The sequence below is a fragment of the Bacillota bacterium genome (assembly GCA_033549065.1).
In the GTDB taxonomy this organism is placed as follows: Bacteria; Bacillota; Dethiobacteria; order DTU022; family DTU022; genus JAWSUE01.
Genome location: JAWSUE010000002.1, coordinates 1 through 115,343 on the forward strand (window position 1 = coordinate 1; position 115,343 = coordinate 115,343).

Annotated in this window: 102 protein-coding genes, 1 other RNA gene, 1 riboswitch and 1 other annotated feature (1 of these 105 running past the window's edge); of the genes, 98 read left to right on the forward strand and 5 right to left on the reverse strand. The window is 47.1% G+C overall.

The genetic code is table 11. The annotated features are described in order from the left end of the window. Positions 1-1,563, reverse strand: a 1,563-nt coding sequence (locus tag SCJ97_01220) for a PAS domain S-box protein (protein ID MDW7738664.1), incomplete at its 3' end; no start/stop codon positions are given. Between the two features lie 468 nt (positions 1,564-2,031). On the opposite strand from SCJ97_01220, the gene SCJ97_01225 reads away from it, so the two are divergent. The 5 genes from SCJ97_01225 to SCJ97_01245 all read left to right on the forward strand — a co-directional run bounded on the left by SCJ97_01225 (position 2,032) and on the right by SCJ97_01245 (position 9,615). Then, on the forward strand, positions 2,032-3,327 hold the full coding sequence (locus SCJ97_01225) for a pitrilysin family protein (protein ID MDW7738665.1): 1,296 nt from the start codon (positions 2,032-2,034) through the stop codon (positions 3,325-3,327). Then, positions 3,320-4,621 carry a pitrilysin family protein gene (locus SCJ97_01230; protein ID MDW7738666.1) on the forward strand — a complete coding sequence of 434 codons (1,302 nt, stop codon included), beginning with the start codon at positions 3,320-3,322 and terminating at the stop codon, positions 4,619-4,621. Before SCJ97_01225 ends, SCJ97_01230 begins: the two co-directional genes overlap by 8 nt. 234 nt (positions 4,622-4,855) lie before the next feature. Further along, positions 4,856-7,474: an aminotransferase class III-fold pyridoxal phosphate-dependent enzyme gene (locus tag SCJ97_01235; protein MDW7738667.1), complete on the forward strand. Its 2,619-nt coding sequence runs from the start codon at positions 4,856-4,858 to the stop codon at positions 7,472-7,474. Between the two features lie 69 nt (positions 7,475-7,543). Further along, entirely contained in the window at positions 7,544-9,016 is a 1,473-nt protein-coding gene (gene proS / locus SCJ97_01240) for a proline--tRNA ligase (GenBank protein ID MDW7738668.1), read from the forward strand. Positions 9,017-9,033: 17 nt separating this feature from the next. Continuing rightward, positions 9,034-9,615 (forward strand): 5-formyltetrahydrofolate cyclo-ligase, encoded by a 582-nt coding sequence (locus tag SCJ97_01245; protein MDW7738669.1) that lies wholly within the window; start codon positions 9,034-9,036, stop codon positions 9,613-9,615. An 8-nt stretch (positions 9,616-9,623) separates the two neighbouring features. On the opposite strand, the gene SCJ97_01250 is transcribed toward SCJ97_01245, so the two are convergent. After that, complete coding sequence (locus SCJ97_01250) at positions 9,624-10,244, reverse strand: TetR/AcrR family transcriptional regulator (GenBank protein ID MDW7738670.1); 621 nt, start codon at positions 10,242-10,244, stop codon at positions 9,624-9,626. A 235-nt stretch (positions 10,245-10,479) separates the two neighbouring features. Between SCJ97_01250 and SCJ97_01255 the strand changes: the two genes are divergently transcribed. The 7 genes from SCJ97_01255 (at position 10,480) to fdhD (ending at position 18,601) form a co-directional block, all read left to right on the forward strand. Next, the gene (locus SCJ97_01255; GenBank protein ID MDW7738671.1) at positions 10,480-11,172 is read left to right on the forward strand and encodes a metallophosphoesterase; all 693 of its coding nucleotides are present in this window, start codon (positions 10,480-10,482) and stop codon (positions 11,170-11,172) included. Between the two features lie 116 nt (positions 11,173-11,288). Further along, positions 11,289-11,777: an NADH-quinone oxidoreductase subunit NuoE gene (gene nuoE, locus SCJ97_01260; GenBank protein MDW7738672.1), complete on the forward strand. Its 489-nt coding sequence runs from the start codon at positions 11,289-11,291 to the stop codon at positions 11,775-11,777. Positions 11,778-11,791: 14 nt separating this feature from the next. Next, on the forward strand, positions 11,792-11,971 hold the full coding sequence (locus SCJ97_01265) for a CCxxC motif-containing NuoF prefix domain-containing protein (GenBank protein MDW7738673.1): 180 nt from the start codon (positions 11,792-11,794) through the stop codon (positions 11,969-11,971). A 27-nt stretch (positions 11,972-11,998) separates the two neighbouring features. Continuing rightward, positions 11,999-13,843, forward strand: coding sequence for an NADH-quinone oxidoreductase subunit NuoF (gene nuoF, locus SCJ97_01270; GenBank protein MDW7738674.1), 1,845 nt, complete (start codon positions 11,999-12,001; stop codon positions 13,841-13,843). Beyond that, positions 13,830-16,268 carry a molybdopterin-dependent oxidoreductase gene (locus tag SCJ97_01275; GenBank protein ID MDW7738675.1) on the forward strand — a complete coding sequence of 813 codons (2,439 nt, stop codon included), beginning with the start codon at positions 13,830-13,832 and terminating at the stop codon, positions 16,266-16,268. Before nuoF ends, SCJ97_01275 begins: the two co-directional genes overlap by 14 nt. Positions 16,269-16,305: 37 nt before the next feature. After that, positions 16,306-17,655, forward strand: a complete 1,350-nt coding sequence (locus tag SCJ97_01280) for a GH1 family beta-glucosidase (GenBank protein MDW7738676.1) — start codon at positions 16,306-16,308, stop codon at positions 17,653-17,655. A gap of 154 nt (positions 17,656-17,809) precedes the next feature. After that, positions 17,810-18,601 (forward strand): formate dehydrogenase accessory sulfurtransferase FdhD, encoded by a 792-nt coding sequence (fdhD, locus tag SCJ97_01285; GenBank protein ID MDW7738677.1) that lies wholly within the window; start codon positions 17,810-17,812, stop codon positions 18,599-18,601. 6 nt (positions 18,602-18,607) lie between these two features. Here fdhD and SCJ97_01290 read toward each other — a convergent pair whose 3' ends face one another. Beyond that, the gene (locus tag SCJ97_01290; protein ID MDW7738678.1) at positions 18,608-19,489 is read right to left on the reverse strand and encodes a hypothetical protein; all 882 of its coding nucleotides are present in this window, start codon (positions 19,487-19,489) and stop codon (positions 18,608-18,610) included. Positions 19,490-19,605: 116 nt separating this feature from the next. Between SCJ97_01290 and aroA the strand changes: the two genes are divergently transcribed. The 49 genes from aroA (at position 19,606) to SCJ97_01535 (ending at position 73,817) form a co-directional block, all read left to right on the forward strand. Further along, on the forward strand, positions 19,606-20,886 hold the full coding sequence (gene aroA / locus SCJ97_01295; protein ID MDW7738679.1) for a 3-phosphoshikimate 1-carboxyvinyltransferase: 1,281 nt from the start codon (positions 19,606-19,608) through the stop codon (positions 20,884-20,886). Between the two features lie 98 nt (positions 20,887-20,984). Continuing rightward, complete coding sequence (gene hisD / locus SCJ97_01300; GenBank protein ID MDW7738680.1) at positions 20,985-22,274, forward strand: histidinol dehydrogenase; 1,290 nt, start codon at positions 20,985-20,987, stop codon at positions 22,272-22,274. Next, on the forward strand, positions 22,258-22,848 hold the full coding sequence (hisB, locus tag SCJ97_01305) for an imidazoleglycerol-phosphate dehydratase HisB (protein ID MDW7738681.1): 591 nt from the start codon (positions 22,258-22,260) through the stop codon (positions 22,846-22,848). Before hisD ends, hisB begins: the two co-directional genes overlap by 17 nt. A 10-nt stretch (positions 22,849-22,858) precedes the next feature. After that, positions 22,859-23,578 carry a 1-(5-phosphoribosyl)-5-[(5-phosphoribosylamino)methylideneamino]imidazole-4-carboxamide isomerase gene (hisA, locus tag SCJ97_01310; GenBank protein MDW7738682.1) on the forward strand — a complete coding sequence of 240 codons (720 nt, stop codon included), beginning with the start codon at positions 22,859-22,861 and terminating at the stop codon, positions 23,576-23,578. Positions 23,579-23,602: 24 nt separating this feature from the next. Continuing rightward, positions 23,603-23,995, forward strand: coding sequence for a phosphoribosyl-AMP cyclohydrolase (gene hisI, locus SCJ97_01315; protein ID MDW7738683.1), 393 nt, complete (start codon positions 23,603-23,605; stop codon positions 23,993-23,995). Beyond that, the gene (locus SCJ97_01320; protein MDW7738684.1) at positions 23,988-24,785 is read left to right on the forward strand and encodes a histidinol-phosphatase HisJ family protein; all 798 of its coding nucleotides are present in this window, start codon (positions 23,988-23,990) and stop codon (positions 24,783-24,785) included. Before hisI ends, SCJ97_01320 begins: the two co-directional genes overlap by 8 nt. Before the next feature lie 31 nt (positions 24,786-24,816). Further along, the gene (locus tag SCJ97_01325; GenBank protein MDW7738685.1) at positions 24,817-25,302 is read left to right on the forward strand and encodes an MGMT family protein; all 486 of its coding nucleotides are present in this window, start codon (positions 24,817-24,819) and stop codon (positions 25,300-25,302) included. Between the two features lie 32 nt (positions 25,303-25,334). Then, complete coding sequence (aroC, locus tag SCJ97_01330; protein ID MDW7738686.1) at positions 25,335-26,507, forward strand: chorismate synthase; 1,173 nt, start codon at positions 25,335-25,337, stop codon at positions 26,505-26,507. 44 nt (positions 26,508-26,551) lie between these two features. Continuing rightward, positions 26,552-27,649: a 3-dehydroquinate synthase gene (gene aroB / locus SCJ97_01335; protein MDW7738687.1), complete on the forward strand. Its 1,098-nt coding sequence runs from the start codon at positions 26,552-26,554 to the stop codon at positions 27,647-27,649. Positions 27,650-27,673: 24 nt separating this feature from the next. Next, complete coding sequence (locus SCJ97_01340) at positions 27,674-28,339, forward strand: HD domain-containing protein (GenBank protein MDW7738688.1); 666 nt, start codon at positions 27,674-27,676, stop codon at positions 28,337-28,339. Positions 28,340-28,367: 28 nt separating this feature from the next. Next, a complete protein-coding gene (secD, locus tag SCJ97_01345; protein ID MDW7738689.1) occupies positions 28,368-29,606 on the forward strand; it encodes a protein translocase subunit SecD in 1,239 nt (412 codons plus the stop codon). Then, positions 29,606-30,529: a protein translocase subunit SecF gene (secF, locus tag SCJ97_01350; GenBank protein ID MDW7738690.1), complete on the forward strand. Its 924-nt coding sequence runs from the start codon at positions 29,606-29,608 to the stop codon at positions 30,527-30,529. The genes secD and secF overlap by 1 nt, the downstream gene beginning before the upstream one ends. A 53-nt stretch (positions 30,530-30,582) precedes the next feature. Further along, a complete protein-coding gene (locus tag SCJ97_01355; GenBank protein MDW7738691.1) occupies positions 30,583-31,002 on the forward strand; it encodes a LapA family protein in 420 nt (139 codons plus the stop codon). Beyond that, positions 30,999-33,428, forward strand: a complete 2,430-nt coding sequence (gene recJ / locus SCJ97_01360; protein ID MDW7738692.1) for a single-stranded-DNA-specific exonuclease RecJ — start codon at positions 30,999-31,001, stop codon at positions 33,426-33,428. Before SCJ97_01355 ends, recJ begins: the two co-directional genes overlap by 4 nt. 124 nt (positions 33,429-33,552) lie before the next feature. Beyond that, positions 33,553-35,739, forward strand: coding sequence for a bifunctional (p)ppGpp synthetase/guanosine-3',5'-bis(diphosphate) 3'-pyrophosphohydrolase (locus tag SCJ97_01365; protein ID MDW7738693.1), 2,187 nt, complete (start codon positions 33,553-33,555; stop codon positions 35,737-35,739). A gap of 17 nt (positions 35,740-35,756) precedes the next feature. Further along, positions 35,757-36,206 (forward strand): D-aminoacyl-tRNA deacylase, encoded by a 450-nt coding sequence (gene dtd / locus SCJ97_01370; GenBank protein MDW7738694.1) that lies wholly within the window; start codon positions 35,757-35,759, stop codon positions 36,204-36,206. An 81-nt stretch (positions 36,207-36,287) separates the two neighbouring features. Further along, complete coding sequence (gene aspS, locus SCJ97_01375) at positions 36,288-39,371, forward strand: aspartate--tRNA ligase (protein MDW7738695.1); 3,084 nt, start codon at positions 36,288-36,290, stop codon at positions 39,369-39,371. Between the two features lie 63 nt (positions 39,372-39,434). Further along, positions 39,435-39,614, forward strand: a non-coding RNA gene (gene ssrS, locus SCJ97_01380) — 6S RNA. A gap of 69 nt (positions 39,615-39,683) precedes the next feature. Further along, positions 39,684-41,006: a magnesium transporter gene (gene mgtE, locus SCJ97_01385; protein MDW7738696.1), complete on the forward strand. Its 1,323-nt coding sequence runs from the start codon at positions 39,684-39,686 to the stop codon at positions 41,004-41,006. A gap of 118 nt (positions 41,007-41,124) precedes the next feature. Further along, positions 41,125-42,450 carry a magnesium transporter gene (gene mgtE, locus SCJ97_01390; protein ID MDW7738697.1) on the forward strand — a complete coding sequence of 442 codons (1,326 nt, stop codon included), beginning with the start codon at positions 41,125-41,127 and terminating at the stop codon, positions 42,448-42,450. 64 nt (positions 42,451-42,514) lie between these two features. Further along, complete coding sequence (locus tag SCJ97_01395) at positions 42,515-43,273, forward strand: transposase (protein ID MDW7738698.1); 759 nt, start codon at positions 42,515-42,517, stop codon at positions 43,271-43,273. A 200-nt stretch (positions 43,274-43,473) separates the two neighbouring features. Further along, entirely contained in the window at positions 43,474-43,905 is a 432-nt protein-coding gene (mraZ, locus tag SCJ97_01400) for a division/cell wall cluster transcriptional repressor MraZ (GenBank protein ID MDW7738699.1), read from the forward strand. Between the two features lie 15 nt (positions 43,906-43,920). Beyond that, positions 43,921-44,883, forward strand: coding sequence for a 16S rRNA (cytosine(1402)-N(4))-methyltransferase RsmH (gene rsmH, locus SCJ97_01405; protein ID MDW7738700.1), 963 nt, complete (start codon positions 43,921-43,923; stop codon positions 44,881-44,883). A gap of 1 nt (position 44,884) precedes the next feature. Beyond that, positions 44,885-45,274 (forward strand): cell division protein FtsL, encoded by a 390-nt coding sequence (locus tag SCJ97_01410; protein ID MDW7738701.1) that lies wholly within the window; start codon positions 44,885-44,887, stop codon positions 45,272-45,274. Positions 45,275-45,279: 5 nt separating this feature from the next. After that, the gene (locus SCJ97_01415) at positions 45,280-47,037 is read left to right on the forward strand and encodes a penicillin-binding transpeptidase domain-containing protein (GenBank protein MDW7738702.1); all 1,758 of its coding nucleotides are present in this window, start codon (positions 45,280-45,282) and stop codon (positions 47,035-47,037) included. Between the two features lie 22 nt (positions 47,038-47,059). Continuing rightward, on the forward strand, positions 47,060-48,454 hold the full coding sequence (gene murF, locus SCJ97_01420; protein MDW7738703.1) for a UDP-N-acetylmuramoyl-tripeptide--D-alanyl-D-alanine ligase: 1,395 nt from the start codon (positions 47,060-47,062) through the stop codon (positions 48,452-48,454). Beyond that, positions 48,451-49,419: a phospho-N-acetylmuramoyl-pentapeptide-transferase gene (gene mraY, locus SCJ97_01425; GenBank protein MDW7738704.1), complete on the forward strand. Its 969-nt coding sequence runs from the start codon at positions 48,451-48,453 to the stop codon at positions 49,417-49,419. Before murF ends, mraY begins: the two co-directional genes overlap by 4 nt. A 17-nt stretch (positions 49,420-49,436) precedes the next feature. Beyond that, positions 49,437-50,849 carry a UDP-N-acetylmuramoyl-L-alanine--D-glutamate ligase gene (murD, locus tag SCJ97_01430; protein MDW7738705.1) on the forward strand — a complete coding sequence of 471 codons (1,413 nt, stop codon included), beginning with the start codon at positions 49,437-49,439 and terminating at the stop codon, positions 50,847-50,849. Then, on the forward strand, positions 50,842-51,978 hold the full coding sequence (gene ftsW, locus SCJ97_01435) for a putative lipid II flippase FtsW (GenBank protein ID MDW7738706.1): 1,137 nt from the start codon (positions 50,842-50,844) through the stop codon (positions 51,976-51,978). The genes murD and ftsW overlap by 8 nt, the downstream gene beginning before the upstream one ends. Then, on the forward strand, positions 51,975-53,063 hold the full coding sequence (gene murG / locus SCJ97_01440; GenBank protein MDW7738707.1) for an undecaprenyldiphospho-muramoylpentapeptide beta-N-acetylglucosaminyltransferase: 1,089 nt from the start codon (positions 51,975-51,977) through the stop codon (positions 53,061-53,063). Before ftsW ends, murG begins: the two co-directional genes overlap by 4 nt. Beyond that, a complete protein-coding gene (gene murB, locus SCJ97_01445) occupies positions 53,060-53,959 on the forward strand; it encodes a UDP-N-acetylmuramate dehydrogenase (GenBank protein ID MDW7738708.1) in 900 nt (299 codons plus the stop codon). Before murG ends, murB begins: the two co-directional genes overlap by 4 nt. A 3-nt stretch (positions 53,960-53,962) precedes the next feature. Then, positions 53,963-54,754 carry an FtsQ-type POTRA domain-containing protein gene (locus tag SCJ97_01450; protein MDW7738709.1) on the forward strand — a complete coding sequence of 264 codons (792 nt, stop codon included), beginning with the start codon at positions 53,963-53,965 and terminating at the stop codon, positions 54,752-54,754. A gap of 86 nt (positions 54,755-54,840) precedes the next feature. Further along, positions 54,841-56,073, forward strand: a complete 1,233-nt coding sequence (gene ftsA, locus SCJ97_01455; GenBank protein MDW7738710.1) for a cell division protein FtsA — start codon at positions 54,841-54,843, stop codon at positions 56,071-56,073. Positions 56,074-56,103: 30 nt separating this feature from the next. Further along, positions 56,104-57,177, forward strand: a complete 1,074-nt coding sequence (ftsZ, locus tag SCJ97_01460) for a cell division protein FtsZ (GenBank protein MDW7738711.1) — start codon at positions 56,104-56,106, stop codon at positions 57,175-57,177. A gap of 160 nt (positions 57,178-57,337) precedes the next feature. Further along, positions 57,338-58,144 (forward strand): hypothetical protein, encoded by an 807-nt coding sequence (locus tag SCJ97_01465; GenBank protein MDW7738712.1) that lies wholly within the window; start codon positions 57,338-57,340, stop codon positions 58,142-58,144. Between the two features lie 99 nt (positions 58,145-58,243). Next, positions 58,244-58,726: a transcriptional regulator NrdR gene (nrdR, locus tag SCJ97_01470; GenBank protein ID MDW7738713.1), complete on the forward strand. Its 483-nt coding sequence runs from the start codon at positions 58,244-58,246 to the stop codon at positions 58,724-58,726. Continuing rightward, on the forward strand, positions 58,727-60,820 hold the full coding sequence (nrdD, locus tag SCJ97_01475) for an anaerobic ribonucleoside-triphosphate reductase (protein MDW7738714.1): 2,094 nt from the start codon (positions 58,727-58,729) through the stop codon (positions 60,818-60,820). Next, entirely contained in the window at positions 60,817-61,338 is a 522-nt protein-coding gene (locus SCJ97_01480) for a 4Fe-4S single cluster domain-containing protein (GenBank protein MDW7738715.1), read from the forward strand. The genes nrdD and SCJ97_01480 overlap by 4 nt, the downstream gene beginning before the upstream one ends. A gap of 422 nt (positions 61,339-61,760) precedes the next feature. Beyond that, a complete protein-coding gene (gene pgeF / locus SCJ97_01485) occupies positions 61,761-62,579 on the forward strand; it encodes a peptidoglycan editing factor PgeF (protein ID MDW7738716.1) in 819 nt (272 codons plus the stop codon). Between the two features lie 19 nt (positions 62,580-62,598). Continuing rightward, positions 62,599-63,684: an HlyD family efflux transporter periplasmic adaptor subunit gene (locus SCJ97_01490; protein ID MDW7738717.1), complete on the forward strand. Its 1,086-nt coding sequence runs from the start codon at positions 62,599-62,601 to the stop codon at positions 63,682-63,684. A gap of 38 nt (positions 63,685-63,722) precedes the next feature. Next, positions 63,723-64,400 (forward strand): YggS family pyridoxal phosphate-dependent enzyme, encoded by a 678-nt coding sequence (locus SCJ97_01495; GenBank protein MDW7738718.1) that lies wholly within the window; start codon positions 63,723-63,725, stop codon positions 64,398-64,400. 30 nt (positions 64,401-64,430) lie between these two features. Further along, entirely contained in the window at positions 64,431-64,727 is a 297-nt protein-coding gene (locus SCJ97_01500; GenBank protein ID MDW7738719.1) for a YggT family protein, read from the forward strand. A gap of 14 nt (positions 64,728-64,741) precedes the next feature. Then, positions 64,742-65,509, forward strand: a complete 768-nt coding sequence (locus SCJ97_01505; GenBank protein MDW7738720.1) for a YlmH/Sll1252 family protein — start codon at positions 64,742-64,744, stop codon at positions 65,507-65,509. 90 nt (positions 65,510-65,599) lie between these two features. Continuing rightward, positions 65,600-66,235 (forward strand): DivIVA domain-containing protein, encoded by a 636-nt coding sequence (locus SCJ97_01510; protein MDW7738721.1) that lies wholly within the window; start codon positions 65,600-65,602, stop codon positions 66,233-66,235. Between the two features lie 64 nt (positions 66,236-66,299). Continuing rightward, positions 66,300-66,532: a binding site (T-box leader), on the forward strand. 71 nt (positions 66,533-66,603) lie between these two features. Then, a complete protein-coding gene (ileS, locus tag SCJ97_01515; protein MDW7738722.1) occupies positions 66,604-69,366 on the forward strand; it encodes an isoleucine--tRNA ligase in 2,763 nt (920 codons plus the stop codon). A gap of 564 nt (positions 69,367-69,930) precedes the next feature. Next, complete coding sequence (locus SCJ97_01520; protein ID MDW7738723.1) at positions 69,931-71,553, forward strand: long-chain fatty acid--CoA ligase; 1,623 nt, start codon at positions 69,931-69,933, stop codon at positions 71,551-71,553. Positions 71,554-71,636: 83 nt separating this feature from the next. Continuing rightward, positions 71,637-72,107, forward strand: coding sequence for a signal peptidase II (gene lspA / locus SCJ97_01525; protein ID MDW7738724.1), 471 nt, complete (start codon positions 71,637-71,639; stop codon positions 72,105-72,107). Then, positions 72,097-72,870 (forward strand): prolipoprotein diacylglyceryl transferase, encoded by a 774-nt coding sequence (gene lgt, locus SCJ97_01530; GenBank protein MDW7738725.1) that lies wholly within the window; start codon positions 72,097-72,099, stop codon positions 72,868-72,870. The genes lspA and lgt overlap by 11 nt, the downstream gene beginning before the upstream one ends. Further along, entirely contained in the window at positions 72,867-73,817 is a 951-nt protein-coding gene (locus tag SCJ97_01535; protein MDW7738726.1) for an RluA family pseudouridine synthase, read from the forward strand. Before lgt ends, SCJ97_01535 begins: the two co-directional genes overlap by 4 nt. A 23-nt stretch (positions 73,818-73,840) precedes the next feature. On the opposite strand, the gene SCJ97_01540 is transcribed toward SCJ97_01535, so the two are convergent. After that, positions 73,841-75,565 (reverse strand): NFACT RNA binding domain-containing protein, encoded by a 1,725-nt coding sequence (locus tag SCJ97_01540; GenBank protein ID MDW7738727.1) that lies wholly within the window; start codon positions 75,563-75,565, stop codon positions 73,841-73,843. A 145-nt stretch (positions 75,566-75,710) separates the two neighbouring features. Between SCJ97_01540 and SCJ97_01545 the strand changes: the two genes are divergently transcribed. The 5 genes from SCJ97_01545 to coaBC are packed head-to-tail and all read left to right on the forward strand — an operon-like array spanning position 75,711 to position 78,902. After that, entirely contained in the window at positions 75,711-76,586 is an 876-nt protein-coding gene (locus SCJ97_01545; protein MDW7738728.1) for a YicC/YloC family endoribonuclease, read from the forward strand. Positions 76,587-76,607: 21 nt separating this feature from the next. Then, entirely contained in the window at positions 76,608-76,880 is a 273-nt protein-coding gene (locus SCJ97_01550; GenBank protein ID MDW7738729.1) for a DUF370 domain-containing protein, read from the forward strand. A gap of 21 nt (positions 76,881-76,901) precedes the next feature. Beyond that, on the forward strand, positions 76,902-77,504 hold the full coding sequence (gmk, locus tag SCJ97_01555; GenBank protein ID MDW7738730.1) for a guanylate kinase: 603 nt from the start codon (positions 76,902-76,904) through the stop codon (positions 77,502-77,504). A 1-nt stretch (position 77,505) separates the two neighbouring features. Next, the gene (gene rpoZ, locus SCJ97_01560; GenBank protein MDW7738731.1) at positions 77,506-77,712 is read left to right on the forward strand and encodes a DNA-directed RNA polymerase subunit omega; all 207 of its coding nucleotides are present in this window, start codon (positions 77,506-77,508) and stop codon (positions 77,710-77,712) included. An 11-nt stretch (positions 77,713-77,723) separates the two neighbouring features. Further along, positions 77,724-78,902, forward strand: a complete 1,179-nt coding sequence (gene coaBC, locus SCJ97_01565; protein MDW7738732.1) for a bifunctional phosphopantothenoylcysteine decarboxylase/phosphopantothenate--cysteine ligase CoaBC — start codon at positions 77,724-77,726, stop codon at positions 78,900-78,902. On the opposite strand, the gene SCJ97_01570 is transcribed toward coaBC, so the two are convergent. Further along, positions 78,897-79,514 (reverse strand): stage II sporulation protein M, encoded by a 618-nt coding sequence (locus SCJ97_01570; protein MDW7738733.1) that lies wholly within the window; start codon positions 79,512-79,514, stop codon positions 78,897-78,899. The genes coaBC and SCJ97_01570 overlap by 6 nt on opposite strands. A gap of 62 nt (positions 79,515-79,576) precedes the next feature. On the opposite strand from SCJ97_01570, the gene priA reads away from it, so the two are divergent. The 32 genes from priA to SCJ97_01730 form a co-directional block, all read left to right on the forward strand. Continuing rightward, positions 79,577-81,778, forward strand: coding sequence for a primosomal protein N' (gene priA, locus SCJ97_01575; protein ID MDW7738734.1), 2,202 nt, complete (start codon positions 79,577-79,579; stop codon positions 81,776-81,778). Positions 81,779-81,798: 20 nt separating this feature from the next. After that, positions 81,799-82,281, forward strand: coding sequence for a peptide deformylase (gene def / locus SCJ97_01580; GenBank protein MDW7738735.1), 483 nt, complete (start codon positions 81,799-81,801; stop codon positions 82,279-82,281). Beyond that, positions 82,278-83,249 (forward strand): methionyl-tRNA formyltransferase, encoded by a 972-nt coding sequence (gene fmt, locus SCJ97_01585; protein ID MDW7738736.1) that lies wholly within the window; start codon positions 82,278-82,280, stop codon positions 83,247-83,249. The genes def and fmt overlap by 4 nt, the downstream gene beginning before the upstream one ends. Continuing rightward, positions 83,239-84,600 (forward strand): 16S rRNA (cytosine(967)-C(5))-methyltransferase RsmB, encoded by a 1,362-nt coding sequence (rsmB, locus tag SCJ97_01590; GenBank protein MDW7738737.1) that lies wholly within the window; start codon positions 83,239-83,241, stop codon positions 84,598-84,600. The genes fmt and rsmB overlap by 11 nt, the downstream gene beginning before the upstream one ends. A 74-nt stretch (positions 84,601-84,674) precedes the next feature. Then, complete coding sequence (locus SCJ97_01595) at positions 84,675-85,424, forward strand: Stp1/IreP family PP2C-type Ser/Thr phosphatase (GenBank protein MDW7738738.1); 750 nt, start codon at positions 84,675-84,677, stop codon at positions 85,422-85,424. After that, positions 85,424-87,064, forward strand: coding sequence for a Stk1 family PASTA domain-containing Ser/Thr kinase (gene pknB / locus SCJ97_01600; protein ID MDW7738739.1), 1,641 nt, complete (start codon positions 85,424-85,426; stop codon positions 87,062-87,064). Before SCJ97_01595 ends, pknB begins: the two co-directional genes overlap by 1 nt. 16 nt (positions 87,065-87,080) lie before the next feature. After that, a complete protein-coding gene (gene rsgA / locus SCJ97_01605; GenBank protein ID MDW7738740.1) occupies positions 87,081-87,968 on the forward strand; it encodes a ribosome small subunit-dependent GTPase A in 888 nt (295 codons plus the stop codon). 1 nt (position 87,969) lies between these two features. Next, complete coding sequence (gene rpe, locus SCJ97_01610; protein MDW7738741.1) at positions 87,970-88,623, forward strand: ribulose-phosphate 3-epimerase; 654 nt, start codon at positions 87,970-87,972, stop codon at positions 88,621-88,623. Between the two features lie 465 nt (positions 88,624-89,088). Further along, positions 89,089-89,238: riboswitch (FMN riboswitch) on the forward strand. Between the two features lie 114 nt (positions 89,239-89,352). Beyond that, positions 89,353-90,459: a bifunctional diaminohydroxyphosphoribosylaminopyrimidine deaminase/5-amino-6-(5-phosphoribosylamino)uracil reductase RibD gene (gene ribD / locus SCJ97_01615; protein ID MDW7738742.1), complete on the forward strand. Its 1,107-nt coding sequence runs from the start codon at positions 89,353-89,355 to the stop codon at positions 90,457-90,459. 24 nt (positions 90,460-90,483) lie between these two features. After that, a complete protein-coding gene (locus tag SCJ97_01620; protein MDW7738743.1) occupies positions 90,484-91,140 on the forward strand; it encodes a riboflavin synthase in 657 nt (218 codons plus the stop codon). A 25-nt stretch (positions 91,141-91,165) separates the two neighbouring features. Further along, on the forward strand, positions 91,166-92,368 hold the full coding sequence (locus tag SCJ97_01625; protein MDW7738744.1) for a bifunctional 3,4-dihydroxy-2-butanone-4-phosphate synthase/GTP cyclohydrolase II: 1,203 nt from the start codon (positions 91,166-91,168) through the stop codon (positions 92,366-92,368). A gap of 15 nt (positions 92,369-92,383) precedes the next feature. Next, entirely contained in the window at positions 92,384-92,845 is a 462-nt protein-coding gene (gene ribE, locus SCJ97_01630; protein ID MDW7738745.1) for a 6,7-dimethyl-8-ribityllumazine synthase, read from the forward strand. 18 nt (positions 92,846-92,863) lie between these two features. Continuing rightward, complete coding sequence (polA, locus tag SCJ97_01635) at positions 92,864-95,548, forward strand: DNA polymerase I (GenBank protein MDW7738746.1); 2,685 nt, start codon at positions 92,864-92,866, stop codon at positions 95,546-95,548. Between the two features lie 40 nt (positions 95,549-95,588). Beyond that, on the forward strand, positions 95,589-96,428 hold the full coding sequence (gene mutM / locus SCJ97_01640; GenBank protein ID MDW7738747.1) for a DNA-formamidopyrimidine glycosylase: 840 nt from the start codon (positions 95,589-95,591) through the stop codon (positions 96,426-96,428). 103 nt (positions 96,429-96,531) lie between these two features. After that, positions 96,532-97,137 carry a dephospho-CoA kinase gene (gene coaE, locus SCJ97_01645; GenBank protein ID MDW7738748.1) on the forward strand — a complete coding sequence of 202 codons (606 nt, stop codon included), beginning with the start codon at positions 96,532-96,534 and terminating at the stop codon, positions 97,135-97,137. A 495-nt stretch (positions 97,138-97,632) separates the two neighbouring features. After that, complete coding sequence (locus SCJ97_01650; GenBank protein MDW7738749.1) at positions 97,633-98,697, forward strand: tripartite tricarboxylate transporter substrate-binding protein; 1,065 nt, start codon at positions 97,633-97,635, stop codon at positions 98,695-98,697. Positions 98,698-98,816: 119 nt separating this feature from the next. Continuing rightward, positions 98,817-100,955: a tripartite tricarboxylate transporter permease gene (locus tag SCJ97_01655; GenBank protein MDW7738750.1), complete on the forward strand. Its 2,139-nt coding sequence runs from the start codon at positions 98,817-98,819 to the stop codon at positions 100,953-100,955. A 253-nt stretch (positions 100,956-101,208) separates the two neighbouring features. Then, a complete protein-coding gene (locus tag SCJ97_01660) occupies positions 101,209-103,347 on the forward strand; it encodes a tripartite tricarboxylate transporter permease (GenBank protein MDW7738751.1) in 2,139 nt (712 codons plus the stop codon). Between the two features lie 85 nt (positions 103,348-103,432). Continuing rightward, positions 103,433-104,263 (forward strand): cupin domain-containing protein, encoded by an 831-nt coding sequence (locus tag SCJ97_01665; GenBank protein ID MDW7738752.1) that lies wholly within the window; start codon positions 103,433-103,435, stop codon positions 104,261-104,263. A gap of 119 nt (positions 104,264-104,382) precedes the next feature. Further along, positions 104,383-105,240 (forward strand): transketolase, encoded by an 858-nt coding sequence (locus tag SCJ97_01670; protein MDW7738753.1) that lies wholly within the window; start codon positions 104,383-104,385, stop codon positions 105,238-105,240. Between the two features lie 21 nt (positions 105,241-105,261). After that, the gene (locus tag SCJ97_01675) at positions 105,262-106,227 is read left to right on the forward strand and encodes a transketolase family protein (protein ID MDW7738754.1); all 966 of its coding nucleotides are present in this window, start codon (positions 105,262-105,264) and stop codon (positions 106,225-106,227) included. Between the two features lie 12 nt (positions 106,228-106,239). Next, on the forward strand, positions 106,240-107,310 hold the full coding sequence (locus SCJ97_01680) for an alcohol dehydrogenase catalytic domain-containing protein (protein ID MDW7738755.1): 1,071 nt from the start codon (positions 106,240-106,242) through the stop codon (positions 107,308-107,310). 32 nt (positions 107,311-107,342) lie between these two features. Further along, positions 107,343-108,167 (forward strand): sugar phosphate isomerase/epimerase family protein, encoded by an 825-nt coding sequence (locus SCJ97_01685; GenBank protein MDW7738756.1) that lies wholly within the window; start codon positions 107,343-107,345, stop codon positions 108,165-108,167. Between the two features lie 28 nt (positions 108,168-108,195). After that, complete coding sequence (iolN, locus tag SCJ97_01690) at positions 108,196-109,296, forward strand: 3-dehydro-scyllo-inosose hydrolase (protein ID MDW7738757.1); 1,101 nt, start codon at positions 108,196-108,198, stop codon at positions 109,294-109,296. Continuing rightward, complete coding sequence (locus SCJ97_01695; GenBank protein ID MDW7738758.1) at positions 109,289-109,420, forward strand: hypothetical protein; 132 nt, start codon at positions 109,289-109,291, stop codon at positions 109,418-109,420. Before iolN ends, SCJ97_01695 begins: the two co-directional genes overlap by 8 nt. Positions 109,421-109,549: 129 nt before the next feature. Next, positions 109,550-109,744, forward strand: coding sequence for a 4Fe-4S binding protein (locus tag SCJ97_01700; protein ID MDW7738759.1), 195 nt, complete (start codon positions 109,550-109,552; stop codon positions 109,742-109,744). A gap of 161 nt (positions 109,745-109,905) precedes the next feature. Continuing rightward, a complete protein-coding gene (locus tag SCJ97_01705; GenBank protein MDW7738760.1) occupies positions 109,906-110,580 on the forward strand; it encodes a nitroreductase family protein in 675 nt (224 codons plus the stop codon). Between the two features lie 21 nt (positions 110,581-110,601). Further along, entirely contained in the window at positions 110,602-111,054 is a 453-nt protein-coding gene (locus SCJ97_01710; GenBank protein ID MDW7738761.1) for a hypothetical protein, read from the forward strand. Position 111,055: 1 nt separating this feature from the next. After that, positions 111,056-111,961 carry a CoA-transferase gene (locus SCJ97_01715; protein ID MDW7738762.1) on the forward strand — a complete coding sequence of 302 codons (906 nt, stop codon included), beginning with the start codon at positions 111,056-111,058 and terminating at the stop codon, positions 111,959-111,961. 16 nt (positions 111,962-111,977) lie between these two features. Then, the gene (locus SCJ97_01720; GenBank protein ID MDW7738763.1) at positions 111,978-112,745 is read left to right on the forward strand and encodes a CoA-transferase; all 768 of its coding nucleotides are present in this window, start codon (positions 111,978-111,980) and stop codon (positions 112,743-112,745) included. Positions 112,746-112,821: 76 nt separating this feature from the next. Then, positions 112,822-113,847, forward strand: coding sequence for an Ldh family oxidoreductase (locus tag SCJ97_01725; protein MDW7738764.1), 1,026 nt, complete (start codon positions 112,822-112,824; stop codon positions 113,845-113,847). Positions 113,848-113,878: 31 nt separating this feature from the next. After that, positions 113,879-115,343 carry the 5' portion of an aldehyde ferredoxin oxidoreductase C-terminal domain-containing protein gene (locus tag SCJ97_01730; GenBank protein ID MDW7738765.1) on the forward strand. 233 nt of this gene lie beyond the right edge of the window, so only the first 1,465 of its 1,698 coding nucleotides appear in the window; its start codon is at positions 113,879-113,881; its stop codon lies off the right edge, out of view.

Sequence of the window (115,343 nt, forward strand, 5' to 3'; positions counted from 1 at the left end):
AGGTTCACTGACCGCTAAACCGATCGACATGCTAAAAGGTGGACCAGTGGTTTTTTGCCGGTTGTGTTCTTCAATTTTGTGATGTATTCTTTCAACCATCCTCTGGCCTACCTCCAGTGTGGTGTTGGGTAAAACAACAGCGAATTCATCTCCACCGACCCGGGCCAGGATGTCTGAGGTGCGCAGGGCGCTTTTTAAGAGTTCCGCCCCGGTTTTCAGGAAGTTGTCGCCCTCACTGTGGCCCAGGGTGTCGTTAATCAGCTTCAGTCCATCGATGTCGGCCGAGATAACCGCAATCGGATGCTCGCGCGAACTATCCAACCTTTTCAGCTCGTTTTCATAATAACGCCGGTTGTAGAGGCCGGTCAGCTGGTCGTGAAAACCGATATATTGCAGTATAGCCTCGTGACTCTTTCGTTCCGTAACATCACGGACTATGGAGACTACTTCGATATCACCGATTGGTGCCAGGCGGGCTTCGAGGAACAGCTTAGATCCTTTCGCTTCGTAACTGTATTCGAAAACCTGCATCTCGCCGCTATCAAGAGCTTTATTAATGCCTGCCATAAGCTTTTGGGCGATGGGTGTGGGCAGGGTTTCGAACATAGTTTTACCGATCAGCCTGTTTTGCTGGTAAAGACTGTGTGATTTGGCATGCAGCATTGTTTCATCCTTGACAACTGCTTCGAGGTAAACCCCTTTCCGGTTGAAGCGGAAAAGCAGGTCCGGAATCGCTTTGATCAGGGCTTGGCTGCGCATTTCACTTTCGCGCAAATCCTTTTCAACTTTCTTCTGTTCACTAATATCGCGGGTTATGCCCAGCAAACCGGTTATATTTCCAGCATCGTCTCTCAAAAAAGATATATGCATGGCCACCCAGATAATACTCCCGTCTGCCCTGTAATGCTCTACTTCAATTAGACGGGACCGCTTCTTGTCGCTTGCCGGATTCGTTTCTTTTTCAATTTCTTCCTGCATTAATAAGATTACCTTTTCCAGACTATCCGGTGTAAGTTTTTGGTCCAAGTTTTTACTCATATGCTCACTGGCCGATTCCCCTAGCATTATTTCAACCGATGGGCTTACGTATATTGTTTCCAGGTTCTTATCTGCAATCCAAATAACATCTGTGATATTTTCAAGTATTTGCCGGTAATTTTCCTCATTCTGCCTATGGATTTCTTCTGCTTGCTTGCACTCGGTGATGTCATGGAAGACGGTGGCAAAATAGCCGGTTTTAACGCTGTAGACACTCACGTCGTACCAGCGGTTGAGCGGTTCGGAGTAGTTCTCGAAGCTGGCAGGTTTACTGCTCAGAGCTAACTTGCCGTAGATGTCGATCAAGTCAAAGCCTGATTTTCTTATTTCCGGCAATACTTCAGTCATCTTTTTACCGATCACTTTTTCTCTTTTTAGCCCGGTCATCTCTTCGAAGGCAGCATTGATCTTAAGAAAGATGTAGTCTATCGGGGCGCCTTCATTGTCTGTGACGACCTGGTGGTAGGCGAAGGCGTCAGGCAGGTTCTCAAGCAAAAGGCGATACTTCTCCTTATCCTGTTTCATAAAAATCGTCTCCCGACCATTTAAAAATCTAAAGATGCAAAATTTGGCCTCACAAGGCGTTTAGGCAGACTATTTTGCAGCTTGCAGCGGTTTAATTTGTTTTGTTTAACCATTACGATTTTCAAAAACTAATTTACTGTTGTATTACTGATCCCCCATAGATGGCCGCTGCTGATTCAATTGCAATGGCTTGTTCCCGTCAGACAGCATAATGGCAGCAAATAACATATAGTTTTATGAGATTTATTCTTTAGGTATGTCACAAAATTACCTTAACATTTTACAGAATATTTTGCAAGAACGCTTCAGATGAAACGGTAAGACAATGAGATTAGAGATGTAAATGTATCTATATTTGGAGTAAACATGGCAGGATAAGATTAAACTTTGTTGAATAACTACTTTCAGGCGTCCGGAGCCGGCCGGTCGGCTCCGCAGGACGTATTTTTATTAAAGGGAGGTTTTTGTTTGCAGACAACATATTCATCTCACTTCTTGCCGAACGGAATCAGGCTTATCTTTATGCCGACAAGGAAATTCAAGACTATCACGACTGGCCTCTTTTTGCACCAGGATCTAACTGCAGAAAATGCGGCCTATAATGCTTTGCTACCTGCTGTGCTTGAAAAAGGCTGCCGTTTATACCCTGATTTTTTAACCCTGCAGCGTGAACTCGAGAATTTATACGGTGCCGATCTCGATACTGATGTTATTAAAAGCGGAGAAAAGCATATATTATCTTTTATGCTTGAATCTGCCCATGACCATTACCTGGGAGAAAATTTTGACCTGTTAAAAAAGGGGATGTCCCTTCTCGGTTCAGTTGTGGGCGATCCTTTAATCGTTGAGGAGGCTTTTCAGGCAGATATTGTCAAGCAGGAAAAGAACCAGCTGATTAAAGATATTAAAGCCCTGCTTAATGATAAAACCGCCTATGCAGTTGAACGCTGTCTCTCGCTTATGTGTGCTGAAGAGCGATTTGGCATATATAAACTGGGGCGGATTGAGGATTACAAAAACATCGACGGGGCAAATCTTTACCGTTATTACGGTGATTTATTATTTCGCAATCCCCTGGATCTCTATATTGTTGGTGATTTAGAGGAAGAGAGGGTTATCGATGTAGCGAGAGAAATCTTCAGCTTTCAGCGCAGTGAGGATATTGCAGAGATTCAGGATACTGAATTTAAATATTCTCCAAAAGAATTAAAAGTGCATGAGGAATCGATGAATGTTAACCAGACAAAACTGGTCATCGGTTTCCGCACCGGTACCGGGTTCAGGGATGAACTTTACTGTCCTCTTCTGGTCTACAGTGGGATGCTCGGAGGATTCCCCCATTCCAAACTGTTCATGAAAGTGCGGGAAGAAGCAGGTCTTGCCTATTATATTCATACCCGTCTTGAACAGCATAAAGGATTGATGGTTATATCAGCCGGGATAAACTATGCTGATAAAGATAAGGCACAGGAAATCATAGATAAGCAGCTGGAAGACATGGTTAAAGGCAATATTACTGATGCTGAACTGAACAATACCAAGCGGGGCCTTGTCAACCAGCTTTTGTCACGCCTGGACAGCCCGAACCAGCTAATCAGTATCCATTTTGACGGAGTTGTCGGGGGTCGGATCTATATGATTGAAGAACTGATCCGGGGAATTGAGGCAGTTGTTCCGGAAGATATCATGGCGGTGGCAGAGAGAGTCAAACCCGAGTTGGTTTACCTGTTGAAGCCCCGGGAAGGAGAAGTAAATAATGGATAGTTACAGGCTGATAGAAAACCGGGCGCTGAAGGAGACCCTGCATCATTACCGGGTTTACCCGGGGATGGATGTCTATGTTTTGCCCAGGCCCGGATATAATAAAAAGTATGCCATATTCTCAACCCGTTTTGGCTCTATTGATTACCGGTTCAGGGTGGAGCCGGAAGAAGAAATCACCAGGGTGCCGGATGGTGTAGCCCATTTTTTGGAGCACAAACTTTTTGAAGATGAAGAGGGCAACGTTTTCGATCGCTTTGCTGCCCTTGGTGCTTCGGCCAACGCCTTTACATCATTTACCCAGACCACATATCTTTTTTCCTGTACCGCCAACTTTGAAGAAAACCTTCAACTCCTGCTCGACTTTGTGCAGGAACCGTACTTTACCTATCAAACGGTACTAAAAGAACAGGCGATAATTGGCCAGGAGATCAAGATGTACAGAGATCACCCGCAATGGCGAGTCTATTTCAACCTCCTGGATGCCCTCTACAGCAAGCACCCCGTCCGTAAGGACATTGCCGGTACAGAAAAAAGCATTGCCAGGATAACCCCTGAGCTTCTTCACCGCTGCTATAACACTTTTTATCATCCCAGTAATATGGCAGTTTTCGTCGTAGGAGATCTTGACCCCGAAGGAGTTGCCAAACAGGTTGAAGATAATCTTGCAGCTAGGAATTACGGGCAGATGGGTGCGATCGTCCGTTATTTTCCACGGGAGCCAAGACAGGTTAATAAAGAGAGGGTTGAACTTGAACTGGTTGTTTCCGAGCCAATTCTCTATCTCGGTTATAAAGATATTGTTGCCGAAAAACTGCATGGAAGTGATCTGCTGCGGCGGGACATATTGATGGAACTTGTGCTTGACATATTATTCGGAACCAGTGAATCGCTGTACAATGAACTTTACCGGGAAGATTTGATCGATGAAAGTTTTGGAGCCGAATATACGGCCGAGAGCACCTATGGCTATACCATGATCGGGGGAGAAACGAAAGACCCCGATCTTCTAATCCAGCGAATTCAAAATGCCATAGAAAAAGTCAGAAAAAACGGCATTACCGAAGAGCAGTTCGAACGACACCGCCGCAAAACACTCGGCGGCTATATCCGGCGCTTCAATTCCCTGGAATTCATCGCCAACAATTTTCTGGCTTACCTCTTCCGGGGCACCGATCTATTTGAACTGCCCTTAATCCTGAATGAAGTGAGAATGGAAGAGGCGATGGCCCTGATCGAAGAAAACCTCGATCCATCCCGCTGCGCCACCTCAATAATTTGGGGACACATTAGTTAATTATATTTTCCAAAAATTTAAACCCTAATTTACCCTAATTGCCAAATAGCCCTGGCCTTTTATTGAGACTGGGGCTTATTATTTTTGGGCAGAAAAGAGAGACTAATTGTCAGAAAATAAAATTAACTAATGTGTCCCGAAAATTATTTTGAAGTTGATTTTTTTGGTGCGAGAGGTTAAAATAGGTCTATTGGTGTGCACATTATTGTGCACAATGCAACAGGAGGACTGACGATGAATAAGTTTACACAATATGTTAACCCTTATTTGGGTGAGATGCTTGAAAACATCAAGCTCGATCAAAAATATGTCCGTGGTGAAGGTTGTTATCTCTATGATGATCTAGGTAACCGCTATCTCGACTGTATTGCTGCTTACGGGGCGCTGCCCTTCGGGCATAATCCCGAATTGATCTGGGAAGAGATCAATCGCTACCAGCAATCACAGGAGCCAAACTTTATCCAGCCTTCAGCTCTGGATGCTGCCGGAGAGCTGGCCCGCAGGCTGGTTGAAGAGGCACCTGATGGGTTGGAATATGTTACTTTTACCAACAGTGGGACTGAAGCGGTGGAAGCGGCCATAAAAATGTGCCGTTCCGCAAAGGGGCGCCCCGGGATCCTGGCTACAGAAAATAGTTTTCACGGTAAAACTTTCGGCGCTCTTTCAGCAACCGGTAATAAGGCTTACCAGTCCGTTTTCTATGCTCCTGCCGAGCATTTTCACCATATTCCCTATGGTGATATTGAAGCTCTGGAAAGTGAACTGTCTAAAAGAAAAGGTTATTACGCGGGCTTTTTGGTTGAACCGATCCAGGGCGAAGGCGGTATCATCGAACCTCCTGCCGGATATCTTCGAAAAGTTAAAGAAATATGTCAGGATAATGGAGTCCTGGTTGTTTTTGATGAGATACAGACCGGTTTGGGTCGGACAGGAACTCTATTTGCCTGTGAACAGGAGGATATTGCTCCGGATGTAATGGTATTGGCCAAAGCATTGGGCGGTGGGCTTATCCCGATCGGCGCTTGTTTAAGCAGCGATAACGCCTATAACGAAGACTTTGCCCTGAAACATTCATCAACTTTTGCCGGCAATTCTTTTGGCTGCCGGGTCGGTATAAAGGTGCTGGATATTCTCGATGCAAATAAAAAGCGCCTGCTTAAACAGGTCCGTGCGAATGGTCAGATATTTAAAGCAGGACTGGAAGATTTGAAAAATCAATATCCGCACTTGATCAAATCAATCCGTGGGCGCGGCCTGATGCTCGGGATCGAGTTCAACATGGATCGGGAGCAATTTCCGGGCAGTCTGCTAGGTGTAATGGCTGAACAGGAGCTGCTTACACCGGCTATCTCGTCATATCTGCTTAATGTAGAGAAGGTAAGGGTAGCACCAACCCTGAACGGTAATGCTGTAATCCGCATCGAGCCGCCGCTAACCATTACGGAAGAACAATGTAAAGAAGCCTTGTCCGGTATAGCATCCATGCTCAATATATTGAGTGAAAGGAATACGGCAAAATTTCTTGCTTACCTGGTTCGCCCGGAAGGCAAGGGTGATTTTGTTGAATTTACCCCATATCCGGCTCCTGATGTTGTTCCGAGCGGTAAACCTGATGAAGGGCGTTTTGCCTTCTTAATCCATGCCCTTGATCTGAAAAGCTACCCTCAGTTTGACAACAGCCTGAACTCATTCACCCAGCCTGAACTGGCCGATCTGACAGGACGGTTCAATGACCTGGTTGAACCATTCGTGGCCGGAAAAACCAGGATTCATTCAGCATCAGGTAAGACTGCTTACGGAGAATTCATTGCCCTTTCAAGAACTACCGATGAATTTATTGATATGCCAAAAACCCAGGCAATGGCTGAACTGAAAGCTGCCGTAAAAATGGCCCGGGAAAGGGGAGCACAGATAGTAGGCCTCGGTGCTTTTACCGCCGTGGCCTCAATGGGTGGCCTTTACCTGAAGAATGAGGGTGTTCCGATCACTACCGGTAACAGTTATACAGTTGTTTCAGCAGTTGATGCGGTAAATACTGCCACGGAAAAACTGCAGATAGATCGATCCCAGACAACTGCAGCCATCGTCGGTGCAGCGGGGTCAATAGGCCGCGGGATATCCTTGCTTCTTTCAGAAACAGTACCGCGCCTGATTCTAATCGGTAACCCGAACAATCAGACCTCCAGTGAGAGGCTCCACCTGGTTGCTGCAGAGATATACCGTTACCAGTCCGCTCTCCTTGAACAGGGACGGCCTCTGAAGCCCGGCAGTATGGGTCAACTGCTGGCCGGATGTTCCGAATTGCCCAAACCAGATGCCCCGATGGATGCCTTCGAAGATTTTGTTGACGGCGAGGGAAACCGCCTGGGCTTGATCGAGTTCTCAACCGATATTGATGCGGTCCTGGCCCGGGCTGATATAGTTATCAGCGCCACAAGCGCGACTGAAAAAGTGATTCATGCCGGAAACCTGAAAACCGGAGCGATAGTCTGCGACATTTCCCGCCCGGCCAATGTCAGTGAAGAAGTCGACGCAGCCAGACCCGATGTCCTGGTTATCGACGGCGGGGTTGTCGAAGTGCCCGGTTTGCCATCATTCGGCTGGGATTTCGGTTTCGAACAGGGCTTGGCTTATGCCTGCATGGCTGAAACGATGATGCTTGCCCTGGAACAGCATTACAAACACTATAGCCTCGGTTCATCAGGCGTAAATCTGGAGACAATCCTTCAAACCAGGTACTGGGCAACTGAACACGGTTTCAAACTGGCCAATTTCCGCAGTTTCAATCGTCCCTTGAGCGAAGATAGCTGGCAGACGCTGCTTAAAACACGTAAACAACTGGTCGCCCGATAAAAATTATGTTAGAATAATCAGGTGCTGACCAATTATACTCGCTGATCAAGCTCTGAAGGGGTGGTTGTTGTGGAGAAAAAAGAAGGGCGCGAAAATAATGCCCGGGATAAGGATTTTGTAAAGGAAATAACTCCAAAAGCTGTCGATTATTCCCAATGGTACATTGATGTAATCACAAAAACAAAAATGATGGACTATTCTCCGGTAAAGGGTTTCATGGCAATCCGTCCAGCTGGATATGCCATCTGGGAAAAGATCCAGGAACAGATGGACCGCCGATTCAAAGAAACCGGCCATCAGAATGCCTATTTCCCCCTGCTTATCCCCCAGAGCCTGCTGCAAAAGGAAGCCGAGCACGTCGAAGGGTTTGCGCCCGAAGTCGCCTGGGTTACAAAGGGAGGCGGCGAGGTGCTCACAGAGCCACTGCTTATTCGCCCCACTTCAGAGTCGATAATATGTGATTTCTACTCCCGCTGGGTTCAGTCATGGCGGGATCTGCCCATTCTGATCAACCAGTGGTGTAATGTTGTCCGCTGGGAGAAAGCTACCCGGCCATTCCTCCGCACTTCTGAATTTCTCTGGCAGGAAGGTCATACCTGCCATCGCACTGAAGAGGAAGCCGAGGCCGAAACCCTGCAGATGCTCAACGTCTATAAAGACTGTATAGAAGAGGAGATGGCCATCCCCGTTGTTGACGGCCGTAAAACGGAAAGAGAGAAATTCGCCGGTGCCCTGCGCACCTATTCCGTAGAAGCTCTGATGAGTGACGGGCGTGCGCTACAGGCCGGCACCTCGCACAACCTGGGACAGCATTTTGCAAAAGTATTCGATATAACCTACCTTGACCAGGACGAACAGCTCAAATACGTATGGCAGACTTCCTGGGGTGTTTCAACCAGGTTGATCGGAGCCCTGATCATGGTTCACGGTGATGACCGCGGACTTGTTCTGCCTCCACGATTGGCGCCGGTCCAGGTCGTAATTGTTCCCATCCTGACCAAGAAAGACCGTGAACGGGTTCTCGAGGCTGTTGTCAGACTTGAGGGTGAACTTAAGAAAAGTATCCGGGTTAAACTCGATGACCGGGAAGAGTATTCACCCGGCTGGAAGTATAATGAATGGGAAATGAAGGGGGTTCCTCTCCGCATCGAAGTGGGTCCGAAAGATCTTGATAAAGGACACGTTGTTCTGGTCAGACGCGACACCGGTAAAAAAGAATTTGTTAATCGGGAAGATCTGGCTGAATACCTACCCCGTTTACTGGAAGAGATTCAAAATGATATGCGCCAGAGAGCTCTTGATTTCCGTGAAGCAAATACTCGTAGCGGTGACGATTATGAAGAGTTTAAGCGGATCATGGAAGAGGAACGCGGTTTCTTTGTAGCATCCTGGTGCGGGGATGCGGAATGTGAGGAAAAGGTAAAAATTGATACAAAAGCTACTATCCGTTGTCTTCCCTTCGGGATGAAACCGGAATATGATAAATGCATAGTCTGTGGAGAAAAAGCAGTCGAAGTAGCCTACTTTGCACGCGCCTATTAAATGAAGGAAGGACAATCATGCAGCAGAAACGGGAATTACGGAAGCAGATAATCAAGATGCGCGATCAGTTGCCACCGGAAGCAATCAATGAAAAAAGCCACAGGATAGCTGAAAAACTATATAGTTTGCCTATCTACCGTAATGCTCCGATTGTTATGTTTTTCCTCACTTTCGGTAGTGAAGTTAATACTCAGGAAATGGTTGAAGAAACTATCCGGAGAGAGAAAGTAGCACTGGCACCCAAGGCAATTCCTGCAGAAAAAGATATGATCCCCCTCAGGATTAATGACTGGGATCGTGATCTCAAGATCGGGGCATACAATATACCGGAGCCGAAGTTCAATAACTACCGTATTGTCGTGCCGGAAGCAATAACCCTGCTGATCGTTCCCGGAGTTGCATTTGATCTAAAAGGAAACCGCCTAGGCTACGGAGGCGGTTATTATGATCGTTTTTTCTACAAGCTGGACAGCCATGTACCCCTGGTGGCGCTGGCGTTTGAGCTGCAGATAGTCCCGGAGGTTCCTGTCGACGAATGGGATCGTCCGGTAGATACGATTATTACTGAGGATAGAATTATCGAGATAAATCCAACTTAAATAAATTCTTAAGCTTCCGGTATGAAATAACCGAAGAAGAGCATTTCTACGATAGTCTCGGTAATATGTTCAAGGTTACTTTCCTTCTCCTCAACAACTTCCCAGATAAAGCGGTCTACCAGTAAAATGAATGCCTTTGCCACAGTTTGCATATCAAACTTTTTAGCCAAACCCTTCTCTTGTGCGTAGGCAAAGGAACTGGCTGCGCTTTTAATAAACTGATCTTTTATGTTATTCCAGTGAGCTGCAATGGAAGATGACTGTCCCAGAGCTTCCTGATAAACTCTCATGATCGGTCGATGCTGCTGTGAAAGCCTGAAAGAAGTTAAAATAAGTTCGAAATAAGCGCTTTTGGCTTCTCTAAGGGTGGCAGGAGAGAATGAAACTTCAAGCAGGTTATAAAATTCGTCAAGAACATTATCGACAACCTTGTTCAGGATATCGTCTTTGCCTTTAAAATGGCTGTAAACGGTCCCGTACCCAACCTTGGCCCGATCACTTATTTTTGCAATGGTGGTTTTTGCATAACCTTCATTGAGAAATACTTCAAGAGCGGTATCCAGAATCAGCTTGCGGGTAATACGGCTGCGCAGGTAACGACGTGGTCTTCTGGTGATTTGTTTTTCCACAGACAGGTGAGCCTCCTTGAACTTGTGATGATTATTAACTTAAGTGATGACGACATTATATCATTTTATTAAAATATTTGCAAAGCTTAATTGTAAAAAAAAATCGTTTTAATCAGCAGAAAAAATCTCCTTTTGCTCGGCACTCGCTAATTTAGTAATATATATATCATAATAAAGGAATTATAAGATTAGAAGGTAATTATTCGGATAGATAATAAGTTAAAAGGGGTGTCAAATGGCAATCTATGCTATTGGTGATTTACATCTATCCCATAGCCAGGAAAAACCGATGCATATATTCGGACCTGACTGGACCGACCACGCCGCCAGAATTGAGTCAAACTGGAATGCTATGGTTGGTCCGGATGATTTCGTAATCGTCATTGGTGACATCTCCTGGGCAATGCATCTGAAGGATGCCCTTCCAGACCTTGAATGGCTTTCCGGATTGACTGGAACCAAACTCTTGATCAGGGGAAACCATGATTACTGGTGGTCATCTATCGGTAAGGTACGCAGCGAACTTCCTCCGGGTCTGCTGGCCCTGCAGAACGATCATTATACCTGGGATGACTGGGCAATATGTGGCACACGGGGATGGGTCTGTCCCGGTGAAGATGGCTTTGACAACGAGCATGACCAGAAAATTTATTTGAGGGAAGCTCAACGGTTACAACTATCTTTGGAAAGCGCAAGAAAAAGCAGTTCATCACCGATCATTGCTGCCCTGCATTTTCCACCTTACAACCGTCAGGCTGAGCCAAGTGCCTTTACCAATCTTCTGGAGCAGTATGCAGTTGAAATTTGTGTTTTCGGACATATCCATGATCCCGGCCGGGATTTTATCCACCAGGGCGTCCTGAACGGTGTTGATTATCGTTTCGCAGCAGCAGATGGAATAAATTTTACACCGCTCAAACTGACCTGATCTTTTTTTATCTCAGGCAGGATTGAGATGTTTAATTGGTTAATTATATATAGTTGAGATTTGTAATGAGTAGGCATCTGCTGATAGCAATGTCCGGTGACAGGAGGTAAAAATATTTGAACAAATCAAACGAAGAAATGGATATCCAGGCGGTTGATTTAGAAGCTATTGACAAGATTGTAGAGCCTTACCTTGGCAAGAAAGAGATGGTTATCCCGGTCCTGCAAAAAGTCCAGGAACACTATGGTTATCTTCCCCGGCCTGCAATGGAAAAGGTTTCCAGATTAATGAGGATCCCCTTAAGCCGCCTCTATGGTGTGGCCACATTTTATGCCCAGTTCAAGATGAAACCCCGGGGCAGATACATTATCAGGGTTTGCAAGGGGACGGCTTGTCATATTCAGGGCAGCCCGAAAATTGCCGAACGGATTGAAAAAACCCTTGATGTTAATAGTGGTGAAACAACCGATGACCTGCGTTTTACCTTGGAAGAAGTTGCCTGTATCGGTGCCTGTGCCCTGGCACCGGTTATCATGATTAACGATGACCCCCATGGGCGATTAACCCCGGACAAGGTAAAAGAAATTCTTAACAGCTATGAATAAGAGGAGGAATCGTTGTGGAAAGATTTATCGATCACTGTTGTGAGAAATGTACCCATTCAAAGACAACCCCATGCAAGGATTTCATAAAGTGCTGTGTTGAGGGTCCCATCTGCCATGAAGATCCGGTTTGTGCGGAACAGCGCAAGGCCATAATGGATAAAGTCGCCTTGAATGAACAGTTTGTTGTCTGCTGACTGAAAGCTCCATTGTCAGTGCCCTAAATGTATTTACCGAGGGAGGTAACAATATTGTATGAAAAACACCTGATGATCTGTGGTGCCACGGGGTGTATATCTTCAGGCTCACAGTCAGTTGAGCAGGCTTTAATTGAAGAACTTGAGAAAAAGGGAATTAGAGATAAATATCGCATCGTTATGGGCGGTTGCCCCGGGTTTTGTGAAGTAGGGCCGATTATCGTTATTTACCCCGATGAAGTTTTTTACTGCCGTCTGAAACCGGGCGACATGGCGGAAATTGTTGAACAGCATCTTATCGGCGGTGAGATCGTCGAGAAATTTCTCTACAAAGGACCGGATGTTGATCTTCCCTCCCGTTTTTATGATACCATTCCGTTTTATGCAAAACAGAAATTCAATGTCCTGCGTAATAGTGGAATAATTGATCCGGAAAATATTGATGAATATATTATGCGCGGTGGTTACCGGGCCTTTACCCGGGCACTTGAAATGGATCCGGCCGCTATTTGTGAAGAAGTCAAACAGTCCGGTTTGCGCGGACGGGGTGGGGCCGGATTTTCCACCGGTCTGAAATGGGAGTTTACCAACAAAGCGCCTGGTGATAAAAAGTATGTAGTCTGTAATGCTGACGAAGGTGACCCGGGTGCATTCATGGATCGCAGCATTCTCGAAGGAGACCCTCATGCCATCCTGGAGGGGATGCTCATCTGCGGACGGGCCATAGGTGCCAACGAGGGATATATCTACTGCCGGGCTGAATATCCTCTGGCCATCAAGCGGCTTAAGATTGCCATTAAGCAGGCGGAAGAATATGGACTGCTCGGTGAAAATATTCTCGGTTATGAGTTTGATTTCAAGATTAACATCAAAGAGGGGGCAGGCGCTTTTGTCTGTGGTGAAGAGACCGCCCTGCTTGCTTCAATCGAGGGGAAAAGGGGTATGCCCCGACCCCGGCCGCCATTCCCCGCCCAGTCCGGACTCTTCGGCAAACCGACAACCATTAACAATGTTGAAACCCTGGCCAATATTCCCCTGATTGTTAAGGAGGGCGGCGCTGCTGAATTTGCATCTATAGGTACTGAAGGCAGCAAGGGAACTAAAGTTTTCGCTCTCGCCGGGAAAATCCGTAACACCGGACTCTGTGAGGTTCCCATGGGGATCACGATCAGAGAAATAATTTTTGATGTTGGCGGTGGCATTAAAGGTGGCCGGGAATTTAAAGCTGTACAGGCCGGGGGACCTTCCGGTGGCTGCATTCCGGCTGAACAGCTGGATCTCCCCATAGATTATGATTCGCTGAACAAAGCAGGCGCGATTATGGGGTCGGGTGGCCTGGTTGTCATGGATGACCGGACCTGCATGGTTGACCTGGCGCGTTACTTTTTAAGTTTCACCCAGAAAGAATCCTGCGGCAAGTGTACTCCCTGCCGTGAGGGAACAAAAAGAATGTTGGAAATACTAACCCGCATCTCCGAGGGTCTGGGCAAGCCCGAAGACCTTGAAACCCTGGACTCAATGGCCTACAGCATTAAAGACAGCGCTCTCTGCGGTCTGGGCCAAACCTGTCCGAACCCGGTCCTCAGCACGATCCGTTACTTTCGGCACGAATACGAGGAGCATATTAACGATAAATTCTGCCGAGCCGGGGTCTGTAAAGCGCTCTTCCATTACATAATTGATCCCGAAAAATGTACCGGCTGCAGAGCCTGTGTCCGTGCCTGCCCGGTTGATGCGATCCGGGGAGAGAAAAAAGAAGCGCACGAGATTCTTCAGGATCTCTGCACCCGCTGCGGAAGTTGCGTTGAAAAATGCCGCCAGGAATGTATCCTGGTTGCACCAGTTGGGAGGGAAGCTGATGTCAGCAATTAATTTAACAATCGACGGAATCAATATCGAAGTCCCCCCGGGAACAACTATCCTGCAGGCTGCCCGTCAGCTGGGTATTGATATCCCCACATTTTGTTACGACAAAGAACTCTCGGCAAACGGGGCCTGCCGGATTTGTGTTGTAGAGGTTGAAAACGCCAGAGCCCTGGTTGCATCCTGTGTTGCACCGGTCGGACCGGGAATGATTATTCACACCGAATCAGAAAGAGTGATCAATGCCCGAAAATCTATTCTCAGCCTGTTGATTGCCAATCATCCCCTGGTTTGTATCACCTGTGAAAAAACCGGTGAATGCAAGCTGCAGGATTACTGTTACCGTTACGGCATTACTGACAGCGAGTTTGTCGGCGAAGTGAAGGAACTTAGCCTGGACGATACGAATGAATTCTTTGTCAGGGATATGAATAAATGCATACTATGTGGTATCTGTGTTGGCAAATGCCAGGATGTCGTGGGAGCAGGAGCCATAGATTTCACCAGCAGGGGTTTTGTGACTAACGTGGGCCCCGCTTTTGAAGACAGAATAGAAGATTCCACCTGTGTTTTCTGCGGGCTCTGTATCGACAGCTGTCCGGTTGGCGCCCTTACTCCGAAATCCAAGCTGGGACAGGGACGTCCCTGGCAGGTTGAATTGGTTAAAACAATTTGCCCTTACTGCAGTCTCGGCTGCGGAATCAACCTGCAGGTTAAAGATAATAAACCGATTGGGGTAACTCCCGTCACAGAGAGCCCGGTTAATCGCGGACATCTTTGTATCAAAGGCAAGTTTGGCTGGGATTACCTGAACAGTGAAGACCGTTTGACTACCCCTCTGATCAAATCCAATGGTGTCTTTATAGAGGTCAGCTGGGAAGAGGCCCTCAGCTATATAGTCGATAATCTTGATGATATTAAAACCCGCTACGGTGCAGATGCCCTGATGGGTTTATGTTCACCGAAAACTGGCAACGAAGAAAGCTATCTATTTCAAAAATTCATCCGCTCCATGGGCACCAATAACGTGGACAGCTATACCAGACACTGCCATGCACCGTCGGTTGATGGACTGATGAAAGCCTTTGGTAGCGCGGCCCTGACAAATAGTATTGAAGAGATAGCCTCGGCTAAAACAATATTTGTTATTGAAGCAGACCCTCTGGAAAGCCATCCCATCCTGGGCTACCGGATTCGCGAGGCAGTAAGGAAGGGCGGTCAGTTGATCCTGGCCAATCACGGACATGCCGGTTTAACTGAACTGGCCAACCAGTATCTTCAGTTCAAACCGGGTACAGCTGTTGCCCTGGTCAATGCCATGGCCCAGGTAATAATTGAAGAGGGGTTGACTGATAAGGCCTTCATCGGGAAACGCACTGAAGGTTTTGATGCATTCACCGGGCATATTGCCCGCTATACCCCTGCATATGCGGCGAAGATAACCGGTCTTACCGAGGAAGAGATTAAAACTGCTGCCCGTGCTTATGCCGGCGCGGAAACCGCAGCAATTGTCTCCAAAGCAGGTGCTACAGAATCCGGTGGAGGAACCGACCTGGTTCTGGCCCTGGCCAACCTGGCCCTGCTTACCGGTAACCTTGGTAAGGAATCAACCGGGCTTTACTTGCCCTATGGGGAGAATAACCTGCAGGGATGTGCCGATATGGGAGGTCTGCCGGCGGTTCTTCCCGGTTACCAGACGATCAGGGAAAAATCGATCAGGGATAAATTCTCCCGTTCCTGGGGGGTTCAGATCAGTGACAAACCAGGTTTATCAGCGGCGGAAATGTTTGAAAATCCTGAACAGAGCGGGATTAAAGCCCTCTACATTATGGGTGAAAACCCTGTTTCCTGTCGACATGAAGACCAAAAAATGGTCAATTTCCTTAAAGAACTTGAATTCCTGGTAGTTCAGGATATCTTCATGACCGAAACTGCTTCCCTGGCGGATGTTATTCTGCCTGCAGCGGCCTATGGAGAGAAAACCGTAACCTATACCAATACGGAACGAAGAGTTCAGATCAGCAATGCAGCAGTAGAACCTCCCGGAGAAGCACACCCCGACTGGGCAATTATAGCTGAGCTGGCTGGCTGGCTCGGTTTTGAATGGGAATATGGGGGACCTGAAGAAATTATGGCGGAAATTGCATCACTGGTACCCCAGTATGCGGGAATTTCCTATGAGCGGTTGATTGATCATGGTCTGCAGTGGCCCTGCCCTACTCCCGGGCATTCCGGGACCAAATACCTTTACGAAGGGCGTTTTGGTCGCGGCCTGGGGCTTTTTAGCCCGGTAGATTTTAAACCATATGTTGAAGAGGCTGTCGGGAGCGAAGTTTACACAGAAGAGAATGGAGAGCATCCCTGCAGCTGCCTGAGTGAAAGCATGACCAGGCGTTCTGTAATCAGCGTTTTTAAAGACAGCTGTAACTGTTGATCTTAAATATTCTATTCTGTATTGGAGGCGGAATATCTTGACCCCTTCTTTATTCCCGGATGGATTTCTTTGGGGGACGGCGACGGCTTCCTACCAAATTGAGGGTTCACCATCTGCTGATGGTAAGGGAGAGTCGATCTGGGACAGATTTTCCCATACTCAGGGAAACATCTGGAATGGTGATACCGGTGATGTTGCCTGCGATCATTACCGGCGTTTTGAAGAAGATGTCAAATTGATGGCTGATCTTGGCCTTAACGCTTATCGTTTCTCTCTTTCCTGGCCCAGGATCTTTCCTTCCGGTTTCGGTAAACCGAACGAAAAGGGGCTAGATTTCTACCGCCGGCTGGTTGATCAGCTTCACTCAAGAAGAATTAAACCGGCCATCACCCTCTATCACTGGGACCTCCCCCAGGCTCTGCAGGATCGGGGAGGTTGGAATAACCGCGATACGGCAAGGTACTTTGCCGACTACGCCACCCATATGTTTAATCGTCTTGATCTGCCGGTTGATTTATGGATAACCTTGAACGAACCCTGGGTAGTGGCCGTGCTGGGCAATGCGTTCGGTATACATGCTCCCGGAAATAATGATTTTAACCTTGCACTGCAGGCAGCCCATAATCTTCTTATAGGTCACGGGCTGGCCGTCAAAAATTTCAGGGAAGCTGATCGGGGAAAAGAAGAGATCGGGATCACTTTGAGCCTGCAACCGGTCCATCCCGCGACGGATTCCGAAGCCGATCTTGAAGCTGCCCGTATCTCGGATGGTTTCATGAACCGCTGGTTTTTAGATCCCCTGTTTAAGGGTTCGTACCCCCGGGATCTTTTTGATATTTTCTCCAGGCTTTACACTTTGCCTGAAACTGTTGAAAAAGATGCCGCAATCATTGCCGAACCCATCGATTTTCTTGGAATCAACAATTACACAAGAGTGATCGTGCAGTCCAGCGGAGTCGAAGATTCATTTATGGGTAACCCTGTTAACCCTCCGGATTCCGAGTATACCGATATGGGCTGGGAAGTTTATCCACGCGGTCTTTATGAGTTGATGACCAGAATTCACCGTGAATACGGGCCCTTACCGCTCTACATAACCGAGAATGGAGCCGCATTTCCTGATGAAATAGGTAAAGACGGAACTATTGGCGATCAGCGCAGGATTGACTTTCTTAAAAAATACCTTCAGGAATGCTGGAATGCCATCGAAGAAGGTGTGCCTCTCAAAGGCTATTTTGTATGGACCCTGCTGGATAACTTTGAATGGGCTTACGGCTACAGTAAACATTTCGGCATTATTCACGTTGACCTGGAGACCCAGAAGCGAACTCTTAAAAACAGTGCAATGTGGTACAAAGATGTGATCAGCCGCAACGGACTGGAGTAACTGGCATAAGATATTTTATGTATTCAGATAGAAAGATTAGAAAACATTAGACTATCTTTAAGAATAATCACCTCCATGGAATAAAGGAATGCCCCGTACCTCTGGCGAATCCTGGTATACACTGGGATCAATAATCCGTAAAGGAAGGTTCGGGGTGAGCACAAAGAAGGCAGTTTATAGAGAAATAACCATAATTCGTGACGACGAAAGGGAAGTAACGGAAGATCTTATTGCTGTAGAAAAACCGGTAACTATATATCTTAATGGTCAGGAACTTGTTACCTTACTCTGTACCCCTGAAAAAATCGACCGTCTTGCCCTCGGCTTTTTATGCTCGGAGGGCTTACTTATAGCGGCAGATGAAGTCGATTCTCTCCGGGTTCTCGATGAGGAAGGACGGGTTGAGGTTGAGCTGAAAAATGATTCCGGTCTTGCCGGGACTTTGTTTGGAAAGAGAACGATCACATCAGGCTGTGGGAAGGGAACAATCTTTTACAATGTTCTCGATTCTCTTCGAAGCAGCCCGATAACCGGGAAAATGCAGGTAACCCCAAGACAGCTTCTATCACTTGTCGGGAAACTTCAAACCAGGGCTGAACTGTTCAGGACTACCGGGGGAGTTCACAGCGCTGCACTTGCTGATGGAAAAGATATTATAATTTTCTTTGAAGATATCGGCCGTCATAACGCCATCGACAAGATTATCGGAGAAGCACTTCTGACCGGGATGCCCACTGAAGATAAAATCTTTGTATCCAGCGGGCGTTTAAGCTCCGAAATACTGCTCAAAGCAGCAAAAATGAAGATTCAGCTGCTTCTTTCCAGGGCTGCACCCACTTCGCTCTGCATAGAACTTGCTGAAAACCTTAACATTACCCTTGCCGGCTTTGCCCGGGGTAAAAGGGTAAACATCTATACACACCGGTGGAGGGTGTTGGATAGCTAGCAGCATTTATTGCGAAGTAATCTTTTTCCGCAGTGATTTCTTGTCCTTGCATTCTTCTTCTTCAATAAAGATCTTTTTTGCTTTAACATTAACCTCGTTCAGGTAAAACCCTGTCTGAAATTCTATTTCTTCCTTCAGGGTTCTCTGGACATCACGAAGTAGGGTATCGATCCGCATATCAGGAACCTTCGTCAGGGCGATGGCAAGATCCACATTTAGAATAGCTTTACTGCTTCCGTTTTGCAGGTCTATGATGATCGCTTTGTGCACCCCGGGAAAGCGGGAAATAATATGTTCAACCAGTTCGTTTACAACATGTTCAGAAATAAAGAAACCGCCCAGGGTACTGTATACCGGTCGGACCACAGATCTTTCCATCGGTATACCCGCCGGCATGGCTGTGGGAAAGCTGAAGAATGAACGCAGCGGATCGATGATGTAACCCGGAAATTCTTTCTTGATGGCAAAGGTAGGCAGAGGTATAACATGCCGGTTTTCCTTGGCCCTGACAGTGAGGGCAGTCTGTATCGATTCAGAGTCGGTTACTTCTTCAATGTTGTAATAGTAAGCCGGTTTTTGAAGCCCAAGGTTTTCGGCAATTACATTAGTCATCTTTCTTGAAGTGCCAAGGATTAACAGCCTTCCGGGTTTGATTTCAGAAAGCTTCTCTTTAACCTGCTGGGCATGCTCGGGATCTTTAAATAAAGCCCGTTTGATAGCCCCGTAGCGAGTATTTTCCCTTTTTGCTGAACGTCCGGCTAAGGCGACGCTACCTTTGATTAAAAGGCCGTCATCAATAATATATTCAATACTGTACTGCTTGGCTATTACCGGAGCCTGGTGGCTTTTACCTGTTCCGCTGTGACCGATTAGAGCATATATTTCCATTTGACCACTTCCATGTCCGTTATTATTTGTTTTTCCTTGCACATTGTTGTAAAACTGTTTTATTATTATACCATACTTGCATACCGGTTCATTCCGGTTGGCTGGGAGCGAACACTTTGATAATTATTACATCCCCTCCTGAAAAATTTGCCGGGGAACTGGTCATGCCCGGTGATAAATCGATCACCCACCGGGCGCTGCTGCTTGGTGCCATTGCCCGGGGAGTAACCGAAATCAAAGGTTACCTGGAGGCTGGTGATTCTATTTCAACGGCAGCCTGCCTCAGGGCGCTCGGGGTTAAAATCAGCAAAAGACCTGATCGCCTGCTGGTTGAAGGCAGTGATATGGTTTTAAAAAGACCGGAGGAATCCCTGTATGCAGGTAACTCTGGTACAACTGCCAGGCTTCTGCTCGGTATTTTAGCCGGACAGAATTTTTCTGCCACGCTTACAGGAGATAGCTCTCTTCAGAAGCGGCCTATGAAAAGGGTAATCGAACCCCTTTCCCTGATGGGCGCTGAATTCAACAGTAATAATGATCATTTGCCGCTCACTATCCAGGGGGGAAGTCTGAAGCCGATCTCTTATCAAAGTCCCCGGTCCAGCGCTCAGGTTAAATCTTCTGTACTACTGGCCGGGTTATATGCGGATGGAGAGACGGTGGTAGAAGAACCTTATCAAAGCCGCAACCATACGGAACTGATGCTTCAGCTCTTTGGCGCTGATCTGCAAGTTGACGGCTGCCGGATTTCTGTAAGAGGTCCTTCCAGGCTTAGAGGCACCCAGGTCAGGGTTCCGGCTGACATCTCGGCTGCAGCTTTTTTCATGATAGCGGCGGCAATAGTGCCCGATTCGGAAGTGCTCTTAAAAAATATCGGTATTAATCCTTCACGCAGCGGCATTGTAGAGGTCCTTCTTGAAATGGGAGCAGATCTTGAATTGCTCAATAAACGGATTTGGGGGAATGAACCTGTTGCCGATATCCGGGTCAGGGGAAATAGAAAGTTAAAGGGAATTACTATCGGCGGTGAGATGATTCCCCGGTTAATCGATGAAATTCCGGTATTAGCTGTTGCAGCTGCACTGGCAGAGGGTAAAACAGTTGTTAAAGATGCTGCCGAGTTAAGGGTTAAAGAATCAGACAGGATAACGGCGCTTTGTATGCAGTTGAATGCTCTTGGCAGCGGGATTACGGAAAAAGAAGATGGATTTGAGATAACCGGTGGAGCTAAACTTAAGGGGGCAAAGGTAAGCAGCTGCGACGATCATCGCATCGCCATGGCGTTAGCTGTGGCCGGACTGGCTGCTGAAGGCGAAACTGTTGTGGAAGGTGCGGAGGCAATCGGGATCTCCTTCCCCGGATTTATGGCTGCCCTTCGAACTCTTGTAACTAAATAGTTGCTTAAATTGACGCTTGCCGAACGATATGTTAAAATATGGTTGTTCTTTCCAGCCATTTTACTTCATTTTAAACATGGCAGATTAGGAGAAATTTTATGCCGTTGTCAGTTACTACATATGGACATTATAAGAAAAATAACCCTGTGAAAGAGTTCAATTCATACCGGGAAGAGCGTCAGACTGTTCTCTCTGTTATAGAAGAAGTAAGGACAGGTGGAGATGAAGCCCTTTTTAAATTAACCAGGAAGTTTGATCAGGCAGAGCTTGACAACCTGGTAGTATCAAAAGAAGAAATTGCAGATGCCCTGAAGGTGATTGAACATGATTTACTGGCCGTGATCAGGGAAGCGAAAGATAACATCGAAAGATTTCATCGCCGACAGCTCCAGGAAACCTGGTGGGATGAGGATACCGGCTGGAAAATCGGCCAGCGTGTTCAAGCGCTGCAGTCTGTCGGAGCCTATGTACCAGGAGGCACTGCAGCATATCCTTCATCCGTGCTGATGACGGTTATTCCGGCGAAAGTCGCCGGTGTGAATAAGATATATATCTGTACCCCTCCGGATAAAGACGGTCGGGTGAATCCTTTAACCCTGGTAGCCGCAAACGAAGCAGGCGCGGATGCAATTTTTAAGATCGGCGGTGCGCAGGCGGTGGCAGCTCTTGCTTTTGGCACCGAAACGATCCCTGCTGTCCAGAAAATAGTCGGCCCGGGCAATATTTATGTAACCCTGGCCAAGAAAGAAGTATACGGCCAGGTGGGTATCGACATGCTGGCCGGGCCCAGCGAAATTGTTATAATCGCCGATGATGCAGCCAATCCGGTTTTTATTGCTGCCGATCTTCTATCGCAGGCCGAACATGATCCGCTGTCCCGTTCCATATTGATTACCACTTCCGAAGAACTGGCTCTTTCTGTTTCGGGAGAAGTGACAAAACAGCTGGCAGCTCTACCAAGAAAAGAGATTGCTGAAAAAGCGATCCGGGAAAAAGGGGCGGTTATACTCGTTGAGCATCTTGGCGAAGCCTGGTCCGTGGTAAATGAACTGGCTCCTGAACATCTCGAACTGCACGTCCGGAATGCCTGGGATTATTTGGATAAAGTAAAGAATGCCGGAGCAATCTTTATCGGGCCATTTTCTCCGGAATCTTTAGGTGACTATTGGGCAGGTTCAAATCATGTGCTTCCTACCGGAACTGCAGCCAGGTATGCCTCGGCGCTGGGAGTGGCCGATTTTATCAAACATACAAATGTCCTTTATTATACAGAAGAAGCGCTGATGAAATCGGCGCCAAAGATTGCCGCAATTGCCAGGGCGGAGGGCCTTGAAGCTCATGCCCGGGCAGTACTGATAAGGAGGCAGGAAAATGGATCGACGAAGTAGGGTTGAACGTAAAACGGCAGAGACTGTTATAGAGCTTGAGCTGAATATTGATGGCAGTGGAAAGGCAGAGTTGAAAACAGGATTACCCTTTTTTGAACACATGCTTAACCTCTTTTGCCGTCATGGATTCTTCGATTTACATCTCAGGGCAGAAGGAGATATTGACGTCGATCCTCACCATCTTGTCGAAGATATCGGGATCTGTCTCGGCCGGGCCTGGCATGAGGCATTGGGTGATAAAAAGGGTATCAGACGTTACGGATTCAGCTCCGTACCAATGGATGAAGCACTGGTAACTGCTGTGGTTGATCTATCTGGCAGACCATGTTTACACTATCAGTTTGATATGCCGCAGGGTAGGGTTGGTAAGATGGATCTGGAGCTCTTTCGTGAGTTCTGGCAGGCTCTGATCAATGAAGGTCGGTTCAACCTGCACATGACGCTAAATCACGGTATTAACAAGCATCATATAATTGAAGCCTCGTTTAAAGCAGCTTCGCGGGCTTTGAATGAAGCTTCATCTTTGATCGAGGGTCTCGATACGGTCCTCTCGTCAAAGGGGAAATTGGAGTGAGGTGAGCAGTGTGCTGGTCATACCTGCTATCGATATGCGCAGAGGTAGATGTGTCCGGCTCTATCAGGGCAACCCCGATCGGGAAACTGTTTACGGCGATAATCCGGTTGAGGTAGCCCGTCAATGGGAACAGCTGGGTGCAAAAATGCTCCACCTGGTTGATCTCGACGGAGCTTTTACCGGCATGTCCCAGAATGCCAGGATAATCTGTTCCATCGGTGAAACGGTCCATATTCCGCTTCAACTTGGGGGTGGGATCAGGACCAGGGAGGCCGTGGAAAAAGCGCTTTCGGCAGGTATCTCCAGGGTAATCCTGGGGACGATGATCGTTGAAACCCCGGGCCTGGCCAGAGAGTTGGTTGAAGAATATGATGAGAGTATCATTGCCGGTATAGATGCTCGGGATGGTGTAGTGGCTGTTAAAGGCTGGACGGAAGCTTCAGCCGAGCGGGTCCTGGATCTTGCAGCCAGGGTGGAACAGTGGGGTATTAAAGAGATTGTTTATACCGATATTCACAGGGATGGCACACTTTGTGGGCCGGATCTTTCCGGGCTTGAAGCCATCATTAAGAGCACTTCACTGCAGGTAATAATGTCAGGAGGGATTTCATCCTTAGATGATCTACAGGCTTTAAAACCTTACAGCAGCAGGGTAAAAGGGGTCATTATCGGTAAGGCTCTCTATTCAAACCAGATCACCCTGCATGATGCCATGGCTGTATTCGAATAAATAACAGATTACGGAGGCACAATGGTGGGAGCAAACATCAACAACGAAAATGAACTGCGACCTTTGAAGACGGGGGAGCTTAAATATGACCGGCAGGGATTAATCCCGGCAGTTATCCAGGATGAACGGAATAATGAAATATTGATGGTCGGCTACATGAATGAAGAAGCGCTGAAAAGAACCTTGAAAGAGGGTAGGGTCTGCTTCTGGAGCCGCAGCCGTCAGAAATATTGGGTGAAAGGCGAAACCTCAGGAAACTATTTTGAGTTAAAATCGATTATGGCCGATTGTGATGCAGATACCCTTTTATTGAAAGTAATTCCCCTGGGACCGGGAAAAGCCTGTCATACTGGCCGTTATTCATGCTTTTTCAATACTTTGGCCGGCTTCAAACAGCGGGAGGAACGCAATGATTGATTATCATCTGCATACCAGCCGCTGCTGCCATGCTTCTGGCACACTGGTGGAATATCTTGAGACTGCCCGGAAAATAAATCTGAAAGAGATCGGTTTTGCCGATCATTTTCCCCTTGATTTACTTGAATACACTCCGCGAGCACAGGTTACGATGAAAGGCGATGAGCTGGCAGAGTATATGTCGCAGGTAAACTCTCTGAAAAATAGCCCTGATGGTGTTATTATAAAACTGGGCATCGAGATTGATTATATCCCGGAAAAAGAAAGCAAGATTGCTGAAGTGATCGGTCAATATCAATTTGATTACATAATCGGTTCGATTCACTTCATGGACGGCTGGGATTTTACCCATCCCCGGTATGCCGATGATTACGCGGCTCGCGATATCGCCGGACTGTACCGCACCTATTTTGAGTTGGTTTGGGCTGCCTGCGGGTCAAGGTTATTTGATATTATTGGTCATCTTGATGTTATCAAGAAATTCGGCTACCGGCCGGATGAAGATCTTGAACCTTACTGGGTTAAAACTGCACAAATCCTAAAAGAAACGGACACCTGCCTTGAGTTAAATACAGCAGGAAGGGATGTACCTGTTGGAGAATTTTATCCCGACCGGAGAATGCTGGAAATCTGTTCTGCCGAAGGAGTACCGCTAACGGTCGGTTCTGATGCCCACAGTCCCGAACAGGTTGGTCGTTATTTTGATCAGGCCGAAGATCTTCTAAGGGAAGTCGGGTACAAGGAGCTGGCTGTTTTCGAGAAGAGGATCCGCAGGAGTATTCCGCTGTAAAAGGACGTTGTCATAGATAAGGGGTGTAAAGATGAATCAGTTATATATGGATCAAATTGATACGCCCAAGGGCGTTTTTTTGATCGTTTTCAGTGAATCGGGTATTTATGAACTTTTATTTCCGGGATCCGAACTTGATATTGAATACCCACAGCGCGATAATCCGTGGCCGGAGTTAAAGGATGATCTGGAGAACTATTTCAAAGGGGAGAAAGTGGATTGGAACAGGTATCCGCTGGACTGCAGCGGCTATCCCCCGTTTTTTGAATCTGTCCTTGAACATGTTCGCCAAATACCGAGCGGAGAAGTGATTACCTACAAAAAAGTGGCGGAGTTGGCTGGTTCACCAAAAGCGGCCAGGGCGGCCGGTCAAGCCCTGAAATCGAACCGTCATCCCATTATCGTTCCATGCCACCGTGTGGTTGGCAGCAGCGGAAAACTTGGGGGTTTTAGCGGTCCGGAAGGTTGGAAAAAGATGCTCCTTGATCTGGAAAAGTCTGGGTACGGCTGCCTTTGATATTCGGCAGTTAGAGTATGGAGGTGTCGGTAATGCGTTATCTCAGCGGTGGAGAGTCTCATGGGCCATGCCTGACTGGAATTGTTGAAGGTCTGCCATCGGGACTGATCATTAAACTGGAAGAAATCAATCACCAGCTTTCGCGGCGGCAGCAGGGATACGGACGGGGTGGACGGATGTCCATTGAAAAGGACCGGGTAGAAGTAATTTCCGGTCTCCGCTTTAACCGGACCATCGGCAGCCCCCTGACCTTGCAGATACAAAACCGCGACTGGGAGAACTGGAAGCACCTGATGGGGATAGAAGGGGAAATACCTCCGGATTTGACCCTGCTGACACGTCCAAGACCGGGGCATGCCGATCTGGCTGGCGGGCTAAAGTATAATCATGATGATTTACGGCTGGTTCTGGAGCGTTCGAGCGCCCGGGAAACGGCGATGCGCGTGGCAGTGGGAACTATCGGGCGCATACTAATTGAAAAATATGGTATCCGAATCTACAGCCATGTCGCCAGGATAGGGTCGGTAGCTTCTGATGTTGACCAGGCAAAAATGGTGACCCTTTATGATGATATTGAAAAATCACCGGTTCGCTGTGCCGATCCGTCTGTCGAAGGAAAAATGATCGAAGCCATAGAACTGGCCAGAAGCGAGGGTGACACGCTCGGAGGTATCATTGAGCTGCAGGTTACAAATATACCGCCCGGCCTGGGCAGTCATGTCCACTGGGACAGAAAGATAGATGGCCGGTTAGCCGGCGCGCTTTGCAGTATACAGGGAGTAAAGGGAGTTGAATTCGGAATTGGTTTTGCGGGTTCTTCCAGAAGAGGGTCAGAGGTACATGATCCGCTGATGTCTCAACCCTTCAAAGGTATTGTCAGGCCATCTAACCGGGCCGGGGGAATAGAAGGTGGAATAACTAACGGGCAGAACCTGGTGATCAGGATTGCGATGAAGCCGATTCCCACACTGACCGAACCGCTGCCCAGTGTTGACTGGTTAACAGGCGAAGAGAGCCGGGGATCAACTGAAAGATCAGATGTTTGTGCAGTTCCAGCTGCCTCAGTTGTCGCCGAAGCTGTGATTGCCTGGGAACTGGCTGTTGCTTTTCGCGAAAAGTTTGCCGGTGATTTTATTGAAGAAGTAGACAGCGCTTATACATTTTATCTTAACCAGGTAAACAAACGCTTACGTAGGGGTAGCTGACGGATATTCAGAATCGATATTTTCAATGCAGGTGGGGTGTTGAAATGAGTAAGAGGCAGATCCAGGTCAGAACCAGTAATTTTTCTTACCGGGTAGTGATCGAAGAAGGGTCACTTTCGGTGCTCGGCAAAGCAATGCGCCTGCTCTTCCCTTCCGAGCAGGCTCTTCTAGTAAGCGATAACAGGGTATTTTCCCTTTATGGAGACCGGACAATCTATTCCCTGGAAGAGGAAGGATGGAAAGTCAAAACGGCGCTGATCAGCCCCGGTGAAAGATCAAAAACGCTGAGGGGCGCTTCCCGTTTATATGACCGTGCCCTGGATAGTGGCCTGGATCGAAACTCACCGATTATTGCTCTTGGTGGCGGTGTTGTTGGAGATCTGGCTGGTTTTGTGGCTTCCACTTATTTACGGGGTGTGCCTCTTGTCATGGTTCCCACCTCCCTGCTGGCCCAGGTTGACAGCAGTGTGGGTGGCAAGGTAGCTGTCAATCATCCCCGGGGGAAAAATTTGATCGGCTCCATATACCCTCCACGGTTGGTTTTAATTGACCCTCGGCTGCTCGATTCGCTGCCCGGCCGTCAGATAAAAGCAGGGCTGGCGGAGGTTGTTAAATATGGTATTATATACGACAGTGCCTTTTTTAATTATTGTGAGGAAGAACTGGAAAACCTGCTAAGGAGAAAAAGTTCCTCTCTGGCCGAGGCAGTTGCCCGATCAGTTCAAATCAAGGCCAATGTTGTTGAAGAAGACGAATTTGAAAAGGATTATAGAAGGATACTTAATTTCGGACACACAATTGGTCATGCTTTGGAAGCGGCAACCGCTTATAAATATTACCTGCATGGTGAAGCTGTCCTGATCGGGATGGCTGCTGCAACCGGGATCGCCGCGTCTATGGAGAAGATCGATACCCACCTGGCAGAAAGAATTATTAATCTTCTGCAAAAAATCGGGCTGAAAAAGCCACCGATGGGCTTGACCACCGAGATGGTAATCGATAAACTAAGGCAGGATAAAAAAAGGCGTGATGGAAAAATTGTTTTGATATTACCCGTGGGGATCGGATCTGTTGCCGTGTCTGAAATAGACAGTGAAGATTTAATCAGAGGGGAAATCGATAAATACTTAAGGGTTGTTTGATTTTTTGGGAAAGGATCAATCTGGATGAGTATGGTTACTTTAAAAATGGTTCAGGAAAATCCTCAGGTCAAAACTTTGATTCAAAAGGCAGATGAAAGCCTGGGGACTTTGGGATATACCGAACATGGTTTTCGTCACTGCCGGTTAACCGGCAAGGCAGCTAAAAGGGTTATTATTGAGCTCGGTGGTGATATAAGGGAAGCAGAACTGGCCGGAATAGCCGGGTATTTACATGATATCGGGAATGTTATGGGCCGCCGTGAACATGATGTAGCGGGGGCTATTATGGCACTGAAGATTCTGCAGGAAATGGATATGCCCCTGGAAGAAGCTGTCGACGTGTCGGCTGCCATCGGGAATCATGATGAAGAGGAAGGCAGGGTTGTTAACCGGGTTACTGCTGCCCTGATCCTTGCCGATAAATCTGATGTTCACCGCAGCAGGGTCCGCAACCGTGATATAGCCACTTTTGATATTCACGACCGGGTAAACTATGCGGTTAAAGAATCAAGACTGAATATCGATTCGGAAAACAGGGTGATCAGCCTTGACCTGACCATTGACACAAGCATAAGCCAGGTTATGGAGTACTTTGAGATATTTTTAACCCGAATGGTGATGTGCCGCAGGGCGGCATCATTTCTTGAAGCCCGTTTTGCCCTGACCATAAACGAAGTTGAACTGCTTTAACTGTAGAATTGAATGGAGTGTGGTGTAGATGAAACCAGAGATTAAACCAGGACGCGTTGTGATCCTAATTGTGCTTTCTCTGCTGATCATTGTTTCAGGCTACTGGGCCTTTGTAAACGCAGCAGACCGGGAACATGGTATTAAACGCGGCCTCGATATCGCCGGAGGACTTTACGTTCTTCTCGAAGCTGTTGAAACCGGCGATCAGGAACTAGATGCAGACGCCATCGAAAGAGCGATAACTGTAATCAGGATGAGGGTTGACGAGCTTGGTGTTGCCGAGCCGATTATTGCGGCCCAGGGGGACAACAGGATCCGGATAGAACTTCCGGACCTGGATGATGTGGAACAGGCCAGAAATATTATCGGGCGGACAGCCATGCTCAGGTTCATCGGTCCTGACGGGGTGGAAATTGTAACCGGGGCTCACCTGATTTCAGCCCGGGCGGAAAGAGCACCCGAGTTTACTCCCTACCCGTTTGTGAGCATAGAGTTTGACCAGGAGGGAGCAAGGCTGTTTGCCGAAGCAACAGGCAAGTTTTTAAATCAGCCGATTGCGATAGTTCTTGATGACGAGCTGATATCCCAGCCTACAGTCCGGGCGGTGATAACTGACGGAAAGGCCACTATTGAGGGGACATTTGGAATAGAGGAAGCGGCAAACCTCGCTCTTCTTCTGCGTAGTGGCTCGCTGCCGGTCGAACTGCGGGAACTGGAATCGCGTCTGATCGGACCGACACTGGGACAGCGGACGGAAGAGATAGCAGTTTATGCTGCCGGTATTGGATTGATTTTGGTTCTTCTCTTTATGGTCATCTATTACCGGGGTGCCGGTTTGATTGCCGGTGTAGCCCTTATATTCTATTTATCACTGGTGCTCTGGGCCTTGAATTATCTGCCGACCACTTTAACCCTGCCCGGTATTGCCGGCCTCATCTTATCGATTGGTATGGCAGTTGATGCAAACGTGATTATTTTTGAAAGGATTAAAGACGAACTCCGATCGGGGCGGACTCCGAGAAGCGCCATGGAGAGTGGTTTTCAACGTGCTTTCAGGGCTATTCTGGATGCCAATGTAACCACCCTGATTGTAACGATCGTTCTATTCAGCCTGGCCAGCGGTCCGGTCAGGGGTTTTGCAGTAACCCTCTTTATCGGGATCATCTGCAGTATGTTTACAGCAATTGTCTTGACCCGCTTGCTCATGCGGCTTGCCTTTAAGGCGGGAATGATTAACAGCGGGGCATATGTGGGGGTGAAAGGATAATGATTGATTTTATCGGAAACCGCAGGAAAGCTTACTTGTTGTCCCTGGTTCTGGTTGTTGCCGGCCTGATTTCACTTTCGATTTTCGGGCTAAACCTGGGCATCGATTTTACCGGCGGAACAGTCCTCCATCTTAACCTTGGGGAGGATTTCTCGATCGAAGAAGTTCAGGAGGTCATTGCACCTTTCGAAGAACTTGAGGGCGCAGCTATTCAGGTTGTTCAGGGGCGCGATCTCGATGGCGATCTATCTGATGAAGGATTGGTTATTAAAGCACAGTATATAGAAGAAGCCAGAAGAGATGCCCTGATGGACACATTAAGAAACAGATGGCCACAACTTGATCCAGCTGACCTGCGCATAGAAAGTGTTGGAGCGGTTGTTGGCAGTGAATTGGCCCGTCAGGCTCTGCTTTCCCTGGCTGTTGCGGTCGCCCTGATGGTGGTATATATAACAATTCGGTTTGAATTCAAATTTGCCGTGGCGACCATTGCTTCACTTCTGCACAATGTCCTGATTGTGATCGGGATCTTTTCGATCCTGCGAATGGAGATAAATGTACCCTTTGTTGCGGCGATCCTAACCGTATTTGGTTACTCGGTAAATGATACTATCGTGATTTTCGACAGAATCCGTGAAAATACCAAGCATAAGCGAAAAAGTGAATATGCTGCAGTTGTTAATGAAAGTATCAATCAAAACCTGATGCGTTCCATAAACACTTCATTGACAACGCTCTTTGTTCTGATTGCCCTGCTCTTCGGTTTCCACTATTATATTGGCAGTTTAGATCTGATTGTTTTTGTGGTTGCCCTGATTCTAGGAGTTTTTATCGGCACCTATTCATCAATATTTATAGCCAGCCCGTTGTGGATTAACCTGCAGAGCGTACAGTTCGGCAAAAAGAGGAAAAAAGCTGCCTGATTGGGGTTTTCTCAGGAATTTGAAATACTTGATTGATCATTGGGGGGTTGAAGATGGGTTCATTTTACCTGATTTTGGGCTTGATTTTCAGTTTGCTCATCGCCATAGTTGCCCTGGCCAATAACGAAACCGTAACTGTCAGCTATATTTTCGGCCGTGCCGAGGTGTCCCTCATCCTGCTCATTTTAGGTTCTGCAGTGGTGGGTGCACTGGCAATGGGCCTTTTCAGCCTGTTTCGCAGCATCCGCAGTGCTCTTGCTTTTCGTCAGTTACGACATCAGCAGGAAGAACTGCAGAAAAATATCAAGAATCTGGAAGAAGAAAAAATATTTTTGATAGCCGAGTTAAATAAACATGTCTCGGTGGCTGAGGAGAACCTGGAAGCCGAAAATACCGAAAACGCCGAAGAAAAAATTGAACAGCAGGATGAAGAAGCTGTTGGAGATGATGAGGTCAAAGAGGAATCTTCATGAGTTTTAGTGGTAAAGATTGGATCTGGTTGGAACAGAAAAATGATCAGGCAGTAAATCTTGCTGAAGCAATAAATGTGCCGGTCACCCTGGCCAGGTTGCTTATTAACCGTGGGATAATCGATCCCGAGCAGGCCGGGGTTTTTTTATATCCTTCCATCGATCATCTTCATGATCCCTGGCTGATGAAGGGTATGGAAGATGCAGTAACCAGCTTGCTAAAAGCGGTTGAGAAGGATCAAAAAATAGTTGTTCACGGAGATTATGATGCAGACGGGATTACGGCAACTGTTATCCTGGTTGAAGCGCTGCGCAGGATCGGGGGTAAGGTTGATTACTTCCTGCCGAGCCGGTTTGAAGAAGGATACGGATTACATGTCGAATCTTTAAACCAGATTAAAGAATCAGGTGCCGGACTGGTTATAACAGTTGATTGCGGGATCAATGCTCTTCATGAGGTCGAACATGCATTATCAATCGGTCTTGATATAATCATCACCGATCATCACCAACCTCTTGTGCCTATTCGAGGCGCTTTAGCTGTTGTTAATCCCCTGCAGGATGGCTGTTCCTACCCCTTTAAAGAGCTGTCGGGATCCGGAGTTTCTTTTAAACTGGCGCAGGCCTTAATGGAGAGAGCAGGCTTGCCCTTTCCGGAAAGATTCATTGATCTTGCCGCCCTGGGAACTGCTGCAGATGTGGTGCCGCTACTGGGAGAAAACAGAATCATTGTAGCAAAAGGCGTGGAAGAAATAGGTCGTCTAAACAGGCTTGGGTTTAGAGCGTTACTCGAAGCCGTCAGCCTGGATAAAAACCGGATATCGGGTACTTCACTCGCTTTTATTCTTGCACCTGCAGTCAATGCTGCCGGTAGAATGGGTGAAGCTTACCCATCAGCAGAACTATTCCTTACAGGTGACCCTTCCCGGGCAGCCGAGCTGGCCGGACAACTGCATAGGGTAAACCTTTTGCGCCGTGATACAGAACAGAAGATCCTCGCTGAAGCTGAAGAAATATTGAGTGGAATTTCCGGGCAGGTGGCGGAAAACAAGATAATTGTCCTTTCCGGTGACAATTGGCATCATGGTGTGATCGGAATTGTTGCTTCAAGGCTGGTTGACAAATATAACCTGCCGGTAGCCCTTATCGCTGTTGAGAACGGTGAAGGGCGGGGTTCTGCGAGAAGCGTTCCCGGTTATAACATAACAGCTGCCCTGGCCGAAAATGAAGATCTGCTGGTTAAATTCGGCGGACACGAACAGGCGGCAGGCTTTACAGTTAAAGCTGATAAAATAAAATCCCTGGAAAGAAACCTGAGCCTGCATGCTCAAAAAAATCTGGATGAAAAACAGCTCAGCGCTAAGCTATACCTGGAAGCGGATTTAAATGAAGAAGATTTTGATTTAAGCCTCACGGAGTATCTTGAACTTCTTCAGCCATTTGGGCCGGCAAACAGGTCCCCCGTTTTTGGCAGCAGAGAATGGGAAATTATATCATGGCGGTTGGTTGGTTCTGGACATGCTCATCTTAAGCTTACTGTTCAAAAAAACGGACGGGTAATTAACCCTATTTTCTTTTCCGGAGCTCGGTTTGAATCTGATCTGCAGAAAGGACGTTTGGTTGATCTTGCTTTCAGGCTGAAAGATGGCTTTTTCAGGGATCAAAAAACGCTTGAGGTCGAAATTAGAGATCTCGGTTACAGTGATACTCTGAAAATGAGAAACCTGGAAATTATAGACCGAAGGCACTGCCGGAAAAGGTTCGATTGTTTGTTGGAAATACTGAAAACCGAATCAGGCCGGACTGTTGTTTATACTACAACCGGTTCAAAGGCGGAAAAAATCATTGATAATATTCCTTCAGCCAGCACCCCCTGTTTTGTTAACGGTAGCATATTGAACGGCAATACCGATCTGCCTGAAAAGATTGATACTTTGATCATATATGATTTACCAGTACATGACGGTTTAAAAGCAACGCTTCTGCAGGAGGAGCGGATCTCCGGGTACCTGAAAGTCTACCTTCTTTTCAACGAAGAGGATCTTAAACAGAATAAGATACTTACCGATCTATCATTGCCATCGGATAAGATATTGAAGAAAATAGTGGATGCAATGGTGGAAACCTCAGAAAATGCAGGTAGTATTTCGGTTAATGAACTGCAAAACATGAAGATCGGTATGAAACCGTCAGTCACTTTTTGGGAACGGGTGGAGAAGATATTTATAGAAATTGGTGTATTAAAAGATGGCTTTGTTAACCCCGACCCGGCTGGCCTATTGACCGGACTGTCTGAAAAACTCAAAGACTCTCCAACCTACCTGTCCACAGAAGAGCTTCGAAAGGAATGCCGCAGATTCCAGGATGTCCTGCTCAACGGATCTCTGAAAGAAGCAGCCTCAGTTTTGAGTTTACCTTACAAGAAATAAGTATCTAACAGTAGAATTTACAGTATCTTTTTAGTATGATAGTTAATAATTGCAGCCAAGAACAGCTGTAAACTCTGACTGGTGTCAGTTCGGGTTGTATTATTATTCCGGGGATTGATCGTTAATGGTAGTAAAGGAAAAAAAATTAGGAGATCTAAAAAAACTATTCCAGAAATATTATCCCAGGATGGAAGACTGGTCTCTGGTTGAAAAGGCTTATCACTATTCGGTGCAGGCTCACTCCGGGCAGCTGCGCGAATCAGGCGAGTCCTACATCAGCCATCCTCTGGGGGTAGTAATGATTCTGGCTGAATTGGAACTGGACCTGGTAACGATCATTGCCGGACTGCTTCACGATGTGGTCGAAGATACGGAAATAACACTGGATGATATTCTACAGGAGTTTGGCGAAGAAGTTGCCTCATTGGTGGATGGAGTAACCAAGTTAAGCAGACTGGAATTTACCTCTAAAGAAGAACAGCAAGCAGAGACCCTCCGTAAAATGTTCATCGCCATGGCCCGTGATATCCGGGTGGTCCTGATCAAACTGGCCGATAGAACGCATAATCTTAGAACACTTCGCTATCTTAATACTCACAAGCAAAAGGAAATAGCCCGGGAAACCCTTGAGATTTATGCCCCGCTGGCCCACCGCCTGGGAATATACATGATCAAGTGGGAATTAGAAGATCTTGCTTTTCGTTACCTGCAGCCGACCGAGTATTTTAACCTGGTTGACCGACTAGCCAAGAAACGAAAGGAACGCGAGAATTTTATTAACAGAATTATCGTAATCCTGCAGGATCATCTCGAAGATGCCTCGATCAAAGCAGAGATTCAGGGCCGTCCAAAACACCTCTACAGCATATACAATAAAATGAAAACACAGGGTAAGGATTTAAATGAGATCTATGACCTCACGGCTGTCCGGATTATTGTCGATTCGGTTAAGGACTGCTATCATACCCTGGGGATAGTCCATACAATCTGGAAACCGATTCCCGGTCGTTTTAAAGATTTTATCGCCATGCCGAAACCGAATATGTACCAGTCTCTTCATACAACTGTATTTGCCGCTCAGAATGAACTGGCTGAAATTCAGATCCGAACCTGGGATATGCACCGGACAGCTGAATACGGGATTGCCGCCCACTGGCGCTATAAGGAGAAAATAAAGGATTCCGGCGAGCTGGATGAAAAGCTAACCTGGCTACGCCAGCTCTTGGAATGGCAGCACGACTACCGGGATGCCCGTGACTTCATCAAAGATCTAAAAGGTGATCTCTATTCGGAAGAGGTATTTGTATTCACACCCAAAGGTGATGTAATTGACCTGCCCACCGGTTCGGTTACGCTCGATTTTGCTTATAAAATTCACACCGATATCGGTAACCGCTGTACAGGTGCCAGGGTAAACGGACGGCTTGTCCCACTTGACTACCAGTTAAAAACCGGTGACATGGTTGAAGTCGTTACTTCCAAGCATGGATCACCGAGCCGGGATTGGCTCAACCTGGTCAAAACATCACATGCAAAAAATAAAATCCGCAACTGGTTCAAAAAGGAGCGGCGCGAAGAAAATGTTGAAAAAGGCCGGGAAATGCTCGAAAGGGAGATCCGGCGGGTAAACGTTGAACAGCGCCTGTTGTTAAAGAGTGATCTTCTTGAGGATGTTGGTAAAATGTTCAATATCCTTTCGGCCGAGGACCTCTATGCGGCGATCGGTTACGGAGGAGTTTCCCTGAACCAGGTAATCAGCCGCCTGCGTGAAGAGTACAATAAGCGAAATGTTGAAAAAGGCAAAGATCTGCCGCTTCCCGAATTGAAGCCTGTAAAGCATTTGAAACAATCATCTCCAGGAGTAACCATCCAGGGTGTTGATAATCTTCTGGTCAGGGTTGCCCGCTGCTGCAACCCGGTTCCCGGTGATGATATAGTTGGTTTCATTACCCGCGGCCGCGGTGTATCTGTTCATCGCCGTGATTGTCCGAACCTTGCCCAGCATAGCCATGAAGGCGACCGTTTCCTTGAGGCATCCTGGGAAGGAGAGAGAAGTGCTTCTTATCCGGTGGAAATAGAAATTACCGCGAATGACCGGAAAAATCTTCTGGCTGATGTGATGACGGCAGTGAATGAAAGCAAGGTGGATATTACGGCCGTGACAGCCCGTGCCGATAAATCACAGACGGCGACGATACACCTGACCATGGTAGTCAGAGATCAGGTTCACCTGGATCAGATCATGAGTAAAATAAAGAAACTGAAAGATATATATACAGTCCGCCGATATGTTTACGGTTCAGGTCACTAATTTTTCGGAGGTTTACAATGCGAGCAGTTGTTCAGCGGGCCGTTGGGGCCAGTGTAACGGTTAAAGGTATGATAGTCGGCACAATCGGAGCCGGCCTTGTTGTTTTCCTCGGTGTTGGAAATGATGACTCGGCAGCGGATGCTGATTACCTGGCAAATAAAATTGCCGGGCTGCGTATTTTCGAGGATGAAAAAGGGCTGATGAACCTTTCAGTGCAGGATATCGCCGGAGGGATTTTAGCAATATCTCAGTTCACTCTCTACGGTGATTGCCGCAAAGGCAGGCGCCCCGGTTTTTCCGATGCCGCGCCGCCGCAGATGGCAGAAGAACTATATGATTATTTCTGGAAAAGGCTGGTTGACTTCGGTATACCTGTTGAAACCGGCCAATTCCAGGCGGAAATGAAGATCCTGGTCGAAAATGACGGGCCGGTTACCATATTACTCGACAGTAAAAAGTTATTCTGATAAAATTTGATAATTACCAGAGCTATGAAGTAAGATGGCCCATAAGATACTGATCGGTTCGCACCGGAGAGGAGTTAGGAAATGAAGTATAAAGCACCACGCGGCACTCGCGACATACTACCCGAAGAGGCAAAAAATTGGCAGTATCTCGAGACCAGATTCAGGGAATTTTGTGATCTATATGGTTTCGGTGAGATAAGAACACCCATATTCGAACAGACGGAACTGTTTGCCCGCAGTGTGGGTGAAGAGAGCGATATAGTATCAAAGGAAATGTATTCATTCAAAGATCGCAGCGGAAGGGAGTTAACCCTTCGTCCGGAACTTACGGCTGCTGTAGCCAGAGCTTACCTTGAGCATAATCTGAAAGAGGTTCCTCAGCCGGTAAAACTATATTATTACGGACCCATGTTCCGTTATGACCGTCCCCAGGCGGGCAGGTACCGGCAGTTTCACCAGTTTGGTCTGGAAATATTTGGAGCTGCCCATGCTGCTGCCGATACCGAGATTATTACATTCTGCTACAATTTATTTAAATCCCTGCAGATTGAACATCTGTCGATAGAACTGAACAGCGTCGGATGTCCCGTATGCCGGCCCGGTTACCGTGAAGTTCTGGTACCTTACCTGGAAAAACTGGAAGAGGGATTATGTAGTGACTGCCGCCGCAGGTATAAAGTAAATCCCATGCGTGTTCTAGACTGCAAGGAAGAAAGCTGCCAAACCCGCGTCAATGATGCCCCACGCATGATCGATCATCTTTGTGAAGAGTGTGATAGCCATTTTAAAACCCTCCGGGCCCTCCTTGATAAACTCCAGGTTCCCTACAACCTTAATACAAGCCTTGTTCGTGGACTGGATTACTACACCCGCACGGCTTTTGAAATAACAGCCGGTGGCATGGGTGCCCAGGCTTCACTTTGCGGTGGGGGACGTTATGATTACCTGGTCGAACACCTGGGTGGCCCTGCTACCCCTGGGGTTGGAGTTGCTTTCGGTGTTGAAAGAATTTTAATGGCTATGAACTGGGATAAAAACCAACCTGCAATCGGCGAACATCTCTTTATTGCAACAGCCGGAGAAAACCTTGAAGGAGAAGCACTCCTTTTGGCCGGAGAGGTTCGCAGCCGGGGGATAGCCGCCGAAACTGATCTTCTGGAAAGAAGCCTGAAAGCCCAGATGAAGCTGGCCGGGAAGCAGGGCTTTGGCAGAGTAATCATAATCGGTGAAAATGAGATAAATAAAGGCAGGGTTACTCTTCGTGACATGGATAGCGGTGAGCAGAAAGAGATTGACCGCAATGCTCTGCCTGGCAACCTATCGGGTGAAAGCGAACAATCTGCCACCACATTGAAGCGGCAGGGGAGCGCTGAAGTTTCCTTGCCTTCACCGGGTCTTAACACAACAAAAACTCATTACTGCGGTTTTCTCTCAAAAGAGCATGTCGGCCTGGCTGTTAAGTTAACCGGATGGGTTGGTCGCAGAAGAGATCATGGTGGCCTTATCTTCATTGACTTAAGAGATCGCAGTGGAGTTGTCCAGCTGGTTTTTGACCAGCAGATGGGGACAGAAATATTTAACAAAGTTGAGAGCTTACGTGGAGAATTTGTCGTGGCCGTCGATGGCGAAGTAATCATGCGAACAGAGGAAAATATCAATCCTGCCCTGCCTACCGGAGAAATTGAGGTACATGTTAGTAGGATGGATATTCTCAACGCATCTAAAACACCGCCATTTTATATCGAAAATGACCTAAATGTCGATGAAAATCTGCGCCTTCGTTATCGTTACCTTGACCTGCGCAGACCGGAGATGTTTAAAAGACTGGAGCTTCGACACAGGGCTGTCAAGCTGGTCAGGGAATATCTGGATAAATTTGATTTTCTGGAAATAGAAACTCCTATGTTAACCCGCAGTACACCTGAGGGGGCCAGGGATTTTCTCGTGCCCAGCCGCCTGCAGCCAGGAGCTTTTTATGCCCTGCCGCAGTCACCGCAGCTTTTCAAACAGCTTTTGATGGTCAGCGGGGTGGAAAGGTATTTTCAGGTTGTCCGCTGTTTTCGTGATGAGGATTTAAGGGCTGATCGCCAGCCTGAATTTACCCAGATTGACATTGAAACTTCTTTTTTCGGCAGTGAAAACCTCTTTGCTCTCATTGAGGGAATGATCTCCTTACTCTGGAAAGAAATACTTGGTGTAGAAGTACCGAGACCCTTCATGAGGATACCTTATACCGAAGCCATGAACAGGTTTGGTTCAGATAAGCCGGACCTGCGTTTTGGCATGGAGTTAACCGATATCAATGATCTGGCAGCTGAAAGCGATTTCAAAGTTTTTAAGTCAGCTCTGGAAGACGGAGGATCGGTGAAAGGACTTTGTGTTCCTGAATCAAAACAATTTAGTCGTAAAGATTTGGACGATCTGACTCTACTGGCCAGGCAGCTTGGAGCAAAAGGCCTGGCCTGGGTATTTGTTGGTGAAGAAGGCTGGCGTTCGCCGATCAGCAAATTCTTTAGTGATCAGTTGATGAGCCAAATTACTGAAGCAATGAAAGCAAAGCCGGGTGATCTGCTTCTATTTGTAGCAGATCAGTGGGAAACATGTTGTGAGGTTTTGGGACAGCTTCGCAACAGGCTTTCTCCAAAGGAGAAGCCTGGAGAGCCACATTTCCTTTGGGTCGTCGATTTTCCGCTGTTCCATTACAACGATGATGAAGAACGTTACGATTCGGCACATCATCCCTTTACTGCCCCGCAGGCTGATGATCTTGATCTTCTGGATAGAGATCCTCTGGCGGTTAAAGCCCAGGCTTACGATCTTGTTTTAAACGGAGTAGAAATTGGAGGGGGCAGCACCAGGATTCACAATAATGTTGTACAATCAAAAATATTTAAGCTTCTCGGGCTTTCAGAAAAAGAAAGTGTTGAGAAATTTGGCTTTTTACTTGAAGCGCTGTCTTATGGCGCCCCACCACACGGAGGGATTGCTCTTGGCCTGGACCGAATGATTTCGCTGCTCACCGGAGACGATTCGATACGCCAGGTTATTCCATTTCCCAAGACGGCAACAGCGAGCTGTCTGATGACTGGAGCTCCGTCACCTGTTGCCGAGGATCAGCTTGAAGAGCTCAAAATTGCCCTTCAGCCCGAGGATGAAGAGGAATAGCTGTCTTGCGAAATGGCTGTTTTTGTGGTATTATTTTTATGGAAAAACCTAGTTATTTTAAAAAGTACCCTGCTGTGTTCGTGACACCCGATAAAGTTTTGAGCTAACACTTTTACAATGGGAGCCTGGGCTCCGGCTGCAGCGCAGCAGCCTTTGCAAAGAGGACCTGTTAAGCAGTCGGGAGGGCACCCACCTTTCGGGGGAACAGTTCAAAACAACGGCCCACGGCATGGCGGGGTTTTTTGGTGTTTTTTGGCGTGTTTTCATCATGATTGTTGGCTAAATTATCCTGATAATCCGGGGGTGAACGCAATGCCACTAGATAATATCAAGCTTTTGATCAGCCGCGAGCTGAAATCTGGAACCCACCCCGGCGACCTCCACGATTTAATTGAAGAGCTTAGTCTGGAAGAAAAAGTTGAACTGATCAGAGAACTTTCTGATCAGGATGCTGTTTTAATATTTCAGGAAATGGAAGATTATGAGCAGGCTGATATCCTGCGTCTTCTTGATGATGAAGATACAAAGAACATTCTTCGTAATCTTTCTTCTGATGATGCTGCCGATCTGATCGGAGAACTCACCCCAGAGGAAGTCCACGATGTGCTTGAACTGGTCAGCGACGAAGAAACGATTGACTTTGGCGAACTGCTGAAATACCCTGAGGAAAGTGCCGGCGGGATCATGACTACCGAGTATATCTCGCTGCCTGCTGATATTCCTGTAGAGGATGCCATTGCCCGTTTAAGAGAGATCGCTCCCCAGGCTGAAACTATTTATTATGTGTATGTTGTTGATCACGAAGGACGTCTGATTGGAGTTCTTTCCCTTCGCGATCTGATTGCTTCGTCAGATGGGTCCATACTCAGGGAAATAATGCGGCGCAATGTAATCAGCGTTAATGCCGGGGTTGACCAGGAAGAAGTAGCCAGAATTGTATCCAAGTATGATCTGCTGGCTATTCCGGTTGTGGATGAACAGGATCGTTTGCTCGGGATTATTACGGTAGACGATGTTATAGATGTACTCGAACAGGAAGCTACCGAGGATATCTACCATTTGGCCGGAGCAAGGGAGATCGAAGGGGTAGATCTGACCAAGGCGCCTGTTTTGAAAGTTGTCCGCCTTCGACTGCCCTGGCTGCTGATAGCCATGGCCGGCGGTATTGTGTCAGGTAGTGTCATTGGAGCATACAGAAATACTCTGGAAGCGATCGTGATGCTGGCTGTTTTTATCCCCGTGATCATGGGAATGGGCGGTAATGTGGGAACTCAATCCTCCACAATATTTGTTCGCGGTCTGGCCACCGGTGAAATTGACCGGACAGAGGTTTGGTCATATTTCTTCCGGGAAATCAGGATCGGCCTGTCGATGGGAGTAATCTGCGGTCTTTTGATTACGATTACCGCCCTGCTCTGGCAGGGGAATCCTTATCTCGGGGTTGTGGTTGGCATATCAATGTTTGTCACATTAAGTGTGGCAACCCTGATCGGCACCTTGGTACCCCTTTTGTTGAATTTAGCTCATATCGATCCGGCCATTACAGCCGGGCCGTTTGTTACAACGATCAAAGATTTTACAGGCCTGCTTATCTACTTTGTCATTGCTTCATTATTCCTCGAATACCTGCGTTAATTTATTTTAAACTTTTAATAAAAAGTTATAGTATGCTTTATTCTTTAAACCACTAAAATCCCCGTGTTATAATAGGTGTTGTCTTTTATATACAGCTATTTGATCAGGGGAGGTGAAAATGATTCCTGTTGAGCATATCCTGCAGCAGATCAACCGCGAATTAAAGAGAGGTGCCCATCCGGGGGATCTTCTTGATCTGATTGATGAACTGGAAACCAGTGAGAAAGCAGAACTGATCCAGAAGCTCTCTGTCGAAGATGCGGCACTTATTTTCCAGGAGATGGAAGACTTTGAACAGGCTGAGATCATTCCACTCCTCGATCATGAAAGAACCAGGGAAATCATGCTGAATCTTGCCTCCGATGATGCTGCTGACCTGATCGGAGAACTTTCTCCGGAAGAAGCAAAAGATGTTCTGGAGACAATCAGTGAAGAAGAGTTAATTGATTTTGGCGATCTGCTGAAATACCCCGAAGACACAGCGGGGGGGATCATGACCACAGAATTCATTTCTCTTCCTGCTGATATTCCCGTTGAAGAGGCAATAGTCCGGTTAAGAGAAATAGCTCCTGAAGCAGAAACTATCTATTATGTATATATTGTGGATCAGGAAGGGCGTTTGATCGGGGTTATATCTCTCCGTGACCTTATTGCTTCTTCTGATGGCACGATCCTGAAAGATATTATGAAGCAGAATGTAATTAACGTTAATGCCGGCCTTGACCAGGAAGAAGTAGCCAGAATCGTTTCCAAGTACGACCTTCTGGCCATACCGGTCGTGGACGACCAGCATTACCTGCTCGGTATTATCACCGTTGATGATGTTATCGATGTTTTGGAAGAAGAAGCAACAGAAGATATCTATTTAATGGCTGGTGCCGGTGAGGTCGAGGGTATGGAACTCACCGAGGCTTCGGTTGGAAAGATTGTCCGCTTACGCCTGCCCTGGCTTTTAATCAGTATGATCGGTGGAATTATATCGGGCAGTATTATCGGCGTTTATGAAGATACTCTTCATGCCATAGTCATGCTGGCAGTTTTCATTCCGGTGATCATGGATATGGGGGGGAATGTAGGAACCCAGTCATCAACAATTTTTGTTCGTGGCGTGGCCACCGGAGATATTGAAGCAGATGAAGTCTGGGCTTATTTCTTCCGGGAAATCCGGATCGGGGTTGTTATGGGCCTGATCTGCGGTATACTTATTTCGATAGCTGCTTATATCTGGCAGGGCAATCCCTATCTCGGCCTGGTGGTAGGTATTTCAATGACAGCCACCATCAGCGTGGCTGCCCTGATCGGAACCCTCATCCCACTTCTCTGCAACATGGTTAAAATTGATCCGGCTATTACCGCCGGACCATTTGTAACTACCATCAAAGATGTTACCGGACTGCTTATTTACTTTATAATCGCCTCCGCTTTCCTCGAACACCTCCGCTAAATATGTCAGGGGGACGGGGTTGTTGACAACTTTTTTATAAAAATTTTATGCAAGGGTGGTTAAAGTGCCAAGAAAAGCTCGACAAATGAGTAAAAGTGATATCTACCATATTATCATGCGAGGAATTAACAGGCAGAAAATATTTATCGAAGATGAAGATCGCTACAGGTTTATGCAAACAATTAAATTCTATAAAGATAAATCAGATTACCAAATATTTGCTTATTGCTTAATGGATAATCATATCCATTTACTCTTAAAAGTGGGCTCAGAACCGTTAAGCCAGATAATGCGTAGGGTTTGTGGAAAATTTGTTTATTGGTATAACCTTAAATATGACCGGACAGGGTATCTCTTCCAAGATCGGTTCAAGAGTGAGCCGGTAGAAGACGATACATATTTTCTTACAGTAGTCAGGTATATACATCAAAATCCTTTAAAAGCTGGTATTGTTAAAGATATAGAACGTTATAAGTGGAGCAGTTATAATTCTTACTTTGAAAGAGATAGTATCATCGATACAGAATTTGTATTAAATATATTTAGCAGAAACCGCGATATCGCTTTAACAGAGTTTGCTAAGTTCAATAAACTTCATAATGACGATCACTGTCTGGATATAGAAAAGAATAAAAGAATTACTGAAAAGGAAGCTAAATCGATTGTTGAAAAAACCTGTTTAAAATCGCAAGTTACAGATATAAGGAAAGCTGATAAAAGGCTGCGCGATGAAATATTAGAAGAATTAAAGGAAGCGGGATTGTCTATAAGACAGATTGAGAAGCTGACAGGTATTAATAGAGGTGTGGTGTTAAAGGCATAAAGTTGTCAATAACCCCGTCCCCTTGACAATAAAAATGGAAAATTATAGGATAGTTTTGAGGAAAATATTAAAAATTTCCTCATTTTTTTATATTTTTTTAAAAAATATGGCAGGAAATTATAAAAAGGGGTTGAAATTTAGAGAAAAGTGGTGTAAAGTGGTGAAAAGTGGTTGTAATCTACCCATACGGGGGCGAACACATGTTCACAGGCGAATTTCAGCATACGCTTGATGTCAAGGGAAGGGTAATAATTCCTTCGCGTCTTCGTGATGGACTGGGTGACCGTTTTGTGGTGACCCGGGGACTCGATCACTGTCTTTTTGTCTATCCCCCGTCTGAATGGTCCCGCCTCGAACAAAAACTTAAGCAGTTGCCCTTTACCAAAAGTGATTCCCGAGCTTTTATGCGTCTTTTCTTTTCCGGTGCTATGGAAGTGGAAGCAGACAAACAGGGCCGGGTGCTGATCCCACAAAATTTACGCGACTATGCAGGTATAGAGAAGGATGTCATGATCATCGGTGTTTCCAACAGGGTTGAAATATGGAACGAAAAATCCTGGAAAGATTATTTCGGCAACGCTGATGACAACTTTGAAGAACTGGCTGAAAAGCTGGTTGATTTTGATCTTTAAAAGTGGTGTCTTGTTATGGTCGAATTACACCTGCCGGTTATGGAGAGGGAAGTTTTGGACTATCTTGCCTGCAGGGGCGACGGTATTTATGTAGATGCCACCCTTGGGGATGGAGGCCATGCGGAAGCTATATGCCGCCGTTTGTCGCCATCAGGTCGTTTAATCGGTATCGACTGGGATGAAGCAGCGCTTGAAAGGGCAAAGAAAAGACTCGCAGATTATATGGAACAGGTTATTCTGGTCCACGCCGATTATACAAAATTAGAGCAGGTTCTGAAGGAGAAAGGTTACCCTCTGGTAGATGGAATTTTGATCGATTTGGGAGCCTCAACCCTTCAATTAATGGATGCAGAGCGCGGTTTCTCCTTTCACCGGGAAGGTGAACTGGATATGAGAATGGACCGCCGACGTTCTTTGACAGCTAAAGAGATTGTTAATGAATACAGCGCCGATGAACTGGCCGAAATCTTTTTTCAGTATGGCGAGGAGCGCTGGTCCAGAAGAATTGCTGCGGCAATAGTGCGCAGTAGAAATCACGGTAAGCCGATTACCGATAGCCGGCAACTCGCAGAAATTGTTAAAGAAGCGGTTCCGGCCCGCTACCGGCGGCAGGGAGGACATCCTTCCCGTAAAGTATTTCAGGCGCTTCGCCTGGCTGTTAACCGTGAACTGGACAATATCAAAGCTTTTCTGCCACAGGCAGTCAGCTGTCTGGCTCCTTCGGGAAGGCTTTGTGTTATCGCCTATCATTCCCTGGAAGATCGTATAGTTAAAAACTTCTTCAGGGAAGAATCGAAAAACTGCACCTGTCCGCCATACAGGCCGTGTATTTGTAAGGGAGAAGCAAGTTTAAATATTTTGACAACCAAAGCTGTGAAACCGACAGAATCTGAAATAAACAGTAATCCCCGGGCACGCAGTGCCCGCCTGAGAGTAGCAGAGAAAAAGAAAATAGCAGGGGAGAAAGAGAGTGAGTAAAATGCAGCACGCAAGACAGTTGTCAACAGGAATCAGAACCGTTTCCCCGGCTAAACAGACCAGGGATCCGGTCATCAGGTCGCAAAGTGGCCGAAGAATAAAGAAAGTTAAACTAACTTTGATTTTATTAACCTGTTTTCTGCTTAGCCTGGTAGTGGTTGCACAATATTCGTCGCTGGTTATCCTCAATTACAGGCTCAGCACCGCACGAACAGAATTATCAGCGATTCAGCAGGCAACAAAATTGCTTGAATACGAAGTAGCACAGCTGAGTTCAATCGCCCGCATAGAACAGATAGCTAAAGAAGAGCTGGGAATGGTTGAACCCGAAATAGATCAGCTGAGAGTGGTAGCTGCCAGTCAGGGAGAAGGAATTAGACTGGGAGAGTGAAGTAAATGGGTGATTTTGCAGTAAGCCGGACTACTGTGAGGAGGAGACTAATCACTGTATTTGCCCTGACCGTATTGATCACATTTTTGCTGATCGGTCGGTTGGCCTGGATTCAGATAGTTCGTGCTGATGAACTTTATGAACAGGCCTGGAAACAGTGGAATCACAGTATTCCGGTGCAAACCGCCCGCGGTTCAATTTATGACCATCAGGAAAGACTGCTGGTTGGCAATACTTCAGCACAGACTGTGGCAGCTATACCTTCGCAGCTTGGCGATCCTGAAAATGTTGCCGACGCCTTATCCCCGATATTGGGTATGACTCCGGAAAACATCCTGGAACTGATATCCGTGGATCTCAGTGCGGTCTACATCAAGAGAAAAGTTGATCCGGAAGTTTCAGAAATCATCAGGGAGATGAACATACCGGGGATCGTCTTCTTTAATGAAGATAAAAGGTATTACCCCAACGACACACTGGCATCACAGCTGCTTGGGTTTGTCGGTATGGACCAGGGCTGGGCCGGCCTGGAGGTATATTATGAAGATTACCTCAGCGGGAAAAATGGCAGAATGCTTTATCCGGCCGATGCAAGAGGCAGACAGATGCCACATGAATTTGACCGTTTTGTGATGCCTCAGCAGGGTTTAGATCTTTACCTGACAATTGATGAAACGATCCAGCATATTGTCGAGAGAGAACTTGACAGGGTTATGCAGGAGACAGCACCGGTGCAGGCCATGGCTATTGCAGTTGATCCTTATACCGGAGCGGTTTTGGCCGCCGCATCCAGCCCCGATTTTGAACCTGAAGAATACGATTCATATGATTCTAAATTGTGGGCTCTTTCTCCGATTACGTCATCATTTGAGCCCGGTTCAACTTTTAAAATGGTTACCCTGGCAGCAGTCGTGGAAGAAGGTCTTTTCAATCCAGATGAACATTTCTTCTGCTCGGGTCATGTAACCATCAGTGGTCAGCAAATCAATTGCTGGACAGCGGACAGGGGAGGTCATGGTGATCTTACCTTTTACCAATCGGTGGGAGTTTCATGTAACCCCGCATTTATCGAGCTGGGCAGGCGTTTGGGGAAAGAAAAATTTTATGAATATATCAGCGCCTTTGGATATGGGAAGTTAACCGGTATCGATTATCCGGGAGAGAGCAGCGGCCTTGTTTTTGATCCTGATAATTTTGGTCCGCTCGAACTGGCAACATCATCGTTCGGGCAGGGGATTTCAGTAACACCCATTCAGCAGGTAATGGCGACTGCAGCCATGATTAATGGAGGCTATCTATACAAGCCATACCTTGTGGAATCGATTAAAAATGCCGAGGGAGATATTATTTTACACCGCGAGCCGGAGATGATCCGGCAGGTAATATCAGAAGAGACTTCAGACCTTTTGGTCGATATGATGGAGAGTGTAATCATTGACGGTACAGGCAAGGCGGCAGCAATAGAAGGGTACAGGATAGCCGGGAAAACAGGCACGGCAGAAAAACTGGGAACGAACAACATGTATATGACTGATCAGTATATTTACTCCCTGGTAGGTTTTGCACCGGTAGACGATCCCAGAATACTACTCTATGTAGCTGTAGATGGGGTAACCATCGGTCCCAGGCTTGGGGTGTATACAAGCGCACCACTCTTTAAAAAGATTATGGAAGACGTGTTAAATTATCTGCAGGTTACACCGTCGGAATTAACACCTTTATCGCCGGTTCTGGATAACAGCAGCAATGATTCAGACAGATAGCATTAGTAAGGAGTAAAAGGTTATGCGGATGACGGGAAACGAAATAATCGAAGTTGTAGGCGGAAAACTGCTTCAGGGCAACCCTGAACAGCAGATTTCAGGCTTTGCCATCGATTCAAGAGATGTCAGGGCAGGAGATTTTTTCGTTCCTTTCAGAGGTGAAAAAACGGATGGTCACAAATATATTGCAGATGCATCCGAAAAAGACGCAGTTGGTGCTTTTCATGAACTTTCTCAATCAAAGGATCCAACAATTACCGGAGATTTTCTGTTAATCGGGGTAGAAAGTTCTCTTGATGCCCTGCAGAAACTTGCAGCTGAATACAGAAAGCGCTTTAATCTACCGGTTATTGGTGTTACCGGCAGCAGTGGTAAAACGACTACCAAGGACCTGATTGCCGGAGTGCTGTCGGCGAAATATAAAGTATTGAAAACAACGGGTAACCTCAACAATGAAATCGGGTTGCCGTTGACCATATTGCAGTTGGAAGAAAGTCACCAGGTGGCGGTCCTGGAAATGGGAATGAGCGCGCCTGGCGAGATATCAACCCTGTGTGAAATAGCTCAGCCGTCAATCGGAGTGATCACCAACATCGGTGAAGCACATATCGAGCTTCTGGGTTCGGTTGATGCTATTGAACGGGCGAAAGGAGAACTGTTAGATTACCTCGGCTCAGGCGGGGTAGCTGTCTTGAACGGCGATGATCCCCGCCTCCTAAAGATTGGGAGACGCTTCCCGGGAAAAGTATTTTACTATGGCTTTAACCAGGGCGATATAAAAGGCTTAAAGTTGTCTCAACGGGGAGAAAATAACTTTTTCCGGGTGCGTTTTCCAAATAGATTGGAAGAGTGGTTTCAGACTCCTCTTCCTGGACGGGAGTCGGCCAGCAATGCCCTGGCGGCTCTCACCGTCGGTTATATCCTGGAGCTTAACCTGGCAGAAATGGCTGAAGGTTTGCAATCAAGCCAAACTACGGCAGGACGGCTTCAGGTTTTTCATAATGAAGGCATGCCCAGTGTTATAGATGATACTTATAATGCCAATCCCGATTCGGTCAGGGCAGCATTGAATGTTTTATCCGATCTTGGTGAAGAAAAAACAATTGCCGTGCTAGGCGATATGCTTGAACTGGGGCAATATGCGGAAGAAGCCCACCGTTCGATTGGCCGTTATATGGCAGAGAAATCGATCGGGTCCCTGGTAACTGTTGGTGAATTGGCCGGTTTCATTGCAGAAGAAGCAGGTAAGCTCGGTATTGATGTTTATCCCTGTTCAGATCATCAAGGAGCGCTCAGGGTCCTGAAGCGACTTAACCCGGATAGTGGATGGGTTATCCTGGTCAAGGGCTCAAGAGGGATGCAGATGGAGATTATTGTCCAGGGGCTACTGGGACAGGAAGGAGCGGGGAGTCAATGATCACAGCCAGACTAGTTGCGGCATTCATTTTATCTTTATTAGCGACCCTCATCCTTTTTCCGGTCTTTATAAAAAAGATGCAAACATTACAGTATGGGCAGCAAATCAGGGAAGATGGCCCGTCGAGGCATCTTGCAAAGAAAGGCACACCGACGATGGGCGGTGTTATTATCATGCTGACAGCCGCCATTGTTTCACTTATTTTAGCCGGTTTTTCCATAACTTTAATCGCTGCTGTTGCTGTTTTTGCCGGTTGTGGATCGATTGGCTTCATGGATGATTATCTTAAGGTGGTAAAAAACCGTTCGTTAGGTTTGAGGGCACGTTCGAAGCTTGCAGGAGAACTTATCGTTGCCCTGATTCTGATCATACTGGTTTTCGCAGCCGGCGTATATAACCCGGAACTGACAATACCCTTTACCGGGGCAACCATTAAATTGGGCATGCTTTATCCGTTATTTATTCTCGTTATAGTTTTCTCTGCAACCAATGCAGTTAACCTGACAGATGGAATTGACGGCCTGGCCGGTGGGCTTTCGGTAATTGCCTTTACGGCTTTTTCCTATATTGCCTATCGCTACGGGTCAATTGAGTTGGCACTGTTTTGTGCTACTCTTGCCGGCTCGTGCCTGGGATTTCTTTTCTATAACCATCACCCTGCCCGGATTTTTATGGGTGATGCCGGTTCGCTTGCCCTGGGTGGAGCTTTTGCCGCAGTTGCTGTCTTAACCAAAACTGAACTTTTGTTGATTGTAATCGGCGGTGTTTTTGTCCTGGAAACTCTTTCGGTAATTTTGCAGGTTATTTTCTTTCATTTAACCGGCAAACGAGTATTATTAATGGCCCCCCTGCATCACCATTTTGAATTAAAGGGTTGGTCAGAACAAAAAGTTGTCAGGGTATTTTGGAGTGCCGGAATTGCATTTGCTTTTGCCGGGGTAATCGCCTCTGGTAGGATTCTATAAGGATGAGGTAAAACGTTGTGATTGACCTGATCAAAAACAAAGAGATACTGGTAGTCGGGATGGCTCGCAGTGGTTTGGCTGCTGTGGAGCTGATTTCGCAGTATGATGCTGCCAGGATCACGGTCAGCGACAGCAAGAAGCCTGCTGATTTGAAATCAGAACTTTCACAGCTAAAACGTTATCAAAATGTGGATATAGCAGCTGGCAGTAATTCGCCGGAGCTGGTTACCGAAAACTTATCTTTTATTGTAAAAAGTCCCGGTGTACCGCCCCACATAGATATTTTTAAAAAGGCATCTGAAGTGGGCATACCGGTCATTTCAGAAATTGAGCTGGCCTATGCATTTATAAAGGCACCAATAATCGGCGTTACCGGCACTAACGGAAAGACAACAACAACAGCCCTGATCACAGCTATGCTTGAAGAGTCCCGGTTCGAACCGGTAATCTCGGCAGGGAATATCGGCAATCCGCTTTCCGGGCTTGCCGGTAAATTCAGCCCCCAGGGGATTATCGTTGCCGAGTTGAGCAGCTTTCAACTGGAAGATATTAAGTTATTCAGGCCCTTTGTCGCCGTGTTTCTCAATTTTGCCGAGGATCACCTTGATTATCACGGGTCAATTGAGAAATATTTTAAGGCAAAAGTACGCATTCTGGAAAATCAGTCTGCAGGTGATTATGCAGTTTTGAATGCCGGAGACCGGGCAGTAGCTTCCTTGCAGGAGAAATCCAGGGGCAGGGTTCTCTGGTTTGATCGTTCACCGGTGCACGTTGGTGTCGGTCTTGAGGATGGTTGGATCACTCTGTACAATCCTGGAAGTGAACCAAGGAAAATTTGTCCGCGGTATGAGGTTGCCCTGCCCGGTGATCATAATCTGGAAAATGCGCTGGCTGCTTCAACGGCAGCCTGGGCTGCGGGAGCAGATCCGGAGGCAATAGGCAGAACACTGGGCAGTTTTCGTGGTATTGAGCATCGTCTTGAGTATGTCCGGACAGTTAATGGAATAGATTTTATCAACGATTCAAAAGGAACCAATCCGGGAGCGACAATTAAAGCCCTTGAATCCTTTCCCGGTCGCAATAAAGTTCTTATTGCCGGGGGAAAAGACAAGGGCAGCGACTTTGCAGAACTGGCCAAAATAATAAAATCAGAAGTCCGAAAGCTGATTCTCCTGGGTGAAACGAAGGACAAGCTGGCAGAGGCTGTGGATAAAACTGATTTCAGTGAATACCTGTTGGTTGCCGATTTAAAAGAAGCTGTTTCAGCTGCTTTTAAGGAGGCACAGCCGGGGGATTTGATTCTCTTATCACCAGCCTGTGCCAGCTGGGATATGTTTAATAATTATGAAGAACGGGGCGAACTCTTTAAAGAGTTGGTCAGTTACCTGCCAGCAGAATTTAAGGGAAAGGAGAAAATAACAAATGGCTGAAAAAAAAGATAAAAATCAACTTGATCGAACTCTGTTATTTGTTACAATCCTTCTCCTTGGAATCGGCCTGGTCATGGTCTTCAGCGCCAGCTTCGTTGTTGCTGAAGAAAATATGGGAGACCCTTATCATTTCCTTAAACGCCAGGCGTTATGGATTTCGATAGGGCTGCTGGTTATGTTCATACTGACCAAGGTAAATTACAAAATTTATAAGCGCCTTTCACTGCTTATATTACTTATAAATTTCGTTTTACTTGCTCTTGTTTTTACCGGGTTCGGCACTGAGTTGGGAACTGAAGCCCGGCGCTGGCTGATGTTTGGACCTGTAATACTTCAGCCGGCGGAATTCAGCAAGCTTGCCTTTGTCATATTCACTGCAGCTTATATGAGCAGCCGCAGGATAAATCTAAGGCATTTCTGGACGGCAACCGCTATACCTCTAATCCTGGTAGGGCTGGCTTTTTTCATAATCCAGATGCAGCCTGACCTGGGTACTGCCCTGGTGGTTTTTGCCGGTAGTGCCCTGGTTATCGTCTTTGCCGGAATGCCTATGTCTCAGTTGGCCGGACTGACCCTGTTGTGCTTGCCGCCAGTCGCCTATTTTACTTTAAAAGAAGAGTATCGCATGCAGAGAGTTTTCTCCTTTCTTGATCCCTGGTCAGAGCCAACCGGTTCAGGTTACCAGGTTATTCAATCACTGTATGCCCTGGGTCCCGGACATCTATTTGGTACCGGGTTGGGAAGAAGCAGGCAAAAACTATTTTATCTGCCCGAACCACAAAATGACTTTATCTTTGCTGTAATCGGCGAAGAGCTGGGATTTGTCGGTGGGGTAGCTATCCTGCTCCTGTTTTTAATCCTGTTCTGGCGCGGTTTTCAGATTGCCCTGAAAGCCCCGGACCTCTTTGGCAGTCTGCTGGCAGCTGGAATTACATTTGTTATTGCTGCGCAGGTTATCATCAATGTCGCAGTCGTAACAGGGACTTTACCGGTAACCGGTATAAATCTCCCGCTGATCAGCGCCGGTGGAAGTTCTGTGTTATTTACACTGATTGGAATCGGTATACTTTTGAATATATCTCGTTATAAGCAGGAAAATCAAAAAAGCCTGAAGGAGCAAGCGCGATGAAAGTATTAATTGGTGGAGGAGGAACGGGAGGCCATATCTACCCGGCACTGGCATTGGCCAGATATGCAATGGCAGTTGATCAGGGCAATTCTGTACTCTTTATCGGTAGCGCAAATGGCCTGGAAAGTAAAATTGTTCCTTCTGCAGGTTTTGATATTCAGATCATCCCTGCTCGTGGGCTGCAGCGTAATTTCAAAGGTTTCTTTTCTGTAGTTAAAGATTTATTCGGAGGAATTAGGCAATCAGGCAAGGTAATCAAAAGCTTCCGTCCCAATGTGGTTCTTGGTACAGGTGGATATGTTGCTGCACCGGTTGTGCTTTCAGCCTTGTTAAAACGTTATCCCGTTGTGCTGCATGAACAAAATGCCCTGCCCGGGTTGACCAACCGGTGGCTGGCGCCCTTTGTTAAAAAAGTTTGTCTCTCCTTTAAGGAAACTGAGAAAAAGATGCCTCGTTTCAGTCGTACTGCCTATACCGGTAACCCAAGGGCCAGTGAGGTCCTCTCACTGACCAGGGAAGAAGGGATCCGTTTCTTTAATCTCAACCCGGACCGGAAAACTCTTTTAATTTACGGCGGCAGCCGCGGGGCTATGAAATTAAACCAGGTAGTTTCTGATTATCTTAATGACGGTATGCATCCTGAAAGTCTCAACCTGATCTATGTATCGGGAGAAATCTATTACAGGGACATTTCTGAAAAAATCGGAGTGCTGCCGCAGAATGTAAGGCTATTCCCTTACCTGGAACAGATGCCCGAAGCGCTTGCCGCAGCGGATTTGGCTATTACCCGCAGTGGAGCGACGACCCTGGCTGAAATTACAGCTTTGGGGTTACCGGCAATATTGATTCCGTCTCCGAACGTAGTTAACAATCACCAGTATTTTAACGCCCGGCTCCTATCTGATGTTGGGGCTGCCGTTTTAATAGAAGAGAAGGACTTTGACAGTAATCGTCTGCAGTTCGAAATAAATCGTCTCTTTGATCAGCCCGATTTACTTGAAGAGATGAGTAGACAAAGTAAAATCCTAGGTATACCGGACGCCGCTGAAAGGTTATATGGCTGCCTTCAGGAGGTAGCATCATGAATATTGAACAGGAACTGAGCCGCAGGATAAAAACAAAAGTTTTGGTCAACGAACCCATGGCCCTGCATACCTCCTGGCAGGTTGGAGGACCGGCAGACTATTATCTATCACCGGACAGTGTTGATGAACTGGTTGAAATCATAAAATTTACAGCAAGTAATAATGTGCCTCTCTTCATTATGGGTAATGGAACAAACCTGCTTGTTCGTGATGGGGGTATCAGGGGTGTTGTTGTAAATATCGGGGAGGCATTTTCATATATTAAACCTACTTCGGGTGGCCTGGTGGCAGGAGCGGGAACCTCGATGACGCTTCTCGCCCGCACATCGGCAAGTTATGGGTTTGGAGGACTTGAATTCGCGGTAGGTATTCCCGGGTCCCTTGGTGGAGCGGTTATCATGAATGCCGGGGCCTTTGGGGGATATATTGGAGAAAGGGTTCAGTCGGTTAATCTGATCAATCTGGCTGGTGAAATATCTACCTTGACTGACGATGAACTGCAATTTGGTTACCGGACCAGCAACCTTGTCGGAAAAGGGATAATTTATGAAATCAATCTGAATCTTAAAAAGGGTGAAAAAACTGAATCGGAAAAAATGATGCGTTATTTTCTTGCAGAAAGACATCGCCGTCATCCCAACCTGCCCAGCGCCGGTTCTGTATTTAGAAATCTCCCGGATCAACCGGCAGGACGGATTGTTGAAAGTGCGGGAGGTAAGGGGATGCGAATCGGTGGTGCGGAAGTATCCGAACAGCATGCTAATTTTATTGTAAATATTGGTGATGCAACTGCTTCGGATATCCTGGCTTTAATAGTTGCTGTCCAGAAGCTGGTTAAAGATAAATTTGCTATAGATTTGAAACCCGAAGTGAAGATTGTTGGCGAGGAGCGCTAAGGGATGAAGCGGAAAAAGGATCACCTCAAGCTGGTAAACGAAAAAAAACCCAGAGCGGGCTGGAAAAAGCTTTTTAGGTTCTTCTTCCGGTTGGCCATTCTCGCTACCATTGTTTTTTTGCTCGGGTATGCCGAAACATTTTTCCGGGTGGTGGAAATCAATGTTGAAGGAGCTGAAAAGCAAAGTGCGGCAGAGATAATTACTGCCGGAAAGATTAAAAAAGGAATGAGCATCTTTCTTTTACAGGAAAAGAAAATAGAGGATCTGATTACCGAACGCTATCCCGGTATTAAAAATATTGAATTGATCCGGCAGCTGCCCGATCTGGTAACGCTCAAAGTCGTTGAAAGGATCCCGGCCGGTTATGTGATGACAGCTGATGGTTACTGGATAATCGATCGTGACGCCGTTTGCTATGAATATGCAGAAGCACCCCAGGATGATTATCCTGTAATCTCAGGGATTGACGGTTTATCAGTAATTCCAGGAGCGCCGCTCGGTTGTCCGGAACGAAGCAGGCTGTTAAAGAGATTTTTTTCCATATATTCCAGTTCGGATTTACTACCGGTCAGGCAGCTCGATGTGACTGATAATTATAATCTTGTTGTTTATATCGATGACAGCTTGGAACTCTGGTTAGGAGATGGCAGTAATCTGGAACAAAAGCTTTATCTGGTCCGGGAAGCTATTCCGTACATTGAATTAAACGGGCAAACCCGCCTGGATGTACGCTCCGGAAACCGCCTTGTTGTTTCCAGCAGTTCCATAATTTCGGAGGAGGAGGTGGAGCCATAATAAATTAAAAAAAGGAAATAGTGGAAAAGTGTAGAATTATTTTTTCAGTACTTGCACCATACAGGGAAGGGTAAGGGGGTAACTAGGTGAGTAAAATAAACTATATTGTCGGTATAGATGTTGGCACAGCTGAGATAAGAGTTGGGCTCGGTGAACCCCGTCCCGACGGCACAGTTAACATTATCGGTTTAGGTCTGAGCCCTTCCGATGGTGTGCGTAAAGGGGTTATTATAGACCTTGAGAAGACTGTTGAATCAATTGCCAGTGCAGTTGAAGAAGCCGAGAGGATGGCCGGATTGAAAATTGAGTCGGCCTATGTAGCTCTGAAGGGTCTCAACGTTGAACTGATCAATAATCGCGGAGTGGTAGCCGTAACTGCCGAAGATCGGGAGATTCGCGAAGATGACCTCGAGCGGGTAATCCAGGCTGCCAAAGTGGTAGCTCTGCCTATGGACCGAGAGATAGTTGACATCATCCCCCGCGAATATATTGTTGATGGATTTGATGGTATCAGGGATCCGGTAGGAATGTTGGGTGTCAGGTTGGAGGTAGATGCGCTGGTAGTAACCAGTGTAATAACCTCGCTGCACAACCTTTTACGTTGCATCAATCGGGCCGGAATCAGTATCAGGGGTTTGGTCCTCCAGGCAATGGCTAATTCAGAGATATCTCTTTCCCCGGACGAAAGAGAGTTAGGAGTTTTCCTCATCGATATCGGTGGAGGAACCACTGAAATAGCCCTGTTCCAACACGGTAAGCTGCAAAAGATGGCAGTTGTCCCTATCGGTGGTGACCACATAACCACTGATCTGGCTGCCGGTTTAAGGATAAACCACTTCGCAGCAGAAGAACTGAAAAAAGAGTACGGTTCAGCTTTACAGTCGGTTGCCGATAACGAACCGAAAATTGAAATTAAAGCTGTAGGCAGCAATGAGCTCAGGCTGGTGTCGGAAAGAGAGTTCGCAGGATTTATCGAGCCGAGGGTACAGGAAATTTTTCAAATAGTAAAGGAAGAAATGATTAAAATGGGTTGGCCCTACCTGCCGCCTGCCGGAGTTGTTTTAAGGGGCGGGGTTTCTTCAATGAAAGGACTTGTTGAAGTAACCCGGCAGTTCTTTGAAAGCGACCAGATCAGGTTGGCGCAATTTAACGTATCCGGAATTCAAAATCCGGCGTATTCAACCGTGGTTGGTTTACTCAACTATGTTCAGCGTTACCAGCCAAGGTTATTTGTCCAGGAAAGGGACAAGCCGATGAAAAAGCGTGGTCCCGGGTTCTGGCAGAGAATTAAAGATTGGATGTCCGACATTATTGATTAAAAGAGCATACCAATTCAGGAGGTGCTTTTAATGATTGAGTTTGATGTTGAAATGGAACAGTATGCGTCGATAAAAGTTGTAGGTATAGGTGGAGGCGGCAGTAATGCTGTTAACCGAATGATTGCCGCCGGCCTGCAGGGAGTTGAATTTTGTGCTGTAAATACAGACGCCCAGGCCCTTTTCCTGGCGAATGCTACAACCAAGCTGCAGATTGGAGAGCAGCTAACCAAGGGTCTCGGTGCTGGAGCCAACCCGGGAATCGGCCAGAAGGCCGCAGAAGAAAGTCGTAACGATATAGAAGCAATGCTCAAGGGCGCGGATATGGTATTTATTACTGCCGGAATGGGCGGGGGCACTGGAACAGGTGCAGCACCGGTTATTGCGGAGATTGCCCAGAAAGTCGGCTCACTGACAGTAGGTGTTGTTACAAAACCATTCTCATTTGAAGGCAGGAAGCGCAAACAGCAGGCTGATGAAGGAATTGCTGCCCTTAAAGAAAAAGTAGATACCCTGATTACAATACCCAATGATCGCCTACTGCAGATTGTAGAGAAGAAGACTCCCATTCTGGAAGCTTTCAGGGTAGCTGACGATGTTCTCCGCCAGGGAGTTCAGGGTATATCAGACCTGATTGCAATTCCAGGTTTGATCAACCTTGACTTTGCTGATGTGCGGACTATCATGTCAGAAACAGGGCCTGCCCTGATGGGTGTGGGGCAGGGCAGCGGTGAAAACCGGACTCTTGAGGCAGCCAAAGCGGCTACCAGCAGCCCGCTGCTTGAGACATCCATCCAGGGTGCCAAGGGCGTTTTGATCAATGTTACCGGCGGAAATGATCTAAGCCTCTATGAAGTTAATGAAGCTGCAGATATCGTAGCCGGTTATGCAGACCCGGAAGCCAACATAATCTTCGGTGCGGTTATCGATGAAAACTGCAAAGATCAGGTTAGGGTTACAGTAATCGCCACAGGGTTTGCCGCAGCACAGCAGGGTTTCAAACCGAGGCTCGCTGCGGTGGGAGGCAGCGCACTTGCCCGGGGGGAGAACATTGACGCTCCTACCTGGTCCCGGTGGCAGGAACAAAGTAAAATAGTAAACGAGTAAACTGAATTTAAAATATTAAGCAAGATTATTTTAGACCCGGTAACCTTATAAAAGGTGCCGGGCTTTTTTTATTTATTTTTGGAAAAGTTTTTGGTTTGAAGGAATCAAGGTTTAACTGTTGAAGGTAAATATTAATAATATTGAAAAGGGGGAAACGGTTTTGAAAAGGACAATACTGCTTCTTACAGCCGTTTTAACCCTGGTAATGATCTTACTTGCCGTTGGTTGTGGTGATACCGGGGTATCTGAAGATGTAAATGGCCAGCAAGAGGAGCAGACTGAAGCTGAAGTTATACCTGATGAGACAGCACCTGACAAGGATGAAACGGCAGGAGAACCAGGGACAGTTGAAGATGAGTTGATTGCTCTGGATGAGTGGAAGGCACCGCTTACCCTTCAGGAACTGGTGGCAACTTTTAGCGAAATTCGTCATACCGTACTGCAGAACGGGGTTGCGGTGGCTGAGGTTCACTATCTCCTGGAAGGCAGTGAAACGGTAGATGGGGTTCAAACCGATAAAATCTCAACTACCATAACTGATGAAACCTTTACCGTATGGATTGATGGGGGAGGAGAAATTCGAAAGACCGAGATTGGAGGCGAAGAGATATCGCTTCAAATGGCTTCCATGCTTGCTGAACCGATCCTGATGAACATCCTGATGCCATTTCAACTGATGGGTGAATGGCAGGTGCGTGATATTCTGGCCGTCTCACAGACTGAACCGGGGGTCACGATTCACAGGGTCAGCTCCGGACAGGAAAAGATCGGTGATCTCAATGCAACAGTCCATACCTTCGATGTCGAAGTTGAGCCGCCTGCTGTTCCTGCCGGACAGGGAGGACGGATGCAGTGGCGTGTTGCCGATTTTGGATCATTCCAAACGATCATTGGCTGGGAAGTTCTGGAAGGTGCCGGTGAAGATATGAACATTGAATTCAGGATAGACAAAGTGGTCCTCAGGTAAAATATAAAATTCATTAAATCCCTTAAAAAGCTCTTTACACACAATATATTGTGTTTTATAATATAAAAAATGCAATATATTGAGGGGAGAGCTTTTTTTATGAAATGCCCCTACTGCGGTGAACCAGATACCCGGGTCCTCGATTCCCGGGCTACACAGGAATCCTCTGCAATCAGACGAAGGCGTCAATGTGTAAGCTGCAATAACCGATTTACAACCATGGAAAAAATGGAAGCAGAACAGATTGTTGTCATTAAACGCGACGGGCGCCGGGAAATCTTTGATCCTGCCAAAATTCTGAAAGGTCTTCTACTGGCAGGACAGAAGAGAAATATTCCCCTGTCATGCTGGGAAGATGTTGTTGAAAACCTTGAGCAGGAGCTGCGCAGTAGTTATATCAAAGAAGTTACAACTGATCAGATTGGCGATTTGGTCCTTGCCAAGCTGCGAATAATCGATGAGGTGGCCTACGTCCGTTTTGCATCGGTTTACAGACAATTTCCGGATGTTGAAACTTTTAAAGCCGAGTTGGAAAATATGCTGAATGAAAAGAAAAAAGAAAAAACCGGGGAGGCGTATTGAGTGGCCGAAAATATTGCAGCAAAAAAAGAGGTTGGTGAGGACCGGGTGAATAATTTCAGAGAAATCCGTAAACGTGATGGACGGGTTGTCCCCTTTGATGCAGAAAAAATTACAGATGCTATTTTCAAGGCGGCCAAAGCTGTCGGCGGAAGTGATCGCGGAATTGCTGAAAGCCTGACGAAGCAAATTATTAAGATCTTACAGGAAAAGACACCTTCGGGGGTAATCCCCACAGTTGAGGAAGTGCAGGATACTGTTGAAATCGCCCTGATTGAAAACGGCCATGCCCGGACTGCCAAAGCGTATATTTTATATCGTGACCGCCGGACACGAATCCGTGAAGGAAAATCGGAACTGATGGATGTTGTTAAGGAAATATTGGTCGAAACCAGCCGGGAGAACGCTAATGTTAATAATTCTCCATCAGCCAAAATGCTGCAGATCGCCAGTGCAGCCAGTAAACAGTACTATCTCAGTAACCTGTTGCCCGAAGAATATACAAGAGCCCACGAAGAAGGGGCCTTTCACATTCACGATCTCGATTACTATAGCAAAACTTTAAACTGTTTGCAGATTGATTTAAACAAACTGCTTCAAGGCGGTTTCAATACAGGTTACGGCTATATCCGTCCTCCCAAAAGAATTGCTTCTGCAGCTGCCCAGGCGGCAATAATAATTCAAAGCAACCAGAATGATATGTTCGGCGGGCAGAGCTTCCCCCACTTCGATCGCAGCATGGGAGAAGTAATTAGAGGCTTCAAAGAGAAACCGGATTATGAGGAGATCTTCCAGGCCATGGAAGGATTTATATATAACCTGAATTCAATGCACAGCCGCGCGGGATCTCAAACTCCATTCAGTTCAATTAACTTTGGAACTGATACCACTGATGAGGGACGAATGGTTTCAAAGGCAATTCTCGAAGCCTTCAAAAGGGGCCTGGGCCAGGGAGAAACTCCAATATTCCCCAATCTGGTCTTCAGGGTCAAAGACGGTGTTAACTACACTCCGGAGGATCCGAATTACGATCTTCTCCGATTGGCCATGCAGGTTGCTTCCAGGAGAATGAACCCCACTTTTAGTTTTATGGATACCACTTTTAACCGGCAATATGGAGAAGAAGTCTCTTACATGGGCTGCCGGACCAGGGTAATTGCCAACCGCCATGGACAGGAGATATCCGCCGGCAGAGGCAATATCGCACCGGTGACCCTCAATCTACCGCGAGTCGCTTTTGAATGCCGTGGTCAGCAGGATCTCTTTTTTGTCCAACTCGATCGTTTAATGCGCAGCGCTTCGCGCCAGCTTCTGCATCGATTCGAGGTGCTCTCGAGATTGAAAGTGCGTGATTTGCCATTTTTAATGGGTCAAAAACTCTATATGGGTTCGGAGAACCTGGTTGCGGAAGATACAATCCGCGAAGTAATCAAAAACGGTACCCTGGCTATCGGCTTTATCGGACTGGCGGAAACGGTCCATCTGCTGCTTGGAAAGCACCACGGAGAAGACGCTGAAGCTCTTGATCTCGGCTTTAAGATCATCGATCATATGCGGCGGCGGACCGACAGCTATGCCGATGAATACGATCTGAATATAGTTCTGGTTGCAACTCCCGCTGAAGGATTGGCCGGCCGCTTTGTAGCCATGGACCGCAAGCAATATGGAACCATACCGGGAGTTACCGATAAAGATTACTATACAAATTCATTTCATATTCCAGTCTACTACGCCATGTCCATGTTTGATAAACTCACTGCTGAAGGTCGTTTCCACCAACTTTGTAATGCCGGCCATATCAGCTATACCGAGTTGGAAGCACCTCCGATTCATAATATAGAAGCCGTGGAGCGGATCGTTCGCCATATGCATGCCTCCGATATTGGTTATGGCGGTATCAACTACCCCATCGATGAATGCAGAAGCTGTTCGGGCAGCGGGGTCTTTAACCTGGAATGTCCGCACTGCGGAAGCAGCGATATCAGGAGAATCCGGCGAATAACCGGCTATCTGTCAACTGATGAAAGGTTTAACGAAGCAAAACTGAGCGAGTTGAAAGATAGAAGAGTTCACTTCATTCCCGGTGATCAAAAATGAATCTCAGGGTGGCGGGATTACAAAAGGAGAGCATTGTCGACGGCCCGGGAGTGCGTATGACTATCTTCTTCCAGGGTTGCTCCCACCGCTGTCCAGGATGCCATAATCCTGAAACTCACGATTCCGGTGGCGGCACGAAGATCTCTGTTCACCAGCTGCTCAAGCAGATAAAAGTTCTCGAATCCATTGATGGCATCACCCTTTCAGGGGGTGAACCCTTTGAACAGCCGGAAGCAGCAGCTGCCCTGGCTTCCGGTATTGTTTCTTTTGGGATGAATCTCGTTATCTACAGCGGTTATACTTTTGAACAGCTAATCTCAGGATGCAAAGAAAATCCTCCTGTTCGCCGGCTGCTTGAACTGGGGTGGCTGCTGATCGACGGACCTTTCCTCGAAGCCCAGCAAGACCTTTGCCTGCCTTTCAGAGGCTCCCGCAACCAACGCATTATTGATCTTTCCCGTTCAATGAAAAGCGAAGCCCCTGTCGAGTGGGCGGTATATGAACAAACGGTTTATTGATTTTCTATGCTAAATTCAACTTTTGGTTTATCAATCCCGAAGCTGTAAACCCTGGCTCACGTAAGCTCGCAGAGAATTGCTGCGGCTCAACTGCAGCCTTTCAAGAGAAACCTCGACAGTTGACACCTAAGTCTTCCGGTCTCGGTCCGGCCTTTATAAAAGCTGAAGCAGAATTTATTATTTTTAAAGGCCGGATCTCTCTCCAGTCTTTGTTTCGCCGGCAATTCTAGGCCACTCGCTTAATGATTCGCTGCATGTTTACAGCGTCGGGTTATACCAGTTGTATATTCGTAATATGCAAAGCTTTAGTATGATCGTTTCAGATTAGAGGTAAAAAGGTGATTAATATGGAACTATTTTCTTGGAAGGATAGGGTATAATAACCAGTATGGTTAATAAACAAGGGACTCCCGGGAAGCTAAATGAAGACGAAGTTTGAGCTGATCAGAGATGGCCGGATGGCCTACCTTCAATCACCTCTGCTCAAATTAAGCGGTTTGGTGGACCATGCCTTTTCAACCAGGCTGGGCGGATGCAGTAAAGGATATTTGGCTTCTTTGAATACTGCTTACCACACCGGTGATCAAAAAGAAAATGTTTTGGAAAACAGGAAGCGCTTCTTCAACTATTTTGGATATAATTATCTCGAACTGGTATCATCGATCCAGGTTCATGGAACTGATATAGAAACATTTACAGGCAGCAACAGAGGTGAAGGAGCACTTCCCGGATCTGCCCGCAGCAGGTGCGACGGCCTGATTACAACTGAACCCAGGCTGGTATTAGCCGCCTATTCGGCAGATTGCCTCCTCATTTTTTTTACTGCCAGGTCGAAAAAACTTGTAGCCCTGGCTCATGCCGGATGGCGGGGTACTCTTGGAGGGATTACCTCCAAAATGGTGGACAGGCTATCTGCCGATTTTAATTTAAAACCTGGAGAACTGCTGGTCGGTTTAAGCCCTGCAATTTGCAAAAACTGCTATAGTGTGGATGAGCAAACTGCCCGGCAGTTTCAGAATAAAGGTTGGGATGATCCCAGGTACTTGTTACAGCAGGAAAATGACAGATGGAGTATCGACATGACAGCAATTAATATTCGGCAGCTAACAAAAGCCGGCATCCCTTTTGAGAACATATCCGGAGGAGGTTGGTGTTCATCCTGCAGCCCTGAACTTTTCTATTCATACCGGAGAAATAAAGGGGAAACGGGAAGAATGATCGGGTTTATTGCTATCAGATAATATACAGGGAGATTAGAATTTGAAAAATAAACACTCCAGACAAAAGAGGCAGCAGTTTGAGGTTATCCGCGGAGAGGGTAAAAGGTTTAGTTTTATCAATTTCAAAAGGGCTTTCGTTTTTTATGTTTTACTTCTGATTGCCTTCATAATAATTATTCAGTTGGGCTATCACTGGTTGGGCAACCAGTTTTTATCCTGGCGTCTGCAGATAATTTCTGCCGAAATGGGTGTTATGGAGTCCAGACAGGATGCCGCCGGTTTGATCACCCGCGAAGAAGAGATTATAGTATCCCCTTCGCCCGGAGTTGTTCTGGAACTTGCTCCTGCCGGTGGGAGAGTATCGGCAGATTCAGAACTGGCCTCGATAGGCGTTATATCAAGAGCCCAGTGGTTGGCTCTGCAGGAGCCGGAAAATGAAGAGGATGAGGAAGCGATGGAAGAGCGGGTTCCCATCGATCCCATGTCGCTTAATTTCCAGGAAGTTATAACACTCACTACGGAACACCCGGGTTTTTTATCTCACTATATCGACGGATGGGAACATTACAGCGAACCATTTTATATTACCGCCGACCAGTACGAAATCATCAAGCCTGAGGGACGATATACAGTCCGGGGAGACCTGGTAGATAGCGGACAGGCGGTTATGAAAGTCGTTAACAACTGGCGATGGTATTACAGCATTATTATTCCACTTCATCCGGGGCGCATTATAGCTGAACAGCGGAATGTTGAGTTGGAATTTGACTTTGCACCGGAAGAGATGGTCAGAGCGGTTCTTATTGAATATGCAATTGATCAAGAAAATCAAATTGTGCGCCTGGCCTACGAAATACAGCAGCAGGTTGTCGGTTTTGAGCAAACCAGGTGGGCAGAAGCTTCTTTGCTCTATTCCAGGCAGCAGGGTATAATTATTCCAGCGGAAGCTGTATTTGAATACGACAACAGTTACGGGGTTTTTATCAACCAGGGCGGGAAAGTGGTTTTTCAGCCGCTGACAATTGTTGAAAGGCGTGATGACCAAATTATGGTCGAGGGGCTCCCTGCCCAGAGTATGATCATAACCCGGCCTGAACATGTTGTGGAAGGACAGCGGTTGTATTAATTATTTAAGTAACCGGCTGTAACAGATTAAATACAGAGGTGAGTTTCCTCTACATGCTGGCAGAAAACTATAGAGAAGTTTTGAAAAATATCGAAGAGGCTGCGCTAAAAGCGGGGCGGAATCCGGAAAATATCAAGCTTATAGCTGTAACAAAAACAGTAGGTATTGATGAAGTCCGGCAGGCTGCCAACCTGGGCATGAAAGATTTCGGGGAAAACAGGGTTCAGGATGCAGCTGAAAAGGTCATCAGCTTGCCCGATCTAAACTGGCACTTTATCGGTCATCTCCAGTCGAACAAGGTTAAGGATGTCCTGCCTTATTACATGATGATCCACTCTCTCGATAGGCTTTCCCTGGCCAAAGCGGTCCAGAGCTGGGCTGAAAAGCTTGATCTCCTGGTTAATATGCTGATTCAGGTAAATGTATCCGGCGAAGAAAGTAAATTTGGTATGAAAGCCGATGATCTTGGCTCTTTTATCAACCAGATTGATGATTATGACCGGATACGTGTTCTCGGACTGATGACGATGGCTCCCTTTGTAGCAGATCCGGAAGAAGCCCGTTGTTGTTTCAAAAAACTCCGTCAGTTAAGAGATGAATACAGCAAACCCGGAATGGAGCTGCCGGAGCTGTCGATGGGCATGACCAATGATTACCTGGTCGCCGTGGAAGAAGGAGCAACCATACTGCGCATCGGCAGCGCTCTCTTTAGCTGACAGGTTTAAGTTAAATATGCAGTAAAGCAGGTGATTATAATCAACAGGTTAGTTGCTGAAGGGTTAATCTTTTTTATTCAGATTTACTACATAATTTTATTTGCCCGGATTATTATGTCCTGGTTTGCACCTACTGCCTCCCGGAACCAGACTTTTAATACTCTCTATCGCATTGCCTATGTTTTAACCGAGCCGCTTTTAGCGCCATTACGGAAGGTTATACCAGCAGTCAGGGTCGGGATGGGTTACCTGGATCTCTCCCCGTTTATTCTTCTTATCTTGTTGAGGGTAGCCCAGCAGTTGATAATCCGCTATATTTACTTTTAATTCGGAGGTTAAATATGAGTTCCGGTTCTCCATTATCTGATGAAGAAAAACGCTGGCAGCAGCAGTTTATCCGCAAGCTTGATGAATTGCAGGGTAATAAAACTTATCATACGAACTTTCTTGATCCCCGTCAGCTTGAACTGGCCGAAGCGGCGCTGCATAAAGAATCCGACCTGGCATATACCGTATTCGGTGGTTACCCGGAAGCGGAACGAAACGTCCTTGCCGTTTTCCCTTCCAGGTTCAAAAACAGTCTGCCTCCGGTTAAAATAATCAAAGTGAGCTGGCATGCCGGCGACGGCGCCCTCAATCACCGTGATCTGCTTGGCGCTGTACTTGCATTAGGATTTAAGCGGGATCAGGTCGGCGATATCCTGGTTTTTGAAGATTCCTGGGCAGCAGTTATGGTTCTGGAATCAAAAGCCGAATTTATCTGCAGCAATCTGATCCAGGTTGGCAAATTTACGGTGAGCTGTAACTTAATTGAAGCCGATCAATTGCCTTTTTCCCATGATAAAGGCAAAGAAATCAAAGGTACAGTAGCCAGCCTGCGGGTTGATTCAGTAATATCGCTCGGTTTTGGAATCTCCCGTGCAAGGGTGGTTCTCCTGGTCAAGGGTGGTCTGGTCAGGGTTAACTGGCGACAGATAGATTCTCCGTCATATCAGTTAAAAGCAGGAGACCAGGTATCTCTGAAAGGACGAGGCCGCCTGCTGCTTGAAGAGGATGAAGGTGAAACCCGTAAAGGTCGGATACGGGTAAGATTGAAAAAGTATAGCTGATCAGGCAGGAAATGTCATCCAGTTGTCGAAGTTTGCCATAGCTTATGAGCCTTGACATTACTATCAGTTTGAAACAGGGGAGGAAAAGAAATGGGCATTACACCGCTGGATATACAGAATAAAGAGTTCGAAAGGTCTTTCCGGGGTTATGACATCGAAGATGTTGATGAATTTCTCGACAGAATTGCCAAGGATCTCGAGCAGTTAATGCGTGAGAACCAGGACCTGAAAGATCAACTGGCCCAGCTTACAGAGAAAAACAAGAACTACCAGAAGATGGAAAGCACAATGCACACTGCAATTGTCGTTGCCCAGGAAACTGCCGAAGAGGTCAAGCAAAATGCCAAACGTGAAGCAGAATTGATTAAACGTGAAGCAGAGAGAGAAGCAAAGAATTTAGTTGAAGAAGCCAGATCACGCTCTTCCAGGATCCTTGATGAACAGGAGGAACTTTTCAGAAAGGCTCAGGTTTTTAAACTTAAATTCCGTTCATTCATTGAGGCACAGCTGGCTGCCCTGGAAGGTGAGGAGTGGCTGGAAGAGCCGCAAAAGGAAGAGAAAGTCGAAGAGAAAGCCACTGAATTTATAAGTAACTATAAACCGGATGTGGTAGCTGAAGAAGTGGTAAAAGATGATTTTAAACTGGAGGAAGATGAAGAGCCGGTTCTCGATTTTGAAGCAGATTATGAAATAAAACCGGTAGATGATTTCGAGAAGGATAATTAGGCTGCCCATTTTCAGCACAGTTACCAGGTATTGATTTTGTTTAGTATCCATGCTACAATTTACGGCAAATACAATGAACGGGACATCAAGGCGGTTAGTAAGCTAATTCAGAGAGCCGGTGTTGGCTGAAATTCCGGCATGGCAATTCCGCTGTAAATCACCCGGGAGTTTCCATCTGAACATTCTATAACGAATAAGTAGGGTTGGGCGGTTACCGCCGTTAATGGTGTTCCAAAGAGGCCTGCAGTTATTGTTTGGTTATTAGGGTGGTACCACGGGAGAAATCTCGTCCCTTAGGGGACGATTTTTTTATATTCAAAAGAATATTACATATATTACTTATCATTGATACGAAGGAGACATCAATAATGGACTACAGAGATACGCTGAACCTACCGCAAACAGAATTTCCGATGCGCGCGAACCTGCCGAATCGCGAGCCTGACATGCTTGAATTCTGGGCATCGCTCGATATACATAACAAGGTTCTGGAAAATCGCAAAGGAGCACCGCTCTATATTCTGCATGACGGACCACCTTATGCCAACGGTGATATCCATATGGGTACCGCCCTGAATAAGGTGTTAAAAGATATCATTAACAAGTATAAGACCATGCAGGGCTGTAACTGCCCCTATGTGCCGGGCTGGGATACCCATGGCCTGCCGATTGAACACCAGATCATCAAGACCAACAAGCTGAACCGTAAAGAGATATCAGATCTTGATTTTCGAAAGATGTGCCGGGAATATGCCCTGAAATATGTTGATATCCAGCGAAATCAGTTCAAAAGGCTGGGAGTCCGCGGTGACTGGGATAATCCATACCTGACCCTTGCTCCGGAATTTGAAGGCCGACAGATCAAAATATTCGGAATGATGGCCGAACGAGGCTATATCTATAAGGGAATGCGTCCGGTATACTGGTGTGCCAGCTGCGAAACGGCGCTGGCAGAAGCCGAAATCGAGTACGGCAATAAAATTTCTGAATCAATCTATGTTAAATTCCCGCTGATTGATGATCTCGGGCTTTTGGATGGGGTTGAAAACCGTTACTGCCTGATCTGGACCACAACGGCATGGACAATCCCGGCTAACCTTGCTATAGCCGTTCACAAGGATTTCGACTATGTTCTGGCTGATGCAGGTTCCGAACAGTATCTTCTTGCTGAAGGTCTTCTGGAAGCGGTTTCCAAACTGGCCGGGTCGGAAAAGCCCTGGCCTATTCTGAAGAGATTTAAAGGCAGTGAGCTTGTCGGGATGCGCTGCCGCCATCCTCTCTATGATCGCGAATCAATATTGCTTACTGGAGAGCATGTCACCCTGGAACAGGGCACCGGCTGTGTCCATATAGCCCCGGGGCACGGTCATGAGGACTTTGCTATCGGCCAGGCCAATAACCTGCCTATTTTGAGCCCGCTGGATAACAGCGGCTATTTCACCGAAGAAGCAGGAAAATACGCCGGTCTCCGTTATGACGAGGGAGGCAAGGCGGTGATCGAAGATTTGCGGCTGGAAAATGCCTTAATCAAATCGCTCAAATTTGAGCATCAATATCCCAACTGCTGGCGCTGTAAATCGCCCCTGCTATACCGGGCGACGGAGCAGTGGTTTGCCTCAATTGATGGTTTTCGGAAAGAAGCCCTGGAAGCAATCAAGAAAGTCAGCTGGACTCCATCATGGGGTGAAGAGCGAATCTATAATATGGTGGCGGAAAGACAGGACTGGTGTATTTCCAGGCAGAGAGTCTGGGGAGTACCTATCCCTATCTTCTACTGTGATGACTGCAGTGCGCCCATTATCAACAGTGAAACCATCGAAGCTGTCAGCGAACTCTTCAGCAAAGAGGGTTCCGACGCCTGGTTTGCCCGGGAATCCGCGGAAATTCTGCCTGAGAACTTCAAATGCCCCGAATGCGGGCATACAGAATTCCGGAAAGAAACAGATACAATGGATGTCTGGTTTGACTCAGGCTCCAGCCACGATGCCGTACTGGAAACCAGGTCAGGACTGCGCTGGCCTGCAGAGCTATACCTGGAAGGGAGTGACCAGTACAGGGGTTGGTTCCATTCTTCACTTTTAACTGCAGTCGCTACCCGGGGGGAACCCCCTTACAAAGCGGTACTCAGCCACGGCTGGGTAGTTGATGGAGAAGGAAAGAAGATGTCCAAATCCCTGGGTAATGTAATCGCCCCGGAGAAAATCATTAAGCAGTACGGCGCTGATATATTGCGCCTCTGGGTTTCGTCGGCTGATTTCACCAGCGATATCCATCTATCCGAAGGGATCCTCAAACAACTGATCGAAGTTTACCGTAAGATCAGAAACACGATCAGGTTCCTGCTTGGTGGTTGCTTCGACTTCGATCCGGATACCCAGTCATTCGAATATGATCAGCTGGAAGAACTTGATCGTTGGGCTCTTTATCGCCTTGACCGGGTAACAGAGAAAATTACCGGGGCATATGAAAAGTATGAATATCACCAATTCTTTCATGCCCTGCATAATTTTTGCGTAGTCGATATGAGTAGTTTCTACCTTGATGTTATCAAGGACCGGCTCTACTGTTCTCTGCCCGATGACAAGATCCGCCGCTCTTCACAGACAGCTTTAATGATTATCGCTGAAAGGCTTGTGCTCCTGATGGCCCCAATCCTTACCTTCACTTCCGAGGAAATCTGGCAGCACCTACCCGGACGGCACCTGAAGAGCGTTCAACTTGCAGACTGGCCTGAACAGAGTTCACAGTGGGATGACCGGGAACTCGGCAAACGCTGGGAAGTACTTCTGGAAGTACGTGAAGACATCAACTGGGCACTCGAACAGGCCCGCAAGGAAAAAGTGATCGGCGGTTCCCTTGAAGCCTGCCTAAGTATCTGGGCAGATGATCCGCTGTACGGACAACTTAAAGAATACGAAGATCACTTACAGGATCTCTTTATAGTATCTCATGTCAAGCTTGAAAGAGACCGCGACAGCGCCCCTGAAAATGCGGTGAAGGGCGAGCATTACCCTGTCACACTTTTGGTTGAGAAATCTCCCGGCCATAAGTGCCCGCGCTGCTGGATCTATACGGAATCGGAAGAAGAACTCTGCCCCCGCTGCAGCAGGGTCGTTGCTGCCCTCGGTTAAAATCCTCTTAAAACCTAACAATAAATTTCTCCCCCTCTTACCGGCCTTACGGCCGTTCGAGGGGGGATTCTTATTGTGTTTCAGCATTAAAAGTAAAAGGTAAAAGGTAAAAGGTAATCAGACCCTGATACAGTTCGCTCCGGATCATTTCGCGGAGAATTAATGCCGGTTCGCCTTCAAGCTTCAGCGGGCAGCCTCAACAGTCGACACTTAAGTCTCCGGCCTCGGTCTGCCTCTCCGGAAAGCTGAAGCAGTATTAATCATTCCGGAGAGGCATAATACGTATGGGGACATATTGACCGAAGGTTATGTGTCCCCTGACAACTTTATTTCGGCTCACCGGTAATTCTAACCGCTCATGCTAATGTCGCTTACAGTATCAGGGTCTGCTTATAAGATAAAGTATCTCGAATTGGTGAAAACATGGTTCTTGCAAAGGAGATTATCTACAGGTTATGAGAAAAGATCAAAGTAGTTTGCGAGCCGGAGAAGGGAAAGTAAGAAATGCAAAGAACAATTAGAATAGGCAAATAAATCAAACATTGGTTGAGAGGAGCTGGTAGAATGTCCGAAAGGCCCTGGCTGAAAAATTATCCGGTTCGTTGGAATCTAGATTATCCCGAAACATCCCTTTATGATTACTTCATTCAATCAACAGTTGATTATCCTGACCTGATTGCCCTGGTTTTCTTCGGCAATGAGGTAACTTATAAGGAAGTGCACGAAAAAATTGAACGCACTGCAGCTGCTCTGGTAAAAATGGGGGTAGAGAAAGGTGATCGGGTAGCTTTAATGCTGCCCAATTGTCCCGAGTATGTTTATGCTTTTTATGGTTGTATGAAAGTCGGTGCTGTTGTTGTCCAGGTTAACCCGCTCTACACTCCTTCAGAAGTTGAGTTTATTCTCAAAGATTCAGGATCAAAAGTATTTATTGGTGCCGATGCCGTTTTCCATTCATTCAGTGCTGTTCGCCATAAAGTTCATATAGAGCATGTAATTGCTACCCGGCTTTTATGGACCGATATTGAAGGTGAAGTAACCTGGTTTGATATTATGCTGGCCGCAAATGAACCGGAGGGTTCTGTTGTTCCAATAGATCCGCGGGAAGACCTCGCAGTATTTCAATATACCGGTGGAACCACCGGTTTTCCCAAGGCTGCCATGCTGACTCACTATAACCTGACCTGTAACGTGGTTCAGATCAAGGAATGGCTTAAAGAATGGATCGATCGCAAATATGGAAAAGGAGTTAAGCAGTACTTTGGCATTGCCATCCTGCCCTTTTTCCACTCATACGGGATGACCTGTGTAATGAATGTGGGTCTTACCCTGCCTGCCGGTCAGGTCCTGGTTCCCCGTTTTGATATCGATGCATTGCTGGAACTGATCAAGCAGTACAAACCGGCGCTGTTACCTGCTGTGCCAACAGTCTATATCGCTTTAGCCAACCACCCGGATGCTGAAAAATATAATCTCGATGCTATTGAAATATGCAACAGCGGTGCAGCTCCGATGCCCGTTGATATCATGGCTCGCTTTGAGGAACGGACAGGTTCAAAAATGCTTGAAGGTTACGGACTTTCTGAAGCCTCTCCGGTCACCCACTGCAATCCTCTGATCGGCAAACGGAAGCCGGGAAGCGTAGGTATGCCCTATCCGGATACAGATTGCAGGCTGGTTGATATAGAAACCGGGACAAAAGAGGTTGGCATGGGAGAAGAAGGGGAACTGGTCATTAAAGGGCCGCAGGTGATGAAAGGTTACTGGAATCGTCCGGAAGAAACTGTTGACTCACTGCGGGACGGATGGTTATATACCGGGGATATTGCCCGGATGGATGAAGACGGTTACTTTTATATCGTGGACCGCAAAAAAGATATGATAATCACCGGGGGTTATAATGTTTACCCCCGGGAGGTGGACGAAGTCCTTTTTGAAAACCCGAAAATTGCCGAAGCTGTTTCTGTGGGGCTTCCCGACGATTATCTCGGTGAAGTGATCAAAGCTTATGTTGTACTGCATGATGAAGAGGAAGCAACCGAAGAAGAAATTATTGAATTTTGCCGTCAGAAGCTGGCGAAATTTAAAGTTCCCCGGTCGGTGGAGTTCCGCAGTGAGCTCCCCAAAAGTGCCATTGGGAAGATACTTCGCCGAAGCCTGGTTGAAGAGGAATTGAAGAAGAACTGATCCTGTTCTTATGTGCAGCCCTGTGTTAAAATATATAACGTTGGATTGGGATAATCTGTGCTCGTGAGTCCGGAGGGAAAATTTTGCGCCTATTCATTATAGCAGCGGTTATGGTTCTGTTCGATCAGTTTACAAAATATCTGATTACTACTTACATGGAGATTGGCCAGTCGATCAAGATCATTGAAAACTTTTTATATATAACCTATGTCCGGAACCCCGGAGCAGCCTTTGGTATGTTTCCCTACCAGACCGTGGTTTTTGTAATTATAACAATCATTGTGGTTCTCTTTATAATCTTCTATTACCGCGTACTGGCTGAAGATCATTTCTGGCTGCGGCTGGGTCTCGCCCTACAGCTCGGAGGGGCCCTGGGTAACCTGATTGACCGATTAAGGGAAGGCTATGTTATCGATTTCATCAACTTTACAATCTGGCCTCCTGTCTTCAATGTCGCCGATTCGGCGATCGTCATCGGCATCGGGATTTTTCTGATCGCTTTTTGGCGGGATAGTGCTTTAAAAGGTGAAAGGAGTGGGTCTGATGTATCCTGAAATATTCCGCATAGGTAATTTTGCCATCCATTCTTACGGCCTGATGATTGCTATCGCCGTTTTGGTTGCCGCCATCGCTATTTACCGTGAAGCTCCAAGAGAAGGGATCAACCCCGATCATGTCCTGGAATCGGTTATAGCTTCAACTATAGTGGGACTCCTCGGCTCACGGATCCTCTATATACTCTTGAACTGGGAATTCTACAGCGGAAGATTCTTCAGGTCTTTCTTTACCCAGTTTGAAGGGCTCTCATTTTACGGGGCCATGTTTGGAGGGGTTATTGCTCTATATTTCTGGAGTGCCTGGAGAAAGATCAATTTTTTAAAAATGGCTGACCTGCTCGCTCCTTACCTGGCCCTGGGCTATACCTTTGGCCGGATCGGCTGTTTTCTCAATGGCTGCTGCTACGGTAAAGAATCTACCCTGCCCTGGGCACTGCCGGTTAACATGGCCGATACTGTGCTTCGTCATCCGGTTCAACTCTATGCTGCCCTGGGTGGTATCATCATCTTTATCATATTAAAACTTCTGCGCCCCCGCAGACCTTTTGTCGGGTTTATTCTTATTGCCCTTTTTGCCCTCTACGGCCTGCTCAGATTTATAACCGAGTTTTTCCGCTATGGAATACCCGGCTGGTTAAACCTGACCACCGCACAGTGGTTCAGCCTCAGCCTGCTTTTTGCCTCACTGGCTGCAATCGTATTGATTAACTACCTGCAGCCGGCAGAACCGGTTAAAAAGAGAAAGGGTTCCCGGAGATGACAAACGGTAGCGGTTCAGAAAAAATTTTCGTGGTGAGTGCTGAAGATGAAGGAGCCAGGCTTGATCTGTTCCTGGCCAACCTTGAAGATGGCCTTTCAAGAAACATGGTTCAGAAATTGGTCGATGATGGTCGGGTTAGAATAAACCAGGAGACCTGTTACGATAAGAATCACAGGATTAAAGGGGGAGAAGAAATTAGCCTTTTTATACCTCCACCCGGGGAAATCTCTGTCGGGCCGGAAGATATCCGGCTCGATATTATTTATGAGGACAGTGATCTGCTGGTCGTAAACAAACCGAGAGGAATGGTTGTTCATCCTGCTCCCGGGCACCCGGGTGGAACCCTGGTCAACGCTCTCCTGAATCACTGTTCCGATTTATCGGGAATCGGTGGGATGATTCGACCGGGGATTATTCACCGGCTGGATAAAGATACATCAGGACTCTTGATCGTTGCCAAAAACGACCAGGCACACCGGTTGCTATCCGGTCAACTGAAATCAAGGACATTGCGCAGGGAGTATATCGCCCTGGTGGCTGGAAAAGTAATGCCTGCAGTGGGCAGGATAGAGGCACCCATCGGCCGACACCCGCATCACCGGAAAAAGATGGCTGTCATATCTGCCGGAAGGGAGGCGGTTACCCGTTATCGGGTCCTGAAGTATTACGGTCAGTACAGCCTGCTTCAGCTGAACCTTGAAACCGGCCGCACTCATCAGATCCGTGTCCACCTGGCCCATCTCGGTTATCCCGTTATTGGAGATCCCACCTATTCAAAGCGGAGTTATGATGACCTGCCTTCCGGGCTTGCCGCTCCCCAGGCTTTACATGCCCGTCGTATCAGGTTTATCCATCCTCGTAGCGGAGAAGAGATGGAGTTTTCCGCACCTCTTCCATCAGATTTCAGAAAAGGGTTGATCTGGCTCAGTAAAAAGTACCCATCCTGATCTGTGGTTATAAATTATTATTTTCAAAGTTTGAAGAGTGCTTGTAATTCTTCATTTCCTGGATTAACGGTAATTGTTTCAAAGTTTTCATAGAAGACAAAACCGGGTTTACCACCCGCCCGGCGCCTGACATGGCGGACTTCCGTGTAATCCACTGCAACTGCACTGCTTTCACGACCTTTACTGAAATAAGCAGCCAAGAAAGCAGCCTCTTCCAGATCCTGCTGCGGTGGCGGAAAAGAAACCCCTTTTAAAACAACATGGCTACCCGGAAGTTGGCGCACATGGAACCAGGTGTCTCTCCGGACAGCTGCCTTAAAGGTAATATAGTCATTCTGGCGGTTATTCCTTCCGACAAGGATAGAATTCCCCGATGAACTCTTGAATGTAAGCGGTTTGGGTAGTTCGTCACTCTTGCGCTTCCCTTTCTCTTTCTTTTTAAGGTATCCGGCTTCAATCAGCTCCTGAGTAATCTCGATAAGTGAGATTCCGGAACCATTTTCAATTGAATAAAGAAGGTTCAGGCAGTAATCAATTTCAGATTTTGTTTTATTCAGCTGTTTCCGGATCTGATCCCTGCTGTTCTTTGCTTTTCGGTACCGGTTAAAGTAATACCGGGCATTTGCGCCTGCGTTCTTTGCCGGATTCAGGGGAATAACAATCAGCTGATCGGGGTTATACAGATCAGGCAGGGCAACACTCTCGGCCCCTTTTTCAACCCTGTCACCGTAAGCCAGCAGAAGTTCCCCATACTGGCGGAGTTCCGGCGCTTTTGCGGATGCTGCCAGTTCTTTATCCAATTCTCTTTTCTTATATTGAAGAGAAGAAAGCTTTCTATTCACTGCGCTGTTCAGGCTTTCCTTCAGCTGCTTTTCCCTTTCCTCTCTGATTTGGACACTATAAAATTGGTCCAGAAGTTCATTAACACTTTCAAAATACCTGGTGCCATCATTATTCAGGTGCATGAGCGGTACAGCGGCATATATTCCAAATTCAGGGATAAGCACCGGTTGAACCTGCCCTGAATCCAGTTCGTTAAAAAGTTTTTGTGTCTCCCTGTAAAGGCTTTTCAATACTTCCGGCTGTTTCCTGTTGTCCCACTTAGAGCGGAAAACAAGTTCCCGGGCAATCAGGGGGCTGATTCCTTCAACAGCTGAATAAAGAGCTTTTTCAGGCTTGGAGATTTCTTTCAGGATGTTCTCAAAATTTGATATAAACTCACTTTCCTCCATCCGGAGTGGGTCAAGCTTATCCTGACGCGGAACAGGGCGGTATTTTTCGCCGGGCATGATCGCTCTCAGGGGATTTTTCTCCCAGGAAGCGATCTTCATTGCTCCGAGTATTTCATCATTATTACCACCGACGAGAATTAAATTACTTCTCCTGCTCATTATTTCGGCGATAATCCTAACCGGCGGAAGGCCTTCGGGAGGATCGATCTCTATTTCCATGACCCTTTCCAGCGGTGGATTGCTGAAGGATGCAATCCGGCCTCCGATCAGATATTTACGCAATAGCATACAGAACGGTGAAGGTTGATTCTTCCTTTTTCCTGACTCGCCGGTAAGGTGAATACGGGCATACTTTGATTCAATGGAGAAGAGCAGGTTCATCTGCCTGCCACGGTAATACAGGTGAAGTGCAATCTCCAGTGGAGATGGTTCGTAAACCTGCTGGATCAAAGCGCCTGTTGCTTCATCCTTAAGTTCATCGGTAACTACTTTCATGATCAGTGTATCGAATGACATCTTTGAGTCAACTCCCGGCATAAAGTATAATTCTTATTGATAAAGTTGGCAAATTTCCCGATTAATTGCACCTTGAGATTGCCTTGATTTGATGTTAAGATTAACCCAGCCCGACTATTGTAATTTTATTCAAAGGATGCTGACCATGATAAACAGTATGACCGGTTACGGCCGGGGCAGCAGTACCCGGGATGGTTTTACATTTTCCGCTGAACTGCGCTCGGTGAATCATCGTTATGCCGATCTATCGATCAGGCTGCCCCGTGAGCTATATTTTCTTGAAGACGGGATCCGCCGCCTTCTATTGGAGTCGATTCGCCGGGGTAGGGTGGAGGTTAACCTTGTTCTGGATGAAATGCCGGCTGGAATGCGCCAGGTAAATGTAAACTATGATTTGGCCGAAGATTATTTCCAGTCACTGAAGAAGCTGACAGACCGTCTTGGACTGGCGGAAGAAGTTAAGCTAAAGCATATTCTGCAAATGCCTGAGCTGTTCAAACCGGGTGGATTTTCGCTTACCGAAGAACAGGTGTGGCCTGCGGTTGGTGAAGCCTTGCATGCTGCCCTGGAGCATTTAATGGAGCAACGGCGCGTTGAAGGGGAAAATCTCTGCCGCGATTTGCTAAGGAGATGTGATCATCTTGAAGAGATGGTCGGCACGGCAACTCTCCGGGCAGAAGAGGCGAAAGATGAATGTAGGAACCGGACAGAACAAAAATTAAAGGAACTGCTGACTGGCCAATTTGAGGAAACACGACTGCTGATGGAATGTGCTATCCTGGTTGAACGGATGGGAATTGATGAAGAACTTGTCCGCCTGCAGAGCCATATCAATGCTTTCCGAAAAGCTTTTGACAGTACTGAACCGGTGGGCCGGAAACTTGATTTCATTGCCCAGGAAATGTTTCGGGAAATCAACACAATAGGATCCAAAGCAGGAGACTATCAGCTGACAAACCTGGTAGTTGACTTGAAAGCGGAACTGGAAAAGATCAGGGAACAGATTCAAAACCTCGAGTAAATACCATTGGGGGGTAGCTTGATGGCCATAAAATTGATTAATATCGGATTCGGTAATATCGTGTCAGCAGGCAGAATTATTGCCATAGTAAGCCCCGAATCGGCGCCGATTAAGCGGGTGATCAGTGAAGCCAGGGATCGCGGCATGCTTATTGATGCCACTTACGGTCGCCGGACCAGGGCAGTTATAGTGATTGACAGCGGGCATATAATTCTTTCGGCGGTCCAACCAGAAACTGTTAAACATCGCCTGCAGAACAGGGAAAGCAGCAGCGAAGGCGAAGCGTCAGAATGATTTATATACAGGAGGGTATAAATGACTGAAGGCATCCTGATTATTATTTCCGGGCCTTCGGGTGTGGGAAAGGGTACTGTCTGCCGGCAGCTGATGGAAATCAGGGAGAAGCTGAATCTTTCGATATCAACCACTACCCGCTCACCACGGCCCGGCGAGAAAGAGGGCAGGGAATATAACTTTACAGACATCAAGACTTTTAAAGAGATGATCAAAAACGGTGCATTTCTTGAGTGGGCCAATGTTCATGATCACTATTACGGAACCCGCCTTGACAGTGTAAATAAGGTGATATCAACAGGCGGTGATCTCATTTTGGAAATAGATGTACAGGGTGCAGCCCAGGTACGGAAGAAAACTCCTGGCTCAGTTTCAATATTTCTGGCGCCCCCCTCACTGGAAGCGCTGGAAAAGAGGATAACCGGTCGTGGAACTGAAAACCAGGCCAGGATAAAACAGCGGCTGATAACCGCCCGCCGGGAGATGGAAGCCTTTAATCTATATGATTACGTGGTAGTTAATGATACAGTTGAACAGGCAGCTGAATTGATCGGTTCGATCATTGATGCAGAAAAATGCAGAGTAACCAGGGGAGCCCGTCCACCGGGCTGGGGAGGTGAATAGAGTGATTTATCCTTCGATTGATGATTTATTGAAGCATGTTGACAGTAAATATACCCTCGTTATAGAAGCGGCAAAGAGGGGCCGCCAGCTTCGGAACGGAAGCAGAAAAACCATCGATACTGTCTATAGCAAAGATGTTACCACTGCTCTTTTCGAAATTGAAGCCGGAAATATCGAGTATGAAAGGATCCGTGACGGTATAAAATAGGAGTGTTCAGGGTGAAAAAAGTTATTTTAGGTATAACCGGTGGAATTGCTGCATACAAAGCAGCAGAATTGGCCAGATTATTTATTCGCGGAGGCGCTGATGTTCAGGTTGTCATGTCTGAAGCAGCAGCACGCTTTGTTGCTCCCCTGACCTTTCAGACACTGACAAACCGCCCGGCTTTTGTCGAGATGTATACCGAGCGGACCGGAGATAAAATCCGGCATATTGAACTGCTCGAAGATGCCGATGTAATGGTCATCGCCCCTGCCACGGCAAACACAATCGGCAAGATGGCCGCCGGACTGGCAGATAACCTGCTGACTACGCTTTACCTGGCTGCAGTATGCCCGGTTGTTGTTGTCCCTTCTATGAATGTAAATATGTATAATCATCCGGCAGTCCAGGAAAGCATGGAAAAGCTGAAAAAATTCGGTTGTCATTTAATGGATCCCGATTCGGGAGAGCTGGCTTGTGGTGTATATGGTCAGGGTCGCATGCCAGAACCGCAGGATATCTATCACTATACCCGGATGATTCTCGGCTCCGGCGACTACAGGGGAGTCAAAACCCTTGTTACAGCCGGTCCGACCAGGGAGCATTTCGACCCGGTCCGCTTTCTCAGCAATCCTTCGACCGGTTTAATGGGTTATGCAATTGCCCGTGCTCTGAGTGAAAGAGGTGCGGAAGTTATCCTCGTCAGCGGTCCGACCGAATTGAATACCCCGATCGGAGTTAATCGAATCAATATTACGACCGCGGAAGAAATGAAAAAAGTAGTGCTGCAAAACTTCCCCGATTGCCGGTTGATAGTAAAGGCTGCAGCGGTTTCAGATTTTCGGCCGAAGGATACGGTAAAGCAGAAGGTAAAAAAAGGAGAAGCTCTTACCACCCTGCATCTCGAAGCGAACCCCGATATACTCCTTGAACTGGGAAAGCAGAAAGGGGAGCACATCCTTGTTGGTTTTGCAGCTGAAACAGAAAATGCAGTTGATCATGCAAAGCAAAAACTTGCTGCCAAGAACCTGGATATGATCGTTGTAAATAACCTGACCGACCCAGGGGCAGGGTTTGCGGTGCCTACCAATAAAGTAACTATTATTGATCGGTATGGAAATGTGGAAGAACTACCGGTTATGGAAAAAGATAAACTGGCCCATCTGCTTCTGGACCGGATTGCTAAACTTTTATAACACCAAACCGAGCAGCTTTGCAGTGATGAAAACCTCGATAAAAGCAGCGAGTATTAAAAGTAAGACAATCAGTGGTAGAATTGAAATCGCCTCTTTCCAGATATAGCGGTAGCTCTGCATGCGGGTTTTCCCTGGCAGGGGAGAGGCTATGCAGTGATAACCGAACTTTAATCCTATTCCCGCACTGATAAAAAAGGCGAAGAGTTCGAATATGCCGTGAGGCAAAATCCCAAAACCGAGTATTGTCAGGAAAGGGATTCCTTCCTGGACGGAAAAAGCGATCATTGCCCCTACCAGGGCGCCGTTTACGCCCAGTGTAATCAGGGGGGATATGCCTGCTGCCACACCGAGCATGAGCATTTGGACCATGGAGATAAAATTGTTCATAAATATCAGCAGGGTGCTGATCAGGGGGCTTGCTCCGAGGATTATTGAAAATAATGCAACCATCTGCTCAAACTGACTTTCGATAGCCTGTTCAGTAAGTGGCTGAGCCTTACCTGCTGTATAGTATAAAATGATAAAACAGGCAATAAAAATCGAAGCTGCCATGACAAACCAGCTACGGTTTTCCCTGATTACCTGTCTGACCGGGAAAAAAAGTGTAAACATGGACAACACGCTCTCTTCTTCGGTATTCTTATCTTATCAAAATAACTTAAAGGGGTAAATAGATGGCCGCTTATGCAGAAATAATCGTCGATCTTATCAGTAACGCCATTGACCGGCCTTTTCATTACAGCATACCTCCCCACTTGCAGGAAACGCTCAGGCCAGGCATGCAGGTCACTGTGCCCCTGGGTCATCGGCAGTACCAGGGTTATGTTCTCCGCTTGCTGAACGAGACCGCTATAAGCCCCCTGCGCGATATAATTGATATCAGTGATCCCGAGCCCCTGCTTACGGATGAACAACTTGCCCTTGCCCACTGGTTGTCCATGCGTTATTACTGCCGGAAAATAGATGCAATCCATGCCATGCTTCCCGCCTCTCTGCGCCGGGGGCAGCGTGCCGGCAGCGTGCAAGTAATCGAATTGACACCGGAATCAACTCTGGCAGACCTGTCCAGGGCACCGGCCCGAAAAAAGGCCGTCAGGCTGCTGGCTGAAAAAGGACCGCTGACCCGTGGAGAACTGAAAAAAAATGGCATCAGTCCGGCAATCATCAGAACACTTGAAAAAATGGGTTTGATCAGGTATACAACCGTTCGCAGAGAAACGGCCAAAGCCAAAACTGTTATGGAATCAACTGAACCTTACCTGCTGCGGGGAGAACAGGATAACTGTTATAACCTGGTTTGTGATGCCCTGAATTCCGAAAAAGCGCAGATGATTTTGCTGCATGGTGTAACGGCCAGCGGTAAGACTGAGATCTACATGCAGAGCATTGCCCGCTGTATCGAACAGAATAGAACAGCCCTGATCATGGTCCCGGAGATTGCACTTACTCCGCAGATGGTGGAGCTCTTTGAAGGCCGTTTCCCGGGCCTGATTGCGGTGATTCACAGCCGTCTGACTCCTGCAGAGAAGAACAGGGAGTGGCAGGATATAATTGATGGCCGGGCTAGAGTTGTGCTCGGCGCCCGCTCGGCAGTGTTTGCCCCTATTGATACTCTTGGATTGATTGTGATCGATGAAGAACATGAAACAACCTACAAACAGGAAGAAACACCCCGTTACCATGCCCGGGAAGTAGCCTGGTGGCGGGCACGCTATAACCGGGCAGTCCTGCTGCTGGGCAGCGCTACACCTTCTGTAGAAAGTTTTTACAAGGCGAGAACCGGCGAATTAAAACTTTTATCGATGCAGTTGAGAGTAACCCCGACCCAGCTTCCGCCTGTGGAAATCGTCGACATGCGCAGCGAGCTGAAGGAAGGGCACCGCCATATATTCAGCCGGCCTCTGCTCGAAGAACTGGGTGCTGTGCTGGAACGGGATGAACAAGCTCTGCTCTTTATAAATCGCCGCGGATTTTCAGGTTTCGTTCTCTGTCGTGAATGTGGATATGTGGTCAGTTGTCCCTCCTGCGATGTTTCACTGACTCTGCATCTTGATCGTCAACTGATGTGCTGTCATTACTGCGCTCATGAAGCACCAATTCCGGAAACATGTCCGGGCTGCGGTGGACATAAGATCCGCTATTTCAGCGCCGGAACTCAAAAAGTTGAAGATGAAGTTAAAAAACTCTATCCTCATGTTTCACTGATCCGCATGGACAGCGACACGACAACAAATCGTCATGCTCATAACCGGTATTACCGCCAGTTCCGGGAGCGTCGCGCAAGTATTCTCATCGGAACCCAGATGATTGCCAAGGGTTTTGATTTTCCCGATGTTACCCTGGTGGGCGTAGTAGCAGCTGATACCACCCTGAATCTACCCGATTTCAGGGCACCGGAGCGTACTTTTCAGTTGTTAACCCAGGTAGCAGGCCGGACTGCCCGTGGACCGCGGGGGGGAAAAGTAATTATCCAAACCTACCATCCCAACCACTACAGCATCCAGACAGCTGCAAAACATGATTACCTTTCCTTTTTTGACTCTGAACTGGCCCACCGTCATCCCCTGGCCTATCCCCCATACACCGATTTGGTCAGAATTCTCTTCAGCGGTGACGAAGAAAAAAAAGTATTTGAAGCGGCCCACTGGTTCGCCGGGCTTTTATCATTTAAACCCGCAGAAGCAGAGATATTAGGACCTGCTCCAGCCTCGCTTTTCAGAATAAAGGACCAGTACAGGGTTCAGGTAATTCTAAAAGGTGAGCGGCTGACCAGGATCGCTCCCACGGTCCGAAAGGCGATGCGGGAATATTATGATCATAAACCCGCCTGGACAGTTCGACTGGCTGTGGATTTTAATCCCCTGGTAGTGCTATAATTTATCAAGAGGTGGTAATAGTGGCTTTACGGCAGATATTAAAGGATAACCATCCGGTTTTGCGTAAAAAAACCGAAGAGGTAAAGAATATAAACAGCGGTGTCTTGCGGCTGCTTGATGATATGAAAGAAACCATGCGTGATGCCGATGGAGTGGGGTTGGCTGCCAACCAGGTCGGCATATCAAAACGTATCCTGGTTGCTACCGATGGGGAAGAAATGATCCTCGAATTGATCAATCCCAAATGTGAGCAGTCTGAAGGGGGAGAAGTGGGTATCGAGGGTTGTCTGAGCGTTCCCGGTTCTTACGGGGAAGTGCCCAGGGCAGTTAGAATTGTAGTCAGGGCTCTCAACCGTAACGGCCGTGAGATAAAAATAATTGCTGAAGGTTTATTGGCCCGTATCCTGCAGCATGAAATGGATCATCTGGATGGTATTTTATTTACCGATCGGGCTTTGCGCATAATAGATCCGGAGGAGTTAAAAAGCGAGGAATCAATTTGAAATCTTTAAGAATAATTTTTATGGGCACACCGGAATTTGCCATCCCTTCCCTGGACCTGCTCAAGCTTTCTGAACATAAGCTTGTGGCGCTCGTTTCTCAACCGGATCGTCCGGCAGGACGTGGGAAGAAAATCCGGTTAAATCCTGTTAAACAGTGGGCTGAAAAAAGCAACCTTGAAATATTTCAGCCCTTTGATTTTAGCGGTCAGACTTTTATTTCATGGCTCGAAGAGAAGCGACCTGATTTGATTATCACAGTTGCCTTCGGACGTATCTTGCCGCCCCGGATTCTTGAACTGCCTAACCTGGGCTGTATAAATCTCCATGCATCATACCTACCAGAATATCGTGGTGCTGCCCCGATCCACCGGGCAGTTATCGATGGGGCTCCATACAGTGGGGTGACCATTATCTTTATGAGCAGCGAACTTGATGCCGGTGATATCATTATGCAGGAGAAAGAAGAGATATCTTTCTACGATACAGCAGGTATGCTCCATGATCGGTTGGCCAACAGGGGTGCTTCACTGTTAATGAAATCAGTTGATGCTCTGGCTTCGGGAACTGCGAAACCGGTGCCCCAGGACCATAGCATGGCCACTTATGCCGAGCCGCTTCAGCCCATGGATGAAGAGCTTGATTGGCGTAAAAGAGCAGCTGAGCTGTATAACCGGATCAGAGGGCTAAACCCCTATCCCGGCGCCTACACTTCATATCAGGGAAAGAGAATAAAAGTATGGAGAGCAGCCCCGCCTGAAAGAGAATTGATGCAGGGAAAACAGGTTGAGCCGGGGACAGTTATAGCCTTAGGCGATGATTCATTGAAAGTCGCTGTCGGAGACGGAACGCTTGATCTGCTTGATCTTCAACCTGCCGGCAAAAAGAAAATGGATGCCGGTTCTTTCTGCTGTGGCTACCGGATCAGGCCGGGGGATATGCTCGACGGAGTATCGGAAAGTGAAAAATAAAGGCGTGTCCGGCAGAAAAGCCAGGGAAGCCGCCCTGAAGGCTCTGGTCAGGCTGGAGCAGGATCAGGCCTACCTGAACCTTGCCTTACCTGCTTTATTGACAGAACTGGAGCAGGAAGACCGTGCGCTGGCTGCACGCCTGGCAACCGGAACAGTCAGGATGTTGAATTCTCTTGACTGGATGCTTGGACTTTTTTTAAAACACCCTCTAGAATCATTAACGCCCTGGATTCGCAATCTGCTGCGCCTGAGCGCTTATCAGATTATTTACCTTGAAAGAATCCCTGACTATGCCGCGGTAGATGAGGCTGTTGCCCTTTCACGTCGTTACGGTCACCGTGGCGTGGCCGGGCTGGTCAATGCTGTTCTGCGTAAACTGGTAGCAGAATCAAAATCCTTGCCCTGGCCGGAAAGGGAGCAACAGCCGGTCGAATATCTGTCGCTTAAGTACGGCCTTCCGGTCTGGCTTGCCAAAAGGGCTTTAGATGTTTTCTCACTTACCGAGGCCGAGGATTGGGCAGATGCTTCAAACACCCCGGCCCGGATTTCATTACGCCCCAATATTCTGCGGGTCTCATCCGGAAAGCTGGCTGAAAATTTGCTGGCCGAAGGCCTGGAAACAGAAAAAAGCACTGTCAGCCCCGTTATGCTTAGGGTGGTTAAGGGTATCACTCCGTCAAAAACGGATGCATTCAGTAAAGGTTTATTTACAATCCAGGGTGAAAGCTCATCACTGGTTTCCCTGATTTTGAATCCTAAACCGGGAGAAATAATCCTCGATCTTTGCAGCGCACCGGGTGGAAAAACAACCCACCTGGCTGAATTGTCAAATGACCGTGGAATAATTTATGCCGTAGAATTACATCCAAAAAGGCTTAAGCTCGTTGTCAAAGCGGCAGCCCGGCTTGGACTTAAAAGCATTCAACCAATTCAGGCTGATGGTAGAAAATTGGATGCAGGGAGGATAAAACCACCTGATTCAATCCTGGTTGACGCACCCTGTTCGGGCTTAGGGGTGATCCGTCGCCTGCCCGAAATTAAGTGGCGGAGAAATGAAGATACTCTTATGCAATTTCAAAAGCTACAGCTGGAACTTCTTGCCTCAGCCGCTGCCTTCTTAAAACCTGGCGGAAAATTACTCTATTCAGTTTGCACCACCGAACCAGAGGAAACAAGGGAAGTTGTCAGTATCTTCAACCGCCTGCACAGAGACTTTTCCCAGATCGCAGCACCTGCCCTGCTGCCAGATACTATTGTAAAAGATCAGGAGGATCCGGTAACAATCACTTTCCGGCCTCATCGTCACGATCTCGACGGTTTTTTTATTGCGATGTGGCGTAAAAAGGGCTAAATCTTGCCCCTGAACGCTCTATTTGCTATACTGAACGTGGAATTCCCCGATCAAATAAAGGTGAGGATTTTATATTGCAGATAACCGGATTGACCAACCAGGGACTCGAAAGAACCAGGAATGAAGACAGCTGTTTTGTCCAGGCCGAAAACGACATCGCTATGATGGTAGTCGCCGATGGAATGGGTGGGCACCTGGCGGGAAATGTGGCCAGCGCGCTGGCAGTAAACATTGCCGAACAGCTTTGGGAAGAACTCGACCGGACTAAACTGCCTTCAGTAAGGGAAGCGCGTAACCTGATCAGCCGTTTGATTAATGAAGCCAACAGCCTTATCTTATCCGAAGCAGGGAATTCAAGTGCCCACAGGGGTATGGGTACAACCCTTACAGCCGGCCTGCTTTGTTCCAACAGGCTGACTATCGGGCATGTCGGTGACAGCAGGGCGTACCAGATTAAGGGCGGTGAAATAAAGCTTCTTACAAAGGACCATTCACTGCTTGAACAGTTGATCGAGTCTGGCCAGGTCGATCCGGATGATGCTTTTAACCATCCGCAGCGTCATATTTTAACCCGGGCCCTGGGAATTTCAGCAGATCTGGAATTAGATATTATTGAACTCGAATTAGAAAAGGGTTCAATGCTCCTTTTTTGCACTGACGGGTTGACCAACCTTGTCCGTGATGATGAAATACTTGCAATCTGCTCAGAGCATCATGATTCCCGGTTGATGGCGGAAGCCCTGGTAGATCTGGCTAATGCCAGAGGTGGCCTTGATAATATCACTGTTGTGTTGGTTACAGAAATTGGGGGTCAGAAAGATTAATGATCGGTAAAGTATTGGCAGGGCGCTATGAATTGATCGAAAAAATTGCCGAGGGGGGAATGGCCAGGGTTTATCGTGGCCGGGACCAACTCCTCAAACGCACAGTGGCCGTCAAAATTCTTAAAGATCAGATGACCGGCGATGCTGCATTTATCCGTCGGTTTGAAAGGGAAGCTCAATCAGCTGCCGCGCTCTCCCATCCGCACATTGTGAACATCTATGATGTTGGAGTGGAAGAGGGCACCTATTACATGGTGATGGAATTTGTTGATGGTATTAATCTAAAGGAATATATCAGGGAAAAGGGAAGACTTTCTATATCTGAAGCGCTGCAAATAACTCACCAGATTGCAGAAGCTCTTGAGCAGGCTCATGCCGCAGGTGTGGTCCATCGGGATATCAAACCGCAGAATATCCTTTTTTCAAATGAGGGAAAGGTAAAAGTTACCGATTTCGGTATTGCCATTGCCGGCGACGGTGTCACCGTTACGGTGGGTGACGAAATCATCGGTTCGGTTCAATATATCTCGCCGGAGCAGGCCAGGGGTGAACTGGCCGGAAAGCAATCCGACCTGTATTCCCTGGGAATCGTGCTCTATGAGATGCTCACCGGCAAGGTTCCATTTTCCGGCGAAAGTCCGGTGGCTGTGGCAATGAAGCATATCCAGGAGCATATTGTCCCCCCGCGCCGCCTGGTTAATGATATTCCGGAAACAGTCGAGCAGATTATCCTCAAAGCGGTTGCCAAGGATTCGGCTGAAAGATATACCAGTGCTGCTGAGCTGCTTGAAGATCTGGAATATGCTGCACAGAAAGGTTCTTCGAAAAGCGGACCGGTTCGCCGGCTTTTTAAGAACAATACTGAAGATGACGATGATGCCACAGTTCTGAGGCCGATAAAATCGAGCTCCGGGAACTACAATGGCATGCTTAAACCGAAACGAAGTTACCGCTGGTTAATATACCTTGGGGTAGTAATACTAATCGGTCTGCTGCTGGCCGGTGCCGGGTACCTTTTGGCCAGCTATGTATTTATTCCCGAGGTTGCCATTCCCGAGGTTAAAGATATGACTCAGAGCGATGCTGCCCAGGTCCTACGAGACGTGGGACTGGTTCCCGCCGAAGAAATATTCTATATCTATGACGATTTGATTCAGGTTGGGAATGTGGTTAAAACCGAACCACCTGAAGGCAGGGTTGTCAGAAAAGGACGGGCTGTTGACCTCTTTGTCAGTAAGGGTCCTGAATTTATTAGCACCCCAGACCTTTTTGGCAGAACAGAACTGGAAGCAAGAGTAATCCTGACTGACCTGGAACTGGTAATGCGGGTAGAGCGGGAATATAACGAGGAAATACCGGAAGGACTCATATTCCGCCAGGTACCGGGAGAATCATTTCGTATATCCCGCGGCGAAGAAGTGGTGGTTTTTGTTAGTCAGGGCCGCGGGCCCTTTATTATTGCCGATCTTGTCGGTTACTCCGAGGAGGGTGCAATTGCTTATCTGGAAGAAAATGGCTTAAGGCCGCGGGTTCGTTACCGCTTTTCCATCGGCGCTGTTGGTCATGTCATTGAACAGCTGCCGCAGGGCGGTGAAGAAGTAATTCCGGGTCAAACAGTAGAATTGATTGTTGGAGAGTGACAAAGGGAGGTTTTAATTGCTTCAGGGAATTGTGGTCAAAGCTGCCGGTGGTTTTTTTACTGTCCGGGATGATATCGGCAAAGAATTTGTATGCCGGGCCAGGGGAGTATTGAAACGCGGGCAGGCAACCCTGATTATAGGTGACAGGGTTTATTTTTCTGCCGTCGAGGATACTTCTTCCCGGGCACCTGAAGGAATAATTGAGAAAGTCCTACCCAGGAAAAACAGTCTTTACCGACCACCTATCGCAAACGTTGATCAACTGGCGATCATCATGTCTCTCAAGTCACCTCCCTGCGATTGGCAGTTGGTCAGCCGCCTGCTTGTTCTGGCTGAAAAAGAAGATCTCTCTGCTTTTATTTGTCTGAACAAATCCGACCTGGTTAAAGAAAAAGATATTACAAAGATCAATGAACTGCTTCAACCATATCCCTATTCTGTTTTATTCACCAGCGCCCTGAAGGGCGAGGGAATCGATTTATTCCGGGATAAATTAGCCGGGCGCAGCTCCGTTCTCGCCGGACCTTCCGGAGTAGGCAAGTCATCAATGCTTAATGCCCTTCAACCGGGTCTTTCTTTGCAAACCGGTACAGTCAGCGATAAGATAAAACGGGGAAAACATACAACCCGGCAGGCCGAACTTCTTGCACTGAATTTCGGTGGTTTGGTGGCCGATACCCCCGGTTTCACCAGGCTTGATTTTTCTGGTATCGAACCGGCAGAGCTGTCCGCCTATTTCCCTGAATATGAACCCTTTGAAGGCCAATGCGGTTTCCGTGACTGTGTACACCTCACCGAACCGGAGTGTGCCGTTCGTGATGAAGTTGGCCGGGCTATAAACAAGATGCGTTACGAACACTATAAATATTTCATGGAAGAACTGAATAAACAGGAGGCATATTAATATGACCATCAAAGTAGCGCCTTCCCTGCTGTCGGCAGATTTTAGCTGCCTTCGCGATGAAGTGAAGAGAATTGAAAAAAACGGGGCTGACTGGGTCCATCTCGATGTGATGGACGGCCATTTTGTTCCGGCTATTACCATCGGGCCGGTCGTTGTCAAATCGCTGCGGCCTCACACGGACTTGTTCATGGATGCTCACTTGATGGTCAGTGAGCCGGAAGATCACATTGGTGAATTTATTAAAGCCGGAGTGAACCTGGTTACCGTCCAGGGAGAAGTTACTGCTCACCTTGACCGGGTCCTGCGTAAGATAAAGGAATCGGGCGCAAGGGCAGGCATTGCCCTCAACCCGGCCACGCCTCCTGCCCTGCTGGAATATATCTGGCCTCTGCTTGACCTTGTCCTTGTCATGAGCGTCAATCCCGGGGCCGGAGGCCAAAAGTTTATCCCGGAAGTACTGCCTAAGATAGAAGTGATCAGCCGGGAGATCCGCTCCAGAAAACTCGATATTGAACTTCAGGTTGATGGCGGGGTTAACCGCGAAACGGCTCCTTCCATCATCAGGGCAGGTGCCACCGTCCTCGTAGCCGGCTCGGCTGTTTTCGGCGCTCCAGACGGGATGGCGCTGATCAGGGACTTCAAGAATATGGTATAACTTCTCTTCCTATTACCCAATTAAGCTGTTTCAGGTTGTTTCATCAGTTAATTTAAGCAAACTCTGATGCTGTTCGCTCCGGATCATTTCGCGGAGAATTACTGCCGGTTCGCCTTCAAGCTTCAGCGGGCAGCCTCAACAGTCGACACTTAAGTCTCCGGCCTCGGTCTGCCTCTCCGGAAAGCTGAAGCAGTATTAATCATTCCGGAGAGGCATTTACCGCTTCTTCTTTCGGCTCACCGGTAATTCTAACCGCTCATGCTAATGTCGCGCACAGTATCAGGGTCTGCTTATCCTGCTTCAGGTTGGTTTGCTTGCTTAAAAACAGAACAAGCATCCGCATAAGTGGATAAGCAGTGCAAAACCCCGGAGCGTACAGTATCAGGGCCTGCTGTATGGGCCTTTTTTAAGATATTAGCTCTAACTATTTTAAAATCGCCAACTTTATGCTATAATCCAATTAACCGTTATCTTCAGGGTCTGGTGAGAAGGATAAAATCTTCAATTCCGAACCGGCGGTAATGCTTCAGAACAGGAGCAGAGCCCGCGAGCCTATATGGTTGATCCGGTGTAAATCCGGAGCCGACAGTAAAGTCTGGAAGGGAGAAGAAGCGGCATTAAAGTTCACAACTATGCTTAAAAAGACCCTGAAGCATTGATTTGCTCGGGGTTTTTCTTATTGAAGGAGCGTAGCGTGTAGTAGGAAATTAATCTGTGAGGTGAGTTTAGTTGGATGCCGACGATCGATATATGTGGATGGCCCTGGATCTGGCCCGGCAGGGTAGGGGAAGAACCAGCCCCAATCCAATGGTTGGCGCAGTTGTAGTCCAGGGCTCCGAGGTGCTAGCTACGGGTTACCATCAGGCAGCGGGAACCCCCCACGCCGAAATTATAGCCCTGAAGAAAGCCGGTGAAAAGGCTGAAGGAGCTACCCTGTATCTGAACCTTGAACCCTGTGCCCACCATGGACGAACCGGCCCCTGCACAGAAGCAATTATCAAGGCCGGGATCAGCCGGGTGGTTGCAGCCATGCAGGATCCCAACCCGCTTGTATCCGGGCGCGGATTTGCGCGGCTTACCGAAGCGGGGATAAAGGTAAAGGAAGGGGTCCTTGAACAAAAAGCCCGCCAGCTTAATGAAGTATTTATCAAGTATATAACCGAACAGCTGCCTTTTGTCAGTGTTAAAGTGGCCATGAGTCTTGACGGTAAGATCGGTACAGCCACCGGAGATTCGCAGTGGATAACGGGAGACAAAGCCCGTCAGTTTGTTCACCGTCTGCGGGATAATACCGATGTTATCATGGTCGGAATAGAGACAGTATTGAAAGATAATCCACGGCTGACCACCAGAATTGAAGGCGGGGGAGGAAAAGATCCGGTAAAAGTGGTCGTCGACAGTACGGCGAGGCTGCCTCTCGATGCCCGGGTAATAGAAAGTAGTTCTTCAGCGCGATTGATCCTTGCCGTCACCGAACAGGCTTCAAAAGAGAAGTTGAGAGCCTTGAAAGACAGGGGTGTGGAAGTGCTGGTAATGCCGGCTAAAGAAGGTCGCGTTGATTTGAAAGCGCTGATGAAGAAACTGGCCGAGCGTGAACTGTCCGCAGTCCTTGTCGAGGGAGGCGGTACTTTGAATTACAGCCTGCTCGAGCAATCTCTGATCGATAAACTTTTTATCTTCATCGCCCCGCTGATTATTGGCGGACGGGAAAGCCCCACAGCTTTCTCCGGAGTCGGTGTGGAGAAACTGGCCAGTGCCTGGTCTGTTGAAGATGTGGAGTTGAAACAATTCGACAAAGATTTACTGTTGATCGGCTACCCCGTTTTAAAACAGTAAAAACTTTAGGAAAGGCGTGAGCTTTTGTTTACAGGATTGATAGAAGAGATGGGTATGATCCGCAGGATTAGCTCCACGGCAGAAGGCACCGATCTTGTCATAGAAGCAAAAAAGGTGTTGTCTGATCTTAAAATCGGTGACAGTATCGCTGTAAGCGGGCCATGCCTTACTGCGACTTCAGTTGCGAAGGACAGCTTTACAGCATGGGCCATGCCTGAAACAATTAAGAGGACCAACCTGGGCAGCCTGGCCGCCGGCCATAAAGTTAACCTGGAAAGAGCGATGGCTATGGGTGATCGTCTGGGTGGTCATCTGGTCAGTGGCCACATTGATTTTGTGGTTACATTGAAGAGCCGCCGTCTGCAGGGCGGGGCAATAATTCTCTCTTTTGATGCGCCAACGGAATTACTGCGTTACGTGGTACCGAAAGGGTCAGTTGCTCTGGACGGAATAAGCCTGACTGTTGTTGAAGTTGAAAAAAGTAGTTTTTCAGTGGGAGTCATTCCCCACACGGCATCTCATACTACGCTCGGTTTTAAGGATATTGGCTCACCGATCAACCTGGAAGTGGATCTGATCGGTAAATATGTTGAAAAAATGCTTGCGCCCCGCCTTGAAGGTGGCGGGAAAGAGCAGAATAAAATAACCATAGCTATGCTAGCAGAAAAAGGATATCTCTAGGTATAGTAACAAGGAGTGAACATGCATGATCTTTAACACTATTGAAGAGGCTTTAGAGGATTTAAAAGAAGGTAAGATGATAGTCGTCGTTGACGACGAAGACCGGGAGAATGAAGGCGACCTGGTGATGGCCGCTTCCATGGTTACACCGGAAGCGATAAATTTCATGATCCGTAATGCCCGTGGTCTGGTTTGCGCTCCGCTTAGGTCTCAGCGAGTTAAGGAACTGGATCTGCCGCCCATGGTTACAAATAATACGGATACGCATTGTACCGCTTTCACCGTATCGGTAGATACCGGTTCTTGCGCCACAGGTATCTCCGCTCACGAGCGGGCCAAAACAGTTAAGGCGCTTATCGATCCTGCAACAAAACCTTCCGACCTTCGCCGCCCCGGGCATATATTCCCGCTGGAAGCGATGGAAGGAGGAGTCCTGCGCAGGGCCGGACACACCGAAGCTTCAGTGGATCTGGCATTACTGGCCGGGCTTGAGCCGGCTGGAGTGATCTGTGAGGTCATCAACGAAGACGGTTCAATGGCTCGTTTGCCGCAGTTAATTGAATTCTGCCGGGAACATGATCTGAAACTGGTCAGTATCGCCGACCTGATTCATTACCGGATGAAAAAGGAAAAGCTGGTCTGGCGTTCGGCCACTGCTGAACTACCCACGGAGTTCGGCACTTTTAAACTGATTGCTTATTCCAACAACATTGATAACCAGACTCACCTTGCACTCATAATGGGTGAGATCGACACCGATGAGCCCACCCTGGTAAGGGTCCATTCGGAATGTCTCACCGGTGATGTATTTGCCTCACTGCGCTGCGATTGCGGAAACCAGCTGCATCATGCCATGAAGCAGATTGCCGAAAACGGTTCGGGAGTACTCGTCTATATGCGACAGGAAGGCCGGGGCATCGGCCTGCTGAATAAGATCAGGGCTTACGAACTCCAGGATACGGGTAAGGATACCGTTGAAGCCAATGAAGAGCTGGGCTTTGCAGCCGATCTCCGTGATTACGGTGTGGGAGCCCAGATCATGGTTGATCTCGGCCTCAAAAAGATCCGATTGCTTACCAATAACCCCCGCAAGATCAAGGGTTTGGAAGGATATGACCTTAATATTGTCGAAAGGGTTCCGCTGGAGATAGAACCCTGCCAGTATAATTGCTCTTACCTATCGACCAAAAAAACCAAATTGGGCCACTACCTCGATATGGCCAAGTAAACGGGAGGGAAAACTTTGAAAACTTTTGAAGGAAAACTGGTTGCCCGCGATTACCGATTTGCCATCGTCGTCAGCCGCTTTAACGAATTTATTTCCGGGCATCTGCTCAGCGGCGCGCTGGACTGCCTCAAACGCCACGAGGCAAATGAAGAAAATATTGATATTATCTGGGTTCCCGGAGCCTTTGAGATCCCCATGGCGGCTAAGAAAGCCGTTCTCAGCAAACGTTATGAAGCAGTGATCTGCCTGGGAGCTGTGATCCGCGGTTCAACACCGCATTTTGATTATGTTGCCTCTGAAGTAGCCAAAGGGGTTGCCCATGTCAGTCTCGATACCGGTGTGCCGGTAATTTTTGGTGTTATTACCAGCGATACTTTGGAACAGGCAATTGAAAGAGCCGGAAGCAAGGCCGGAAACAAGGGATGGCAGGCTGCAGCCTCAGCTATCGAAATGGCTGATCTGAACAGCAAACTCTAATAAGCAGGGGAAAAATAATTGACATCTGCATCGTCTGAAAAGATCGTTATAATTGACGGAAATAGCTTGCTGTACAGGGCATTTTACGCCCTGCCCCTGCTTCAGAACCGGCGTGGTGAACACACCAACGCTGTTTACGGTTTCACCAATATGTTTCTGCGGCTGCTCGATGAGGAGAAACCCGATTACGTTGCCGTTGCTTTTGATCCACCCAAGCCTTCATTCCGGGTCAAAATAGACCAGTCTTACAAGGCCCAGCGTGAAAAAACCCCCGATGAACTGGCTGAACAGATTCAACGGACAATACAGATCCTGGAAGCTTTGAATATACCCGTTTTCGAAATTGAAAGCTATGAAGCAGATGATGTGATCGGTACCCTGGCCGACCTCTTTGCCGGGAAAGAGAAGGCTGTTACTGTTGTCTCGGGCGATGCCGATCTTCTGCAGCTTGTCAGCGATCGTATCACTGTCATGCTTACCAAGAAAGGGATCAGCCAGATGGAGCGCTACAATCCCGATCTGCTGAAAGAGCAGTATGGTCTGGATCCCGAACAGGTTATCGATTTCAAGGCTTTGAAGGGCGACCCGTCGGATAATATTCCAGGAGTACCCGGCATCGGAGACAAAACGGCCAGAAACCTGATCGAGACATACGGGTCCATAGAAGCAATATACGAAAACCTGGGTGAGCTGAAAGGTAAGATTGCCCAAAACCTTGAAGAATATCGTGAACAGCTTTACACCGGTCGTGATCTTGTAACTCTCCGGCGTGATGTTCCCCTGGATACCGCTCCTGAAGAATGCCGCTATCGTGAACCCGATTACCAGCGACTGCTGGAAATTTTTAATGAGCTGGAATTTAAAAGCCTGGCAGCAAAGGTGAGATCGGTTGATCAGGATTCTGAATCTCTATCGGAAACGGTGGTTAAGGCCGGTCGGTTTGACCTGGTCAGTGACCTGGAAAAATTTCTGAAAAAACTAAATCAGGGATCTCTGATTTCTCTGTTAGTCAGCCGGCAGGATGGGCGCCCCTATTGGGAACAGCCGATTTCCTCTGTTGCTCTGGCAGAAGAAGGCGGTAAAAAAGGATATTATTTGAACCCCGAAAGCTTTGGCGCCGAACAGACCGAAATTTGGAAACTGCTGGCCGGTTTACGGGAAAAAGACATCAGCCTCGTCACCCATAATTCAAAACAGCTTTATCATCTTTTTTTTGAAAATAAACTGAAAATCCCGAAGATCAAGTTTGATACAATGCTTGCTGCTTACCTGGCCGATCCCGCCCGCGGTGGTTACGATCTACCCACCCTTCTCAACCTGCACCTCGGCCTTGATCTTAATCTCAAAGATGAACGCAAAAAGAAGGCGCTTGATCCCGAAGAACAGGGAATGCAGCTCGCCGAACAGGCCAGGCAGCTTTTCCCTCTCTACAAAAACCTTGCTGAACAGCTTGATGAGCAGCAGCTGGAAGAGTTGCTTTTTGATCTTGAACTCCCTCTGGCCAAAGTTCTGGCCAGGATGGAACGGGAAGGCATGAGTATTGATACAGATTATTTGCGGGATCTTTCATCAGAAATCTGCCGCCGCCTCGATGGCCTTGAAATGGAGATCTATGCCCAGGCCGGTGAAGAATTCAATATCAATTCGCCACAGCAGCTTTCACGGATTCTTTTCGATAAGCTGAAACTGCCGGAAATCCGTAAAACGAAAACCGGGAGATCAACCGATGCCCGTGTCCTGGAGGAACTGGCCCTTCATCATGAAATTGCTGCTCTGCTGATTAACTACCGCCAACTGGCCAAGCTGGAGGGAACTTACCTCTCGGGTATGATTGACCTGGTCGACTCTAAAAAAAGCAAATTGTACACAACCCTGAACCAGGCCGCTACCGCTACCGGCAGGCTCAGCAGCAGCGATCCAAACCTCCAAAATATACCGATCCGTATGGAGGAAGGCCGCCGGATCCGCAGGGCCTTTGTCACCTCGGAAAAAGGCAGAATTCTCTTTGCCGCCGACTATTCCCAGGTTGAACTGCGCATCCTGGCCCACCTGTCAGAAGATCCAATTCTGGTTGAAGCCTTCAAAACAGGACAGGATATTCACCGCCGCACAGCAGCCGAAGTAAACGGGATAGCTCTTGATGAAGTGACACCCCTGCTGAGGGAAAGGGCCAAGGCGGTTAATTTCGGAATTATCTACGGATCCAGCGATTTTGGCCTGGCCCAGAACCTGAAGATCCCCCGGGCTGAGGCTAAAGCCTATATCGACAGCTATTTTGAACGCTACTGCGGCGTCAGGTCATACATGGACGAGATAATCCGCCAGGCATATGAGCAGGGCTATGTAACAACCATGCTGGGCAGGAGACGCTATCTGCCTGAGATTCATTCATCGAACCGGAATATCCGCAGTTTTGCCGAAAGGATGGCCCTGAACACCCCGATCCAGGGCTCTGCTGCCGATATTATCAAGCTGGCCATGCTGAAAATTGACCGAATAATTGCTGAAGGCGGATTCAAAGCTGCCATGCTGCTGCAGATCCACGACGAACTGCTTTTTGAAATTGATGAAACCGAAATCGATTTCTTCGCGCCCATGATCAAACAAGAAATGGAGCAGGCCATGACCCTCTCCGTTCCTTTGCAGGTCGATCTCAAGTGGGGCTGCAACTGGGAAGAACTCAAAAATTTCGGGACACATTAGTTAATTATATTTTCTGATAATTATTTTCCATAAAACCTTATTGAAAAGGACCAAATTTATGCCCGAACTGCCCGAAGTAGAAGTCATTCGCCGGGAGCTTGCTCCCTTAGTCATAAATAAAATCTTTGCCAGACCTTTACTGCATATTGATTCGACGGTTGAATATCCTGAACCGGACAAATTTGAAGCTGATCTGGCCGGCCGGGAAATTTCAGGAGTTGAGCGAAAAGGTAAATACCTGATCTTTAGACTCGATCGCGGGATACTGGTTGTCCATCTTCGCATGACCGGAAACCTTATATTCAGCGAAAAGGGACAATTGAATAATGAAAGATTTCTACGGCTCTCCCTGCCGTTCAATGATGGCTCCGCACTTTATTTCTTCGATATGCGCCGCTTCGGTAGGGTTTGGCTGGTTGACAATGATGCTGAACTGGAAGAGATAGTTTTTAAAAGAGTTGGCCCCGACATAATGAATGATGTTAACTGTGATGACTTTCTCCGGCTGCTTGATCAAAAGAAAAAGAGACAACTCAAAGCATTGCTTCTTGATCAGAGCTGTGCGGCCGGTATGGGAAATATCTACACAGATGAATGCCTTTTCCGCTGTGGAGTACACCCCCGCAGAACTGTCGGAGAGTTGACTCCCGTGGAAGCCGAAAAACTGTTTGATGCTGTGCAAACTGTTCTGGAAGAAGGGATTGAATACGGGGGTACTACCTTTAGAGATTACAAAAATGCCCGGGGCGCCCTTGGTGAATTTCAGTCCCATCTGAATGTCTACGGCCGAAAGGGAGAATTATGCTCCTGTGGTACGCCCATTGAAAAGAGCGTTGTTGCCGGCCGCGGTACATACTTTTGCCCCAAATGTCAAAAATAATTTCGGGACACATTAGTTAATTATATTTTCCGAAGATTGTCTAAAATATTTTTGTTAATATTGACTTGAATTCGAAATGATAAATAATCAGGAGAAGAATTTAATGATTACTATCGGCCTGACTGGGGGTATAGCCTCCGGGAAAACTACCGTATCAGGTATGCTGGTTCAAAAAGGAGCCCATCTGATCGATGCTGATCTTCTGGCCAGGGAAGTTGTCGAACCCGGTCAGCCTGCCTGGCATGAAATCGTCGACTGGCTTGGTGATTCAATACTGCTGCCGGATCAAAAGATTGATCGGACTAAACTTGCTGAGCTTGTGTTCAGCGATTCGGTTAAATTGGACAGGTTGAACAGCATAATTCATCCAAAGGTTGGCTCGCTGCTTATCCAGCGATCAAAAGAGATTAAAGAAAGAGAGCCCGAAGCAATCATAGTGTATGATATTCCTCTTTTAGTCGAAGCAGGTATGCAGAAAATGGTCGACATGGTTCTACTGGTATATGTTACCAGGAATATTCAGCTTGACCGCCTTCAAAACCGTGATGGTTTATGTCGCGAAGATGCTGAGTTGCGCCTGCAGGCTCAGATGCCCCTGGAGAAGAAGAAAAAATATGCACATTTTGTAATCGACAACAGCGGAACATTTCAAGAAACAGCAAGGCAGGTTGAAGAGTTCTGGAATAGAATGATCGAGAGCAAACATTAGCCGGGGTATGTCGATACTTTTTTTCATCTCTTGAGGCACAGGTTGATCGTTACATTTTGAATATATTTCATCAAAATAGCACAAACCATTTCATTTTGAAATGGTTTGTGCTATTTTGTAAAGTTATTTAGTTAGAGATGTTAATTTATGTAATATGATATTACAAATATGATTATTTATATAAAGCTTGATACATCTACATGATAAATGCCGAGATTCACTGAGTAATTTATAGAATTTTTTAACTCTGTCTATACAAATTAGTAAATTCTCATTTTCTTGGCATGGTAATTGCTTCAATATATAAAAAAGTTCGCAAATTGATGAGCATGAAGAAGTGACTAAAGGCTATCATATTTTATTAGGCTCAATAATTACTCATATTTTTTCATGTATAAAGTTCTACTACAATTAATGATGAAATTGGGGGTGATCGGTTTCTTATAGAGTTTATATTTTATGAGTTTAAGTACTAAATAAAGAGGAGGCATTATCATGTTAAAAGGAAAAACCTTGATTTTTCTTTTGGTAATACTGGTTCTCACGTTAGGAATGTTGGTCGGTTGTGGAGAAGAGACTGTCACTCCTGAGCCTGAAGAAGAGCAACCAGAAGAAGAACAACCAGAAGAAGAGCTACCTGAATATCCGACAGATACGATTATTTGGACTGTTGCTCGTGACCCCGGAGATCCGCAGGATATTACAGCCCGCGGCATCGCCCCATATCTCTCGGAAGTTCTGGGAGTAAATGTGGTGGTTGATAACAAGCCCGGAGGAGGCGGAGTAGTTGGCTACGGTGAACTGTGGCGGCAAAGTCCGGACGGCTATTACATCGGCCAGGATGTCCTGGGACAGATGGCCAATTTTGATGCTCTTGGCAGGCTCGATGATCCGCTGTTTGAAGTCGAGTGGTTCTCGATTATTTACCAATCTCCTGCCGGCATTTGGGTCGGTGCAGATTCGGATATCAAGACTATCCAGGATATGATTGATCTGGATCGGCCCTTGATTATCGGTGATACCACTACTGCCGGGACTCACGTACCCTGGGTCGTCAGACTTAGTGATACTTTGGGTATCGATTTCACCTATTCTACAGGTTGGGAAGGCAGGGGAGAAATCTTTGCCGCCGTTATGAGACTTGAAATCGACATGGTTCCCAACTCTTTCTCAGGATTGGTTAACCAGTATCTAGCTGGTGATATGCATTGCGTTATGCTGATGTCACCGGAGCGACACCCATTAATGCCGGATGTTCCCACCCTGGGAGAAATTGCCGAGCAGTATAATAAGCCTGAATTAAACCAGCTGTTGTCTATGGGGATGGCTACATACATGATTGGAGCACCTCCCGGCACCCCGCGCTATGTTACTCAAACTTTAGAGGATGCGCTCCAAGAAGTAATTGAAAATAATGATGATTTCAAGGCATGGGCTGAAGAAGCCAATCAGGATGTTGTCTTTTACGGCTATGATGACACCCGGAGAATCCTGGGTGATGTAATTAAAGTGCTCGAAGACATGAACTGGAAGGAAGTCGAAGCTGGACTGGCAAATTAGCCTGAGATTACTACATTACTCAGATGATTGAAGCTAAGGCCTTCCTGTATCTTGAAGGAAGGCCTTAGATCTGGATAGAGTATTTAAATAAAACTTGGAATGGGGGAGTGTTAGGGGATATGATTGAAGCACTACTAACGGCATTAGCCAAGTTTAACGATCCACTGGCGATCGGAATGATTTTTCTGGGTGCAGTCCTGGGGATTATGTTTGGGGCCCTCCCGGGCTTTAGTCCTGTTACCGGCCTAGCTCTTTTGTTGCCTTTTACTTTTGGGATGGACCCCATGATCGCCATGATTTTGTTTGCCGGAGTGATCGGCAGTGCCCACTTTGGCGGTTCTATTCCCTCCATTTTGCTCAATACCCCGGGGACTGCTCCCAACGCCTGCACCTGTTTTGACGGTTTTCCCCTGGCCAGGAAGGGCCAGGCAGCCCGTGCACTGGCCATTTCGGCCACCAGCGCCGGTGTTGCCACCGTTATCGGTCTGGCCGCCTTGATGTTGGCGATTCCCATCATCCGGCCATTTATCCTCTCTTTCATGACACCTGATTTTTTTTGGTTGGTTGTGTTCGGACTGGTTACGATTTCTTTTGCCAGTAAGGGAAATCTGCTTAAAGGCCTGGCTGGCGGGGGTATTGGAGTTCTGCTGGCCTTTATCGGTTATTCAGGGCTTTTTGCGATAGAGCGCTTTACCTTCAACAGCCACTACCTCTGGGATGGTTTAAAACTTGTTCCCCTGGTGATCGGAATATTTGCCATCAGCGAAATCATCAGCTATGCCTCCAAAGGGGGTACCATTTCCCAGGTTGATATGGCCGAAAAGGGCAAGGGAGTCTGGTGGCGGCAGGTAAAGCAGGGAATGAAAGATGTGCTTTCCCGACCAGTACAAGTTATTCGTGGAAGCCTGATCGGTGTAGTGATCGGGGCCATCCCTGGTGTGGGCGGTTCGGCAGCCAATTTCATCTCTTATACTGTAGCAATGCAGAATTCCAAGCATGCGGAAGAATACGGTAGGGGTAGCATCGATGGACTTATCGCCAGCGAGACGGCTAACGATGCCAAGGACGGACCGGCGATCCTGCCCACAGTTGCCTTCGGCATTCCCGGCAGCCCCGATACTGCAATCTTGCTGGCTGCTCTAATCCTGCACGGCCTTACCCCGGGACCTCTGCTTCTGCGGGATGATCTGCCCATAGTGATGATGCTGGTTTTGGGCATATTTTTCTCCCAGATATTTACCAGCAGTTTCGGCCTTTTCAGCGCCAACCTGCTTGCCCGGATTACCGTGATCAGGGTGCAGTTATTGGCCCCCTTTGTCCTTATTCTTTGCATAGCCGGGGCTTTTGCTTACCGCCAGTATATATGGGATGTTCTCCTAGCAGTGCTGTTCGGAGTAATCGGCTACCTATTCAAGCGTTATGATTTCAGGGTGATCACCATCTTGATCGGCTACATGCTGGGATCCATGGTTGAAAGATATTTTCATACCTCCCTGCGGCTGGCCCAGGGAAGCTACACTGTATTTGTAAGCAACCCCATATCGGTGGTGTTAATTGTTCTGATCCTGACCATGCTGCTTTATCCTGTAATCAAGGGCTGGCTGCAGCACCGCCGGGAAAAGGGAAATAAGGCACAGGAAGACGGTTTGCAAATTGCCGAGAAAACTACTCAGTCTGCTGTCGAATCTGCAACGATTTCTGCCGGGAACGAAAAAGAAAAGTTTAAGCCCTGGAAGAACGGTGAGTTTATATTTACAGCCGTGGTTACTGCCTTTGTTTTACTGATCATGGCCGTATCCTTCCAGTATGGCGAAAGGGCGCGTATGGTGCCCTTGCTTGTAAGCAGCGGCACGCTGGTCCTTCTCCTGGGTCTGCTGGTAGGTCACTTTTTCCCGGAACTTATGAAACGCATGGAAGTGGGTCTGGATGATATGCTCGGGGGCAGTTCGAAACAGAAGTGCGATGCAGAGGAAAAAGAGCAAACGGCTATCGGATCGGTATTGCGGATCATCTTTTGGATAGTCGGTTTAGCTACCATTATTTTCCTCTTTGGCTTGCCAGTGAGCATACCGCTGCTCTTGCTGGCGTTTCTGCTTTTCGAAGGAAAAGTTGTTTGGTGGAAAGCGCTGCTCATAGCTGCGGTAGGCTCAGTTATCTTTTTTGTAGCTTTGAATTACCTGGGTGTACGGCTCTGGTTGGGAGCAATTCCGAGACTCATACCCGGAATCCTGGGAGGCAGCATTATCCCTCGCCTCTAATGACAAATTTTGAAGCTGTAATTTATTCTGGCTCACCGTTTAAATAAATATATTTATTTTTGTGAATTAATTTCTACCGCCTGAAGAGTTTTCTGCGCTAAAATAATAATGGTATGAAAATTGCTATAATCTAATAACAAACATAAATAAAGCATGTGATGTAGGTGGAGCGATGGTTCCAAAAAGACGCTGGTAATCAATCTTGCATTAAGTAATAAAGCTTTTCAAAGTATGAATAGGGGAGATGGAATTAATGATTGAAGCTTTACTGGCGGCATTAGCCAAGTTTAACGATCCAGTGGCGATCGGGATGATTTTTCTGGGTGCAATCCTTGGGATTACATTTGGGGCGCTTCCGGGCTTCAGTCCGGTTACAGGTTTAGCCCTTGCTCTTCCTTTTACTTTTGGTATGGATCCTATGATCGCCATGATTTTGTTTGCAGGGATTATCGGCAGCGCCCACTTTGGTGGTTCCATTCCCGCCATCTTGCTGAATACCCCGGGGACCGCTCCCAACGCCTGTACCTGTTTCGATGGTTTTCCTCTGGCCAAACAGGGCCAGGCAGCCCGTGCTCTGGCCATTTCAGCCACCAGCGCGGGCGTCGGTACTGTTATCGGATTGATCGCATTGATTATAGCTATCCCAATTATTAGGCCGTTTATTCTCTCTTTTATGACACCTGATTTCTTCTGGCTGGTCGTGTTTGGACTGGTTACGATTTCTTTTGCCAGCAAGGGGAACCTGTTGAAAGGGCTGGCCGGTGGGGGTTTCGGGGTTTTGCTGGCCTTTATTGGTTATTCCGGTCTCTTTGCCATAGAACGTTTTACCCTTAGCAGTTGGTACCTATGGGATGGTTTAAAGCTGGTTCCCCTGGTGATCGGAATATTCGCCATCAGCGAAATCATCAGCTATGCCTCCAAGGGGGGCACCATCTCCCAGGTTGATATGACCGAAAAGGGCAAAGGAGTCTGGTGGCGGCAGGTAAAGCAGGGAGTCAAAGATGTTTTTTCCCGGCCGCTAATCTTTATCAGGGGAAGCCTGATCGGCGTTGTGATCGGGGCTATTCCCGGTGTGGGTGGTTCGGCAGCCAATTTCATTTCTTACACCGTAGCGATGCAGAATTCAAAACATGCTGAAGAATACGGCAAGGGCAGCATCGAGGCATTAATCGCCAGTGAGACGGCTAACGATGCAAAAGACGGCCCGGCGATCCTGCCCACGGTTGCCTTCGGCATTCCCGGCAGTCCCGATACGGCAATTTTGCTGGCGGCGCTTATTCTACACGGCTTGACCCCGGGACCTCTACTTCTACGGGACGATCTACCCATCGTGATGATGCTGGTTTTGGGCATATTTTTCTCCCAGATATTTACAAGCAGTTTCGGACTATTCAGCGCCAACCTGTTGGCTCGAATCACTATGATCAGGGTGCAGCTGTTGGCTCCCTTCGTTCTGATCCTTTGCATAGCCGGGGCCTTTGCTTACCGGCAGTATATCTGGGATATCCTCCTGGCGGTATTACTTGGAGTAGTCGGATACCTTTTTAAGCGCTACGATTTCAGAGTGATCACCATTTTGATCGGTTATATGCTTGGATCCATGGCTGAAAGGTATTTTCATACATCCCTGCGGCTGGCCCAGGGAAGCTACACTGTATTTGTGAGCAACCCCATTTCGGTGGTGTTAATTGTTCTGATACTGACCATGCTGCTTTATCCTGTAATTAAGGGCTGGCTGCAGTATCGTCGGGAAAAGGGAAATAAGGCACAGGAAGACGGTTTGCAAATAGCCGAGAAAACTACTCAGTCTGCTGTCGAATCTGCACCGGTTGCTGCCGGGGACGAAATAGAAAAGCTTAAACCCTGGAAGAGCGGTGAGTTTATATTTACCGTGGCGATTGCTGTCTTTGTTCTGATGATCTTGATCTTTTCCTTCCAGTATGGAGAAAGGGCGCGCTTGATGCCCATAATTGTTAGCAGCGGCACGTTGATTCTTCTCCTGGGTTTGTTGGTGGGTCACTTTTCCCCGGAGTTGATGAAACGTATGGAAGTGGGTCTGGATGAGATGCTTGGGGGGAGTTCGAAAAAGAAGTGTGAAGTAGAGGAAGAGGTGCAAACGGCTGCCGGATCGGTATTGCGGATCATCTTCTGGATTGTTGGTATGGGTGCCGCTATTTTCCTCTTTGGCCTTCCTGTGAGTATACCGCTATTCCTGCTGGCATATCTGATATTAGAAGGGAAAATTGTCTGGTGGAAGGCGCTCCTCATTGCGGCCTTGGGCGCGGCTATCTTTTTTGTGGCTTTGAATTTCCTGGGCGTACGGCTCTGGTTGGGAGCGATTCCGAGTCTCATACCCGATATCCTTGGCGGCAGCATTATCCCTCGCCTCTAGGATTTTCTGGTAGCACGGTCATGAATTATTTCAGCGTTAAACGGGTAATCAGGAAAATATTAAAAAACAGGTTTGGGAGGATGATATGATAAAGGTCATTAACATTAAAAGTAAGGATTCAGTTCCGGTGGAGGAAGGACATGTTCGAACCTTGCTCCGACCGGACGAGGATGGAACCCGGGTTCATTTGGTTATAAAAGAGCTCGATCCGGGAAAGACCTGTTGTCTTACCCGGAAAGACCGGACTCAGGTTGCCTATATCCTTGAAGGTGAGAAAGCTAAGATCACGCACACATCGGATGGAAGCACTACCGGACATGCTGTGAATAAGCGATCCGGCGTCTATCTTGAGCCCGGTGAGCTGTCAGAGATCACAACCAGTGCCACACCTCTTACCCTGCTGTTGGTGGACGTGCCGAAGTACACAGGAAGAAAGACCGACAACGACAAGCCGAAGGGCTATATCTTCGTGGAAGAGCAGCTCCAGTCGCTCATCGATGAGAAACGCTCTCGCGAGCGGATCTTCTGGGTCAACCAGGAAACCGGTTTATCTGATTCCTTTGACCTCCAATTGGGCCGGATGTTCTACGAACCTCACGCTTATTCACCAAGACATATGCATCTTCCCTCTGAAACTTGTAGCGTTATCCCGGAGCACTTCTATTTCATCTTAAAGGGAACCGGAGAGGTCCGCCATGACAATGGCAGTCTACCGGTCGGTCCTGGTGACCTTGTCTTTATACCTTCGGGTGACTGGCATTCGTTAATCTCTTCCAAATCGGGATTCGACTACATTGAGTTCGAATCGCCATTCGACTTCGTGACCAGGATGGATGTCGATCCGTTTGGCAAGAACTGGTACATCAAAGGTACCGACGATGGCACAGGCAAGCCAAAACTCTGGGTGCAAAGCTGAACGCGTAACAACCATCTACCTCGGCTATCAGGTATTAACTTAAATACAACACTTTAAGATAGCCACATAATTTAATCACCAAAAATAAATGGACCTTAGTCACTTAAGGGGTAACCAATATGTTAACCGAAGAGAAAAAGAAAGAATTGAAGAGGTTTGCTGCGCAAATCAGGTTGGAGACTTTACATGAGTTTAAACACCTTGGTTTTGGTCATGTCGGCGGTTCCATGTCAATTGTGGAAACCCTGGCAGTGCTATATGGTGAAGTTATGAATGTAAGAGCCGAAGATCCGGAATGGAAAGAGCGCGATTGGCTGGTCTTATCAAAGGGGCATGCCGGTCCTTCTTTATATGCGACTTTAGCCTTGAAAGGTTTTTTCTCCATGGATGAGTTGAAAACCTTAAACAGGCCCGGTACTGCTTTGCCCAGCCACTGTGATCGTAACAAAACGATCGGGGTTGATATGACTACGGGTTCGCTGGGCCAGGGAATATCCACCGCTATAGGTATTGCCCTCGGTAACCGCCTTGATAAAAGAAACAGCTATACTTACCTTATTCTCGGTGATGGGGAATGCAACGAAGGCCAGGTTTGGGAAGGGGCTCTTTTTGCTGCTCATCATCGGTTAGACAACATGATTGCTTTTGTGGATTACAACAAGCAGCAGCTTGATGGTTACACAAGGGATATTTTGGATCTGGGTAACCTGGCGGAAAAGTTTGCATGTTTTGGCTGGTACACTTACGAGGTAGATGGTCATGATATAGAGGAAATTTATAATGCTTTGATGCAGGCCCGTAGCAGTGAAGGGAAACCTTCAGCCATAATCCTGCACACTCAAAAGGGTAAGGGGTGTACTTTTGCTGAAGGGATATTGGACAATCATCATATGGCTTTTACCGTTGAACAGATCGACGAGGCTATTAGCCATATAGAAATTCAGTTGGGCACATTAATGGCAGATAATGGTAATTAAAATATATAAGGTGGTTACTAAGTGAGTATATACCTGGCCGAAAGCAATGTTCAGGAAGATATCATGATGCGTGATATGTACTGCCGGACCTTGATAGAACTTGCCGAGGAAGATGAACGTATTGTAGCGCTGGATGCGGACTTGATGAAATCCATGGGGATGATCCCCTTTTTGAAAGCTTACCCGGAGCGTACTTTTAACTGTGGAGTCCAGGAAGCCAATATGATTGGTGTTGCTGCCGGCCTTTCAGCTACGGGGAAAATCCCTTATGTTCACAGCTTTGGCACTTTTTCCACCAGAAGATGTTATGACCAGATTTATATGTCGGCAGCATATGCAAAGCTAAATGTACGCATTATTGGCAGTGATCCCGGTATAACTGCCGCATACAACGGCGGAACACATATGCCTCTTGAAGACCTGGGAATAATGCGACTCATTCCCGATCTGACCATTATTGAACCGGTTGATTCGGTGATGCTTCAGGATATTATCAAACAGTTAGCCAATCTTTACGGAGTGTTTTATGTGCGCCTGCTTCGCCGGAATGCAGTTAAAGTATATGAATCCGGTTCCACTTTTAAAATCGACAAAGCGGTTACGCTAAAGGAAGGAAATGATCTTACGATCATCGCTTCAGGAATTATGGTGGTGGAAGCTTTGAAAGCGGCTAAGTTATTATCCACCAGAGGGATCTCCGCCAGGGTGGTAAATAATTTTACCTTAAAACCCATTGATAAAGAGACCATTTGCCGGTGTGCTCTGGAAACAGGGGCTATCGTGACTGTGGAAAATCATAATATTGTGGGAGGCCTTGGTTCAGCAGTGGCGGAAGTTCTCGCAGAAAATACTCCTGTTCCCCTGGAACGGGTAGGGGTATGTGATCTCTTTGGTGAAGTCGGTCCTGTTGAATATTTAATGGAGAATTTCAATATGACAGCCGCCTCTATAGTTGAGCGGGCTAAAATAGTTCTGGGAAAAAAGTAAAGGAGTGTTATCATGACAATTCCGGAGAAGATGACTGCACTAGTTCTCAAGCAGTATAATGATTACTCCATCGAGAAGGTAGATGTACCCGAGCCTGGATACCAGGAGGCGCTCTGCCGGGTTAAGTCAGTAGCAATTTGCGGAACGGATCCCGGGTTGATAGCAGGAAAGTTTGCCGGTATCTGGCCGCGGGAATTTCCCTTTATCCCCGGTCATGAGTGGGCTGGTGAGATTGTTGCTCTGGGTGAAAATACCCAGGAATTTGGCTGGAAAATCGGCGAGAGGGTTGCGGGAACTTCTCATGTAGGATGTGGTATTTGCCGGATGTGTACTACTGGCCGCTACAACTTGTGCGATTATTACGGTAATAAAAAAGTCCACCGGCATTACGGACATTACAGTCAAGGCGCGTATGCAGAATACCAGGCAGCTCATATCAAGACTCTACACCGCCTTCCTGAAAGTTTATCATTTGATCAGGGAGCGATGGTAGATGGGACCAGTATCGCACTTCACTCAGCCAAGCGTGGTAAAATTTGCCCAGGTGACACGGTGGTTATCTTTGGACCTGGGCCGATGGGGCTGCAGGTTTACATGTGTGCGGAAGCGCTGGGCGCGGGAAGGATTATTGTGATTGGCCGGGGGGATCGGCTGTTGAAAGCCAAAGAGTTGGGTGCTGAAATTGTGGATATTGAGAAAGGCGATCCTGTTAAAGAGGTTCTCGAGCTTACGAACGGAAGAGGTGCTGAAGTAATTGTGGAGTGTTCCGGCGCTCATGATGTTGCTGCTCAGGCGATCCAGGTTGCCCGGAAAAACGCCAATATTGTCTTTGCGGGCCTGCCAAAGCAGAACGTGGAAATCCCGATGTTAAAGCTAATCCTGGAAGAAATGAACCTGTTTGGGGTTCGCGCCAACCAGAGCACCTGTGAAGAGATTATTCCCCTCATGGTTAAAGGCAAGGTTCAGCCGGAGAAGATAATTACTCACCATTTTCCGTTAACAGAGTTTCCAAAAGCTCTCGAGACCTTTGTTAAGCGGTTAGATCGTGCTTTGAAAGTAGTTTTACATCCTGATTTAAACTGAACCATGATTGTAATTCGGATGGGAGGAAAAAAATGAGATTATCTTTAACCTGGACAGCTCAACCACGTAAATTTGCGCCCCTAATACTTACGGGAGATTTCGCCGGCAGTGTTGAAACAGCTAATAGTATGGGGTATCAGGGAATTGAAATGAGTATAAGAACAGCATATGATATTTCTGCCACAGAGGTAATAGGGGTGATTAAAAAATATGGTGTTCAAGTGTCCGCAGTCTCGACTGGATTGGCTTACGTGGAAGACGGTTTAAGTCTTGTTAATGAAGATAAAGAAATACGGCAGAATGCCGAGGTTAGATTCAAAGAGCAGATTGCCTTTGCCTCGGCAGTTCAATCGGATAATGTAATATTTGGGCTGTTACGCGGAAAATTAAGTGAAAAGATTTCTGTCAGGCAGAAGCAGCAGGAGTGGATCAAGACGGCTATGAAATCTTGCGCCGCCTATGCTGAAAACTGTGGAGTAAATATTAGCATTGAGCCGATCAACCGTTATGAAACAAACTACTTAAATACCATGGCGGAAGCAGTAGCTTTTATCGGTGAAGTGGGAATGGATAATCTATATGTTATGGCAGATACTTTTCACATGAATATCGAAGAAAAAAACACTGTGGATTGCATTGCCAGGTACAAAGATAAGATATCTTATGTTCATTTAGCCGATAGTAATCGCCAAATTCCCGGAAATGCTCACATCGATTTTCCTGCGATTATCAATGCACTGAAACATATAAACTATAGCGGGTTTCTATCGTTGGAGTGCTTACTAATCGATGATCCGGCCAAGGAGGCGATGCAGGCACACAGGTATTTATCTACTTTGTTCAACAGTCAGGAGTAAAATATGTAATCAGGAGGATAAATAAACCATGAGCAACTTTTTAAAAACGAATCGTGCTGACTTAATCCTGGAAGACAATGCAGTAGGTCGCATGAAAAAAGAAATCTGGGAAGCCAATGATCACGAGATCGATGCCATCCTGGCGGAGTATGGCATACCTTCACCTCCCGAATGGGTTAAGCCTAACTCTTATATTCAGACTACTATACGCAACAAACTGGTGGAGAACCGCCGTAAAAACGATATAGTTTTGATACCGGTAGGGTGCACCGAAAACCACGGAATGCATACGGTAAGCGCTATGGATACATTTTTTGTAACCTCTATTTGTGAAGCGGTCCGCCGTTACACCGCAAAAAAAGGATATGCCGTTAATCTGGCCCTTCCGCCACTGTTATACGGTTCACACCCCTATCATCACATCGGGATGCCGGGTAATGTTATAGTCAGGGAAGAAGTTTCCAAGGAGCTGCTCATTGACGTTATGCTTGGATTGTGGAACGATGGTTTCCGCAAGCAGATCATAGTAAATAATCATGGTCAATTATGGATGCTGGAAGCAGTGATTCAGCAGTTTACCAAGCGTTATCAGCTTCCCGGTATTTTCAGACTAATGGATTGGCACAGGGCTGTTCGTGAATTCTTCCGGCCTAAAGAGCTGGGCGGCGTATTTGAATCTCCCTTCATCCATGCCGATGAGCACGAAACTTCCCTGGGGTTGCTGCTTTTCCCGGAGATGGTAGAGATGGAATATGCCGTTAATACTGCCCCTGAAGGATTTCTACCTGGCGGACATATGGATGTATCAGTTGACTCTTACTGTCGTCCCAGCCGCTGGTCCGAGTGCCAGGGGCATAATCCTATTGAATTGATGGGCACACCGGAAGGGGTAGTTGGCCCTTCAAAAGAGGCATCCGCAGAAAAAGCAAAAAAACCTATTGCCGCCATAGTACGCTATCTAACGCTTTTAATTGATGAGATCTTAGAAGCATTTCCTCCGGGAACCGTTCCCGATACTGAAAAAGTCACTTTACGCTCGGCTAAAGAAATGGAGCCTTACCTGCGTGAACCCCTGAGCCCTGGCTGGAAATCAGTATACGGACTTCCGACCATAGGTCAGGGTGAATAATCTACGGGATCTATCCGGGGAAGCCAACGAAGATATTTTTGAAGTGGAATTCTTTTTCAAAATGAAAAGATTTACAGCCTGCAAGGTGCACACTGCAATTATGATCAAAGGTAATATAATTTGATAATAATTAGATATAAACTATAATAAAAGACAAATATAATGTAAATCATGGAGACCTTTAAACTTTGTTCAAATTTGATGTTTAATCACCATGACAGAAGTATATTAGCGGTTTGGAGGCGTTGCAACAATGTATAAAGTCGATGTATCACAATGCATTGGATGTGGTGTATGTGAAGAAATCTGTCCAGAGTCTGCAATCAAACTGACAAAAGCAGAGGTGGCCAGAATCGATCCCAAAAAATGTGTTTCATGTGGAGCTTGTGCAGATATATGCCCCCAGGAAGCAATAGAAGAAATTGAAGATGAAGATACAGATGAATAAAAATGAAACACTATTGAGGTGCGTTTTTACTCAAGATATCCTTCATTTATTTTTGTTGGCACGACATTTGCTCTAAATATTAATAAGTCATTGAAATATAATCATGTTGGCCAATTTATTATGGGTAAACCGAGCAGAGAAAACAGAGGAGGCAAGATGTTATGGAAAACCTAGGCACGAAAGAAATGAGAGAGATAGCGTGGGATATTATCTACAACAGGCGCAGTGTACGTAAATTTACCGATAAACCTGTATCAGATGAAGATTTAAAGCTGATTCTTGAAGCAGGCCGCTGGGCGCCTTCGGGAGAGGATGCGCAGCCTTGGAGATTTATCGTCGTTCGTGATGAGGAGCGAAGGAAAAAACTTGGCAAGATATCTGCCCAGGGCAGCGGAAGACGTTTCTCCGGTGAATTTATCACCAAGAACCTGCATAAACGCTTCGCGGGACTTGAGGACGAAGAGAAGAAGAAAGCGATTTTTAAAAAGTTAACCAGTGGTGATGTATCGGCATTTGCCGGTGAAGCCCCGGTAGTTATCGTAGTTATCGGGAAAAAAGATGTCTGGGATCTTCCCTTTGACACATCCGCTGCTATCGAGAATATGCTTTTGATGACCACAGCTCTCGGCCTCGGAGCCTGCTGGGTAATCGCTCCCTGTATTGATATAAGGGATGAATTGAAACTTAAGGAACTGTTGGAAGTGCCCGAAGAATATAAAGTAATCAGTATTATCCCACTTGGACACATGGATCGCCTGCCTCGTCCGAGGCCACGGATTGAATTAAACGAACTGACTTTCGATGAGAAGTATGGTAAGCCTTTTTATCAAGAGTAATCGAACTGGAGGAGGTTTATTATGAGCAGTGAGAAGTATATTAATGAAATAGTGAAAGATTTAGAACTTGCTTTTTGGGATGAAAGGGGCCGCGGAGCCCGTTATCGCACTACCCTGGTTGGAGTAAATTATTTTAAAGAAAAATATGGAACCGGCCCGGCAGATAAAAGTTGGGAAAAAACTATTGATAACGTAATAGATATTTTGATTAAAGAAGATATTATCAGCAAAGCTGAATATAACGGAAAAGGGAACGAGTTAATCGTAGAATTTTTTGACTGCACGCATCTCGATGTTGAAAAAGGGCTTGCTGAAAAAGGGATTCCTCCTTTCTCCTGCCCCTGTGCCAACCTTGTAATGCATTATATCGATTCGCTTATCGGTTCCAACAGTGAACTGGTTTCCGTTGACCTGCATGACAATAAATGTGTTGTGACCATCGGTATTGTGGGATCGACTTTAGAGGAGGTATAGCATGATCGGCGCTTCAAAAGTGGTAAAAATGGAGGAAGCTGTTGCAGCTGTGCCTAATGGAGCCCATTTAGCTTTAAGCGGGTTTGCCATCACTCGCAGTCCGGTAGCCTTTGCTCATGAACTGATCAGACAGGGTAAGAAAGATCTCACTTTATCACAGTGCATAGGCGCATTTGAAACCGATCTGCTTGTCGGGGCCGGTGCAGTTAAAAGGCTAAATTATGGTGGAGGATCACTGGATCGTCCGGGACCACTGTACAATGTAAATCGGGCTATCGAGCAGAAAACCGTTGAAATAAATGAATACAGCAACCTTTCACTGGCCATGCGTTTTCTGGCCGGCTCTGTCGGGATCCCTTACATACCTTCACAGACAATCCTTGGCTCTGACATACTGGCCAGGCTTCTTGAAACAAAAAGTGATGAAATCAAAACCGGCGAATGTCCTTTTACCGGCGAAAAAGTGGTATATCTACGAGCCCTTTTCCCGGATTTTGCGGTCGTGCATGTTCCCAAAGCCGATAAAAAGGGTAATGCCATAATCTATGGACCAAGGTGGGATCAGGAAGCTGCCCTGGCATCCGATGAGATCATAATAATCGCTGATGAAATCATATCTGAAGAGTTGACCCCGTACATCGCCCAGGAAGTTATCATCCCGGCGCCGAGGGTTAAAATGGTTGTTCACCAGCCCTACGGGGCACACCCTACGTCGGTATATGGAAAGTATGATTATGATCGTGCCCATATTGAAGAATATGTATCTTATGCTTCCACACCGCAGGGAATGCAGGAATACCTGGACAAATATATCTATAGCGTAAAAAGTTTTGATGAATATCTTGAGCTGATTGGCGGCTTAAAACGGATAACTGAGTTAACCGCCGATTCGTTGAAGAAGTATTAGAGGGAGGGCATGAACAGTGAAAAACGATTATTTCTCCATGCGTGAACTGATGGCTGTTGCAGGGTCAAGAGAACTGAAAGATCATCAGAATGTACTGGTTGGTTTAGGCCTGCCGCAGGTAGCTTCCATCCTGGCCCAGATGACTCATGCCCCCAACCTGACCATGATCCTGGAAATCGGCGTGATTGATCCGGAACCGAAAGAACCTTCAGTTGGCATTGCAGACCCGAGGATCTGGTTTAAATCGAGTTATTTTACCAACACCATCGGTACAATGGGTAATTTTTTACACCGGGGCCTGGTTGATGTCGGTTTTATCGGCGGCCTTGAGATAGACATGTATGGCAACCTGAACTCCACCCTGGTCAACCGTTCCGATGGCGGATTCCGCCATTTTACCGGTAGCGGTGGGGCCAACGATATTGCGACCCTGGCCAAAAAGATATTGGTCATCATGCCGCACGAAAAACGGAAATTTCCGGAAAAGGTTACCTATAACACCTCTACAGGTTTCCTGAATGGAGGAACTTCACGCTCCGATGCAGGGCTAAAAGGCGGCGGGCCCGCTAAAATTATCACCGATAAAGCAATTATGGGCTTTAATGAAGAAAGTAAACGAATGGAACTGCTTTCGGTTCACCCGGGTGTGAGGATTGAAGACGTTGTTGAGAATACGGGATTTGAATTGCTGATGAACAGGGTCGATGAGACGGCACCACCATCAGAAGAAGAAATAGAACTCCTCAGAGAAGTAATCGACCCCGCCCGTATTTATATTAAATAAAGCAATATTTACAAAAGAAGAAAGCAGGGTAAGCTGCTATTATAATGTAAGGGATAAAGAAAGTTGGTGTTCTGCCATGAGCAAAAAGCACCTGCTCAGCGAAGAAGAACTAAGGAAATATTGTTGGGCGGTTCTGAAAAAGAGCCCTCTTGAAGAAGAAGACGCCTCAATTCTGGTTGATACAACGATTAAAGCAGATTTGAGGGGAATTTCTTCTCACGGTATTTCAAGGTTGGATCATTACGTAGAAAGAATGAACAAGGGCCTGATCAACCCCAGGCCGTTACTGAAAATCGAAGAGAGAGCTGACAGCGTCATCTGGATCGATGCAGACAACGGACCGGGGCAGGTTGTTGCCTATCGGGGAATGGAGTTGGCCATAGAAAAAGCGGCAGAAAAAGGCTTATGCTGTGTGGGAATAAAAAACACGAACCATATCGGCCTTGCCGGATATTATCCTGAAATGGCTGCCCGCAAAAATATGTTGGGATTTATTACAGCCAATACCAACGCGGCGATGGCACCATGGGGAGGAGTTGAAGCCCTCTTTGGTACAAACCCCTTTGCCCTGGCTGTCCCGGCCAAAGAGAGACCGATACTGCTTGATATGGCTACCACCAATGTTGCCCGCGGTAAAATACGGATCTATGCAAAAGAGGATAAACCTATTCCCCCGGGTTGGGCAAAGGATGCGGAAGGCCGGGATACAACTGATGCGGGTAAAGCGCTTCTGGGGACACTTACTCCGGTAGGCGGTCCTAAAGGATACGGCATGGCGCTGATGATCGATATCATCGCCGGTATTATTACTGGAAGCAGCAGCTGTGATGAGGTATGTTCCCTGGATGATATGACCAGCCCGATCTGTTCAGGAAACTTTTTGCTGGCCTTTAATATTCAAAGCATGATCGATTTTGACGTTTACCTGGAAAGGGTTGAAGGGTTAAAAGAAAAAATTAAAAACAGCCGAAAAGCAGAAGGAGTAAATGAACTCTTTTTGGCGGGAGAAATAGAGTACAACACCGAAGAAAGAAATAGGCAAAACGGGCTGGAAGTGCCCAAATTAATGTGGGAGAAAGTAAAAGAAACCTTGGCCGGGTAAACTTAATATATTGTGATAGGAGTTGATCTGATTGAATCAGATACTGCGAATTAATCTTGATGAGAATACGATTACAAAAGAAAGTTTAAATAAGAAATACCTGAATAAAGGTGGACGTGCGCTAACCTCGGCAATAATTCATGATGAGGTAGACCCGGTTTGTGATCCACTAGGCGGATCCAACAAACTTATTTTTGCGGCAGGTTTGCTGACCGGGACCGGTATAAGCAGTTCCGCCCGGATATCTGCCGGCGCTAAAAGTCCTTTAACCGGAGGCATCAAGGAAAGCAACAGCGGCGGACTATTCACTGCACTGATGGTGAGGTCGGGATTTCGCGCCCTTGTATTTGAAGGATTACCGACCGACGAAACCCTTAAGCTTCTCGTCATCGACGGAGAAGATATCGCGTTAGAAGATGCGACTGACCTGGAAAACCTCAGTGTTTTTCAGACTTTTGAAACCCTCCAGGAAAGGTACGGCGACAAAGCAGGAATAATCTGCATCGGCCAGGCAGGGGAGCGGAAGCTTCCGGCGGCAGCGATTATGTCTGTTGATCCCTTCGGCCATGCCAGGGCTATGGCTCGTGGAGGCCTGGGAGCAGTAATGGGTGCGAAAAGAATCAAGGCGATGGTCGTTAAGGACAACCGGGAGATGAAACCGGCAGCAGCTGACGAGGCTAAACTAAAAGAACAGCGTAAAAAGTTTAACCAGCTGGTTCTGGAAGATCCACGGCTGGAAAACCGTAAGCAGTACGGAACTGCCGCTATCGTAAATGCCGTTAATGCAATGGGGGCGCTGCCTACCTACAGTTTCCGGCAGGGAAACTTCGAACATGCAGAGAATCTCAGCGGAGAAAAACTGCATGATACCATCGTTGAACGTAAGGGACAGGGCAAGGTTTCGGCACCCTGTATGCTCGGCTGCCTGATCAGCTGCGGTAATGTATATCCTGACTCAAAGGGTGAAGCAATTGTATCCACCCTTCAGTATGAAACAATCGGTATGCTCGGTTCCAACTGTGGAATCGACAATCTGGATGATGTGGCCTACCTGAACAAGCTCTGCAACGATTATGGTTTGGATACAATTGAAACCGGTGTGGTGTTGGGGATCCTGATGGATGTGGGATACATGAAATTTGGCGATGTAAAAGCATGTGAAAAGGTTCTGAAAGAGGTTGCCGGGGGTACTCCCCTGGGGCGGATTGTGGGCAGCGGTGCCTTAATCACCGGCAGGGTATTTGGTACGCAGAGAATTCCCGTCGGCCGTAACCAGGCTTTGCCAGCCTATGACCCCCGGTCCCTGAAAGGCAACGGGGTTACCTATATAACCTCACCGATGGGTGGTGACCACACCACCGGTAATGCCTTCGGCGCACGCGATAAAGTTGACCCTTTGGGCAAGGATAACCAGGTTGAGCTTTCCCTGGGTTTACAGGTAGACGGCACCATCGTGGATATACTCGGTATGTGCCTCTTCGCCCGCACCCCAGTCT

What these genes read in the sequence shown, in the direction of transcription:
- SCJ97_01625 (MDW7738744.1), top strand. Translation starts at nt 91,166, where the DNA reads ATGATCTTTAACACTATTGAAGAGGCTTTAGAGGATTTAAAAGAAGGT.
- SCJ97_01235 (MDW7738667.1), top strand. Translation starts at nt 4,856, where the DNA reads ATGAATAAGTTTACACAATATGTTAACCCTTATTTGGGTGAGATGCTT.
- nrdR (MDW7738713.1), top strand. Translation starts at nt 58,244, where the DNA reads ATGAAATGCCCCTACTGCGGTGAACCAGATACCCGGGTCCTCGATTCC.
- dtd (MDW7738694.1), top strand. Translation starts at nt 35,757, where the DNA reads ATGCGAGCAGTTGTTCAGCGGGCCGTTGGGGCCAGTGTAACGGTTAAA.
- rsmH (MDW7738700.1), top strand. Translation starts at nt 43,921, where the DNA reads ATGGTCGAATTACACCTGCCGGTTATGGAGAGGGAAGTTTTGGACTAT.
- SCJ97_01410 (MDW7738701.1), top strand. Translation starts at nt 44,885, where the DNA reads ATGCAGCACGCAAGACAGTTGTCAACAGGAATCAGAACCGTTTCCCCG.
- priA (MDW7738734.1), top strand. Translation starts at nt 79,577, where the DNA reads ATGGCCGCTTATGCAGAAATAATCGTCGATCTTATCAGTAACGCCATT.
- mgtE (MDW7738696.1), top strand. Translation starts at nt 39,684, where the DNA reads ATGCCACTAGATAATATCAAGCTTTTGATCAGCCGCGAGCTGAAATCT.
- SCJ97_01545 (MDW7738728.1), top strand. Translation starts at nt 75,711, where the DNA reads ATGATAAACAGTATGACCGGTTACGGCCGGGGCAGCAGTACCCGGGAT.
- SCJ97_01570 (MDW7738733.1), bottom strand. Translation starts at nt 79,514, where the DNA reads ATGTTTACACTTTTTTTCCCGGTCAGACAGGTAATCAGGGAAAACCGT.
- SCJ97_01365 (MDW7738693.1), top strand. Translation starts at nt 33,553, where the DNA reads ATGGTAGTAAAGGAAAAAAAATTAGGAGATCTAAAAAAACTATTCCAG.
- ftsZ (MDW7738711.1), top strand. Translation starts at nt 56,104, where the DNA reads ATGATTGAGTTTGATGTTGAAATGGAACAGTATGCGTCGATAAAAGTT.
- murB (MDW7738708.1), top strand. Translation starts at nt 53,060, where the DNA reads ATGAATATTGAACAGGAACTGAGCCGCAGGATAAAAACAAAAGTTTTG.
- SCJ97_01725 (MDW7738764.1), top strand. Translation starts at nt 112,822, where the DNA reads ATGAGCAAAAAGCACCTGCTCAGCGAAGAAGAACTAAGGAAATATTGT.
- SCJ97_01255 (MDW7738671.1), top strand. Translation starts at nt 10,480, where the DNA reads ATGGCAATCTATGCTATTGGTGATTTACATCTATCCCATAGCCAGGAA.
- SCJ97_01710 (MDW7738761.1), top strand. Translation starts at nt 110,602, where the DNA reads ATGAGCAGTGAGAAGTATATTAATGAAATAGTGAAAGATTTAGAACTT.
- SCJ97_01245 (MDW7738669.1), top strand. Translation starts at nt 9,034, where the DNA reads ATGCAGCAGAAACGGGAATTACGGAAGCAGATAATCAAGATGCGCGAT.
- SCJ97_01355 (MDW7738691.1), top strand. Translation starts at nt 30,583, where the DNA reads ATGGGTTCATTTTACCTGATTTTGGGCTTGATTTTCAGTTTGCTCATC.
- murF (MDW7738703.1), top strand. Translation starts at nt 47,060, where the DNA reads ATGCGGATGACGGGAAACGAAATAATCGAAGTTGTAGGCGGAAAACTG.
- SCJ97_01230 (MDW7738666.1), top strand. Translation starts at nt 3,320, where the DNA reads ATGGATAGTTACAGGCTGATAGAAAACCGGGCGCTGAAGGAGACCCTG.
- SCJ97_01715 (MDW7738762.1), top strand. Translation starts at nt 111,056, where the DNA reads ATGATCGGCGCTTCAAAAGTGGTAAAAATGGAGGAAGCTGTTGCAGCT.
- hisD (MDW7738680.1), top strand. Translation starts at nt 20,985, where the DNA reads ATGCCGTTGTCAGTTACTACATATGGACATTATAAGAAAAATAACCCT.
- SCJ97_01505 (MDW7738720.1), top strand. Translation starts at nt 64,742, where the DNA reads ATGAGTTCCGGTTCTCCATTATCTGATGAAGAAAAACGCTGGCAGCAG.
- aroB (MDW7738687.1), top strand. Translation starts at nt 26,552, where the DNA reads ATGAGTAAGAGGCAGATCCAGGTCAGAACCAGTAATTTTTCTTACCGG.
- murG (MDW7738707.1), top strand. Translation starts at nt 51,975, where the DNA reads ATGAAAGTATTAATTGGTGGAGGAGGAACGGGAGGCCATATCTACCCG.
- SCJ97_01535 (MDW7738726.1), top strand. Translation starts at nt 72,867, where the DNA reads ATGACAAACGGTAGCGGTTCAGAAAAAATTTTCGTGGTGAGTGCTGAA.
- pknB (MDW7738739.1), top strand. Translation starts at nt 85,424, where the DNA reads ATGATCGGTAAAGTATTGGCAGGGCGCTATGAATTGATCGAAAAAATT.
- pgeF (MDW7738716.1), top strand. Translation starts at nt 61,761, where the DNA reads ATGAAGACGAAGTTTGAGCTGATCAGAGATGGCCGGATGGCCTACCTT.
- SCJ97_01290 (MDW7738678.1), bottom strand. Translation starts at nt 19,489, where the DNA reads ATGGAAATATATGCTCTAATCGGTCACAGCGGAACAGGTAAAAGCCAC.
- mraZ (MDW7738699.1), top strand. Translation starts at nt 43,474, where the DNA reads ATGTTCACAGGCGAATTTCAGCATACGCTTGATGTCAAGGGAAGGGTA.
- nuoF (MDW7738674.1), top strand. Translation starts at nt 11,999, where the DNA reads ATGTATTTACCGAGGGAGGTAACAATATTGTATGAAAAACACCTGATG.
- SCJ97_01650 (MDW7738749.1), top strand. Translation starts at nt 97,633, where the DNA reads ATGTTAAAAGGAAAAACCTTGATTTTTCTTTTGGTAATACTGGTTCTC.
- secD (MDW7738689.1), top strand. Translation starts at nt 28,368, where the DNA reads ATGAAACCAGAGATTAAACCAGGACGCGTTGTGATCCTAATTGTGCTT.
- aspS (MDW7738695.1), top strand. Translation starts at nt 36,288, where the DNA reads ATGAAGTATAAAGCACCACGCGGCACTCGCGACATACTACCCGAAGAG.
- mgtE (MDW7738697.1), top strand. Translation starts at nt 41,125, where the DNA reads ATGATTCCTGTTGAGCATATCCTGCAGCAGATCAACCGCGAATTAAAG.
- SCJ97_01655 (MDW7738750.1), top strand. Translation starts at nt 98,817, where the DNA reads ATGATTGAAGCACTACTAACGGCATTAGCCAAGTTTAACGATCCACTG.
- coaE (MDW7738748.1), top strand. Translation starts at nt 96,532, where the DNA reads ATGATTACTATCGGCCTGACTGGGGGTATAGCCTCCGGGAAAACTACC.
- ftsW (MDW7738706.1), top strand. Translation starts at nt 50,842, where the DNA reads ATGGCTGAAAAAAAAGATAAAAATCAACTTGATCGAACTCTGTTATTT.
- SCJ97_01480 (MDW7738715.1), top strand. Translation starts at nt 60,817, where the DNA reads ATGAATCTCAGGGTGGCGGGATTACAAAAGGAGAGCATTGTCGACGGC.
- SCJ97_01550 (MDW7738729.1), top strand. Translation starts at nt 76,608, where the DNA reads ATGGCCATAAAATTGATTAATATCGGATTCGGTAATATCGTGTCAGCA.
- iolN (MDW7738757.1), top strand. Translation starts at nt 108,196, where the DNA reads ATGAGCAACTTTTTAAAAACGAATCGTGCTGACTTAATCCTGGAAGAC.
- SCJ97_01700 (MDW7738759.1), top strand. Translation starts at nt 109,550, where the DNA reads ATGTATAAAGTCGATGTATCACAATGCATTGGATGTGGTGTATGTGAA.
- lgt (MDW7738725.1), top strand. Translation starts at nt 72,097, where the DNA reads ATGTATCCTGAAATATTCCGCATAGGTAATTTTGCCATCCATTCTTAC.
- aroC (MDW7738686.1), top strand. Translation starts at nt 25,335, where the DNA reads ATGCGTTATCTCAGCGGTGGAGAGTCTCATGGGCCATGCCTGACTGGA.
- ileS (MDW7738722.1), top strand. Translation starts at nt 66,604, where the DNA reads ATGGACTACAGAGATACGCTGAACCTACCGCAAACAGAATTTCCGATG.
- SCJ97_01510 (MDW7738721.1), top strand. Translation starts at nt 65,600, where the DNA reads ATGGGCATTACACCGCTGGATATACAGAATAAAGAGTTCGAAAGGTCT.
- SCJ97_01705 (MDW7738760.1), top strand. Translation starts at nt 109,906, where the DNA reads ATGGAAAACCTAGGCACGAAAGAAATGAGAGAGATAGCGTGGGATATT.
- hisB (MDW7738681.1), top strand. Translation starts at nt 22,258, where the DNA reads ATGGATCGACGAAGTAGGGTTGAACGTAAAACGGCAGAGACTGTTATA.
- rpe (MDW7738741.1), top strand. Translation starts at nt 87,970, where the DNA reads ATGACCATCAAAGTAGCGCCTTCCCTGCTGTCGGCAGATTTTAGCTGC.
- SCJ97_01670 (MDW7738753.1), top strand. Translation starts at nt 104,383, where the DNA reads ATGTTAACCGAAGAGAAAAAGAAAGAATTGAAGAGGTTTGCTGCGCAA.
- SCJ97_01450 (MDW7738709.1), top strand. Translation starts at nt 53,963, where the DNA reads ATGAAGCGGAAAAAGGATCACCTCAAGCTGGTAAACGAAAAAAAACCC.
- SCJ97_01415 (MDW7738702.1), top strand. Translation starts at nt 45,280, where the DNA reads ATGGGTGATTTTGCAGTAAGCCGGACTACTGTGAGGAGGAGACTAATC.
- gmk (MDW7738730.1), top strand. Translation starts at nt 76,902, where the DNA reads ATGACTGAAGGCATCCTGATTATTATTTCCGGGCCTTCGGGTGTGGGA.
- SCJ97_01685 (MDW7738756.1), top strand. Translation starts at nt 107,343, where the DNA reads ATGAGATTATCTTTAACCTGGACAGCTCAACCACGTAAATTTGCGCCC.
- SCJ97_01340 (MDW7738688.1), top strand. Translation starts at nt 27,674, where the DNA reads ATGAGTATGGTTACTTTAAAAATGGTTCAGGAAAATCCTCAGGTCAAA.
- SCJ97_01275 (MDW7738675.1), top strand. Translation starts at nt 13,830, where the DNA reads ATGTCAGCAATTAATTTAACAATCGACGGAATCAATATCGAAGTCCCC.
- SCJ97_01665 (MDW7738752.1), top strand. Translation starts at nt 103,433, where the DNA reads ATGATAAAGGTCATTAACATTAAAAGTAAGGATTCAGTTCCGGTGGAG.
- mraY (MDW7738704.1), top strand. Translation starts at nt 48,451, where the DNA reads ATGATCACAGCCAGACTAGTTGCGGCATTCATTTTATCTTTATTAGCG.
- secF (MDW7738690.1), top strand. Translation starts at nt 29,606, where the DNA reads ATGATTGATTTTATCGGAAACCGCAGGAAAGCTTACTTGTTGTCCCTG.
- recJ (MDW7738692.1), top strand. Translation starts at nt 30,999, where the DNA reads ATGAGTTTTAGTGGTAAAGATTGGATCTGGTTGGAACAGAAAAATGAT.
- SCJ97_01325 (MDW7738685.1), top strand. Translation starts at nt 24,817, where the DNA reads ATGAATCAGTTATATATGGATCAAATTGATACGCCCAAGGGCGTTTTT.
- SCJ97_01520 (MDW7738723.1), top strand. Translation starts at nt 69,931, where the DNA reads ATGTCCGAAAGGCCCTGGCTGAAAAATTATCCGGTTCGTTGGAATCTA.
- SCJ97_01660 (MDW7738751.1), top strand. Translation starts at nt 101,209, where the DNA reads ATGATTGAAGCTTTACTGGCGGCATTAGCCAAGTTTAACGATCCAGTG.
- SCJ97_01540 (MDW7738727.1), bottom strand. Translation starts at nt 75,565, where the DNA reads ATGTCATTCGATACACTGATCATGAAAGTAGTTACCGATGAACTTAAG.
- SCJ97_01680 (MDW7738755.1), top strand. Translation starts at nt 106,240, where the DNA reads ATGACAATTCCGGAGAAGATGACTGCACTAGTTCTCAAGCAGTATAAT.
- SCJ97_01320 (MDW7738684.1), top strand. Translation starts at nt 23,988, where the DNA reads ATGATTGATTATCATCTGCATACCAGCCGCTGCTGCCATGCTTCTGGC.